General features: G+C 70.6%; 93 protein-coding genes (1 of these 93 only partly in view). 57 read left to right on the top strand and 36 right to left on the bottom strand.

Going from position 1 to position 115,343, the window contains the following annotated elements:
* The 9 genes from PZE19_RS30945 to PZE19_RS30905 form a co-directional block, all read left to right on the top strand.
* A protein-coding gene (locus PZE19_RS30945) for a hypothetical protein (protein WP_277864534.1) crosses the window boundary here: on the top strand, positions 1–471 show its 3' portion. 183 nt of this gene lie to the left of the window's left edge; 471 of the gene's 654 nt are visible here — the last part of the coding sequence; the start codon falls outside the window, past its left edge; the stop codon is at positions 469–471.
* A gap of 101 nt (positions 472–572) precedes the next feature.
* Complete coding sequence (locus PZE19_RS30940) at positions 573–1,019, top strand: FKBP-type peptidyl-prolyl cis-trans isomerase (RefSeq protein ID WP_277864533.1); 447 nt, start codon at positions 573–575, stop codon at positions 1,017–1,019.
* Positions 1,020–1,414: 395 nt separating this feature from the next.
* On the top strand, positions 1,415–2,545 hold the full coding sequence (locus PZE19_RS30935; protein ID WP_277864532.1) for a hypothetical protein: 1,131 nt from the start codon (positions 1,415–1,417) through the stop codon (positions 2,543–2,545).
* Positions 2,546–2,828: 283 nt separating this feature from the next.
* Positions 2,829–3,224: a hypothetical protein gene (locus PZE19_RS30930; RefSeq protein ID WP_277864531.1), complete on the top strand. Its 396-nt coding sequence runs from the start codon at positions 2,829–2,831 to the stop codon at positions 3,222–3,224.
* A gap of 151 nt (positions 3,225–3,375) precedes the next feature.
* Positions 3,376–5,472, top strand: a complete 2,097-nt coding sequence (locus PZE19_RS30925; protein WP_277864530.1) for a patatin-like phospholipase family protein — start codon at positions 3,376–3,378, stop codon at positions 5,470–5,472.
* 197 nt (positions 5,473–5,669) lie between these two features.
* Positions 5,670–5,918 (top strand): MerR family DNA-binding transcriptional regulator, encoded by a 249-nt coding sequence (locus PZE19_RS30920; protein WP_277864529.1) that lies wholly within the window; start codon positions 5,670–5,672, stop codon positions 5,916–5,918.
* Entirely contained in the window at positions 5,915–7,711 is a 1,797-nt protein-coding gene (kaiC, locus tag PZE19_RS30915; protein WP_277864528.1) for a circadian clock protein KaiC, read from the top strand. The genes PZE19_RS30920 and kaiC overlap by 4 nt, the downstream gene beginning before the upstream one ends.
* The gene (locus PZE19_RS30910; protein WP_277864527.1) at positions 7,695–8,021 is read left to right on the top strand and encodes a circadian clock KaiB family protein; all 327 of its coding nucleotides are present in this window, start codon (positions 7,695–7,697) and stop codon (positions 8,019–8,021) included. The genes kaiC and PZE19_RS30910 overlap by 17 nt, the downstream gene beginning before the upstream one ends.
* 21 nt (positions 8,022–8,042) lie before the next feature.
* Positions 8,043–10,103 carry a PAS domain-containing hybrid sensor histidine kinase/response regulator gene (locus PZE19_RS30905; RefSeq protein ID WP_277864526.1) on the top strand — a complete coding sequence of 687 codons (2,061 nt, stop codon included), beginning with the start codon at positions 8,043–8,045 and terminating at the stop codon, positions 10,101–10,103.
* A 657-nt stretch (positions 10,104–10,760) separates the two neighbouring features.
* Here the strand turns inward: PZE19_RS30905 and PZE19_RS30900 are convergent.
* On the bottom strand, positions 10,761–11,288 hold the full coding sequence (locus PZE19_RS30900) for a hypothetical protein (protein WP_277864525.1): 528 nt from the start codon (positions 11,286–11,288) through the stop codon (positions 10,761–10,763).
* A 432-nt stretch (positions 11,289–11,720) separates the two neighbouring features.
* Between PZE19_RS30900 and PZE19_RS30895 the strand changes: the two genes are divergently transcribed.
* On the top strand, positions 11,721–12,029 hold the full coding sequence (locus PZE19_RS30895; protein ID WP_277864524.1) for a hypothetical protein: 309 nt from the start codon (positions 11,721–11,723) through the stop codon (positions 12,027–12,029).
* 6 nt (positions 12,030–12,035) lie between these two features.
* Here the strand turns inward: PZE19_RS30895 and PZE19_RS30890 are convergent, their stop codons facing one another.
* The 4 genes from PZE19_RS30890 to PZE19_RS30875 form a co-directional block, all read right to left on the bottom strand.
* Positions 12,036–13,859: a glycoside hydrolase family 15 protein gene (locus tag PZE19_RS30890; protein ID WP_277864523.1), complete on the bottom strand. Its 1,824-nt coding sequence runs from the start codon at positions 13,857–13,859 to the stop codon at positions 12,036–12,038.
* Between the two features lie 103 nt (positions 13,860–13,962).
* Positions 13,963–16,038, bottom strand: a complete 2,076-nt coding sequence (locus tag PZE19_RS30885; RefSeq protein WP_277864522.1) for a hypothetical protein — start codon at positions 16,036–16,038, stop codon at positions 13,963–13,965.
* Position 16,039: 1 nt separating this feature from the next.
* On the bottom strand, positions 16,040–16,285 hold the full coding sequence (locus tag PZE19_RS30880; protein ID WP_277864521.1) for a hypothetical protein: 246 nt from the start codon (positions 16,283–16,285) through the stop codon (positions 16,040–16,042).
* Positions 16,270–22,416: a GH36-type glycosyl hydrolase domain-containing protein gene (locus tag PZE19_RS30875; RefSeq protein ID WP_277864520.1), complete on the bottom strand. Its 6,147-nt coding sequence runs from the start codon at positions 22,414–22,416 to the stop codon at positions 16,270–16,272. The genes PZE19_RS30880 and PZE19_RS30875 overlap by 16 nt, the downstream gene beginning before the upstream one ends.
* 215 nt (positions 22,417–22,631) lie before the next feature.
* Between PZE19_RS30875 and PZE19_RS30870 the strand changes: the two genes are divergently transcribed.
* Genes PZE19_RS30870 through PZE19_RS30815 form a run of 12 tightly spaced genes read left to right on the top strand, consistent with a single transcriptional unit; the run spans position 22,632 to position 35,590 of the window.
* Positions 22,632–23,348 (top strand): cytochrome c3 family protein, encoded by a 717-nt coding sequence (locus PZE19_RS30870; protein WP_277864519.1) that lies wholly within the window; start codon positions 22,632–22,634, stop codon positions 23,346–23,348.
* Positions 23,345–26,437 carry a TAT-variant-translocated molybdopterin oxidoreductase gene (locus PZE19_RS30865; RefSeq protein WP_277864518.1) on the top strand — a complete coding sequence of 1,031 codons (3,093 nt, stop codon included), beginning with the start codon at positions 23,345–23,347 and terminating at the stop codon, positions 26,435–26,437. Before PZE19_RS30870 ends, PZE19_RS30865 begins: the two co-directional genes overlap by 4 nt.
* Entirely contained in the window at positions 26,430–27,860 is a 1,431-nt protein-coding gene (gene nrfD, locus PZE19_RS30860) for an NrfD/PsrC family molybdoenzyme membrane anchor subunit (protein ID WP_277864517.1), read from the top strand. The genes PZE19_RS30865 and nrfD overlap by 8 nt, the downstream gene beginning before the upstream one ends.
* Entirely contained in the window at positions 27,857–28,411 is a 555-nt protein-coding gene (locus PZE19_RS30855) for a DUF3341 domain-containing protein (RefSeq protein WP_277864516.1), read from the top strand. Before nrfD ends, PZE19_RS30855 begins: the two co-directional genes overlap by 4 nt.
* Before the next feature lie 31 nt (positions 28,412–28,442).
* Complete coding sequence (locus PZE19_RS30850) at positions 28,443–29,084, top strand: c-type cytochrome (protein ID WP_277864515.1); 642 nt, start codon at positions 28,443–28,445, stop codon at positions 29,082–29,084.
* Positions 29,081–30,340, top strand: coding sequence for a hypothetical protein (locus tag PZE19_RS30845; protein ID WP_277864514.1), 1,260 nt, complete (start codon positions 29,081–29,083; stop codon positions 30,338–30,340). Before PZE19_RS30850 ends, PZE19_RS30845 begins: the two co-directional genes overlap by 4 nt.
* Positions 30,337–30,984, top strand: coding sequence for a hypothetical protein (locus PZE19_RS30840; protein ID WP_277864513.1), 648 nt, complete (start codon positions 30,337–30,339; stop codon positions 30,982–30,984). The genes PZE19_RS30845 and PZE19_RS30840 overlap by 4 nt, the downstream gene beginning before the upstream one ends.
* Positions 30,981–31,883, top strand: coding sequence for an SCO family protein (locus PZE19_RS30835; protein ID WP_277864512.1), 903 nt, complete (start codon positions 30,981–30,983; stop codon positions 31,881–31,883). Before PZE19_RS30840 ends, PZE19_RS30835 begins: the two co-directional genes overlap by 4 nt.
* An 18-nt stretch (positions 31,884–31,901) precedes the next feature.
* The gene (gene coxB / locus PZE19_RS30830) at positions 31,902–32,852 is read left to right on the top strand and encodes a cytochrome c oxidase subunit II (RefSeq protein WP_277864511.1); all 951 of its coding nucleotides are present in this window, start codon (positions 31,902–31,904) and stop codon (positions 32,850–32,852) included.
* Complete coding sequence (gene ctaD, locus PZE19_RS30825; RefSeq protein ID WP_277864510.1) at positions 32,849–34,507, top strand: cytochrome c oxidase subunit I; 1,659 nt, start codon at positions 32,849–32,851, stop codon at positions 34,505–34,507. The genes coxB and ctaD overlap by 4 nt, the downstream gene beginning before the upstream one ends.
* Positions 34,476–35,210, top strand: a complete 735-nt coding sequence (locus PZE19_RS30820) for a cytochrome c oxidase subunit 3 (protein ID WP_277864509.1) — start codon at positions 34,476–34,478, stop codon at positions 35,208–35,210. The genes ctaD and PZE19_RS30820 overlap by 32 nt, the downstream gene beginning before the upstream one ends.
* A gap of 17 nt (positions 35,211–35,227) precedes the next feature.
* Positions 35,228–35,590 (top strand): cytochrome C oxidase subunit IV family protein, encoded by a 363-nt coding sequence (locus PZE19_RS30815; RefSeq protein ID WP_277864508.1) that lies wholly within the window; start codon positions 35,228–35,230, stop codon positions 35,588–35,590.
* Positions 35,591–35,737: 147 nt separating this feature from the next.
* On the opposite strand, the gene PZE19_RS30810 is transcribed toward PZE19_RS30815, so the two are convergent.
* Positions 35,738–36,202: a hypothetical protein gene (locus tag PZE19_RS30810; protein ID WP_277864507.1), complete on the bottom strand. Its 465-nt coding sequence runs from the start codon at positions 36,200–36,202 to the stop codon at positions 35,738–35,740.
* Between the two features lie 462 nt (positions 36,203–36,664).
* Here PZE19_RS30810 and PZE19_RS30805 point away from each other — a divergent pair, with 462 nt between their 5' ends.
* Complete coding sequence (locus PZE19_RS30805; RefSeq protein ID WP_277864506.1) at positions 36,665–38,014, top strand: hypothetical protein; 1,350 nt, start codon at positions 36,665–36,667, stop codon at positions 38,012–38,014.
* Positions 38,015–38,125: 111 nt separating this feature from the next.
* Here the strand turns inward: PZE19_RS30805 and PZE19_RS30800 are convergent, their stop codons facing one another.
* Together PZE19_RS30800 and PZE19_RS30795 are read right to left on the bottom strand one after the other, a co-directional pair.
* On the bottom strand, positions 38,126–38,698 hold the full coding sequence (locus tag PZE19_RS30800; RefSeq protein ID WP_277864505.1) for a hypothetical protein: 573 nt from the start codon (positions 38,696–38,698) through the stop codon (positions 38,126–38,128).
* Between the two features lie 266 nt (positions 38,699–38,964).
* Complete coding sequence (locus PZE19_RS30795) at positions 38,965–39,192, bottom strand: hypothetical protein (RefSeq protein WP_277864504.1); 228 nt, start codon at positions 39,190–39,192, stop codon at positions 38,965–38,967.
* A gap of 326 nt (positions 39,193–39,518) precedes the next feature.
* Here PZE19_RS30795 and PZE19_RS30790 point away from each other — a divergent pair, with 326 nt between their 5' ends.
* Positions 39,519–39,965, top strand: coding sequence for an SRPBCC family protein (locus tag PZE19_RS30790; protein ID WP_277864503.1), 447 nt, complete (start codon positions 39,519–39,521; stop codon positions 39,963–39,965).
* 38 nt (positions 39,966–40,003) lie between these two features.
* On the opposite strand, the gene PZE19_RS30785 is transcribed toward PZE19_RS30790, so the two are convergent.
* Both PZE19_RS30785 and PZE19_RS30780 read right to left on the bottom strand, forming a co-directional pair.
* Positions 40,004–40,399 (bottom strand): (R)-mandelonitrile lyase, encoded by a 396-nt coding sequence (locus PZE19_RS30785; protein WP_368411424.1) that lies wholly within the window; start codon positions 40,397–40,399, stop codon positions 40,004–40,006.
* Positions 40,400–40,584: 185 nt separating this feature from the next.
* Positions 40,585–41,583, bottom strand: a complete 999-nt coding sequence (locus PZE19_RS30780; RefSeq protein ID WP_277864501.1) for an aldo/keto reductase — start codon at positions 41,581–41,583, stop codon at positions 40,585–40,587.
* Positions 41,584–41,776: 193 nt separating this feature from the next.
* Here PZE19_RS30780 and PZE19_RS30775 point away from each other — a divergent pair, with 193 nt between their 5' ends.
* Entirely contained in the window at positions 41,777–42,697 is a 921-nt protein-coding gene (locus tag PZE19_RS30775; protein WP_277864500.1) for an AraC family transcriptional regulator, read from the top strand.
* A 124-nt stretch (positions 42,698–42,821) separates the two neighbouring features.
* Positions 42,822–43,028: an Rv0909 family putative TA system antitoxin gene (locus tag PZE19_RS30770; RefSeq protein WP_277864499.1), complete on the top strand. Its 207-nt coding sequence runs from the start codon at positions 42,822–42,824 to the stop codon at positions 43,026–43,028.
* A gap of 104 nt (positions 43,029–43,132) precedes the next feature.
* Here the strand turns inward: PZE19_RS30770 and PZE19_RS30765 are convergent, their stop codons facing one another.
* The 5 genes from PZE19_RS30765 to crcB form a co-directional block, all read right to left on the bottom strand.
* Positions 43,133–44,326, bottom strand: a complete 1,194-nt coding sequence (locus PZE19_RS30765; RefSeq protein WP_277864498.1) for a leucine-rich repeat domain-containing protein — start codon at positions 44,324–44,326, stop codon at positions 43,133–43,135.
* A gap of 100 nt (positions 44,327–44,426) precedes the next feature.
* Complete coding sequence (locus PZE19_RS30760; RefSeq protein WP_277864497.1) at positions 44,427–44,789, bottom strand: hypothetical protein; 363 nt, start codon at positions 44,787–44,789, stop codon at positions 44,427–44,429.
* Between the two features lie 73 nt (positions 44,790–44,862).
* Positions 44,863–45,216: a DUF190 domain-containing protein gene (locus PZE19_RS30755; protein WP_277864496.1), complete on the bottom strand. Its 354-nt coding sequence runs from the start codon at positions 45,214–45,216 to the stop codon at positions 44,863–44,865.
* A gap of 21 nt (positions 45,217–45,237) precedes the next feature.
* Complete coding sequence (locus PZE19_RS30750; protein ID WP_277864495.1) at positions 45,238–45,579, bottom strand: DUF190 domain-containing protein; 342 nt, start codon at positions 45,577–45,579, stop codon at positions 45,238–45,240.
* The gene (gene crcB / locus PZE19_RS30745; RefSeq protein WP_277864494.1) at positions 45,576–46,043 is read right to left on the bottom strand and encodes a fluoride efflux transporter CrcB; all 468 of its coding nucleotides are present in this window, start codon (positions 46,041–46,043) and stop codon (positions 45,576–45,578) included. The genes PZE19_RS30750 and crcB overlap by 4 nt, the downstream gene beginning before the upstream one ends.
* Before the next feature lie 306 nt (positions 46,044–46,349).
* Between crcB and PZE19_RS30740 the strand changes: the two genes are divergently transcribed.
* From PZE19_RS30740 to PZE19_RS30720, 5 genes are all read left to right on the top strand, one after another.
* Positions 46,350–46,574, top strand: coding sequence for a hypothetical protein (locus PZE19_RS30740; protein ID WP_277864493.1), 225 nt, complete (start codon positions 46,350–46,352; stop codon positions 46,572–46,574).
* 480 nt (positions 46,575–47,054) lie between these two features.
* Positions 47,055–50,225 carry an efflux RND transporter permease subunit gene (locus tag PZE19_RS30735; RefSeq protein WP_277864492.1) on the top strand — a complete coding sequence of 1,057 codons (3,171 nt, stop codon included), beginning with the start codon at positions 47,055–47,057 and terminating at the stop codon, positions 50,223–50,225.
* A gap of 9 nt (positions 50,226–50,234) precedes the next feature.
* Positions 50,235–51,599, top strand: coding sequence for an efflux RND transporter periplasmic adaptor subunit (locus tag PZE19_RS30730; RefSeq protein ID WP_277864491.1), 1,365 nt, complete (start codon positions 50,235–50,237; stop codon positions 51,597–51,599).
* Between the two features lie 142 nt (positions 51,600–51,741).
* Positions 51,742–53,343 carry a TolC family protein gene (locus PZE19_RS30725; RefSeq protein ID WP_277864490.1) on the top strand — a complete coding sequence of 534 codons (1,602 nt, stop codon included), beginning with the start codon at positions 51,742–51,744 and terminating at the stop codon, positions 53,341–53,343.
* A 26-nt stretch (positions 53,344–53,369) separates the two neighbouring features.
* Positions 53,370–54,026, top strand: coding sequence for a hypothetical protein (locus PZE19_RS30720; RefSeq protein WP_277864489.1), 657 nt, complete (start codon positions 53,370–53,372; stop codon positions 54,024–54,026).
* 15 nt (positions 54,027–54,041) lie between these two features.
* On the opposite strand, the gene PZE19_RS30715 is transcribed toward PZE19_RS30720, so the two are convergent.
* The gene (locus PZE19_RS30715) at positions 54,042–56,531 is read right to left on the bottom strand and encodes a zinc ribbon domain-containing protein (RefSeq protein ID WP_277864488.1); all 2,490 of its coding nucleotides are present in this window, start codon (positions 56,529–56,531) and stop codon (positions 54,042–54,044) included.
* 194 nt (positions 56,532–56,725) lie between these two features.
* Positions 56,726–57,298 carry a hypothetical protein gene (locus PZE19_RS30710; RefSeq protein ID WP_277864487.1) on the bottom strand — a complete coding sequence of 191 codons (573 nt, stop codon included), beginning with the start codon at positions 57,296–57,298 and terminating at the stop codon, positions 56,726–56,728.
* A gap of 283 nt (positions 57,299–57,581) precedes the next feature.
* Here PZE19_RS30710 and PZE19_RS30705 point away from each other — a divergent pair, with 283 nt between their 5' ends.
* The 4 genes from PZE19_RS30705 to PZE19_RS30690 all read left to right on the top strand — a co-directional run bounded on the left by PZE19_RS30705 (position 57,582) and on the right by PZE19_RS30690 (position 66,017).
* Complete coding sequence (locus PZE19_RS30705; protein ID WP_277864486.1) at positions 57,582–58,514, top strand: manganese catalase family protein; 933 nt, start codon at positions 57,582–57,584, stop codon at positions 58,512–58,514.
* A 375-nt stretch (positions 58,515–58,889) separates the two neighbouring features.
* Entirely contained in the window at positions 58,890–59,543 is a 654-nt protein-coding gene (locus PZE19_RS30700) for a sigma-70 family RNA polymerase sigma factor (RefSeq protein ID WP_277864485.1), read from the top strand.
* 33 nt (positions 59,544–59,576) lie between these two features.
* Positions 59,577–62,987 carry a protein kinase domain-containing protein gene (locus PZE19_RS30695; protein WP_277864484.1) on the top strand — a complete coding sequence of 1,137 codons (3,411 nt, stop codon included), beginning with the start codon at positions 59,577–59,579 and terminating at the stop codon, positions 62,985–62,987.
* Positions 62,988–63,185: 198 nt separating this feature from the next.
* Positions 63,186–66,017 (top strand): beta strand repeat-containing protein, encoded by a 2,832-nt coding sequence (locus tag PZE19_RS30690; RefSeq protein ID WP_277864483.1) that lies wholly within the window; start codon positions 63,186–63,188, stop codon positions 66,015–66,017.
* Positions 66,018–66,096: 79 nt separating this feature from the next.
* Here PZE19_RS30690 and PZE19_RS30685 read toward each other — a convergent pair whose 3' ends face one another.
* The 3 genes from PZE19_RS30685 to PZE19_RS30675 are packed head-to-tail and all read right to left on the bottom strand — an operon-like array spanning position 66,097 to position 69,910.
* On the bottom strand, positions 66,097–66,900 hold the full coding sequence (locus tag PZE19_RS30685; protein ID WP_277864482.1) for a LamG domain-containing protein: 804 nt from the start codon (positions 66,898–66,900) through the stop codon (positions 66,097–66,099).
* Positions 66,901–66,923: 23 nt separating this feature from the next.
* On the bottom strand, positions 66,924–67,652 hold the full coding sequence (locus tag PZE19_RS30680; protein ID WP_277864481.1) for a laminin B domain-containing protein: 729 nt from the start codon (positions 67,650–67,652) through the stop codon (positions 66,924–66,926).
* Positions 67,649–69,910, bottom strand: a complete 2,262-nt coding sequence (locus tag PZE19_RS30675; RefSeq protein ID WP_277864480.1) for a hypothetical protein — start codon at positions 69,908–69,910, stop codon at positions 67,649–67,651. Before PZE19_RS30675 ends, PZE19_RS30680 begins: the two co-directional genes overlap by 4 nt.
* 196 nt (positions 69,911–70,106) lie before the next feature.
* On the opposite strand from PZE19_RS30675, the gene PZE19_RS30670 reads away from it, so the two are divergent.
* From PZE19_RS30670 to PZE19_RS30635, 8 genes are all read left to right on the top strand, one after another.
* Entirely contained in the window at positions 70,107–70,664 is a 558-nt protein-coding gene (locus PZE19_RS30670; protein ID WP_277864479.1) for a sigma-70 family RNA polymerase sigma factor, read from the top strand.
* Positions 70,665–70,698: 34 nt separating this feature from the next.
* On the top strand, positions 70,699–73,404 hold the full coding sequence (locus PZE19_RS30665) for a serine/threonine-protein kinase (RefSeq protein WP_277864478.1): 2,706 nt from the start codon (positions 70,699–70,701) through the stop codon (positions 73,402–73,404).
* Between the two features lie 70 nt (positions 73,405–73,474).
* The gene (gene gpmA, locus PZE19_RS30660) at positions 73,475–74,221 is read left to right on the top strand and encodes a 2,3-diphosphoglycerate-dependent phosphoglycerate mutase (RefSeq protein WP_277864477.1); all 747 of its coding nucleotides are present in this window, start codon (positions 73,475–73,477) and stop codon (positions 74,219–74,221) included.
* Positions 74,222–74,381: 160 nt separating this feature from the next.
* Positions 74,382–75,893, top strand: a complete 1,512-nt coding sequence (locus tag PZE19_RS30655; RefSeq protein ID WP_277864476.1) for a tetratricopeptide repeat protein — start codon at positions 74,382–74,384, stop codon at positions 75,891–75,893.
* Between the two features lie 21 nt (positions 75,894–75,914).
* Positions 75,915–76,460 carry a DUF1697 domain-containing protein gene (locus PZE19_RS30650; RefSeq protein WP_277864475.1) on the top strand — a complete coding sequence of 182 codons (546 nt, stop codon included), beginning with the start codon at positions 75,915–75,917 and terminating at the stop codon, positions 76,458–76,460.
* A gap of 165 nt (positions 76,461–76,625) precedes the next feature.
* Positions 76,626–77,147, top strand: coding sequence for a hypothetical protein (locus tag PZE19_RS30645; RefSeq protein ID WP_277864474.1), 522 nt, complete (start codon positions 76,626–76,628; stop codon positions 77,145–77,147).
* Positions 77,148–77,280: 133 nt separating this feature from the next.
* Positions 77,281–77,823: a hypothetical protein gene (locus PZE19_RS30640; RefSeq protein ID WP_277864473.1), complete on the top strand. Its 543-nt coding sequence runs from the start codon at positions 77,281–77,283 to the stop codon at positions 77,821–77,823.
* Between the two features lie 109 nt (positions 77,824–77,932).
* A complete protein-coding gene (locus PZE19_RS30635) occupies positions 77,933–78,373 on the top strand; it encodes a hypothetical protein (RefSeq protein WP_277864472.1) in 441 nt (146 codons plus the stop codon).
* Between the two features lie 46 nt (positions 78,374–78,419).
* On the opposite strand, the gene PZE19_RS30630 is transcribed toward PZE19_RS30635, so the two are convergent.
* The 6 genes from PZE19_RS30630 to PZE19_RS30605 all read right to left on the bottom strand — a co-directional run bounded on the left by PZE19_RS30630 (position 78,420) and on the right by PZE19_RS30605 (position 82,855).
* Positions 78,420–78,644: a hypothetical protein gene (locus tag PZE19_RS30630; RefSeq protein WP_277864471.1), complete on the bottom strand. Its 225-nt coding sequence runs from the start codon at positions 78,642–78,644 to the stop codon at positions 78,420–78,422.
* A 317-nt stretch (positions 78,645–78,961) separates the two neighbouring features.
* The gene (locus PZE19_RS30625; RefSeq protein ID WP_277864470.1) at positions 78,962–79,519 is read right to left on the bottom strand and encodes a sugar O-acetyltransferase; all 558 of its coding nucleotides are present in this window, start codon (positions 79,517–79,519) and stop codon (positions 78,962–78,964) included.
* Between the two features lie 25 nt (positions 79,520–79,544).
* On the bottom strand, positions 79,545–80,294 hold the full coding sequence (locus PZE19_RS30620; RefSeq protein ID WP_277864469.1) for a DUF6985 domain-containing protein: 750 nt from the start codon (positions 80,292–80,294) through the stop codon (positions 79,545–79,547).
* Between the two features lie 22 nt (positions 80,295–80,316).
* Positions 80,317–80,523: a DUF5989 family protein gene (locus tag PZE19_RS30615; protein WP_277864468.1), complete on the bottom strand. Its 207-nt coding sequence runs from the start codon at positions 80,521–80,523 to the stop codon at positions 80,317–80,319.
* A 36-nt stretch (positions 80,524–80,559) separates the two neighbouring features.
* Positions 80,560–80,976, bottom strand: a complete 417-nt coding sequence (locus PZE19_RS30610) for an SxtJ family membrane protein (protein WP_277864467.1) — start codon at positions 80,974–80,976, stop codon at positions 80,560–80,562.
* Between the two features lie 22 nt (positions 80,977–80,998).
* Positions 80,999–82,855, bottom strand: a complete 1,857-nt coding sequence (locus tag PZE19_RS30605; RefSeq protein ID WP_277864466.1) for a carbamoyltransferase family protein — start codon at positions 82,853–82,855, stop codon at positions 80,999–81,001.
* A gap of 298 nt (positions 82,856–83,153) precedes the next feature.
* Between PZE19_RS30605 and PZE19_RS30600 the strand changes: the two genes are divergently transcribed.
* Entirely contained in the window at positions 83,154–83,930 is a 777-nt protein-coding gene (locus PZE19_RS30600; RefSeq protein WP_277864465.1) for an exosortase-associated EpsI family protein, read from the top strand.
* Between the two features lie 34 nt (positions 83,931–83,964).
* Here PZE19_RS30600 and PZE19_RS30595 read toward each other — a convergent pair whose 3' ends face one another.
* Positions 83,965–84,210: a hypothetical protein gene (locus PZE19_RS30595; protein ID WP_277864464.1), complete on the bottom strand. Its 246-nt coding sequence runs from the start codon at positions 84,208–84,210 to the stop codon at positions 83,965–83,967.
* 747 nt (positions 84,211–84,957) lie between these two features.
* Between PZE19_RS30595 and PZE19_RS30590 the strand changes: the two genes are divergently transcribed.
* From PZE19_RS30590 to PZE19_RS30565, 6 genes are all read left to right on the top strand, one after another.
* On the top strand, positions 84,958–87,315 hold the full coding sequence (locus PZE19_RS30590) for a polysaccharide biosynthesis tyrosine autokinase (RefSeq protein ID WP_277864463.1): 2,358 nt from the start codon (positions 84,958–84,960) through the stop codon (positions 87,313–87,315).
* 150 nt (positions 87,316–87,465) lie between these two features.
* Entirely contained in the window at positions 87,466–88,449 is a 984-nt protein-coding gene (locus PZE19_RS30585; RefSeq protein WP_277864462.1) for an exosortase/archaeosortase family protein, read from the top strand.
* The gene (locus PZE19_RS30580) at positions 88,446–89,270 is read left to right on the top strand and encodes a WecB/TagA/CpsF family glycosyltransferase (protein WP_277864461.1); all 825 of its coding nucleotides are present in this window, start codon (positions 88,446–88,448) and stop codon (positions 89,268–89,270) included. The genes PZE19_RS30585 and PZE19_RS30580 overlap by 4 nt, the downstream gene beginning before the upstream one ends.
* A complete protein-coding gene (locus PZE19_RS30575; protein WP_277864460.1) occupies positions 89,260–89,865 on the top strand; it encodes a D-glycero-alpha-D-manno-heptose-1,7-bisphosphate 7-phosphatase in 606 nt (201 codons plus the stop codon). Before PZE19_RS30580 ends, PZE19_RS30575 begins: the two co-directional genes overlap by 11 nt.
* Before the next feature lie 43 nt (positions 89,866–89,908).
* Positions 89,909–91,159: a glycosyltransferase gene (locus PZE19_RS33305; RefSeq protein WP_438270003.1), complete on the top strand. Its 1,251-nt coding sequence runs from the start codon at positions 89,909–89,911 to the stop codon at positions 91,157–91,159.
* A gap of 30 nt (positions 91,160–91,189) precedes the next feature.
* Positions 91,190–92,677, top strand: coding sequence for a hypothetical protein (locus tag PZE19_RS30565; RefSeq protein WP_277864458.1), 1,488 nt, complete (start codon positions 91,190–91,192; stop codon positions 92,675–92,677).
* Between the two features lie 158 nt (positions 92,678–92,835).
* Here PZE19_RS30565 and PZE19_RS33300 read toward each other — a convergent pair whose 3' ends face one another.
* The 6 genes from PZE19_RS33300 to PZE19_RS30535 all read right to left on the bottom strand — a co-directional run bounded on the left by PZE19_RS33300 (position 92,836) and on the right by PZE19_RS30535 (position 98,548).
* Complete coding sequence (locus PZE19_RS33300; RefSeq protein ID WP_277864457.1) at positions 92,836–93,954, bottom strand: Gfo/Idh/MocA family oxidoreductase; 1,119 nt, start codon at positions 93,952–93,954, stop codon at positions 92,836–92,838.
* Positions 93,955–94,003: 49 nt separating this feature from the next.
* Positions 94,004–95,131: a Gfo/Idh/MocA family protein gene (locus tag PZE19_RS30555; protein WP_277864456.1), complete on the bottom strand. Its 1,128-nt coding sequence runs from the start codon at positions 95,129–95,131 to the stop codon at positions 94,004–94,006.
* Positions 95,128–96,066, bottom strand: a complete 939-nt coding sequence (locus tag PZE19_RS30550; protein WP_277864455.1) for an NAD-dependent epimerase/dehydratase family protein — start codon at positions 96,064–96,066, stop codon at positions 95,128–95,130. Before PZE19_RS30550 ends, PZE19_RS30555 begins: the two co-directional genes overlap by 4 nt.
* A gap of 30 nt (positions 96,067–96,096) precedes the next feature.
* On the bottom strand, positions 96,097–96,645 hold the full coding sequence (gene rfbC / locus PZE19_RS30545; protein WP_277864454.1) for a dTDP-4-dehydrorhamnose 3,5-epimerase: 549 nt from the start codon (positions 96,643–96,645) through the stop codon (positions 96,097–96,099).
* 35 nt (positions 96,646–96,680) lie between these two features.
* Positions 96,681–97,679, bottom strand: coding sequence for an NAD-dependent epimerase/dehydratase family protein (locus PZE19_RS30540; protein ID WP_277864453.1), 999 nt, complete (start codon positions 97,677–97,679; stop codon positions 96,681–96,683).
* Between the two features lie 71 nt (positions 97,680–97,750).
* On the bottom strand, positions 97,751–98,548 hold the full coding sequence (locus PZE19_RS30535; RefSeq protein ID WP_277864452.1) for a glucose-1-phosphate cytidylyltransferase: 798 nt from the start codon (positions 98,546–98,548) through the stop codon (positions 97,751–97,753).
* Positions 98,549–98,784: 236 nt separating this feature from the next.
* Here PZE19_RS30535 and PZE19_RS30530 point away from each other — a divergent pair, with 236 nt between their 5' ends.
* Both PZE19_RS30530 and PZE19_RS30525 read left to right on the top strand, forming a co-directional pair.
* On the top strand, positions 98,785–99,801 hold the full coding sequence (locus PZE19_RS30530) for a glycosyltransferase (RefSeq protein WP_277864451.1): 1,017 nt from the start codon (positions 98,785–98,787) through the stop codon (positions 99,799–99,801).
* A gap of 37 nt (positions 99,802–99,838) precedes the next feature.
* Complete coding sequence (locus tag PZE19_RS30525) at positions 99,839–100,465, top strand: serine O-acetyltransferase (RefSeq protein ID WP_277864450.1); 627 nt, start codon at positions 99,839–99,841, stop codon at positions 100,463–100,465.
* Here PZE19_RS30525 and PZE19_RS30520 read toward each other — a convergent pair.
* Positions 100,460–101,482: a glycosyltransferase gene (locus tag PZE19_RS30520; protein ID WP_277864449.1), complete on the bottom strand. Its 1,023-nt coding sequence runs from the start codon at positions 101,480–101,482 to the stop codon at positions 100,460–100,462. The genes PZE19_RS30525 and PZE19_RS30520 overlap by 6 nt on opposite strands.
* Positions 101,483–101,927: 445 nt before the next feature.
* On the opposite strand from PZE19_RS30520, the gene PZE19_RS30515 reads away from it, so the two are divergent.
* From PZE19_RS30515 to PZE19_RS30500, 4 genes are all read left to right on the top strand, one after another.
* The gene (locus PZE19_RS30515) at positions 101,928–102,836 is read left to right on the top strand and encodes an ABC transporter permease (protein WP_277864448.1); all 909 of its coding nucleotides are present in this window, start codon (positions 101,928–101,930) and stop codon (positions 102,834–102,836) included.
* Positions 102,837–102,904: 68 nt separating this feature from the next.
* The gene (locus PZE19_RS30510; protein WP_277864447.1) at positions 102,905–104,191 is read left to right on the top strand and encodes an ABC transporter ATP-binding protein; all 1,287 of its coding nucleotides are present in this window, start codon (positions 102,905–102,907) and stop codon (positions 104,189–104,191) included.
* A gap of 107 nt (positions 104,192–104,298) precedes the next feature.
* Positions 104,299–105,708, top strand: coding sequence for a D-glycero-beta-D-manno-heptose 1-phosphate adenylyltransferase (rfaE2, locus tag PZE19_RS30505; RefSeq protein WP_277864446.1), 1,410 nt, complete (start codon positions 104,299–104,301; stop codon positions 105,706–105,708).
* A gap of 807 nt (positions 105,709–106,515) precedes the next feature.
* Positions 106,516–107,208, top strand: coding sequence for a sugar transferase (locus tag PZE19_RS30500; RefSeq protein WP_277864445.1), 693 nt, complete (start codon positions 106,516–106,518; stop codon positions 107,206–107,208).
* A gap of 136 nt (positions 107,209–107,344) precedes the next feature.
* Here PZE19_RS30500 and PZE19_RS30495 read toward each other — a convergent pair whose 3' ends face one another.
* Entirely contained in the window at positions 107,345–108,904 is a 1,560-nt protein-coding gene (locus PZE19_RS30495; RefSeq protein ID WP_277864444.1) for an FHA domain-containing protein, read from the bottom strand.
* A gap of 314 nt (positions 108,905–109,218) precedes the next feature.
* On the opposite strand from PZE19_RS30495, the gene rfbA reads away from it, so the two are divergent.
* The gene (gene rfbA, locus PZE19_RS30490; protein ID WP_277864443.1) at positions 109,219–110,112 is read left to right on the top strand and encodes a glucose-1-phosphate thymidylyltransferase RfbA; all 894 of its coding nucleotides are present in this window, start codon (positions 109,219–109,221) and stop codon (positions 110,110–110,112) included.
* Positions 110,113–110,158: 46 nt separating this feature from the next.
* Here the strand turns inward: rfbA and PZE19_RS30485 are convergent, their stop codons facing one another.
* The gene (locus tag PZE19_RS30485; RefSeq protein ID WP_277864442.1) at positions 110,159–114,571 is read right to left on the bottom strand and encodes a tetratricopeptide repeat protein; all 4,413 of its coding nucleotides are present in this window, start codon (positions 114,569–114,571) and stop codon (positions 110,159–110,161) included.
* Positions 114,572–115,343: the final 772 nt, after the last annotated feature.

Here is a 115,343-nt window from a genome sequence, read left to right as displayed (position 1 = left end):
CTCGTCTACCTGAAGAGGACCGGACGGAAGTTCGGCAAGGTCGTCGTCGTCGACGCCAGGACTCGATCCCTGAAGGAGAGGGCGGACGACCAGCTCTATCTCAAATCGTTCGAGGACGGCGGAGAGATCCCGAAGGGGCACCTGGCAGACCTGAAGCTGCGCAACAAGGAGGGCCCCTTTCCGCTGAAGGACCTCGGCATCGCCGACGAGCGAGTGCAACTTGACGACCTCGATACCTTGCTGACAGGTCCCTCGTCACTCTCCTCCAAGAAGAGCCCTCTCGAGGAGAAATACCCGAACAACCGCGGCTACCTCCGTTTCTATCTGCCGGGCTACTCGGCCGACGGCAAGACTTCGGTCGTCCTCATGGATCATGGGCCGTCGCCGCATGGGATCGTCGACCTGTATTACCTGGGCGAGTCGAAAGGCGTTTGGAAGGTGAAGGGGAGATGGCGTCAAATCTACGAGTGATCAAGCGACTCGCCGGCGCCTCGTCGGTGAGCGTCACGTCTCATCGATCAATGGGGCCGCTCCTCCCGGCTCGATCGATCCCCTTCCGGTGGGTCCGACCCATGCTGAAGCCTCCCAGGCCCCGCCTGACCATCAGCATCGGCGGCATGCTGGCGCTGGTGGCTCTGGCTGCCGTCGTGATCGCCTACCTCAGGCCCGCCGTCACGCGCATCGAGGAGGTCAAGGTCGGGACCGGCCCGCCGGTCCGGGCGGGAGACGCGGTGACCGTCCACTACATGGGCACGCTGGCCGACGGCACGAAGTTCGACTCGTCGAGGGATCGGAACGCCCCGAGCACGTTCATCGTCGGGAAGGGCGGTCTCATCCGGGGCTGGGAGGTCGGGCTGGTGGGGATGAGGCGGAGGAATCCGAAAGCTCATCATCCCGCCCGAGGACGCCTTGGGACGAAGAAGGGCCCCGTACCGCCGAACTCGACGCTCGATTTCGAGGTCGAGTTGCTGGGGATCCGATCGGCCCCGTCCGCTCCGCCCGGCCCATGGTCGCCTTGAGGTCGCTCCCCGGCCTCTGGGACGGGACGTCCATGATCGGATGAACGATCTGGATGAGCCTCGTCGTCGCTCTCTCTTCAAGGTCGCGACGCTTGAGCAGCGGCATGTCGGGAGTTCCGGCCGGGACTCGGGACGAGCGTCGGGCCCGGCGGGCGAATCGAGACTTGGAGAAAACCCCTTTCGAGGCCACGCACGCTTTCAAGACGCCAAAGAAACATAACGTGATTCCAATCGTTCGATCGAGAATCGCCCAAGTCGCAAATCCTCTTCATCCGAAAAGATAGGACGCACGCCTCGTCGGGCGGAGTCCAGGCCCGTCGGGGTCGTCCGCCGCCGCTTCGCGGCCGCCCGTAAGCGATGACGAGGACGTCACCCCCTCATCCGGAGCTGGGACGATGGCAGGAAGCCGACCCTCCCTATTGCAGGCTCTCCGCTTCGCGGCCGCGCTCGGCGTCTCATGCCTCGCCTCGGCCGCCGCCGCCCGGGCGCAGGCGCCCTCGCCGCCGGCCCCGAGCTACGCCGATTTCGCGGGCGTCGAAACGCAGGCGGAGGGGGGATCCGGCCCGCCGCCCCTCGCCCTTCCCGGCCCCGCGGCGCCGCCGGCGGCCCCCAGGGTCGAGATGGGGCTCTTCGACACGATCGCGTCGTCGATCTTCGAGGACCCGGACGACCCCAACCCCTGGCGGCCCCTGAGCCTGGGCACGTTCTTCAGCGAGGGCTGGAGGGAGCCCTGGGCCGGCGGCCCCGCGGGGCAATCCGGCCTGACGCCTCGCCATGGGTGGCTGGGGTCGTTCGAAGGCGTCTTCTATCGGCTCTGGCTCGCCGACGCGATCTACCAGAACAATCTGTCCAAGCCGTTCGGGGGGCAGGGCTACCGGGGCGACTTCGGCATCTTCCTGCCTTTCAGCCGCCGCTTCGAGGTGTTCCTCAACGTGCCGTTCGTCTCGGCCAACGGCACCGAGGACCCGAGGCGCGGCTTCCGGTCGGACTTCGGCGACATGTCCATCGCCGGCTCGTTCCTGCTCTCGGAGTCGAAGGGCTTCACCCAGCTGTTCACGCTCGGCACGATCGTGCCGACGGGCCAGACCGCGACCGGCGGCAAGCTGATGACGGTGTTCCCGCGCTACTCGTTCTGGAGCAACCCGGTCGGGGCGTGGGTGGTGCGCGGCGGGACCGGCGTGAACGTCCCGCTGAACAAGAACGACCAGCGGCCCGACCCGGTGTTCACGCCCGGGGGGCCGGTGTTCGGCGAGTCGACCTCGCAGACGAACCTGAACTTCGACCTGGCGATCGGCCGCTACTTCACGCCCCACGACGTCGCGTTCGGCGACCTGGTGTTCTACGCCAACTGCAACGTCATCGTGCCGCTCGAGGACCGCAACCGGCCGACCTACGTGGCCGTCGGACCGGGGACGCGGTTCCAGATCACGGGGAACTGGTACTTCCTGCACTACTGGGAGTTCCCGCTGACCGGCGACAAGCCGTACGACTACCAGATGTCGACCGCGATCGTGAAGGCGTTCTGATCCTCAGGCCGGATCCGGGCGTCGGGCCGCACCCCGACGCGCCGAGTGGGACCGGGCGGGACGTCACCGCTGGACGTGCCGCAGGACGCATGCACGATCCATCGCTTTCGTGAATCAAATCGATGTATGGTGTTGAAAGCCATTTTGAAATAAATGGATTTCACTATCTAGCTTCCGGGGGCTGGGCGGTTTAGGGTGGCGTGCACGGGGTCGGCGCGACGTCGCGCTCCGCCGCGATTTTGCGGCCGATACGCGAACGTCCCCTCCCCGTGGAGGACCTCTCATGACGCGCATCTTGGTACGGAGTCTGTTGGCGGCCTCGCTGATCGTCGCCGCATGGGCGAGCACGTCGGAGGCGTGCCATCGGCGGCGGAAGGCCGCGGCCCAGCCCGTTTGCTACGCCGCGACGCAGAGCTATGCGGGGTACGCCTCCCCGAGCCCCACGGGCCAATACGACCCCTCGGGCGGCTACGCCGCGCCCGCCGCAGGCGCGGCTTATCCCGCCGGGGCCTATCCTGACGCGGCCTATCCCGGCGGGGCCTATCCCGGCGGGGCCTATCCGGGCGGGGGCTACGATCTCGGCCGGCCCGGCTACAATCCCGGCGGCCTGGGCGGGCCGGCGTCCGGCATCGGGGTGCGGCCCGGCCTGGGCGCCGGCGGCTTCGGCCCGGGACGCTGACCGCCCGTCCGCTCCGCGGGGCGGATCGTACGCCGACGGGCACGGCCGGAGCGGCCCGTCGGCGGTCGTCCGCTAGGACTTCGATATCGGCGGTCGCCCGGAGGTGGGGGTCTCCCACCCCGTCATGGGACGAAATGAAGGAGGAGGTAGGATGCCTCGTCTCGGACTGGCTCTCTCCGGCGGCGGCTTGCGGGCCACCCTGTTCCACCTCGGCGTCGTGCGGTTCCTCCACGACGCCGGCCGGCTCGGCGAGGTGACGCACATCGTCTCGGTCTCGGGCGGCAGCATCCTGGGGGCCCACCTCGCGCTGAATTGGGGCCGCTACACCGGCTCCGCGGCGGACTTCGACGAGGCGGCCGCGAAGATCATCGACTTCGTCCGGGCCGACGCCCGGAACCAGATCGCCCGGCGCATCCCGTTCCTGGTCCCCCTCCGTCAGCTCCAGCGGCTCTCGCCCCGCGGGCCGAGCCGCGCCCTCACGCCCACGGGGCTGCTGGAGAAGCTGTATGCGAAGCACCTCTACGGCGACGCCCGCGTGCATCAGCTGCCGGATACGCCCGAGCTGCATCTGCTCACCACGAACGTGAGCGAAGGGGGCCTCTGCTCCTTCACGAAGGCCGGCCTGATCATGCAGCATCGGACGCCCGGGGGCGTCAAGGTCGAAGTCCTCCCGGCCCGCCTGGCCTCGATCGCGCTGGCGGTCACGGCGTCGTCGGCCTTCCCGGGATTCTTCCCCCCGCCGCTGATCACGGCCGACGACCTCGGGCTTTCGGATGGCGAGTTCCCGCCGCAGACGTTCACCGACGGCGGCGTCTACGACAACCTGGGCGTGCGGGCGATGGACCTGATCGAGGACCTCGACCCGTCGCTCGACCAGATCATCGTGAGCGACGTCGGCAAGACGTTCAGCATCATCCGGCCCAAGCCGTTGGGGATGATCGGCCGGGCCATGCGAGCCACCGACATCCTCTGGGATCGCGTCGGCCAGCTCGAGAAGCAGAAGTTCCAGGACGATCCCCGCTTCCTGTTCGTGGCGTCCCTGGACCAGGTCGCGCCGGGCGACGACCCCACGGCGCTCCACGCGGTCATCCAGTCCGAGGTGGCCAACGTCCGGACGGACATCGATCGCTTCTCGCCTCTGGAGATCACCGCGCTGGTCCAGCACGGCTACTGCGTGGCCCGGAAACAGTGCCGGACCCGCCCCGACCTCTACGGGTCGAGCCTGCCCTCCTCGCCGCCGTGGGACCCCATGAAGCGGTCGGACGGCGACGATCCGCAGCACCCGCCGACGGCCCGCGGCGACGCGGCCCGGCCCGGCGACGCCTCGCCGCCCGTGACCGCCCTCGTGACTCGACAGGCCCAGCAGCTCCGCGGCTCGGCGAATCGTCGCGTCTGGAGCACGCTGCTCGACCTCCACGACTGGCCCACCTACGTCTACATCCCGCTGCTCGTCCTGCTGCTCGGCGTGCTCCCGGTGGCGTTGTACCGCTACCGACGGCAGGCGAACGCCAACGCCGTGATCGTCGACGCGATCACCCACGGCAGCCCGGACTTCCGCAAGATCCTGGAGATCGTCCAGCGGACGACCGCCCCGTCGTGGACCCCGCTCCCGGTCCAGGAGGTCGCCCAGGCGTCCCGGAACGTGGACTACCGCGGGTTCGAGTTCCTGAGCGACACCAGCATCGTCGACCTGCGCGACTGGCGGCGGTCGAAGTCGCGGGACGCCGCGCACTATTACAGGCGGGTCCGCATCAAGAAACGGGGGGACGAGTCCGTGTTCGTCCTTCAGTACCCCCGCGTCCCCTTCGATCGGATCGACTTCCAGGGCGGCCCGGAAAAGCTGAAGCCCGTCGTGCGCCGCATCCCCCCCGAAACCGGCAAGTCGGAGACCACCTGGGAACTCGCGTTCGACGTGTCCAAGGTTCGGGCCGGGAGCCCGATCGACGTCGAGATCGAGGCGACCGTCCACGACTTCGAGGCGCGCAAGGGCGCGCACGAGAACTGGCTGCGGTACTCGCCGCCCGCCGCGACCGAGCAGGCCTCGGTGTGGGTCCTCTTCCCGGAATCGCGGCCGTACAAGGACTACCGCCTCATCCGCTACGCCGCGGGAGACCCTGCCACGGTCCGGGAGATCGAGTCGCAGTATACGATCGACCATCCCTACGGCTCGATCATCGCCTGGTCGATCGTCAATGCGGAGGCGGGCTACGTCTACGAGTGCGAATGGACGGTCGAATCCCCGGATTGACCGCGTGTTCGCGATTCATCCCGCCGTGCGACGTTCCGATGCTCCTCCGACGGCCTGGCGACCCGCCGTACGACGACCCCCGAGGGGTCGCCGAGATCGGCCGCGGCGGGCCGCTTGACCGCGGCGTCGGCCTTCCGATAAGCTCGCTGGGGCTTACCAGGCTTTGGGTAGGTTTGCGCGGGCCGGGGAGTCGGGGCATGCCGAGGCGGTTGAACGGGTATCTGACCGTCAAGGGGGCGGCCGAATTCCTGGGCGTCTCGGCCGAGACCCTGCGGAACTGGGACCGGTCCGCCAAGCTGACGCCGCGCCGCCATCCCGTGAACGGCTATCGGCTCTACGAGAAGAACGAGCTGGAGGCGATGCTGCTGCGCGTCGAGGGCCGGTCGGCCCCCGAGGCGCGGCCGGGACGCGCCGGCGCGGTCGGGGACGAAGGCGGGGAGCGATGAGCAACGGGGCGGAAACGACGGCCGTGGGGGGCCGGGGGGGCGTCGGGCGCGAGGCCCGGGCGCTGCCCAAGGTCCCGACGGGGATCGAGGGCCTGGACGAGATCCTGGGGGGCGGCCTGCCCCGGGGCCGGCCCACGCTGATCTGCGGCAGCGCCGGCTGCGGCAAGACGCTGTTCGGCATGGAGTTCCTGGTCAAGGGAGTGCTCCTGCACGGCGAGCCCGGCGTCTTCATGGCCTTCGAAGAGAGCGAGGAGGAGCTGACGCAGAACGTCCGCTCGCTCGGCTTCGACCTCGACCGCCTGGTCGAGGAGGGCCGCTTCGCCGTCGACTACGTGCACATCGATCGCAGCGAGATCGAGGAGAACGGCGAGTACGACCTGGAGGGCCTGTTCATCCGCCTGGGGCTGGCGATCGACTCGATCGGCGCCAAGCGGGTCGTCCTGGACACGCTGGAGACCCTCTTCGGCGGGCTCTCCAACGAGGCGGTCCTCCGCGCCGAGCTGCGGCGGCTCTTCCGGTGGCTGAAGGAGAAGGGGGTGACGGCCGTCATCACCGCCGAGCGGGGCGACGGCACGCTGACCCGGCAGGGCCTGGAGGAGTACGTCTCCGACTGCGTCATCCTGCTCGACCACAGGGTGTACGACCAGGTCTCGACCCGGCGGCTGCGGGTCGTCAAGTATCGGGGGACGAGCCACGGGACCAACGAGTTCCCGTTCCTGATCGACGAGGAGGGCATCACCGTCCTGCCCGTCACGTCGATGGGCCTGCAGCACGAGGCGTCCGACGAGCGGGTCTCCAGCGGCGTGCCCCAGCTCGACGCGATGCTCGGCGGCGGCGGCTTCTACCGGGGGTCGAGCATCCTGGTCTCGGGCACGGCCGGCTCGGGCAAGACGAGCCTCGCCGGCCACTTCGCCGAGGCCGCCTGCCGGCGCGGCGAGCGCTGCCTGTACTTCGCCTTCGAGGAGTCGCGGAGCCAGGCGGTGCGCAACGCGCGGTCGATCGGCCTGGACCTGCAGCGCTGGATCGACGACGGCCTGCTCCTCTTCCACGCCACGCGGCCGACCTTCTCGGGCCTGGAGGTCCACCTGGCGTCGATGCTCAAGCTCATCCGCGACTTCCGCCCGGACGTCGTGGTGGTCGACCCGATCAGCAACATGATCTCCGCGGGCACGCCGGGCGAGGCGCACGCCATGCTGCTGCGGCTGATCGACGCGCTGAAGCACCGCCAGGTGACGGCGCTGTTCACCAGCCTGAACTCGGCCGGCGACGCCAGCCTGGAGCAGACCGACCTGGGGATCTCGTCGCTGATCGACAGCTGGATCCTGGTGCGCGACATCGAGCTGGGGGGCGAGCGCAACCGCGGGATGTACATCCTCAAGTCGCGCGGCATGGCGCACTCCAACCAGATCCGCGAGTACCTGCTGACCGACCGCGGCATCGCGCTTCTGGACGTCTACGTGGGTCCCGAGGGCGTGCTCACCGGCTCGATGCGGCTCGCCCAGGAGGCGCGCGAGGCGGCCGCGACGGCGGCCCGCGAGCAGGAGGACGCCCGCCGCCGCCGCGAGGTCGAACGCCGCCGCGCCGCCCTCGAGGCCCAGATCGCCGCCCTCCGGGCCGATCTGGACCGGGTCGAAGACGAGGCGACGGCCACGGACGAGGAATCGCAGGCCCGCGAACGCCGCCGGACGCTCGACCGCGAGACGATGGCGCAGAGCCGCAAGGTGGGCGAGGACGACGAGACGGCGGCCCCGAGGCGGCCGACGAAGGAGGGGGACCATGGATCGCGAGCTTGAATCGGACGCGGGCGACGGGGCCCCGCCCGAAGCCGACGGGGTGATCGAGCTGCGGCTCTACATCGCCGGCCAGACGCCCAAGTCGGTCGCCGCCCTGGCGAACCTGCGGCGGGTCTGCGAGGAGAACATCGCCGCCGGCCGCTACCGGATCGAGGTGATCGACCTGGTCGAGCAGCCGGCCCGCGCCCGGACCGACCAGATCGTGGCCATCCCCACCCTGGTCCGCCGGCTCCCCGCGCCGCTCCGGAAGGTGATCGGCGACCTGTCCAACGCCGACCGCGTGCTCGTCGGCCTCCAGATCGACCCCTAATCGCGCCGCGACGAGGACGCCATGTCTCAGGACGGTGCGCAAGACGCCGACGCCGAGTCGGTCGCGCGGCTGAGGGCCGAGATCGAGGAGCTGCGGCTGCGCCTGGGCGAGGCCGAGGAGACGATCCGCGCCATCCGCCACGGCGAGGTCGACGCCTTCGTCGTCGCCGCCGGGGCCGACGCCGACGCCGAGGACGACCGGGTGATCACCCTGGAGACGGCCGAGCACCCCTATCGCCGCCTCGTCGAGGCGATGCACCAGGCGGCGCTTACGGTGGCGGCCGACGGCACGATCCTGTACGCCAACCGCGCGTTCGCCCGGGCCGTGCTGCGGCCCAGCGAGGCGATCCTGGGCCGGCCGGTCGGCGACCTGATCGCCGAGGCCGGCCGTCCCACGCTCGCCGAGGTCCTCGCCCGGGGCGCGGGGGCGCGGGGCGAGGTGCTGCTGCTCCGAGGCGACGGCGAGAGCCTGCCGGTGCGGGTGGCGACGGGCGAGCCGGCCGGCGAGGGGGTGGCCTGCCTGATCATCACCGACCTGACCGACCAGCGCCGGCTCGCCGAGGTCGTCGCCGCCGAGACCCTCTCGCGGTCGATCCTCGAGCAGGCCGTCGACGCCATCGTCGTCGGCGACCCGGGCGGCACCCTGATCCGCGCCGGCGTGGCGGTCCGGCGGCTCTGCGGGCGAGATCCGCGGGGGCTGGGCTTCGACGAGGCCTTCCCCCTGATCCGCCGCGGCGGCGCGGCGGGCTCGCCGTTCGTGCTGCCGATCTCGCGGGTCATCTCCGGCGAGACGGTCCGGGGCGTGGAGGTCAGCCTGACGGCGGCCGAGGGCGCGCGGGGGCGCGACCTGGACCTGCTGCTGAGCGTCGGCCCGCTCAAGGACGTCGAGGGGATCGTGGTCGGCTTCGTCGCCACGCTCACCGACGTCACCGAGCTGCGCCGCGCCGAGGAGGCCCTCCGCGAGGCCGACCGCCGCAAGGACGAGTTCCTGGCCACGCTCGCCCACGAGCTGCGCAACCCCCTGTCCGCCATCGCCAACGCGGCGCGGGTCGCCCGCCTGGCCCCCGACGAGGCGTCGGGCCGGGGCTGGGCCCTGGACGTCGTCGACCGCCAGGGCCGCCAGCTCGCGCACCTGGTCGACGACCTGCTCGACGTCTCGCGGATCAGCCTGGGGAAGATCGAGCTGCGCAAGGAGGCCCTCGACGCCCGCGTCGTCGTCGAGCGCGCCGCCCAGGCCGTCCGGCCCCAGCTCGCCGCCAAGTCGCAGGCGCTCGACCTGGCCCTCGACGAGGGCCCGCTCCCCGTCGACGCCGACCCGACGCGGCTGGAGCAGGTCCTGGTCAACCTGCTCGCGAACGCGTCCAAGTACACCGACGCGTCGGGCCGGATCGCGATCGTCGCCCGGGCCGAGGGGGGCCGTGCGACGCTCCGCGTCGAGGACGACGGCATCGGCATCGCCCCGGGAGACCTGGGGCGGATCTTCGAGCTGTTCGGCCAGGTCGACGACTCGATCGCCCGCTCGCACGGCGGCCTCGGCATCGGCCTGACGCTGGTGCGGCGGCTCGTGGAGCTGCACGGCGGCGACGTCGCCGCCGAGAGCGCCGGCCTGGGCCGCGGCAGCGCCTTCACCGTCCGGCTCCCCCTGGCCCGCGAGGCGGCCGAGGCCCCGGCGCCGGCCGTCGCGGCCCCCCCCTCGCGCCCGCCCGCCGGCGGCCGCATCCTGCTCGTCGACGACAACGTCGACGGCGTGTCGGGCCTCGCCCGGCTCCTGCGGGAACGCGGCTTCGACGTCCGGACCGCCCACGACGGCCCCGCCGCGCTCGCGGCGGCCGAGGCCGACCTCCCCGCGGTCGCGGTCCTCGACATCGGCCTGCCCGGCATGGACGGCTACGAGCTGGCCGCGCGGCTCCGCGGCCGCTTCGGCGGCCGGGTCGCGCTCTACGCGGTCTCGGGCTACGGCCGGGAGGAGGACGTCCGCCGGGCGAAGCAGGCCGGCTTCGACGGCTACCTCGTCAAGCCCGTCGACGTCGACATGCTCCTGCAATCGCTCCCCACCGCCGCCGCGCCCCGGGCGGGCCGCTGACGGCCCGGGACGGCGGCCTCGCCTCGACCGGCCGGCTGGCGGCCCTCGACACGATTTCGAACTGCGTTCGATTTAGAATGTCAATTTATCAAAATCCGCTTGAATATTTGATATGATTGATATACTCTGTGGATACGGCAGGGGTTGGCGCCGGCCCCTAATTGCGACGACGGCCAGCACCGCGTCGCCCCCCTGACCCGCTTACAGACGCCGCAGGACGACGGAAGGTCCTGCGCCGCCCGTCGAGATTACGGCCTCGGCGGGCGGCGCGCGAGCGTAATCAGGCATAAAAGCAAGACATTCTGATATTACTTATGCGAACATAGTTGAATTCTAGATAAGTTCAGCGTACTCTGGAGGCGCGGCGGGGGTCGGCGCCGGCCCTTAATTGCGACGACGGTCGGATCCGCGTCGCCCCCCTGGTCCGCATGAGAACGCCGCCGGGCACCTTGCGAAGAGTCTGGGGTCGGCGGCGCCGTCATGCGCCGATCGGCGAGACCCCCCCGGCCGCGGTGGAAGCGGAATCGATTCGGACATTTGCGTCGTAATATGTTCCTAGTCTAAATAGTACTTCGATCGCCCCGCCGATTTCCGCGTTCGCTCGGCCGAAGACCATTGAAGGGCCCCCTGCGACCGTCGCGCTCGGGAGCCGGCCGTTCATTCGGGCTGCTCAGCTTCGGTCGTCCGGCCCCTGCACTTCTCGAGGGGGCGCGGCGTCGGAGCCGGACGGTTCGAGTCGACGGCGGCTTTCGCCAGGCCGGCCAGTTCGGGGATCGCGGCCGAGAGGCCGGCCGCGAGGGCCTTCGCGTTGGTCAGGTTCTCCAGCAGGCCGCCCGTGGACAGGTCGTGGACCGCCTGGGCGACGGCCGTTGACATCTCCCTGACGAGGGTCTCGGCGACGACGCTCGCGACTTCGTCCGCGATCTTGGCCTCGCGGGCTACGCGGAGCCGCTCGACCTCGGCCGCCCGTTCAACGCGGAGCCGTTCGGCCTCGTATTCCAGGTCGCTGCGCCGTTTCGCGTCGCGCCTGGCCAGCCACCAGGCCCACGCCGACGCGCCGACGGCCCCCGCGGTCGCGATCCCCGACGCGCCGGCCGGCGTCTGGAGCCACGAAAGGGCGGCGCTGCCGGCGAATGTCGTCGAGACGCCCGCCGCCGCGTAAAGAAATCCTCCACCCTGGTGCATCGTCGTCGACCCGCCTCCTTGTGGCGCGTGCGCCCCCGGGTCGATCGCCCGGTGAAGCCGCCTTATCTTAGGATGGGCCCAGAAACGACTTTGGAGACGACAAGGCTCCGAAGGACTTCGGAACTCGGTCGGTTTCCGAGGCGAAACGAACAACAAACTCTTCCCACCATGGAGCGGAATGCGAAAGCTGCGCGCCGGACCGGTCACAGGCGCCTTCGAGGCCGATGCGGCCAGCCGGTGGCTGTGATCTTCGGATCCACGGGTCCCCGGGATCCACTTCACCCGAGCCCGATGATCCGACTGGCGCCAGGAAAATAGCCGATGCGGGCCGGAATCCTGGTCGAACTGAATCGTGATCACATCCTACATGTCGTAAGCTCGTCTCGATGCGACGTGGCATCGACGGAAGTACGACGGGAAGGAGGCCCGACGATGGACGACCTCAGGACGCCGAAAGACGCGGACTTGGCTGATATGATGGAGACCTACGCCCGGATGGTGCGGCTTCAGGGACGGATCCAGGACCTCCTGCGCCGCCTCGAACAGGCTCAGGGCTATCTGGACGAGCCCGGCAGCAACCAGTTCATCGGCCGCGAGCGATACGAGCGCGCCCGGGTCCAGTGCTCCGACGCGATCGTCGACCTCCGCGACGCGCGGCACCTGGCGCATCGCTGGCTCAACCTGGCCGAGCGACGAGTCGGGCACGAGGGGCCGAAGGGGCATTTCCCTGAACCCGCGTGATCCGCATCAGGCCGGCCGGCCGCCGCCGAGCGAGCGGTCGAGGTTGAACGCGGCGCTGATGAGGGCCAGGTGGGTGAACCCCTGGGGGAAGTTGCCCAGCGCCTCGCCGCGGGATCCGGTCTCTTCGCCGTAGAGGCCCAGGTGGCTGGCGTAGCCGAGCATGTGCTCGAACTTCAGCCGGGCGTCCCGCAGGTAGGCCGGGTCGGCCCGGCCGGCGCGGGTCAGGGCCTCGACCATCCAGAACGAGCACATGTTGAACGCCCCCTCGCCGCCCTCCAGGCCGTCGGGGCTCTGCGCGGGGTCGTAGCGGTAGACCAGGCTGTCGGACGCCAGCCCGCCCTCCTCGAATGGCCGGCGGATCGCGTCCAGGGTCTTCAGCAGCCGGGGGTCGGTCGGCGAGAGGAAGAAGACCATCGGCATGATCAGGGCCGAGGCGTCGAGCACCTCGGAGCCGTACGACTGGACGAACGACTGCTTCGTGTCGCTCCAGCCGTTCTGCATCACGTCCAGGTAGATCTCGTCGCGGGCCTTCCCCCAGCGCGCGCGGTCGGCGGGGAACGACCGCTTGTCGGCCAGCCGGATCGCCCGGTCGACGGCCACCCAGCACATCAGCTTCGAATAGACGTACTGCCGACGGCCGCTGCGGGCCTCCCAGATCCCCTCGTCCTCGCGCCGCCAGTTCTCGCAGACGTAGTCGACGATCCGTTCGAGCTGGACCCACAGGTCGTACGAGATCGGGTTGCCGTGCTTGTTGTAGAGGTAGACGGCGTCGAGCAGCTCGCCGTAGAGGTCGAGCTGGAGCTGGCCCGAGGCCGCGTTGCCGATGCGGACCGGACGCGAGCCGCGATAGCCGTCGAGGTGGCCGAGCGTCTCCTCGGCCAGGTCGTGGCGGCCGTCGATGCCGTAGACGACCTGCAGGGGGGCGTCGCCGCAGGTCTCGTGGCAGCGGGCCTCGATCCAGCTCATGAACCGGCCGGCCTCCTCGGTGAAGCCGATCCGCATGAGCCCGTAGAGCGTGAAGGCGGCGTCGCGGATCCAGGTGAAGCGGTAGTCCCAGTTCCGCCCGCCGCCGGGCTGTTCCGGCAGTCCGCACGTCGGCGCGGCGACGATCGCGCCGGTCGGCTCGTAGGTCAGCAGCTTGAGCGTCAGCGCCGACCGCTGGACGACCTCGCGCCAGCGGCCCATGTACGTGCAATGCGAGAGCCAGCGCTGCCAGTAGGCGATGGCGGCTTCCATCAGCTCCTGGGCCTCCTCCGAGGCGAACGGCCGGTCGCAGGGCTCGCGGAGGGCGAAGGCGACGGTCTCGCCGGGCTTGAGCGTGAACTCGGCGGCGACGCCCCGGCCGTCGCCCTCCAGGTCGACGCCGCCGGCCAGTTGCAGGGCCAGGCCCGGCCCGTCGAACGTGGCCGTCGCGCCGTCGATCCGCAGGGTGTGCTCGGCGCGGGCGTAGTCGAAGGCCGGCCGGCAGTGCAGGTGGAACGGGACCTCGCCGCGGATGACGTGGACCTTCCGGACCAGGAAGGGCGCGCCGGGACGGCCCCGCACGCCCACCGGCATGAAGTCGGTCACCTCGGCCACGCCGTTCTCGGACAGGAACCGGGTGATCAGGACGTTCGTGTCGGGCCAGTACAGCTGCCGTCGCGTGGCGTGCGGGCAGCTCGGCGCGACCCGGAACGACCCCCCTTTGCGGTCGTCGAGGATGGCGGCGAAGACGCTCGGCGAGTCGAACCGGGGGTAGCACAGCCAGTCGATCGAGCCGTCCTGGCCGACGAGCGCGGCGGTGTGCAGGTCGCCGATCAACCCATAATCTTCAATCGGTCGATAGCTCATTACGGCTCCCGGCCCCGGTGCCTCCGGATCGTTTCCGCGAGACGGATGCAAACAGGATGCCGGAGCCGTTGGCGCGGCCCGCGAGTCAGCCGAGGCGATGAGGTCAGGGGGGCGAGGCGGCCAGGCCGACGATCGTCAGGTCGAGCGGCTTGCCGGCCGCGGCCTTCGCGAGGGTCAGGACGACTTCCTTGACCTGCGCGAGCCCGGGGGTGGCCGGCAGCTGGATGCGGACCTCGGCGTCGGCGGCCCCGGTCGGGGCGAGGTCGAAGGCGACCTCGGTGGGGATGAGGCCGGGGCCGGCGTTGGTCGCGGTCGGGACCGGCTTGAGGGCGAGCGAGGCGGCGGTCGCGTCGGACTTCAGGCGGTACTTCAGGGTGAGGACGGTCCCCGAGAGGTCGAAGCCCCCCACGCCCGCGGCGACGAAGGCCACGCCCGGCTCGGAGATCCGCGGGCTGCGGACGAAGAATCCGGCGCCCGCGCCGCGGCCCGACTCGATCGGGTGGGTCTTGGCGTCCCAGGCGAAGGCCGAGGCCCCGGCGCCGAGCAGGTCGGCCCCGACGCCGGCCCGGAAGACGCTTTGAAGGCCAGCGCCCAGCTCCCGGGAGTCGAGGTACGTCTTCATGTGTTCCGACGCCGTGCCGAGCAGGCCGAGGATCAGCGAGAACGTGTGCGCCGAGGTCTGGAAGGTGATCGGCTCTTTCGAGGGCGCGTTGTAGCCCTCCCAGGGGCCGTGATCGGTCAGAAGGGTCGCGATCGTCGGCCAGTTGGCGGCCAGGAAGGCCTCGACCTTGGCGGGGGCGACGGCGTAGGCCGGGCCGATCGTGTAGAGCGAGGGGGCGTCGGTGATCCGGGGGTTGGGGGCGACGGTGACCTCGGGGATGCCGATCGAGCCCGTGTACTGCGTCCCCCGGCCGCTGTACGACTCGGAGAGGAAGCCGGGGAGCCCGTTGCGCGTCGAGTAGTCGACCTCGACGGCGATGAAGTCCTCCAGCAGCCGCCGCCAGCTCGGGCGGTCGAGTTCCGTCATGGCCAGCTCGAAGCCCAGGCCCTGGAAGGCCGAGCCCTCCCACGGCGCCAGCACGTGCAGCGTGCGGCCGTCGCCCGCCTTGTAGGGGCGGATCTTGAAGCCCAGGTTCTTGATCGCGTCGAGCGGCAGCCCGTAGCGCAGGACGACGAACGTGGCCGGGCCCCGGAACTCGTTGACGAGGTAGTCGACGTGCCCCGTGACCCACTTCCCCTCCAGGTCGTTCCAGCCGAAGAGGCGGTCGCGCGAGGCGTCGCGGCCGAAGTAGAACTGGCCGGCGGCGGGGTCGTACAGCCGGGCGTAGCCGGCGCGCTGGTTCTCCAGGAACTGCTCCAGCTTCTGCCGCAGGTCGACGACCTCGGGGGCGTCCTTGACGTCGGGTCGAAGGAGCGCTCCGATGCAGCGGGCGATCGACGACGAGAGGTTGGCGTTGTCGACGAAGACGGTCATGACGACCCGCTCATCGAGCACGTCCATGATCTTCTGCTTCGACTCGTTGTCGCGGAAGGGCGCCAGCTCGCCGTCGAAGTGCTCCCAGCCGAACGTGGGGGTGCGGTTCACCGCGGCCTCGGCGCCGTCCTTGCGCGGCGTGATCCAGTTCTTGGCGACGAGCGCCTTCCACGCGGCTTCGGCTTTCTCGGCCCCGAGCGCCGCGACGAGTTTGGCCTTGTCGACGTCGGACGTCAGGGGCCCCAGCCGCTTGCCGGTGGCGAGGTCCAGGAAGTTCCCCAGCAGGCCGTCGGCGCCCAGGCGGGGGTCGCCCTGGTCGCGAAGCAGGCTGCGGGTCTGATGCGCGAGCCGCCCGAGCGCGTCCTGGCGCGACATCAGGGGCGAGTCGCAGAGCCCGGCGGCGACGTTGGCGAGGATCTCCATCCCCTGGCCGATCGCCGTGAGCTGCGTGAACGACCGCAGGTAGAGCCCCTTGGCCGGGTCCTGGTTCCAGCCCTCGAACGGGTAGCCCGACGCGGCGTCGAAGATGCGGTTGTCCGGCCCCAGATAGCGCAGGGCGTTCGCCAGCAGCGCCCGGGCGTGGGGGTGCTCGGCGGGGACGGTGGGGAAGACGAAGCCGGGCTCGGTCGCGACCGACTGCGCCGGGGCGGGCGTCGCGCCCAGGGCCACGGACAGGCCGAAAAGCCATCTCATCCGAAATCTCATATCAACGCTCCTGCGCCCCCGGGGGACGCCCTTCGGCCTTCCGCATCTGCTCGGCGTAGGCTTCGAGGCGAGCGTCTCGGCCGGCGTATTCGTCCTCGGCCCTCAGATAGGGATCGGCCCATCGCGCGTCCGCCGCCTTCTCCCGGTCGTCCCGGATCAGAGTCGCGGCCAGCATCCACGCGACCGGCAGGATGATCGCCAGGCAGACGACTAGAATCCATCGCCTCGCCGTCATCTTCGCGTCCACGCCTCGGCCCTCGCCGCGGTCGACCCGCCGGCGAACGGGCTCCCGGAAACGTCCCGCACGACGCGGACGTCCCCCAGTTCCTCGGCGGCCTCGACCGCCGCGTCCTGGACGTCGCCGCCGGCGAGCCCCAGGCCGAGGACCGACTCCATCGCCTGGCGGTACATCCAGCCGGCCGCGCCCGTGTAGCCATTCCAGATCATACGGCCCGGGTCGAACGTCGTCACCATGTCGGCCGCCTGCTTGTTGGGCTGGCCGCCGTAGGTCTCGATCGATTCGGGGGTCGCGTGGAAGACGGCCGCGACCTTCTTCCAGAGCCGGAAGGCCGTCTCGACGTGGGCCGCCGCCGCCTCGTCGTCGCCCCGCCGCCGCGCCCGATCGGCCAGCAGACGCGCGGCGCGGACGAGCCACTGCACGCCGTGGCAGTACATGCCGTTCTCGCGGACCCCCTCGGGGTACCAGCTGCTGCGGCCGAGGTACGGGTGCGTGTCCTCGCGGAGCGGCGGCGTGCCCAGCAGGATGGTGTCCTCCCGCTCCAGCTCGCCGAGGGCCGTCTCGAAGACGATCGGGTCGTGGTCGGGGTCGATGTCGGCCATCACGGCCCAGGCGGCGGTGAGGGCGTCGATCTCCCAGACGCCGCTCCCCCTCACGCCGATCTCGGTGCCGTCGTCGTGGATCGCCCGCAGGTAGCGGTCGCCCCGCCAGGTCGCCCGGATCGCCGCGTTCAGGTCGGTTAGGCGAGAGGCGTAGTGGCCGCTCAGGCCGCCGTCGCGGGCCGCGATCGTCGGGATGAAGCGCTGAAGGATGTACGACAGGAAGATCCCCAGCCAGACGCTCTCGCCCCGGCCCTGGCTGCCGATCTCGTCGAGGCCGTCGTTCCAGTCGCCGGTGCCGATCAGGGGCAGGCCGTGGGCCCCCATCTTGCGATCGAGCACGAGGTCGACCGCGCGGAGGCAGTGGCGATAGACCGTGTCGTCGCGGGTCGAGCGGATCGGGTCGAAGCCCATGCCGTGCTTGCCCGCCGGCAGGGGGTCGAATGGCTGCTCCGACTCCAGGTAGGGCGTCCGCTCGTCGAGCAGCGAGACGTCGCCGGTCGCGTCGACGTACTCCACCACCGCCCAGGCCAGCCACAGCAGGTTGTCGGAAGCGTGCGAGCGGCCGACGAAGCCGGTGCGGCCGTCCTGCAGGCGGTGGAACCAGTGGACGACGTCGCCTTCGAGGAACTGTTGCGACGCGTGCAGCAAAATCTGCCGCCGCGCGATCGCCGGGTCGACCCAGATCAGGTTGACCGAGTCCTGCAACTGGTCGCGGAAGCCGTAGGCGCCGCTCGCCTGGTAGAACCCCCGTCGCGACCAGATCCGCTCGGCGAGCGCCTGGTACTTGAGCCAGTCGAGGTAGGCGTCGAACTCCGGCAGCGCCGACTCGACCCGGACGGTGCCGATCAGGGCCGACCACCAGCGGCGGGTGGCCTCCAGGGCCTCCTCGGCGGCGGCGACGTTCTGGTACTTGCGGATCACCGCCTCGGCCGCGCGGCGGTCGTCGGCCTGGCCCAGCAGGACGACCACCGTCCGCGTCCCCCGCGCCGGGATTTCGAGCGTCGACAGCAGGCCGGCGACCGGTCGGTCGTCGAGGACCGCGGCGGCGTCGGGCTCGCCGTGCTGCACGAAGTGGGGCCGGGCCAGGTCGCGGCCCGCGCCGAAGAACCGGCCGCGGGTCGTCTCGAACCGCTCGACCTCGCTCGACGAGGCGACGAACGCCGGCCCGCTGCGGAAGGTGTTGCGGAGGTTCTCGAAGAAGGCCGCGTGGAGCGTCGGGTCGATGCGCACGGCCAGGCTCCCCGAGAACTCGGGCTGGCCGGCGAGCACCATCTGGAAGTAGGCCCCCAGCCGCAGCCGCCGGGGGGCGTCGCCGCGGTTCTTGATCGTCAGCACGTACACGCCGGTCGGGTCGTCGGGCGGGACGAAGACGGTCAGCTCGGTCTCGATCGTCCCCTTGCTCATGCGGAAGACGGCCGTGCCGTCGACGCCGAACTCCGACTCGGTCGCCGCCTCGGGGTCGTCGAGCGGCTGGTACGTCGGCGAGAACCACCCGCCGGTCGCCGGCTCGAACAGGTAGAAGGCCTCCGAGGGGACCTCCTTCGTCACGACGTCCGACCAGTCGGGCGTGAGCCGGTTCTGCTGGGCGTTGACGCTCGCCGACGTGTGCAAACCCCGATTCGTCACGACCACGATGTGCCCGAGCGCGTTGGCCATCGTGTGGTCGAACGGCCGGGGGGTGAACGGCGTGCGGACGGTGAGCTTCGAGCCGTCCTCCGAGAACTCGGCGTAGGGCGACGGCGTCCCCGGGGGGATCTCGCCGTGGCCGATGCGGTGCTCCGCCTTCCGCGTCCGGGTCGCCGCCGCCGCCCGCGCGTTCGGCATGTCGAGGTGACGCGCGATCAGGTCGATCGCCGCCGCCTTGTCGGCCGCCATGCCGATCAGGAACCGCACCTTCCCCTCGGACTTCGGCGGGGCGGTCACGCCGACGAGCAGGCTGGCGATCGGATCGAGCGTTGGGTGCGACGCCTCGTCGTTCGCCGCCATGAAGTCCAGCGTCTCCAGGGCTCGGGGCCTCGCCAGCCCGCGGGCCCGGCCGATGAAGTCCATGCGCGACGACAGGAACCCTTCGGGCCGGCGGTCGACGGCCAGGAAGCCGAGGGCCTTCGCGTGTTTGTCCCAGGCCAGGACCGCGTGCAGCGCGTCGACGTACTCGATCTCGGCGAAGAGCCGGTTGTACTGGGTGTGGTTGCGGTCGGCCCCGGGCTGGTTGAGGACCCATTCCAGGTAGGGGACGATCTTGAACGCCATCGCCCGGTCGGTCGGGTTCACCAGGGTCACCGTCCACAGCTCGACCGGGTCGCCGCCGGCGGGGAGCCTGACCTCGACGTCCACCAACCCGTCGTCGAGCCAGCCCTGCGTCGACCTCAGGGCGTCGTCGTGGAGACTCCACGTCCGGGCCCCGGGCTCGAGGACCGCACCCGGCGGGTTGCCGGCGAGGACCGCGACCGACCCGTCCTCTTCCACGAGGAAGAGCGCCCGGCCGGCCGGATCGAGCAGGTCGTACGAGCGTCGGCCGACGTCCTGATCCTTCGACGGCGAGCGGCCCACAATCGCGCCGTCCTCGCGGACCGTCAATTCGTAGGCGTCGTTGCGGATCGTGTGCGTCGCCGGCTCGCGCGTCCCGAACCGGCGGCGGACCAGGCGGACGATCGTGCAGACGAGTGCGCAGGCGACGACCGCGAGGGCCAGCATGCCGAGCCGCTCGCCGATCGGCCGCGCGAGGACGTCCTCCCAGAAGCCGCCGGGGCGGGCGCTCAGGGTCTCGGCCGCGCTCCAGGCCTTGTCCCAGTCGGCGCCGCGGGGGATGTAGAACGGCAGCAGCAGCGGGGCCCAGGTGGCGAACCGCTTGACGGCCTCGGGGATGCAGCGGGCCGTCGCCGACGGGGCGAGGTAGCGCGCCAGCTTGCGCTCGCCGGCGTCGACCCCGAGGAAGCTCAGGTTGACGAGCGTCGCCACCCGCAGGCCCATGTGGTCGGCCCAGATCAGGACGCGGACGGCGTCGTACGCCAGCAGATAGATGAACATCTGCAGCGACCAGGCGCGGAAGTCGGCCGGCGAGGTCGTCAGGTAGTGGAACGTCGAGGCGACCGTCCGCAACGCCCCGTCCTGGTTGTACCAGCTGGGCTCGCCCATCGGCCGCAGGAACGAGTTGATGATCGGCGACATCCAGAGGCCCCAGCGCGCCACCTGGATCGTGTTCTCGGCGAGTTGCCGCAGGCCGTCGGCCGTGAACATGGCGCGGATCGGCGCGGTCTGGCGCTCGAAGCCGGCCGCCATGAAGGTCCGGTTGAGCGCGAACAGCCAGGCGGCCGTCGACCAGCTCAGCACCCCCGCGAGCGCCTCGGCGAAGAGCAGGTCGGCCCCCCCCTGCACCGTCCCCAGGTTCATGAAGCCCCACTTGCTCACCAGCGGGTAGATCCCGAACGGCTCGGGCGTGCGGCCCACCGACGTGTAGCGCTGGAACTTGGCGATCACCACCGCGAGCTGCGCCGCGTCGACGTAGAAGCCGATCGCCGCGCCAATCAAACCGCCCAGCACCACCCGCGCTCCGTAAAACCGCGGGGCCTGCAGCCGCCCCCGGCCGAGCGCCGAGCGGACGGCGTCGCGGAGGACGTCGACGCCCGCGTACGCCGCCGCGCCGACGAGGAAGCCGAAGCCCGCCCGGTGCGCCATCTCGCGGTCCGGCCACGAGCCCAGGAAGCCGATCGCCAGGCCCATGCCGACGACCGCCCCCCGTGCCGCCAGCCAGGGGTCGCGGTAGCTGCGCGCCAGCCGCTCGAAGAACGGCGGGCTGCCGTCGAACGACTCGAACACCGTCTTGACCAGCGGGAAGGCCAGCGCCCCCAGGAGCGCCGCTCCGACCGCCGGCGCGGCGTCGAACAGGGCGCGGAACGCGGGCCAGCCGGCGAGGGCCGCGGCGACGTACAGGGCGGCCATGAACGTGCCGCTGTAGATCATCCCCTTCTTCACGCCCTGGATCGGATGCGCCCGCATCGAGTCGCCCGTGGGCGGCCGGCCGTTCACGGCGTCGATCGCCAGGCCCGTGAACAGGTAGGCCTCGGCCCACAGGCCGGCCTGCGAGAAGATCGTCGCCAGCAAAACGACCGGTAAACGCAGGCTCGGCGACCAGGCTGCGAGTGCTGGGCCCGAGCCCCACGACGCGATCCAAGGCCCCGCGACGACCGCCGCGGCCGCCGCCAGCATCGTCAGAAACCCGACCGCCGACCGCATCGGCCGGCCGGCGACGACCCAGCTCAGCCCCTCCGCGAGCAGCACGTTGAAGAGGAAGACGACCGCGACCCGGCCCAGGTACGCCGCGACCGCCGAGTCGGTCCCGAGCGCCCCCAGCGTGACGAGGCCGCCGATGGCGCCGATCAGCGCGCCGGCCTCCAGCAGCGTCAGCCCACCCACGACGTACGGCGCGGCCGCGATCAGCGTCGCGCCGGCCGCCTTCAACCCCTTGCCCGTCGCGGCGAGTCGGCCCACATGCGCCACGAAGTAGATCGCCAGCGCCACCGCCGCGCCGGTGCGGCTCAACGAGAGGAGCTGCCAGCCGTCCGTCGGAGCCTGCAAGAGCGTCATCGCGCTCGACGACGAGGCGAGCAGGCCGGCGACCGCCGCGTGCCGGAAGGCCTCCCACGGGCCAGGCGGCCGCCCCGCCAGCAACCACGTCCACCAGGCCCCGACCGCCGCCCCGCCGAGCGCGATCCAGGCCGCGCTCCAGCCGATCTCCAGGCCGTCGAGGCCGCCGACCGCGTACGTCGCCGCGACCAGCAGGGCCGTCGCCGTCCAGCCCGCGCCGAGGGCCAGGTCGCGCGCCAGGGCCCCGACGCCCTCGCGACCTCGGGGCCCGCCGCCGCCGATCCGCAGGGTCCGCAGGATCGTCGCCAGGAGGGCCGCGGCCAGGGCCGCGAGCGCGACGGCCGCGAGCCGCGCAATGCTGTTGAGACTGAGCCCCCGTAACGATGTTATGGGCTCGAATCGCACATCGAAAGATATGGTTCCGACGGCGGGGTCCGGCCCGCCGCGGCGATGGACGGCGAGGACGACCTCGGAGAGCGCGCCGACCGCGCGGCCGTCGAAGAGGTGTTCGGACGTGGTCCATCGGGGGGTCAGGACGACGGGGATCCGCTGCACGCCGGACGACCCCTTGATCTCCAGCGAGGCCTCGACGCCGGCGATCTCCCCGGTTTTTCCGGCCTCCAGGCCGATCCTGACGAGGGTCGGGCGGTCCGCGGAGAGGGCGCCTGCAAATTCTTTCGCAAAGACCCCTACAGTCGCGTCGGAACTGATCGTATAATCGAAACGCGACACATTGCCGCCGGCGGCCGGATCGAATGTCCGAGCCAGGGTCGCCCGCGCCAGCCCAACGTTGAACGTACCTTGTTGACCAGCCTTCTCGAGGGAAGTCGACCCGGGGACTGCGCCGTCGGCGGACTCGCCCGACGCGGCCGGGGCGACGCCGAGCAGCGGGACGAGCGCCGCGATCATCGCGAGTCGGCGACGCCCGGGCCGGATCCTTCCACGATCGCTCATGCTCCTTCTCCCCCGATCGGCCCCGCGCCGGCCCCGCACCACCATGCGGCCCACCCGCCCCGGATCCCGTTTGGGAGCGTACCGCGACGCCGCGGCGCAATACAAGCCGGCGCCCCCGGACGCCTTCGGGCCGACGGGTTGCGTGGGCTCGCTTGATCGTATAGGTTGATGACCTCAATTCGATTCCTTGGCCCATACAGAGGACGAGACACGCGATGCCCCAGGTCTTCCACCCGAGTGCCAACACGCTCTCGCGCGTGGTCTTGTTCAGCCTCGCGGCCGGGCCGGGCGCCCTGCTGGGGTTGATGTACCTCCTGGTCCGTTCCCCCTACCAGACGCAGGTCGGCGTGGTCCGCGAACAGCCCGTTCCGTTCTCGCACGAGCACCACGTCAAGGGCCTGGGGATCGACTGCCGCTTCTGCCATTCCTCGGTGGAGACGGCGGCCTCGGCCGGGATGCCCGCGACCCACACGTGCATGACGTGCCATTCCCAGATCTGGACCGGCAGCCCGCTCCTCGAGCCGGTCCGGGCCAGCCTGCGGGAGCAGAAGCCCATCGCCTGGACGCGGGTCCACGACCTCCCCGACTTCGTGTACTTCAACCACGGGGTCCACGTCCAGAAGGGGGTCGGCTGCGTGGAGTGCCACGGCCGCGTCGACCTGATGCCGCTGGCGTGGAAGGAGAAGCCGCTGACGATGGAATGGTGCCTGGAATGCCACCGCAACCCGGAGCCCCGGCTGCGGCCCCAGGATCAGGTCTTCAATATGGAGTGGACGGCCTCGGAGGCCGGCGGCCACGCCGAATCCGGCGGGCACGCCGAGGGCGGCGCGCTGGCGGCCGTGGCCGCGGCCGTCTCGAGCCCCCACCCAACCGCGACGATGAACCAAGTGGAGGTCGGCCAGTTGACGAACTGCTCGATTTGTCACCGATGATGATGAAGCCCACCCCCGCCGACCCCGCCCCCGCGCCCGACCTCGACCTGGAGAAGCCGCTGACGCTCGTCGAGCTGATGCGCGGCGCCCAGGCGGTCGACGCCGAGCCCGGCGACGCCGGCCCGCGCTACTGGCGGAGCCTCTCGGAGCTGGCCGACGACGGCAGCTTCGCCGCCGAGACGGCCCGCGCCGCGGCCCGGGCGCAGGCGGCGATCTTCGGCCTCGACGACTCCAGCCGCCGCAAGTTCATGACGCTGATGGGGGCCTCGTTCGCCCTCTCCGGCGTCGCCGGATGCGCGATCCAGCCGGCCGAGAAGATCGTCCCCTACGTCGAGCAGCCCGAGGCCATCGTCCCGGGCAAGCCGCTCTTCTTCGCCACCGCCTCGCCGACCGGCGGCGACGGCCTGGGCCTCCTGGTCGAGAGCCAGATGGGCCGGCCGACGAAGATCGAGGGCAATCCCAGCCACCCGGCCAGCGGCGGCACCACCGACGTCTTCGCCCAGGCCGAGGTCCTCGCCCTCTACGACCCCGACCGCTCGCAGGTCGCCGTCCACGATGGCCGCGTCGACACGTGGGAGCGGTTCCTCCGCTTCGCCGTCGACGTCCGCGAGCGCAAGAAGGCGGCCAAGGGGCAAGGCCTGCGGATCCTCACCCGCTCGATCGCCTCGCCCACCGTGATCGACCAGATCCGGCGGCTGAAGGAGGCGATGCCCGAGGCCGAGTGGCACAGCTACGAGCCCGTCACCCGCGACGCGTCCCGCAAGGGCGCCGAGCTGGCGCTGGGCGCGGCGTATGAGCCGGCCTACCACTTCGACAAGGCCGACGTCGTCGTCGCCCTCGACGCCGACTTCCTCAACTGGGGCCCGGCCGCCGTCCGCTACTCCCGCGCCTTCGTCGACCGCCGCAACCCCGAGGTCGAAGGCGCGACGATGAGCCGGCTCTACGCCTTCGAGCCCACCCCCAGCATCACCGGCGTCAAGGCCGACGTCCGCACGCCGGTCGCCTCGGCCGACGTCTACCTCGTCGCCGCGGCCCTCGCCAAGGCGCTCAAGGTCGCCGGCGCCCCCGACGTCGACGCGAAGCGGATCGAGGCCCACTCGGCCGCGATCGCGGCGATCGCCGCCGAGCTGGAGGCCCACAAGGGCAAGGCGCTCGTCGTCGTCGGCGAGACCCAGCCCGCCGAGGTCCACGCCCTGGGCCACGCGATCAACGCCGCCTTGGGCGCGGTCGGCTCGACCCTGACCTACGGGGCCCCCGCCGACGCCGGGCCGACCGATCAGGCCGCCTCGCTCGTCGAGCTGGTCCGCGACATCGAGGCCGGCGCCGTCGACACCCTCTTCGTCCTGGGCGCCAACCCCGCCTACGAGGCCCCGGCCGACCTGAAGATGGCCGACGTCCTGCGGAACCCCAAGCTCACGGCGCTCATCCACCTGGGGCTCTACAACGACGAGACCGGGGCGGTGAGCCACTGGCACGTCCCCGAGGCCCACTTCCTGGAGTCGTGGGGCGACGTCCGCTCGTCCGACGGCACGGTCGCCCTGCAGCAGCCGCTCATCGAGCCGCTGTACCAGGGCCGGTCGACGTCCGACGTCCTCGCCGCCCTGCTCGGCCAGGTCGGCGTCCCGGGCCGCGAGATCGTCCGCGACTACTGGCGGACCAGGCTGCCGGCCGCGAGCTTCGAGGCGACCTGGCGGCGGGCGCTCCGCGACGGCGTCGTCGTCCTGCCGGCCGAGGCCGAGAAGCCCAAGGCCCCCGACGCCCCCAAGCTCGACAAGGTGCAGTGGCCGGCCGTCGCCGCCGCCGCGGCCGACGACCTGGAGATCGTCTTCCGGCCCGACCCCACCGTCTGGGACGGCCGCTACGCCAACAACGGCTGGCTGCAGGAGCTGCCCAAGCCCCTCAGCACCCTGACCTGGGAGAACGCCGCGCTCGTCAGCCCGGCGCTCGCCAAGCGGCTGGGGCTGGTCGAGGGCCAGCTCGCCCTGCTCGACTTCCGCAGCTCGGTCGTCGAGGCCCCCGTCCTGATCACCCCCGGCCAGGCCGAGGATTCGGTGACGGTCCACCTGGGCTACGGCCGCACCCGCGCCGGCCGCGTGGGGACCGGGATCGGCTTCGACGCCAACAAGCTGCGGCGGTCCGACGTCCCCTGGTCGAGCCCGGGCCTGAAGCTGGCCGGGACCTCGGGCCGGGTCAAGCTGGCGATCACCCAGCACCACCATGTGACCGAGGGCCGCGAGCCCGTCCAGGTGGCGACGTTCGAGGACTTCAAGGCCCACGGCGGGGAGCACGGCCACGCCCACCCCTCGGGCAGCCTGTACAACGACCCGCCGTACAAGCAGAGCGAGGACTACGCCTGGGGCATGGCGATCGACCTCAACCGCTGCATCGGCTGCGGCTCCTGCACGATCGCCTGCCAGGCCGAGAACAACATCCCGGTCGTGGGCAAGGACCAGGTGCTCAACTCCCGCGAGCTGCACTGGATCCGCGTGGACCGCTATTACGAAGGGGACGAGGCCAACCCGGCCGTCCACTTCCAGCCTGTCCCGTGCATGCACTGCGAGAAGGCCCCCTGCGAGCTGGTCTGCCCCGTCGAGGCGACCACGCACAGCGACGAGGGCCTCAACGAGATGACCTACAACCGCTGCGTGGGGACCCGCTACTGCGGCAACAACTGCCCGTACAAGGTGCGGCGGTTCAACTTCCTGCAGTACGCCGACAAGGAGACGCCGAGCCTCCAGCTCATGCGGAACCCCGACGTCACGGTCCGGATGCGGGGCGTGATGGAGAAGTGCACCTACTGCGTGCAGCGGATCAACGAGGCCCGGCAGAACGCCAAGATCGCCCACGGCAAGATCGGCCGCGACGAGGTCGTGACGGCCTGCCAGGGGGCCTGCCCCACCAAGGCCATCGTCTTCGGCAACCTGAACGACCCGGAGAGCGCGGTGACCAAGCTCCGGAAGTCGCCCCGGCACTACGCCCTGCTCGCCGAGCTGGGGACGCTGCCGCGGACGACCTACCTGTCCAAGCTGACCAACCCCGCCGCCGGCGCCGGCAAGGCCGACGCCGCCCAGGAGCCGCACCATGGCTGAGATCCATCACGACGCCGGCGTGAAGGACCCGCTGCCGCCGGTCCTGGCCCCCGGCCACACCTACGCGACGGTGACGTCGAAGATCAGCGACGTCGTCCTGCTCCGCCCGCTCGACTGGCGCTGGGCCGTCGGCATGGGGATCGCCAGCTCGCTGCTGCTGATCTTCGGCGCGGCGGTCGCCAACCTGCTCTACCGCGGCACCGGGATCTGGGGCATCAACGCCCCGGTCATGTGGGGCTGGGCGATCATCAACTTCGTCTGGTGGGTCGGCATCGGCCACGCCGGCACGCTGATCTCGGCCATCCTGCTGCTGCTGAAGCAGCAGTGGCGGACGTCGATCAACCGCTTCGCCGAGGCCATGACGCTCTTCGCCGTGGCCTGCGCCGGGCTCTTCCCGCTCTTGCACATGGGCCGGCCCTGGAAGTTCTACTGGATGATGCCCTACCCCAGCACGATGGCCCTGCTGCCGCAGTGGCGCAGCCCGCTGGTCTGGGACGTCTTCGCGGTGTCGACCTACGCCACGGTCTCGGCGCTCTTCTGGTACGTGGGCCTGATCCCCGACCTGGCGACGCTCCGCGACCGGGCCAAGAACCGCTACGTGGCGATGATCTACGGGGCCCTGGCCCTGGGCTGGCGGGGCTCGGCGCGGCACTGGTCGCGGTACAAGAGCGCGTACATGCTGCTGGCCGCCCTGGCGACCCCGCTGGTCGTCTCGGTGCACACGGTGGTGTCGCTCGACTTCGCGGCCTCGGTGATCCCGGGCTGGCACGCGACGATCTTCCCGCCCTACTTCGTGGCCGGCGCCATCTTCTCGGGCTTCGCGATGGTGGTCACGCTCTGCGTCCCCTTGCGGTCGTGGTACGGCCTGAAGGACTTCATCACCGACCGCCACCTGGACAACATGGCCAAGATCATGCTGGCCACGGGCATGATCGTGGGCTACGGCTACGCGATGGAGTTCTTCATCGCCTGGTACAGCGGCAACCCGTACGAGGAGTTTCTGCTGCTGAACGCCCGGCCGTTCGGGCCCTACTCGAACGCCTACCGCACCATGGTCACCTGCAACGTCCTGATCCCCCAGCTCCTGTGGGTGCCGGCGATCCGCCGCAACGCGGTCTTCCTCTGGGTGATCTCGATCTTCGTGAACATCGGCATGTGGCTGGAGCGGTACGTGATCGTGGTCACGAGCCTGAGCCAGGACTTCCTGCCGTCGTCGTGGGCCATGTACAGCCCGACGCGGTGGGACGTGATGACCTTCATCGGCACCCTCGGCCTGTTCACCTTCCTGCTCTTCCTGTTCGTCCGGGTGCTGCCGGCGATCGCCGTCTCCGAGATGCGCGAGCTGGTCCACGAGACGCATCACGAGCACGCCGCCCACGGCGGCGACCGCGCCGCGGTCGAGGCGGCTGGAGAGAAGCGATGAGCGTCCAACACGCCCCGGAGAACCCCGAGGTCTACGGCCTGATGGCCGAGTTCGACGACCCCGACCGGCTCGTCGAGGTGACCCGGAGCGCCTACGAGCGCGGGTTCCGCCAGATGGAAGCCTACACGCCCTTCCCGGTCGAGGGCCTGGACCACGCCCTGGGGTACCACCGCAACAAGGTCCCCCGCACCGTCTTCGCGGGGGCCCTGCTGGGGGGCGTCGGCGGGTTCCTGATGCAGTGCTGGTCGGCGATGTACTACTACCCCCACAACATCGCCGGCAAGCCGCTGTACTCGTGGCCGGCGTTCATCCCGATCACGTTCGAGATGACGGTGCTGGGCGGGGCGCTCGCCGCGGTCTTCGGCATGCTCTACTTCAACGGCCTGCCCCGGCTGTACCACCCGGTCTTCAACGCGCCCGAGTTCGCCCGGGCGTCCGACGACGGGTTCTTCCTGTGCGTCCAGTCCCGGGATCCGCTGTTCGACCCGGAGGCGACGCTGGCGTTCCTGGAGACCTGCGGGCCCCGCTCGATCTCCGTCGTACCATACTGACCCGACCCTCATGGGATCCGACCCGCCCACGATGCGCCCAAACACCACCACCGCCCGCGTCCGGAACGCGACGGCCCGCCGGCCGCAGCGGCTCGCCGCCGCCGCCCTGGCCGCGCTGCTGGCCGTCGCGCCGGGCTGCACCGACATGTACGACCAGCCCCGGTTCGAGCCGTACGAGGCGACGACGCTGTTCTCCGACGGCGCGTCGTCCCGCACCCTGGTCCTGGGCACCGTCCCCCGCGAGGACGTGCGCGGCCTCCCCGCCGTCGAGGACCGGGAGCTGCTGCTCACCGGCCTGAAGGACGGCGTCGCCGCCCAGGAGCCCCCCTTCGCCGTCGACCGCGCGGTCCTCGAACGCGGCAAGCAGCGCTACGGCATCTACTGCACCCCCTGCCACGGTCAGCTCGGCGACGGCCGGGGCGTGATCGTCCAGCGCGGGTTCACGCCGCCGCCGAAGTACACCGAGCCCCGGCTGGTCGACGCCCCGCTCGGGCACTTCTTCCAGGTGATCAGCAACGGCCACGGTGCCATGTACTCGTTCGCGGCCCGGGTCGCCCCGCAAGACCGCTGGGCGATCGCCGCCTACATCCGGGCCCTCCAGCTCAGCCAGAACGCCAAGGCCTCCGAGCTGCCCCCCGAAGACCAGAGCAAGCTGCAGGAGGCCGTGAAATGAGCTTCGACTTCGCCGGCGCCCGCGCCGGGGCCGACCTCGAGGCCCACTTCGACGTCATCCAGGCCTCCGCGCTGCGGGTCGGGATCATCGGACTGATCGTCAGCCTGGCCGGGGCCCTGATCCCCGTCACGCGGGACTCGTTCTTCCCGGCCTATTTGACCGCCTTCCTCTTCTGGACCAGCATCTCGGTGGCCTCGATCGGCCTCTGCTTCCTCCACCAGCTGGTGGGGGGGTCGTGGGCCCTGCCGCTGCGGCGGCCGTTCGAGGCGGCCGGTGCGATGATCGTGCTGATGGCCCTCTTCTTCCTGCCGATCCTGGTCGGGGTCAGGCTGGGCTACGCCTTCCCCTGGGCCGACGCCGCCGTCGTCCAGGCCGACCCGCTCGTGGCCCACAAGACGAAGTTCCTGAACTTCCCGTTCTTCGCCGCCCGCGGGGTCTTCTACTTCGCCGTCTGGGGCCTCGCCGCCTACCTCGCCAACGCCTGGTCGCGGCAGCAGGACGGCCGCTCCGACACGGCCCCCAGCCGCCGCCTCAAGGCCGTCGCCGGCCCGGCGCTCGTGGTCCTCTTCCTGTCGACGTCGTTCGCGGCCTTCGACTGGGGCATGTCGCGCGACCCCGACTGGTACTCGACGATCTACGGGGCCATGTTCATCGTCGGCGCGATCCTGTCGACCCTGGCCTTCGCGACCGTCTTCACCATCCGCAACTCGGCCTACGAGCCCATCCGCTCGGCCCTGACCGTGGGCCGGCTCAACGACGTCGGCAACCTGCTGCTGGCGTTCACGATGCTCTGGGCCTACATGTCGTTCTCGCAGTTCCTGATCACCTGGCTGGGGAACCTCCCCGAAGAGGTCATCTGGTACCTGCGACGGATCGGCGGCGTCTGGGGCGTGGTGGCGCTCGGCCTGATCGCCTTCGGCTTCTTCGCCCCCTTCCTCGCCCTGCTCGAACGCCAGCACAAGCGCGACGCGGGCTGGGTCCTGCCGATCGCCTCGTGGATTTTGGTCATGCGGGCCGTCGACCTGGCCTGGCTGATCCTCCCCGGCTACGCCAAGATCGGCGAGGGCGGGACTGGCTTCCCCTGGCTGGGCGTGCTCTGGTACGCCGCGGCGCTGGCGGGGATCGGCGGCGTCTGGCTCTCGTTCTTCGTCCGCCGGCTGCGGACGGCCCCCTTGATCCCGCTCCAGGACCCCCGGATCGTCGAAGCCCTGGCGCACGACCACGCCCACGAGCATTCCGGAGGCGCCGTCCTATGAGCGACATCGACCCCAGCCTGCTGGAGGGGGACATGATCCCCCAGGGCCGCTACAAGCCGGCCCGCGAGCTCAAGGAGCTGCACGAGAACACCGACCTCGACCTCAAGGGGGTGCTGTTCAACACGGGGATCCTGATCGCCCTCTGCGCGGCCACGTTCGTGGCGATCATCTTCGTGATGCGCTACTTCGTGGGCGTGGAATCGGTGATGGACGAGGCCAGGCTCTCGCTGCGGTTCGCCGACGGCCCGCCGCCGCCGGCCCCGGTCCTGCAGAGCGACCCGGCCAAGGAGACGCGCGAGATCGTCGACGGGGCGCGGTCGCGGCTGGACTCGTACGGCTGGGTCGACGCCCAGGCCAAGACGGCCCACATCCCCATCGACCGCGCCATCGAGATCCTGGCCGAGAAGGGCCTTCCCAAGGGGGGCAAGATGGACCAGTTCCATCCCCTGCAAGGATCGTCCAACCCGGTGAAGATCGGCGTCCCGCCCAAGCCCGAGGAGGCCGCCCCGGCCGCCGCCGCTCCCACGCCCGCGCCCGCCCCGGCGGAGGTCAAGAAGGAGGCCGAGCCGGCGAAGCCCGAGGCGGCCCCGAAGCCGGAAGCCGCGGCCCCCGCCCCAGCGCCGGAGACGGGAACGAAGCCATGAGACGGCCCCTGCTCCGCCTGATGATGCTCGCGGCCCCGCTGCTCGCGGCGGCCCCGGCCGTCGGCGACCAGCCGGTCCCGCTCGGCACCCAGGCCGCGCCGGTCTCGGACCCCGCGGCGTTCGCCGGCACCGCCTCGCAGGTGAAGTTCGAGCAGCGGCTGGGCGCCCAGGTCCCGCTGGGGACGACCTTCCTCGACGAGGAGGGCCGCGAGACCCCGCTGTCCGCCTGCTTCGGCCGCCGGCCGGTGGTGCTCGCCCTGGTCTTCCACCGCTGCCCCCTGCTCTGCAACCAGGTGCTGGCGGGCCTGACCCGGAGCCTCAAGCCGCTGCCGATCAAGGCGGGCGTCGACTTCGACGTCGTCGCCGTCAGCATCGACCCCGACGACACGCCGGCGTCGGCCAAGGCGAAGAAGGCCGGCTACCTCGAACGCTACGACAACCCGGGGACCGAGGCGGGCTGGAAGTTCCTGACCGGCCGCAAGGAGGCGATCGACGCCCTCTGCGACGCGGTCGGCTTCCACTACGTCCAGAACCCGGCCACCAAGCAGTTCGCCCACGCCGCCGGGATCGTCGTCATGACCCCCGGGGGCCAGCCGGCGCAGTACTTCTTCGGCATCGACTTCCCGCCCAAGGAGGTCGACGCCGCGATCCGGCGGGCGTCCGAGGGGCACATCGGCTCGCGGATCGCCTCGCTGCTCTTGCTCTGCTACGACTACGATTCGGCGACCGGCAAGTACACGCTCTCGATCGTCCGGCTGCTCCGCGGGTTCGGCACCCTCACGGCGCTGTCGCTCGGCTTGTATCTCTTCCTGATGTTCCGGCGCGAGCTGCGGGGACGGACCGGGGACGGGCCCCCCGACGTCGCCGAGGCGACGGCCGGCGACGGGCCCGGGGCCTGAAACGAAGGTATTTCATCCATGTGGGATTTCCCCCTGTTCCCGGACCAGGCCTCGACCAACGCGCCGAAGCTGGACGCCCTGATGCTCTTCGAGCTGGGCGTCCTCGTGTTCTTCACGATGGCGATCCTGCTCTTCGTGCTGGCCTTCTGCGTGCGCTACCGCCGCGGCAACGCGGCCGACCGCAGCCACCCGCCGACCCACAGCAAGGCGATGGAAGCGGTCTGGATCGTCATCCCGGCGATCCTGTCGGTGGTCATGTACGCCTGGTCGACGCGGCTCTTCTTCGACCTCTACGAGGCCCCGGCCGACGCGACCCAGATCGACGTCGTCGGCAAGCAGTGGATGTGGTACGTCCAGCACTCCCAGGGCCGTTCCGAGACCAATGAGCTGCACGTGCCGCTGGGCCGGCCGATGAAGCTGAACATGACCTCGCAGGACGTGCTCCACAGCTTCTACATCCCGGCCTTCCGCATCAAGCAGGACGTCCTGCCGGGCCGCTACACGTCGCTCTGGTTCGAGCCCACCAAGGTCGGCGTGTACAACCTCTTCTGCGCCGAGTACTGCGGCACGAACCACTCGCTGATGATCGGCAAGGTCCACGTGATGGAGCCGGCCGACTACGAGGCCTGGCTCTCCGAGAAGGGGGTCGGCCCCTCGCAGGCCGAGGAGGGCGGACGGCTGTTCGTCCAGCACCACTGCGCCGGCTGCCACCGCGGCAGCCAGACGGTTCAGGCCCCCAGGCTGGAAGGCGTCTACGGCAAGCCGGTGCCGATCCAGGACGGCAAGGACGTCCACTTCGTGACGGCCGACGACCGCTACATCCGCGACTCGATCCTGCTCCCGAAAGACCAGGTCGTGGCCGGCTACGAGCCGATCATGCCGTCGTTCAAGGACCAGATCAGCGAGACCGACCTGCTGAAGATCATCGCCTACATCAAGTCCATCGCCAACGGAGAGACGAGCCAATGAGCGCCTCGGCCCTTGCCCATCACGACGGGCCGCCGGCCGACTACCTGTCGGACTCGACGGTCGCGTCGTGGCTCTTGACGACCGACCACAAGCGGGTCGGCATCCTGTACATGATCTCGGTCACCGTCTTCTTCGCGGTGGGCGGGCTGATCGCCGGCCTGATGCGCCTCGAGCTGATGACCCCCAAGGGGGACGTGCTGGCGACGCCCGACTCGTACAACCGCATGTTCACGATGCACGGCGTGATCATGATCTTCTTCTTCCTGGTGCCGGCCATCCCGTCGGTGCTGGGGAACTTCCTGATCCCCTTGATGATCGGGGCCCGCGACCTGGCCTTCCCCAAGATCAACCTCCTGAGCTGGTACGTCTACATCATCGGCGGCCTGATGGGGGTCTGGATCCTGATCTTCGGCGGCATCGACACCGGCTGGACGTTCTACACGCCGTTCAGCACGATGTACTCGAACACGATGGTGGTGACGGCGGCGGTGACGGTCTTCATCACCGGCTTCTCGTCGATCCTCACCGGGCTCAACTTCGTGGTCACGGTGCACACGATGCGGGCCCCGGGGATGACCTGGTTCCGCCTCCCCCTGTTCGTCTGGTCGCACTACGCGACGGCCCTGATCATGGTCCTGGCGACGCCCGTGCTGGCGATCTCGATCGTGCTGGTTGGCCTGGAGCGGCTCTTCCACGTGGGGATCTTCGACCCCAAGCTGGGCGGCGACCCGATCCTCTTCCAGCACCTCTTCTGGTTCTACTCGCACCCGGCCGTGTACATCATGGTGCTGCCCGGCTTCGCGGTGATCTCCGAGATCATCCCCTGCTTCGCGCGGCGGCCGATCTTCGGCTACCGATTCATCGCCTTCGCCAGCGTCGCGATCGCGATCTTCGGCTTCCTGGTGTGGGGCCACCACATGTTCGTCTCCGGCCAGTCGATGTACGCCGGGGCCGTCTTCTCGATCCTCAGCTTCCTGGTCGCGATCCCCTCGGCCATCAAGGTGTTCAACTGGACCGCGACCCTGTACAAGGGCTCGATCAAGTTCGACACCCCGATGCTCTACGCCCTGGGCTTCATCGGCCTGTTCACCATCGGCGGCCTCACCGGCCTGATGCTCGCCTCGCTGGCGATCGACGTGCACGTCCACGACACCTACTTCGTCGTGGCCCACTTCCACTACATCATGGTGGGCGGCACGACCATGGCCTACCTGGCCGGCATCCACTTCTGGTGGCCCAAGATCTCGGGCCGGACCTACCCCGAATTGTGGGGCAAGCTGTCGGCCCTGCTGGTGTTCGTCGGCTTCAACCTGACGTTCTTCCCGCAGTTCCTGCTGGGCTACCTGGGCATGCCCCGGCGCTACTTCGAGTACCGCCCCGAGTTCCAGGTCCTCAACGTCATGTCGACGGCCGGGGCCTCGATCCTCGCGGTCGGCCTGATCATGCCGCTGGTCTACCTGCTGCTCTCGCTTCGCCAGCCCCGCAACGCCGGCCCCAACCCCTGGGGCGCGACAGGCCTCGAATGGCAGGTCGAGTCGCCGCCGACGACCCACAACTTCCACGAGCCGGTCCTGGTGACCTGCGAACCGTACTTGTACTCGCCGGAGGAGGCGGAACGGGAATATGCACACGTCCAGCACGTCCACAGCTCCTGACGAGGGGACGCAGCTCCTCCTGTCCCACTTCGACGACCTCGACCAGCAGCACCTCACCTCCAACCTGGGGATGTGGTTCTTCCTGGTCAGCGAGGTCATGTTCTTCAGCGGCCTGATCGCGGCCTACACCGTGTACCGCGCCCTCGCGCCCGACGCGTTCAAGCTGGGGAGCCACCACATGGCCATGTGGGTCGGCTTCTTCAACACCCTCGTCCTGCTGACGAGCAGCCTCACCATGGCCTTCGCCGTGCGCTGCTCGCAGGTCGGCGACCGGCGGGGGATCGTCCGCAACCTGATCCTCACGGCCCTGCTCGGCACCATCTTCCTGGGCGTCAAGGCGAGCGAGTACAAGACCGAGATCGACCACGGCTACCTGCCCGGCCGCAGCTTCCACGTCTCCGAGCACGACGCCGAGGTCCTCAAGGCGGCCAGCCTCGACGCGAACGGCAACCTGGACGAGGCCAAGTTCAGCCGGAACAAGGGCCAGTTCCAGATGATGTTCGTGCTCTACTTCTTCATGACGGGCGTGCACGCGTTCCACATGATCGTCGGCATCGCCGCGGTGCTCATCTTCGCCGTCCTGATCCGGATCAAATGGTTCTCCGGCTTCGGCACCACGCAGGTCGAGGTCCTGGGGCTCTACTGGCACTTCGTCGACGTCGTGTGGGTGTTCCTCTATCCCTTGCTTTACCTGATCGAGTGACAGGCGGACCCAGACCTATGGCGCATACGTCGCATTCCCATTCGCAGACGAACCTGGCGCAGACCACCGACGCGCACGCGCAGGCGCACCACGTGATCGAGGTCCGGACGTACGTCCTGATCTACATCGCGCTGATGCTGTTCCTGGCGGCGACCGTGGCCGCGTCGTTCATGCCCCTGGGCGCGTTCCACCTGCCCGTCGCCATGACGATCGCGCTCATCAAGGCCGTCCTGATCGTGCTGTTCTTCATGCACGTCTACTACAGCGCCCCGCTGACCTGGATCACGGCGGTCGGCTCGCTGCTGTGGGTCGGCCTGCTGCTCGCCTTCCTCCTGTCCGACTACCTCGCCCGAGGCTGGCTGCACATCCTCGGGAAGTGAGCACGGCTCCAGGACGCGACCAAGACGAACGCCGCGCGCGACGCCTCGATCACCCGGGCGTCGCGCGCGGCGTTGCGCATTTCCGGCCCCGGGCGCCCGCCTCGCGAAGGCTCCTTCGTGGCGGCGTCGACGACCCCGCCCGCCGGCCTATGCCGGGTAGGCGTGGTCGGGTCGTTCTTGCACCCAGGCTCTCAGGTCGAGACGCTCCGGACGCCCGAGCAGGGAACTCGGCGCGGTCCCGGACATCTCGATGAGATAGCGGTCGCCGTCCCGCCCCGCGAACCTCAGCCGGACGTCCGAGACCTCGTAGCTCTCACCGACGTCGATCGCGAAATACGGCTCGCCGGTGGCCTCGTCGCAACCGCCCGGCAGGTCGAGTTCGACGCCGGTGTAGTCGACGGCCTTCTCGAAAGGTAATGGGGCCGCCTCCGTATAGACGCCGATCCCGCCGTGCGGATACATCGGCTCGATCGGGTCGTCGTTGAGGCATCGCCCCCGAATGTTGAAGTCCCAGCCCGGCCCCGACCAGCTCTGCGAGATGTATCGAAACGTCGCCGACTCGACGGCGAACTCGTACCGCCCGAGCCGCATCCGGCCTGATGCTTCCATCATGACGGCGAGCCCGTCGGGGATCGGGACGGCTTCATGGCCCGCCTCCAGGAATGGGATTCGGAACCGACGTCCGGGCTCATGCCAAGTCGCGGCGATCGCTCACCCTATGCAGCAATCCGGTATAATTCATCGCGGGCGGCCGCTCAACAGTGCTCCTGAAATCTCGACGATCGACGAAATGACCCGCGGCCCTCGCTTAATTGATAATCGCTTGAACATAACATGAAATCTTTAGAAGGGCAGACTTATTGACAGGTCGCCGCTTTTCGGCTTAGACTTCAGAACAGGGCCTGCTCGCGAGGGGTGGGCCGAGCCGGTCATGCAGGCCTCGGGAGTGTGCACGGGCACATGACCGGGGCCTTCGTCATTCCCGCCCCGTCGACGACGGCCGGCCCCCGCCGGGCCGATGCGGAACAACCCGACGCGACCCACCGGGGCGACCTGGGCGAAGGAGGAACCACCGTGTCTCTTCTCTTCCCGCTGCGCGTACGGCGGCCGGGCCGCGCCCCGGCCGAGGGCTCGCGGCGATCCCGATCGAGGCCGTCGGTGGAGTTGCTGGAAGGCCGGGCCCTGCTCAGCAACCTGCTCGCCAACGGCCACTTCGAACTCGGGGACGTGGGTTTCACGACCCAGTATCCCAACATCGACATGGCCGGCGGCTACATCATCGGTCGCGACCCGGACGCCGACCGTCTGGCGAGCTTCTTGAGCTTCGGCGACCACACCACGGGGACGGGCCTCATGGACGAGGTCGACGGGGCCCTGATCCCCGATCAGGTCGTCTGGCAGGAGACGGTCGCGGTGTCGCCCGGCACAAACTACACCTTCTCCGGATGGGCGGCGACCATGGTCGGCCTCGATCCCAGCCCGGCCCGCCTGCAGTTCCTCGTGAACGGGGCCCCGATCGGCTCGGACTACCCGGTCCCCGCGCGGGGCGGCAGCTGGTCGTCGTTCTCGGCGACCTGGAACTCGGGGACGGCCGTCGTCGCCAAGATCCAGATCTTCGACCGGCAGACCGCGTACGCCGGCAACGATTTCGCCCTGGACGACCTCTCGTTTCGTGCGATCCAGGCGGTCGCGTCGCAACTGGTGGTGACGGCGCAGCCGCACGGCTCCGTCGTCGCCGGCAGCGATTTCGAAGTGACCGTCGCCGCCGAGGATCTCTTCGGGAACGTCGACGGCACCTTCCGAGGTGCCGTCGCCGTGGCCCTGGCCGGAAACCCGGGCGGCACCGCCCTGGGCGGCGTGCTGACCGCGACGGCCCAGGACGGCGTGGCCACCTTCTCCGGGCTGACGCTCGATAGGATCGGCTCCGGCTATACGCTCTCGATCGCCGGCGGCGGACTGATCCCCGCGACGACCCGCGCCTTCGACGTCGTCCCCGCGGCGGTCCGGGCCCCGACCGTCGCGGGCTTCCGGTGCGTCGGCGCCCAAGGTCGGCCGACGGCCCTCGTGGCGAGCTTCAGCGAACCGATGAGCGCCGCTTCGGCCGAGGATCGCGGCAACTATCGCCTGGTCTGGTCGGGACGCGACCGCCGGCCGGGAACCGGGGACGATCGGGCCGTCCCGATCCACCGGGCCCGGTACGACTCCGAATCCCAGTCCGTCGTCCTTCAGCCGATCGGGCGGCTGCCGCAGCATGGGATGTTCCAGCTCACGATCGTCGGCACGACCCCGAACGGCCTGACCAGCCTCGCCGGCATCCCCCTAGACGGGACCGCTACGGGGCTGCCGGGCAGCGATTACATGGTCCAGTTCGAGCGCACGAGGACGACGGCGCAGCCTTGGTGGACGGGCATGCGATCGCAATGAGGGTGGTCGGAGTCGCGATCATCGACGAAAAAAAGGCCCGCGGGCCTCGCTTGACGGATCAAGACGAGGACTGCGGGGCCTGGGTTTTCGAGGTCGGTCGGGCCGATCCGGTCAGATGTGGCTGGGGATCGGCGCGGGACGGGTGTCGGGGTGCGAGCCGGTCAGCGAGGGGAGCGAAGGCAACTCCAGGTCGGGGGCCACCTTGTCGCGGAGGTCGCCGACCGCCTCCTTGGCGGCGTCGCCGAGCTGTTCCATCGACAGGCCGACGGCCTCGCCGCCGAACTTCAGGGCGAGGTAGTCTTCGGCCAGGCCGAGCACGGCGTTATTCACGCCCAGGCCGCGGTTCAGGGTGATGCGGGCGATGGGGGCGACGCACGCCACGCCGGCGGCCACCACGGCCCCCATGATCGGGATCGAGGAATCCTCGACCCCGTCCCGCCGCATGCTCTCGCGGGCCGCATAGGCCCCGGCGAGGGCACGGGGGATCATCAGCATCGGGCGATAACGCGCGGGGAGGAACCCCAGCTTGTCCAGGGCCATCTCGCCCAGGGCGCCGAGCACCCAGCCGTTCGTCCGGGGCCCGCGTCGCGAGGCCTCCAGGAGCGCGGGCCCCATCGTCACCTTCAGTCCGCTCACGGCCGCGAGCGTCAAGGCCCGCTCGAGCGGCGTTTTCGATTCCGCCATGGGTCACGTCCCCCTTCTAAAAGCTGCTTGTCGCCGGGATTCGGGATCGTCTATAAGGCCCCGCGGAAAAACACGCGGGCCGATGAAGAACGAATCTTTGCAACAATCATGCCGGCCCCCTCGACGGGTGGACACGATCAAGATTCGCCGGCCCCATCATTTCGTCCGGCCGTCGCAGTGCGACAGAGGGGCCGAGTCGACCTCGCAGCAAGCTATTTAAAGCTTATTGACGTCAAAGTGCGGGCGAGGCCGGCTCGCGGCCTGGGTCAATTAGCGCTCATGCCCGTGTAGCTCGGGGGATCGCTGGCCGGGAAGGAGTCTTCCGAGGCCAGGTCGACCGCCTCGTCGGTGGTGATCGGCACGCAGTCGGAAGACTTCAGCGCGGTCCCCGGCGGGCATGGCTTGCGCTCGGGCCGCGTGAAGAGGCCGGCGATCGTGCTCTTGAGGCCGTCGAGCCAGGAGGCCTTGCGATGGGCGGCGATGTGGGTCGTCATATCATCATGTCCTTCAAGGCGTGGGTTGAGGATACGCCACGCGGAACATGACGTTGCAAACCCCGCGCCGACCTTGAGGCCGTGGTCTGTTCGGGCGGTGTGATCATTTCGGCGGTGTGGGTGACGATACACGAACTTAGGGTCGTCGCCGCGGACGGATCGGGACCGGCCACTTCAGCCTCGCAGACATGGAGCATCCGTGAGAAGCTATCCGACGAGGCTGAAGGGCCGTAAACTCCTGGGGCGGAAGGTCGCACCGTCGATCGACGGGCCCGAGGACGACCCGCGCGAGGTCTCGACCATCGCGCTTATTGGGGGGGGGTGATATGTCGATTCGATATGAGCATACCGAGATCGTTCGGGTGACGCCGGAACGCGCGTTCGCCGTCATCGACGACCTGCCCATCACGGCGAAATGGCTGCCCCCCTGCGTGAGCCTGGAGAAGGTCGGCCCGGGCCCGAACGCCCCGGGCGACAAGCTGCACTACGTCTACACGCAGGGCGGCAAACAGGGCGAGATGGCGGGCGAGATCCTGGCGCGGACGCCCGGCGAGCGTCTCCACTGCAAGTACGGCGACGCCGCTTTCGACGTCTCGGTCGACCTGAGGGTCGCCGCCGCGCCCGAGGGCGCGCTGACCTCGCACGTCATCGAGATCACGCCCAAGACCTGGGCCGGCAAGCTCATGTCGCCGCTCATCCGCCTGGGGTTGGGCAAGCAGACGCGCGACGCCGCCTCGAACCTCAAAAAGCTGCTCGAATCGGAAGCCGCCTGAACGGGGACGACCGGGGCCGGCGACGTTCGCCGACGCCGTCACGCGCCGTACTGTTCGTCGCTCACGTGTTCCAGCCAATCGACGACCTTGCCGTCGAGCTGCTCCTGGATCGCGATGTGGATCATGGCCGTGGTCGGCGAGGCCCCGTGCCAGTGCCTGACCCCGGGCGGGAACCAGACCACGTCCCCCGATCGGACTTCCTCGACGGGCCCACCCTCCTGCTGGACCCGGCCGCATCCGGCCGTGACGACCAGGGTCTGCCCCAGCGGGTGGGTGTGCCACGCCGTGCGGGCCCCGGGCTCGAACGTGACGCTGGCGGCGGATGCGCGGGCCGGTTCGCCGCCCTGGAACAGCGGGTCGATGCGGACCGTGCCGGAGAACCAATCGGCAGGCCCCTTCCGGGAAGGTTGAGAGCCGTTTCGCTGGATTTCCATGCGGACCTCCGGGTGTCGAGTGGGTGGGTCGGCCGCCGCGCCGCGGGCCAGCGACGGCGTCCCGGCCAGGGCCAGTCCCGCGGCGAGGAAGCGGCGACGATCCGGCGATGTGGGGGCCTGGTCGTCGTCGCGGTCATTCAAGATCGCCATGCAAGTCGCCCCGTTCAGGGAGGCCGTCCCGCATTTCAGCGGCCGGACATGCGCTCGAACTTCTCGGGGTAGCGGGCCCCCTCGACCGTGATTTTCGCGGCGGCGGCGTCGATGTCGCGGAGGTCGTCGGGCGTCAGCTCGACGGCGAGGGCCCCGAGGTTCTCGTCGAGGCGGTGGAGCTTCGTCGTGCCGGGGATGGGGACGATCCAGGGCTTCTGCGCGAGGAGCCACGCGAGGGCCACCTGCGCCGGGGTCGCATCCTTCCGCCGGGCGATGCCGCCGAGGAGGTCGATGAGGACCTGATTCGCCTTCAGGGCTTCGGGCGTGAAGCGCGGCAGCATGCTGCGGAAGTCCGTGCCTTCGAAGGTGGCCTTCTCGTCGATCTTGCCCGTGAGGAACCCCTTGCCGAGCGGGCTGTAGGGGACCAGGCCGATGCCCAGCTCTTCGAGCGTCGGGATGACTTCCGCTTCGGGTTTCCGCCACCAGAGCGAGTACTCGCTCTGGAGCGCCGCGACCGGCTGGACGGCGTGGGCGCGGCGGATCGTCTGGACGCCGGCCTCGGAGAGCCCGAAGTGCTTGACCTTCCCCTGCTGGATGAGCTCCTTCACCGCGCCGGCGACGTCCTCGATGGGCACGTCCGGGTCGACCCGGTGCTGATAGAGCAGGTCGATGGTCTCGACCCGGAGTCGCTTGAGCGAGCCCTCGACGGCCTGTTTGACGTGCTCGGGCCGGCTGTCCAGCCCGGCGGCCCCCGGCCGCTTATCCTCGCCGCTCAGGTCGAAGCCGAACTTGGTGGCGACGACCACCCGGCCCTTGAGCGGGGCCAGGGCCTCGCCCACCAGCTCCTCGTTCAGGAACGGCCCGTAGATCTCCGCCGTGTCGAAGAACGTGACGCCGCGCTCGACGGCGGCGTGCAGGAGCGAGGTCATCTCCGCGACGTCCTTGGGCGGGCCGTAGGAGAAGCTCATCCCCATGCAGCCCAGCCCGAGGGCCGAGACTTCCAGCCCGCCGTCTCCGAGTTTCCGTTTCTGCATCGCTCTTCCTCCTGGGTTGGGGGCGACGTCCGACTCATGCCCGAGGCGGCCCGCCCCCGACCCTTTCATTAGAGGCCGACCACCCCCCGGGGGAAAGGAACGTTCCTCTGAAACCTTTGCCTAATCCTCCGTGATGGCGCGACGATTGCCGTTTTGATGCGGATTCTCGTATCCTAAAGCTATGACAAATCCCATGAAGACGGGAAACGGGGCGGAAGGCCCGCACGAGGTCCGCCGGCGTCTCGCCGCGTTGCTGGACGAGGTGGCCGTGCAGGAAGGGCTGCATCCGACGGCCGTGGACGGAGTCCGGGTCCTCCGCAGGTCGGAGCCGCTCGCGCGGGCCCCGATGGTCTATCACCCGAACATCGTCATCGTCGGCCAGGGCCGGAAGCGGGCCTACCTCGGCGACGAGGTCTACACGTACGACGCGTTCAACTACCTCGTCTCGTCGGTGCCGATGCCGGCCGAGTGCGAGGCGGACGCCAGCCCGGAGGAGCCCATCCTCATCGTCGCCGTCGACGTCGAGCCGGCCATGCTCGGCGAGTTGATCCTCGAGATGGACGAGCTTTCGGCCCCCGTCGGGCCGACGCCCCGGGGCCTCTCGACGACCCCGATGGGCGAGGACCTGTGCGGGGCGGTCGTCCGCCTCCTGGAGTGCCTCAAGAGCCCCCTCGACAGCCGAATCCTCGGCCGACAGATGGTCCGCGAGATCGCGTATCGGGTGCTCCTCGGCGAGCAGGGCGGCTCGCTCCGCGCCCTGGCCAGCCGGGACGACCACTTCGCCCGCATCGCCCGGGTCGTCAGATACATCCACGCCGAGCACGCCCGGCCGCTCGGCGTCGAGGAGCTGGCGCGGCGGGCGGGCATGAGCGCCGCCGTCTTCCACCAGCACTTCAAGCTCGTGACGGCCAGCTCGCCGCTCCAGTACCTGAAGCGGATCCGCCTCGACCGGGCCCGGCGGCTCATGGCCCACGATGGCTACAACGCGGGCGCCGCCGCGAGGGCCGTCGGCTACGAGAGCCCCTCGCAGTTCAGCCGGGAGTTCAAACGGCTCTTCGGCGCGACCCCCGTCGAGGAGGCCGGCCAGACCCGGGCCCGCCTCATCGCCGGCTGAGGCTCGTGAAGGAGCGTGGGCACGGAACGGGGTTTGCGTAGGTTAACACCGTGAGGAAGTCGCCGGGCATCGCGCCTGGAGGCATCCATCGAACTCCGCTCACCTTGTCGATGAAGGACATGCCATGAAGACCCAGATCGCCAAGCTCGCCCCCCTCGCCCTGCTGTTCGGCTCGCTGCTCGTCGTCGGGGCCGGCTGCGAGACCAAGGGCCCGGCCGAAAAGGCGGGCGAGAAGATCGACCGCGGCGTCGAGAACGCCAAGGACGCCATCGACCCCCGCGGACCCGGCGAGAAGGCCGGCGCCGCCGTCGACAAGGCCGTCAATCCCTGAGCCTGACCGCCGCGGCCGAGGGGCCGCGTCATCGAGCGACTTCACGGGGGCCCTCCACACGGAGGGCCCCCGGCGTTTCCGGGGCCGTGCTGAGGGCTTGAATGCTAATCCTCGCCTCCATCTTCGGAAACTCGGGGCGGGGGCTTCGCCGCCCACGACACCGTGGCCTCGGGCAAGGCTCGCCTGAGTTCGTCCCTGCCCGCCTCGGTGACCTCGGTGAAGATGAGGTAAACCTCCTTGAGCTGGCTCATCGGCTTCAGGAATTCGAGGTCGGCATCGGTCACCGGGGCCGGGTTTATGATCAGCGTCTTGAGGTGGGGTAGGTCTCTCAGGTGCCCCAGGCCTGGGCCGGCGACCTTCGTGTCGCTGAGGTTCAGCGATTCGAGGTTGGTCAACCCCCGCAGATACGTCAGGCCGGCTCCGTCGATCTTGCTGGCTTCCAGGTTTAGGCCCCGGAGTTTCGTCAGGGACCCGAGATGGACCAACCCCAGGTCGGTGGCCTGGGTCTCGCCGAGGTTCAGCTCTTCGAGGCTGTCCAGCCCTCGAAGGTGAGCCAGGCCGGCGTCGTCGATCCTGCTCGACCTCAGGTCCAGCCTCCGAAGCTTCGTCAGGCCGTTCAGGGACTCGAGTCCGGGGCCGGCGACCTGGCAGGACTCGAGGCCGAGCTCGGTGATCTGGGTCAGTCCCTTAAGGTGCACCAGGCCGGCGTCGGTGATCGCCCCGGACAGGGAAACGTCGTCGAGGCCGGTCAACGCACCTACGTGGACGAGGTCGGCATCGGTGAGGCGGGTTCCGTAGAGCCTGATGGCTTGGAGGCTGGTCAGCCTTTTCAGGTGGGCCGGGCCGGGGCCGACGACCGGGGCGCCGGCGAGGTTCAGCGTCCGCAGCCCGGTCATGCCACGCAGGTGGACCAGGCCGGCGTCGGTGATCCTGGTGGAGGAGAGGTCCAGGTCATCGAGGTGAATGAGCCCCCGCAAGCGGGCCAGGCCGGCGTCGGTGATTCTCGTGGAAGAGAGGTCGAGCGACTCAAGCTCCGTCAGCCAGGTCAGCGGGGCCAGGTCCGCGTCGGTGACGACGGGGTTGTTGAGGCAGACGGCGACGACGGGGCGGCGATCGGGCTGAAGGACGCACATGCCGCGACGCGCGCCGACGTCGCCTTCGAGCATCCTGATCGCGGCGATCGCCCGCTCCTGCTCGGCCCGTCGCCGCCGCGGTTCCAGGGCGAGCGCCAGCACGACGGCCGTGGCCGCGACCCCGACCATCGTCGCGCGCAAGCTCCAGCGAACCCGATATCGCATCGACACCTTCCTGACGTCCACGTATGACCGAGAAGGGATCCTCGCCAACAGGGAGACGTCCGCCGGTCGGCGCCGATTCGGTCGCCGCCGGCTCGGGCCGTCAGGCCGAGGGTCGGGCGCCAAGGTCGTCGCCTTCGCCGGGAGGGCGTTCCATCGGGGTGACGCGGACTTTCAGCGGCCGGACGAGCGAGAAGGCCCACAGGCCCAGGCAGACGAAGACGGCGTAGAGCGGCGAGAACACCAACGCCAGCGCCGCCGACGAGCCCAGCCCCAAGGCTAGCGCCGAGACCCCGTGGACCGGCTTCCGGTTGAGAATGACCAGGTCGGCCCCGAGGAAGCCGCCGACGGAGAACGCCGCGCCGAGCAGCAGGATCGCGACGACCTGGCCGATGAGCAGCGGCATGAAGAAGGCGCGAGGCCGCACCTCGCCGACGACGTTCGGCCGATCCTGTTCCAGATCCATGACGCCTCCCGGATCAAGCGACGGAGCTTCGTTGGGGCCGAGCGGGACGACCGTCCCGGGCCCTGGTTGCGCCTCAGCCCGGCGCGTCGCGCTCGGGGTGGTGGCGATAGCTGACGATGTGGACGTCCTCGACGACCACCAGGCCGCCGGCGACCATCTCTTCGAGGATGGGGAGCAGCTCGGCGATCCGCTCGGGGCGGTCGACGATCTCGACCTTCTCGGGGAGGTCCTCGGAGAGGCCGAGGAAGTGCGCCCGATGGATCCGCGAGTGTTTGCCGAAGCCCATCACCCCGCGCGACATGGTGGCCCCGGCGAAGCCCAGCTTCCGGCAGCGCTCGACGATCGCCACGGCGAGGTTCGACCCGTGCCAGACGTCGGAGCTGCCGATGTAGACGGTCACCCTCCGGCCTTCGCCCTCGATCTGCATCGCCCCGGGTCCTTTCTCATCTCATTGGGGATGGACGTAGCGGGCGACCTCGACGGGGCTGACCGTGCTCACCGTCGCGACGCCCTCGCCGACCATCGCCCGGAACTCGACGAGCAAGGCCTCGATCCGCTCGGCGACGTCGACGACCTCGACGACGACCGGGGCCCCCATGAAGGAATACTCGCTCTGGTCGTCGTGGACGACGCCACGCGCCCCGTAGCCCATCTCGGCCGTGAAGACCGAGGCCCCGGCGAGGCCCATCTCGCGGGCCTTCGCGACCACCGCCTCGTAGAGCGGCCGGCCGCCGAAGCGGTCGTCGTTGTTCAGGTAGAGCCGCAGCAGGCTCGCCTCGCCCGGGTTCATGAGTTCCCCCCGTCCTCGTCCGTCGCGACCCGCCGCGCCCGCTCGGGGGCCTGGACCCGGGCCGCCCGCTCCGCCCTGGGGAGGGTCAGCTCGCGCGCCAGGGCCACGCCCAGCGTGACCGCCAGGAACCCGACGACGAGGGTGGCGGCCGTGTAGAAGAGGCTCGCCCCGCGCTCGCCCCGTTCCCAGAGGGTGAGGCCGTCGTAGGCGAACGTGGAGTAGGTCGTGTAGCCGCCCAGGAAGCCGGTGACGACCAAAAGCCGCAGGTGCGGGTGCGGCAACCGGTGGGCGAGCAAGGTCGCCAGGAACCCGATCGCGAACGAGCCGGTCACGTTGATGAGGAAGGTCGCCAGCGGGAACTGGGGGCTCGCCCAGCGATTGACCCACAGGCCGAGCCAGTAGCGGGCGTTCACGCCGAACGCGCCGCCGAGCGACAGGATCCCGATCTGAGCCAGCTTCTCCACACGTCCTCTCCCAAGAGGTGCGACTCCCCGCCCGTCCGTTCGAGGTCCAGTCTACCGTGGCCCTGGGGACTTGGCCTTGCGGTAGCAACGGGACAAAAACAACTCCAACCTTCCCCGCTCGCCCTCCGCAGGCTCGGAACCACCGGTTTTGTTCGAGTTTCAGCAGCATCAACCGGAGTGGGGCTCCGAGAACAACGGCGAAAAGAGTAACGGTCTTCGTTAAACTGCCCTCGTCGACTCAGCGGGCCGGTCCGCTGAACTTGGTCGTTAGGCGGCAGCCCGCGCCCTGGCCAGAACCGAAACATCATGACCAACTCCGACAAGAGCAAGCTCCTGAAGCTGAACACGGCTTATTGGCTTACGGCCATGGTCGTGCCCGTCATCCTCCATTTCGGCCTCTCCTCCACCAAGTTCCCGTGGCCGGTCATTCTCCCCTTCCTGCTCCTTGGACTGATGCTCGCCTCCAACAGTTTGCTGTCCAAGGCGAACGGAGTCGCCACGGAGGTCGACCTCTCGTCTCGAACCCCGTGACCGCTGCCAGGTTTCGAGACCTTGACTTCGGAACGGGTCGCGGAAGGGTGATGGCGGCTTTTCATGGGGATTCAGGCCGTTTGAGAGGGGGATCCCGGATACGAACCTTTTCGGGATGGAAGGCCTGAACGTTGTCTTTTGTCCCGTTGCTACGGGAAGGTCGACTGCGCGGACCTGACGTCCCGTTCCCATCCGTTTCGGCCCTGGATTGCAATTCCCGACCCCCCGGTCGATCATGAAAGGAGATTCATCTTGATGCCCGGGCCGGGGATGATACCCTGCGTCCTGGACTCTTCGTGCGAGGCGGCCCCGGACGACGACGCAGCCTTCCCGAGCGGCCGCGAAGGTCGGCGACGCGATGCGCCCCGGCGGGTCGGCGAACCGATCCGGGTCCGAGGACGTAGGAGGGGCTAAGGCCCGGCGGATTTGGGGTTGGGGGAGGTGCGTGCGCCCCTCGGCCCGGGGATTGGGGGCGGCCCGGTGGTTCGTGCGATCATCTTCTGGAGCCTCCACAATCGCCTCATCGTGATCCTCGGGGCGTTCGCCCTGATCGGCGTCGGGGCCTATTCCGCGGCCAATCTCAACGTCGAGGCGTACCCCGACCCGACGCCGCCGCTCGTCGAGGTCATCAGCCAGAACCCCGGCGCGAGCCCCGAGGAGATGGAGCGGCTCGTCGGCATCCCCGTCGAGACGGCGCTCAACGGCATGCCCGGGCTGGAGTACCTTCGCAGCACGTCGATCGCGGGCCTGAACGACGTGAAGTGCCAGTTCGCCTACGGGACCGATTACGGGGCCGCCCGCCAGGAGGTCCTGAACCGGCTGGCCGCGGTGGACCTGCCGGCGGGGGTCAAGCCCGGCCTCTCGCCGTGGAGCCCCACCGGCGAGATCATCCGCTACGTCCTCGAAGGGCCCGCCTACACGACGAACCAGCTCAAGGCCGTCCAGGACTGGGTGGTCAACCGCACCCTGAAGCAGGTGCCCGGCGTCATCGACGTGGTCGGCTTCGGCGGGACGGTCAAGCAGTATCAGGTCCTGCTGGACACCCGGCTGCTCAAGCAGTACGGCGTGACGATGCAGCAGGTGGAGGACGCCATCGCGCGTTCGAACGCCAACGTCGGCGGCGACCTGCTGACCCTCGGCACCCAGGCCCACAACGTGCGGGCCGTCGGCCTGCTCGGCGGCGGCCGGGACCCGCTCGACCCGGCCAACCTCGCGCAGGCCCCGGCGATCGAGGCCGAGAAGCTCGACGACATCCGGGACGTGATCATCACGTCGGCCCAGGACGGCACGCCGATCTTCGTCCGCCAGGTCGCCAAGGTGATCGTCGGCAACCGGCCTCGGCTGGGGATCGTGGGCCGCGGCGGCGAGGACGACGTCGTCGAGGGGATCGTCATGATGCGGAAGGGGGAGAAGTCGCTCCCCACCGCCGAGGCGGTCGTCGCCAAGATCGAGGAGATGGAGCGCGAGAAGCTGCTGCCCGAAGGCATGCGGATCCGGGCGTTCAACCAGCGGACCGACCTGGTGCACGTCACGACCCACAACGTGCTGCACAACCTGCTGATCGGCGTCGGCCTGGTCGTCGCGGTCCTCTTCGTCTTCCTGGGCGACCTGGCGAGCGCGGCGATCGTCGCCCTGGTCATCCCCCTGGCGCTGCTGTTCGCGATCTCGGTCCTCTTCGCGCAGGGGAGGTCGGCCAACCTGCTTTCGATCGGGGCGGTCGACTTCGGGATCATCGTCGACAGCTCGGTCATCATCGTCGAGACGATCTACCGGCACATCACCGAGCCGGGGGCCGACCGTTCCCGGCCGCTGATCGACCGGATCGCCGAGGCCTCGCACGGGGTCGAGCGGCCGATCTTCTTCTCGACGATGATCATCATCTGCGCCTTCGTGCCGCTCTTCGCGATGAGCGGCCCGGCCGGGGCGCTCTTCGGGCCGATGGCCGCGACCTACGCGTTCTCGATCCTGGGGGCGCTGCTCGTCTCCCTGACGCTGGCCCCGGTCCTCTGCTCGATCTTCTTCCGCAACAAGACCGAGGAGAAGGACACCCTCGTCGACCGCGCGCTGAAGTCGGTGTACTCCGCCGCGCTCCGCGGGGCGCTGGGCCGCCGGCCGATCGTGCTGCTCGCCTCGGCCGGGCTGCTGGCGTACACGATCTCGCTGCTGCCGGGCCTGGGGGCAGAGTTCATGCCCGAGCTGGAGGAGGGGAACCTCTGGATCCGGGCTTTGATGCCGCGGACCGTCTCGCGCGAGGAGGCGGCCCGGATGGCGCCCCGGCTCCGCCGGGTCATCGCGTCGGTCCCCGAGGTCCGGGGGGTGATGTCGCAGGTCGGCCGGCCCGACGACGGCACCGACGTCACCAGCTTCTTCAACGTCGAGTTCAACGTGCCGCTGCGGCCCATGGAGGAGTGGCGGCCGGGGATGACGCGGAAGAAGCTCGAGGCCGAGCTGACCGCGAAGTTCGCCGACTTCCCGGGCCTGAGCTTCAGCTTCTCGCAGCTCATCCGCGACAACATCGACGAGGCCCTCTCGGGCATCAAGGGGGCCAACTCGGTCAAGCTCTTCGGCGGCGAGCTGGAGAAGCTCGAGGAGGTCGGCCAGCGGGTCGTGAACGCGCTGCGGGCGATCCCGGGGATCGAGAACGTGGGCCTCTTCCACATCGTCGGCCAGCCCAACCTGGAGGTCCGCATCGACCGCCGGGCGTGCGCCCGCTACGGGGTGAACGTCGAGGACGTCGAGGACGTCGTCCAGGTCGCCATCGGCGGCCGGGCCTTCTCCGAGATGGTGGAGGGCGAGAAGCGCTACGAGATCGTCCTGCGGTTCCCCCAGGACCTCCGCGACGACCCCGACGACATCGGCCGCATCCCGGTGGACCTGCCGGGCCGCGACGGCAAGCCCGGGGCGCGGATCCCGCTCTCGCACCTGGCCGCGATCGAGCCCCACAAGTCGGGGGCGGCGTACATCTACCGCGAGAACAACCGCCGCTACATCCCCATCAAGTTCAGCGTCCACGGCCGGGACCTGGCCTCGGCCATCGAGGAGGCGCGACGCAAGGTCGACGACCCGGCCTCCGGGGCGAAGCTGCCGCCGGGCTATCGCGTCGAGTGGTCGGGCGAGTTCGCCCAGATGCAGGAGGCGAACCGGCGGCTGATGGTGACGGTCCCGCTCTCGATCGTGCTGATCCTGGTGCTCCTCTACACGATGTTCAGCTCGATGAAGGACGCCCTGCTCGTGATGGCCGGGGTCGTGACGGCGATGATGGGCGGGATCTGGGCCCTGCGGCTGACCGGCACGGCCTTCAGCATCTCGGCCGCCGTGGGCTTCATCTCGATCTTCGGCGTCGTGGTCCAGAACGGCGTGCTGCTCGTCAACGACTACAACCGCATGCGCGCCGCGGGCGTGCCGGTGCGTGAGACCGTCGAGCGGGGCTCGACGGCCCTCCTGCGGCCCGTCGTCATGATCTCGCTCACGGCCATCCTGGGGCTCCTCCCCGCCGCGCTCGCCGACTCGGTGGGCTCGCAGGCCCAGAAGCCGCTGGCGATCGTCGTGGTGGGGGGGATGTTCGTCGCGATGTTCCTCCCGCAGTTCCTCATCCCCGTCCTCTACACCTACTTCCCGGCCCGCGGCCCGAGCCCGGCCGAGGATCTCTGAGGCCCGCGCATGACGACCCCATCATCGGCGGCGGCCGATCGCCCGGGCCAGGTCGCGGCTCCCGCGGCCGCGGCCCCCGCCCCCGAGGCCCCTCGGCCCCGCCGGTCCCCGGCCCGCCTCCTGCGGCGCGTCGTCGTCCTGGCCCTCCTCGGCGCGGCGGCGTACGGCGCGTGGAAGTATCCCGCCGAGGTCGGCAAGGCCTGGCGTTCGCTCTCCGGGACGGGCCCGAAGGCGCCCCCTGCGCCGCCCGCCGAGGCCGCCGGCCCCGCGGGGCCCTGGGACGGCTCGCTCCGGCTCACCGAGGCCGCCCGCGCCGCGCTCGACGTCCAGACCGTCGAGGTGAAGCCGCAGGTCCGGCCCATCCGGCTCGAGCTGCTGGGGACGACCGAGTACATCTCCGACACGCTCACCAAGGTCCGTCCCATGTTCAAGGGCCGGGTCGACAAGGTGCACGCCACGGTCGGCCAGTCGGTGAAGAAGGGCGAGCCGCTGATCGACCTCTACAGCACCGAGCTGGCCGAGGCCAAGAGCGTCTACGAGATCGAGCGGATCCAGTGGCTCTACGACAAGAAGCTCGTCGAGATCCGCGGGTCGCTCCTGCAGTCGAAGACCGTCTCGCAGCAGCTCTACGACGAGACCAAGAACAACGAGATGAAGAACCACCAGGAGTACGAGGTCGCCCGCGACAAGCTGCTGGTGTACGGCCTGTCGGACGAGGACGTCGAGAGGGCGGAGAAGGAGTCCGGGTCGCAGAAAGCCCGGCTGACGCTGCGCTCGCCGGGAGACGGCCTGGTCATCAGCCGCGACGTCGCGGTGGGGAACCTCTACGACGAGAACGACACCCTGCTGGTCATCGCCCCCCTGGACCGCCTCTGGGTCTGGGGGAACGTCTTCGAGAGCGACCTCGGACTCGTGAGGTTGGGGCAGGACTGGGAGATCCAGTTCCCCTTCCGCGACCAGAAGGTGCTGGGGAAGGTCGAATACATCTCGAATCGGGTCGACCCCGCGACCCACGCCGTGCGCATCCGCACGTCGATCCCGAACGCCGACGGCGAGTACAAGTCGGACATGCTCGTGCGGGGGATGCTGGCGATCCCCCCCGTCTCCGGCTACGTGGTGGCACCCCGGACCGCCCTGGTCGTCGGCGACGGCCGCTCGCACGTCTACGTGCAGGCCCCGGACGACCCCGGCCGGTTCGAACGTCGGTCGGTCTCGGTCGCGCAGGAGACGGACGACCGCGCCGTGATCGCCGCCGGCCTCAAGGCGGGCGAGAAGGTCGCGAACGTGGGGGCGCTCATCCTGGCCCAGATGTACGAGGACCTGCAGACGGTCGCCACCGGAGCGGCCGCCACCGCGAGCCCGGAGGCGAACTGATCCGGACGACCGGAGCCCTTCCGCTCATCCGCGCGACCCGCAAAAGCCGATACCTTCCACAAACCGGCGCGGCCGGATCATCCCCGCCGCACGTCCGGCGAGGCGCAGGATCGGCGTCGACGTCTCGGGAGTCACCGGGGGCATGAAGCCAACCATCAGAGCCGCCCGCGCCCTGCTCGCGGCCGGGGCCCTGGCCCTCCTCGCGGCGGGCCGCCCGTGCGTCGCCCAGGGGCCGACGGTCGACGTCCAGGGGCCGCCGGGCATGCTCGGATCGCGCGGCCGGCTCGGGGCCCCGATCGGCTCGGCCGGGATCTCGGCGTTCGACGCGACCCCTGGCTCGCAGCAGGATCGTCCGATCGGCGGACGCCTGGGGCCGTCGGCGAGCCGCGCCCCCGTCGGGGCTCTGAGCCCGTCCACGGCGATCCAGTCGCGCGAGCCGTCGGCCCGGTTCCAGCCCCGGGCGCTCGAGCCGGCGAACGTCCCCCGCTACGGGGAGCTCGAGCTCCCCGCCGGCCCCCAGGCCGCGGACCGGCCCGGCGGCCTGACCCTCGACGGCGCGATCGAGCGGCTCGTGCAGCAGAACCTGAACCTGCTGGCCCTCCGGCACGAGATCGACCAGGCCCAGGCCGACGTGCTCACGGCGAGCCTTCGGGCGAACCCGGCGCTCTACGCCGACACCCAGTTCGTCCCCTACGGCCGGTTCAGCCGCGACCGGCCCGGCGGGCCGACGCAGTACGACCTCAACATCACCTATCCCGTCGACGTGAGCCGCAAGCGGCGCGCCCGCACCGAGGCCGCCGTGAAGGCGAAGCGCGTCACCGAGGCCCAGTTCCAGGACGCCGTCCGGCTCCAGATCGACAACCTCTACACCGCCTACGTCGACGTCGTCGCGGCCGAGGAGACGCTCCGCTACAGCCGGGCCTACGCCGCGGGGATCACCAAGCTCCTCAACCTGAACCGGGAGCTGCTGGAGAAGGGGCAAATCACCGAGTCGACCACCGACGCCCTCGGCGCCCAGGTCGAGCAGGCCCAGTTCCAGGTCCGCGAGGCGACCCAGGCCCTCGGCCGCACGACCCGGGCTCTCGCCGTCGTCCTGAACATCCCCCGCGCCGGCGCGGAGTCGCTCCAGGTGCAGGCCACCCTGCGCGACGTCGCCGAGCTGCCGACGCCGCTGGAGTCGCTGATCGAGACGGCCCTCGCGTCGCGGCCCGACCTGAACGCTTACCGCCTGGGGGTGACCCGCGCCGACGCCGACGTGAAGCTCGCCCACGCCGAGCGGTACTCGGACGTCTACGTGCTCGCCCAGCCCTACACGTACCAGGACAACCGGCCCTTCGGGCTCAAGAGTCCGACGTCCTGGGCAGTCGGCGTGACCGTCCCCCTGCCCCTCTACAACCGCAACCAGGGGAACATCGCGCGGGCGAAGTCGAACGCCTCCCAGACGCGGATCGAGCTCGCCGAGATCGAGCGGCAGGTGGCCAACGAGGCCGAGGAGGCGGTCAGGGAATTCGAGCTCAGCCGCGACGGCGTCCTGGAGCTGGAGGGCGAGGTCCTGCCGGCGTCGCGCAAGGTCCGCGACGCCGCCTTCCGCCGCTTCCAGGGCGGCGAGGCCGACGCGCTCGAATACCTCGAGGCCCAGCGCCAGTACAACGACGCCGTCCGCCAGTACCGCGACGGCCTGGTCCGCCACCGCCGGGCCATGCTCGACCTGAACACGGCGGTCGGGTCCCGGATCTTACCGTGACGAACCGAGGAAGGAGCCGCACGCGGATGGGCATGGGACATGGCAAGAAGGGCGGCGGCCGACGCGCCCGCCCCGCGATCGAACGGCTGGAGGGCCGCGACCTGCCCACGGCGCCGTCGCTCCTCGGCGGGCCCGTCGCGGCGATCGACCTGGGCTCGCTGCTCTCCTCGTCGGCGAGCCCGACGACGGCGCTCGACGCCCGCACGCCGACGCCCCGCGAGCTGGCCCGCCAGAAGTTCGTCGCCAAGTTCTCCGGCCCGTTCACGACCGGACCCGGGCGCTTCACCGACCAGGCGGCGCAGTTCTATCTCAAGGGGGGCGGCGGCTCCAGCGCCTTCGTCCACGGCGACCTGCAGATGGCCCTCTACACGCCCGTCGACCCGGCCGGCGCGACGACGGGGATCGCCGCCCTGATCGTGAAGAACGTCGGCAACTCGGGGAACCTGCTCGTCCTCGACCTCCAGGGCGACACGTCCTCGCTCGACGCCGCCGGCCGACCCCGGCGCTTCACCTGGACCGTGAACGGCTCCAGCGGCGGCACGTTCAGCGGGGCCGTCGGCGAGGGGACCGTCGACATCCGCTACCAGCCCGGCGGGTCGTCCCGCGCGCGGGCCGGCCAGGCCGGCGTCAGCTTCCAGGGCCGGATCGAGACCAACGGCGTGACCGACGTCCTGCGGTCGTGACGCGACGCCACCCGATCAGGGCCGCTCGCACGTCCCCTTGACCGCGTGCTTCGCGCCGGCGATCGACAGCTCCAGCTCGACGTCGAATAGCGAGCCCGACCGCACCCCGAAGCCGCCGTTCACGTAGAGGTCGAACGCCTGCCTGCCCGAGAACGTCCCGACCGGCTCGACGTGGGCCGTCGAGACCGCGTCGTCGCCGCGGTAGACGGCCACGGTCCAGAAGCGGTCGCTGGGCCGAGACTCCCAGTGGTTGATCGAATCCCGAACCGAGACGACCACGTTGTCGATCGTGGTCTGGTCGGGAAGCTCGGCCTCGATCTTCAGGCGCTGGTCGGTCTCGCCGTTGGACTTGCCGGCGTCCTGGCCGTTCGCGCCGACCCGGTCCTCGACGTCGCTCAGCCACCGCACGGAAACGAGCGAGGCCCCGCCGCTGGACGTCCCCGCCGCAACCGCGCCGGACTTCGACTCGGGCCTGGGCCGCGTGCACTCCGCGCCGATCTCGACCGGCTGCCCGCCGATCGTCAGCGCCGCCTGGAAGACGAAGACCGCGCCCGGCCCGAGGTCGCCCTGGGCGAACAGGTCGAACGCCTGCGAGCCCGAGAACGTCCCGACCTTGTCGACGTAGCCGGAGATCGCCGGCGTGCCGGCCCGCTCGACGCCCAGGAACCAGAATCGGTCGTTGGGCTGCGTGACCCAGCGATGGTTCCCGTCGCTGCTGGACACGCTCAGCTCGTCGACCGTCGCGTCGGGCGGCAGTTCGAGCGCGACCCGGAATTGCAGGTCGTTCCGGCCGTTGGGCCGGCCGGCCTCGCCTCCATTTTCGCCGACCTTATCCTTGTCGTCGTCCACGAAGACGAACTCCGCGACGCTCGCGCCGCCCGCCGATCGGGCCGGCGGCGCCGAGTCGTCCCGGGGCCTCGGCGGGATTCGAGCGGGCCGCGCGGCGGGAGACGTCGGCGGAGCGGCCGCCACGATCTCGGCCGCAGACCGGCCCGGGTCATGGGAGACGATCGCGGGGAAGTCCTTGACCAGCTCGAACGACCGCACGAAGGCCTTCGCGTCGTCGGGGCCCATGTCCGACGCCCGGCCCGTCATCCGAATGTGGTAGAGCCGATCGCCGGCGATGAGGACGCGGATGGCCCCCGCGTAAGGCAGGTCCTGGAATTCGATCTCTCGGCCGGGATGCCGCCCCATCTCGATCGCATTCACGTTCTCCTGGCGCCTTGAGACCGGCCCCCCGAATTGGACGGCCTGATCGAGGAGCTCCGAGAGCCGCTTCTCGCGCAGGGCCTGCTCGGGGAACTGCGCCCAGGCGACCATCCGAGCGATTCCACCCTTGTCGAACGTCGCCGTGTGCAGGGTCACGTCGCCCACGATCGACTTCTGCGGCCACTCGTTCGTCTTCGGAGGCTCCGGGAAGGCGACCTTGTAGGCCCCGTCGGGCGATTCGTAAGCCGCGCCAGGACCTTTCGGGCCCGACCCCCCGACCGGGCCTGCGGATTCCCGGGAGACCAGCACGGGTACCGGGCTGATAAGCTGGAAAGATCCCACGAACGCCCGCTGTTCTTCGGGCTTGACCGTCCCTTCGGGCCCGATCATCAATACCTGGTACAGGCGGTCGCCGATCAGGAAGAATCGGATCAGGCCCAGCCCCGGCCCGCCGCCGTCCGTCGCGTCGACGCGGATCTGGACCTCCCGGCCGGTGTGCGGCCCCAGTGCGATCGGCTCTTGCTTGAGCACCGTCCAACCCATCGACGCCGCCGACTTGAGGCCCCCATCGAGGATGGCGTCGGCGGCATGAGGATTCCGCCCATGCTGTTCCAGCAGCTGAGGGGGGAACTGCGACCAGGAGACGGCCCGGGTGATGCGACCCTTGGCGAGCATCGCCGTACTGAGCTTCTGGGGCCCAACGGGCGTCTCCTGCGTGGTCTCGGTCGTATTCGGCGTCTCCGGGAAGCCGACCCGATAGGCCCCGTCGGGCGAGGTGTAGGGGAGTTCCGGCGACTGGTCGCTCCTGGACCCGTATTCCGGCGCGAGGTTGGTCGCGGAGTCCCCATCCCGGTTCGACCTCTTATAAATCTTGTAGGTCGAAGCCACGCCCACGTAGATCATGTAGACGGCGAGCAGCCCCGCGAGGGACGAGCCGGCGATCTTCTTCCAGTTCGGCCCCTCGCTCTCCGGCTCGGGCGTCGGCTCCACCTTCGGCCTGGGGGTCGGCCTCGGACGCGGCGGCAAGACCTCCTCGGGGACCGCCGCCAGCTCGAACTCCGAATCCGGCTTCGGCCGTGGCGCGACGGGCTCCTCGCGGGGCGCCGCCGGCGGCTTCGGCTGCGGGGGACGCGCCGCCTTCGGGGGCGCCGACGGCTCGGCTGGCGTGGTGGCCGCGGCCGTCGCGGGGACGCGGAACGTCTCGCCGCAGCCGCCGCAGCGCACCTTCTTGCCGGACACGTCGACGCTGGGGGTCAGGACCTTCCCGCAGGTCGGGCACGTCAGCTTCACGGCCATGAGGTTGGGCCCCCGCGACGACGGATTCGAGCGAGATCATGAAAAATAACCAATGAACCATACCAAATGTTTCGCGCGGATCAATCCATGACAAATCCAACTTTCGGGACGCCGTCGGGTTCGAAAAAAGCGGGGGCGGGGCGACCTGATCGCCCCGCCCCCCGGCGAGATCGGTGAAGCGCTTCTCCGGCGCGTCAATCGTCGCGGTTTTGCTTCAGGCGACGGTCGCTCTCCGGGTGGAGGACGCGGCCGCGGCCGCCGCCCGACGAGTCGTCGTCATCGTCGTCGCGGCGCGAGGATCGGCCGCTGCTCCGGCTTCCCGACGATGAGCCGCCGCCTTCCTCCTGCAGCTCCTCGCGAAGCTCGTGGAGGCGCGTCTCGATCTCGTCGAGGACGCGGATCGCGCGGCTGATGACCCCGCCCCGGCCGCTCGACGAGCCTCGGCGGCTTTGGGCTTGGCCCTGCCGATCGTCGCCCTCGGAACGCGAGCGGTTGTCGCCGGCCCCTCGCTCGGAGCGGCCGCGCCCGCCTTCCTTGTCGTCGTCGTCATCCTCGTCGTCGGACTCGAATCGGCCCCGCTCGTCCCGCTCCCGCGTGGTCGCGGACTGGGCTCGAGCGCCGTTGCCCTGGGATCGGCCCGAGTTCGAGCCGTTGGCCCCGCGGCCGCCCTCTTCGCCGGACGTGAATCGTCCCCGGCTATCGTGCTGACGACCGGAGTCGTCGTTGGTCTCTTCGTCGTCGGTCTTTCGCCTGGTCTGCGTCGCCATCGGTCGTTCTCCGTAGTTGCGAATCTCAGCCATCCGAGGCCGCCATCCTGCAGCGGCCGACGATCGAACAGGCAATCCGGGCGCCGCCGATTCGCATTCCGAGGAATTCCCATATGACCCGTCGTTGACCCGGCTCCCCGGCGATCGCTGCGCCCTTTCAAGCATGCCGCGAGAAGCGAATTCGCCGGCCCGCATCCCAAAGTCCCGGGGGGCGCAGGCTTTGCTTAGGTTTGTGGATCCAATCCCCCCACGAAAGCCCCGACCACGCCCCAGGAACCTCCCGATGATCTTCCGAGTCGACAAGCTGCTGACCGCGCTTCCCAAGCCGAAGCATCCGTCCGCCGACGCGGCGGCGGCCGTCCAGGAATTGATGGGCGGCAAGGCGGGCGAGATGTCCACCCTGATGAACTACTTCTTCCAGACGATCAACTTCCGCGATCGCGAGAACTACCAGCCGTTCTACAAGCTGGTCTCCAACATCGCGGCCGAGGAGTGGGGCCACGTCGAGCTGGTGGCGAGCGCCATCAACCTGCTGCTCACGGGGACGGTCCCGCGCGGCCACGACCCGGCGGCCGCCCCCCTGGCCGACGTCCCGGGGTTCCGCAACACCTACCACTTCTTCGCGGCCGGCCAGAACGCCCTGCCGATGGACTCGATGGGCCACTTCTGGAACGGCAGCTACGTCCATTCCAGCGGCAGCCTGAAACTCGACCTGGTGCACAACTTCTTCCTGGAGCTGAACGCCCGGGCGACGAAGCTCAAGGTCTACGAGACGACCAGCGACCCGACGGTCCGCGAGTTGACGGCCTTCCTGCTGGTGCGCGGCAGCACGCACGTCATCGCCTACGCCAAGGCCCTGGAGGCGCTCTCCGGCGGCGTCGAGGTGGCGAAACTCTTCCCGATCCCCGAGCTGAGCACCGACGCCTTCCCCGAGGCCCGGAAGTACGTCGAGCAGGGCTTGTACAACACGATGTACAGCTTCAGCCAGGAAGACATCTCGGCGCTGGGCCAGATCTGGAAGGGCGCGCACCCCGACGGGGCCCCCGAGCTGGTCGTCACCAACGACCCGATCCCGACCCTCGTCGACATCCCGTTCCTGCCGGCCGAGCCCCAGGTCGCCGCGCCGTCGGCCCTCGACCCCGAGCAGGTGAAGGAAGCCGCCGAGCGGATCTTCGGCAAGGACAAGGGCAAGCGCAAAGGCAAGAAGGCGTCCTGACGCGTCGCGACCGCGTCAGCGAGGGGATCTCGCGGGGTCGTTCCGAGCTCGCCGGGCCGATCCGCCGGGTCGGCTCCGTCGCGATCCACCTTCGCGATCTTCCACCCGCCATCGCGCGCATCCCGATTCTGGGACGCGGCCGCTCGGGCCGTGGGAAGGCGGCATCCTCGTTCGTCGCGAGCCACGCTCGGGGTGTGGTGCGTCGGTCCCGAACGTTCCTTGCGCATTCGAACGTCCGCCCCACCAGGCATTCATGCTCGTATCCATTGACATCGGTTTCATTCGTCGCGCTCCTGGACGCCGCACGGCATGCAGGATTAGGATGAACGCGCGTCGGAGGTCCGCATGGGTCGCGGTAAGGATCAGAGGGGTTTCATGGGCGACGAGTCCACGAGCGCCGACGAGCTGATCCGGCGCGTCGGCGAAGGCGACGAGGAGGCGCTCGGGGAGCTGTTCGGGGCGCATCGCGAGCGGCTGAAGCGGCTGGTTCGGCTGCGGCTGGACCGGCGGCTGCAACGTCGCGTCGACCCGTCCGACGTGCTCCAGGAGGCGTACCTCGACCTGGCGAAGAAGCTGCCGGCCTACGCCAGCAAGCCGTCGCTGCCGTTCTTCCTCTGGGTCCGCCTGGTCGTGGTCGAGCGGCTGATCCGGATCCATCGGACCCACCTCGACGCGGCGGCGCGCGACGCCGGCCGCGAGGTCTCGCTGCACCGCGGCGGCGAGCCCCGGGCCGACTCGGCGTCGATCGCGGCGCAGCTCCTGGGGCGGGTCACGTCGGCGAGCCGCGCGGCCGTCCGGGCCGAGCGCCGGGTGCAGCTCGAGGCGACGCTCGACGCGATGGACCCGGTCGACCGCGAGGTGATCGTCCTGCGACATTTCGAAGAGCTGTCCAACGACGAGGCGGCGAGCGTACTGGGCCTGTCCAAGGCCGCGGCGAGCAAGCGCTACGTCCGCGCGATGTTGAAGCTCAAGGTGGTCCTCGCGAACACCCCGGGCCTCGCCGACACGGTCGACGGCGGGGCGGGCTGAGCCGTCGGCCGGACGACGGAGGGAGTCCCAAGCGTGGTCGATCCCAGCGAGGAATGCGACCCGCTCGCCGCGCTGGCCGACGAGTTCCTCGACCGTCGCCGGCGGGGCGAGCGGCCGTCCGTCGACGAGTTCCTCGACCGCCTCCCCGGCCGTCGCGAGGAGCTGCGCGACCTGCTCTCGGCCCTGATCGCGGTCGAGGCGCTCAAGCCCGACCTCGGCGAGCAGGGCGAGGGTCCCGAGGCCGGGCCCGGCGACGAGGAGCGGCTCGACCGCCTGGGCGACTATCGCCTGCTCCGCGAGGTCGGCCGGGGCGGGATGGGGGTGGTCTACGAGGCCGAGCAGGTCTCGCTCGGCCGCCGGGTGGCGCTCAAGGTCCTGGCACCCTGGCTGCGGGCGAGCCCGCATCAGGTCCAGCGGTTCCTCCGCGAGGCGAAGTCGGCGGCGCGGCTGCAGCACCCGGACATCGTGCCGATCTTCGGCGTGGGCGAGCACGAGGGCCGGCACTACTACGCCATGCAGTTCATCAGCGGGCACGGCCTCGACCGCGTGCTCGACGACGTGCGGCGGCTCAAGAGCCCGGCCCCGACGTCGGAACACGACCACGAGCTGACGCGGGCGGCGGCCTGGACCCAGCTCGACGGCGAGACGCGGCCGTCCGCGGGCGGCGGGCGGCGGGGCGTCCTCGCGGGGGGGTCGCCCTCCCCCTCGCCGACGCCTGGCCGCGTCGACTCGGCGACGCCCGTGGACGCGCCCGACGCCGGCTACCGCCGCGCCGTGGCCGAGATCGTCGTCCACGCCGCCGAAGCGCTGCAGTACGCCCACGACCAGCGGATGCTGCATCGCGACATCAAGCCCTCGAACCTCCTGCTGGACGAGAACGGCAAGGTCTGGGTGACCGACTTCGGCCTGGTCAAGGCCGTCGACGGCGAGGACCTGACGGGCACCGGCGACATCGTCGGCACGCTCCGCTACATGGCGCCCGAGCGGTTCCGGGGCCGCTGCGACGTCCGGTCCGACGTCTACTCGCTGGGCCTGACGCTCTACGAGATGCTGGCGCTGCGGCCGGCGTTCGAGGCCGCCGACCGGCAGTACCTGATCCACCAGATCACCCAGGAGGAGCCCGAGCCCATCCGCCGCGTCCTGCCGACCCTGCCCCGCGACCTGGCGACGATCGTCCAGACGGCGATCGCCCCGGACCCCGAGGACCGCTACGCGACGGCCGGCCGGCTCGCCGAGGACCTCGGCCGCTGGCTGCGCCACGAGCCCATCCGCGCCCGCCGCAGCGCCCCTCACGAGCGGCTGGCGAAGTGGGCCCGGCGGAACCCGGCGGTGGCCGCGCTGGCCGCCTCGGCCGCGCTCGCGGCGATCGCGGCCCTGACGATCCTGGCGGTCGGCAACGTCCGGGTCTCGCGGTCGCTCTACGACTCGCAGCGGCTGACCTACTTCCAGCGGATCGCCCTGGCCGAGCGCGCCTGGTCGGGCAACGACGTCGGCCGCGCCGAGACGCTGCTCGACGACACCCGGGCGGAGTTCCGCAGCTGGGAGTGGCACTATCTCAAGCGGCTCTGCAACGCCGCCCTGGCGACCCTCAGGGCGAACGGCGGCGAGCAGCCCGACGCCCTGGCGTTCAGCCCCGACGGCGCGACGGCGGCGACCGCCGGCCCGCACGGCGACGTCCTGCTCTGGGAGGTCCCCGCGGGCCGCCGGATCCGGACGATCTTCGGCCGTCCCGAGGGGGTCTACGGCCTGGCCTTCCGCCCCGATGGCGTCGTGATCGCGTCGGCCGGCGGCGGGCGGACGATCCGGCTCTACGAGGTCGCCACCGGCCGGGAGATCGCCGCGATGCCGATCGCCCGCGGCCGCGACGCCCTGGCGGTCGCCTGGAGCCCCGACGGGACGACGCTCGCCTCGTGCGCCGGGGTCTTCTGGGAGACCGTCGAGCGCGCCGAAGAGGCCGGCGACCTGACGCTCTGGGACGCGCGCACGGGCCGGGCGATCCGCAGCCTCGAGGGCCACGTCGGCTCGGTCCACCAGGCGGCCTTCTCGCCCGACGGCGGACGCCTGGCCTCGGCCGGCGCCGACGGCCTGGTGAAGGTCTGGGATCCGGCGACCGGGGAGCTGCTGTTCGACCTGGCGGGTCACGAAGGCGTCGTCATGGGGGTCGCCTACGACCTAGGCGGCCGGCGGATCGTCTCGGCCGGCCTGGACGGCACCCTGCGCACCTGGGACGCCGCGACCGGGGCCGCGCTCGGGACCTTCCGCGACCCCGGCGAGCGGTTCCTGGGGGTCGCCTGGAGCCCGGACGGCCGCCGGATCGCCGCCGCCGGCCGGAGCTGGGCGGTCACCGTCTGGGACGCCGCGACCGGCCGAAAGACGGCGACCTACCGGGGCCACGACCGCGAGGCGACGGGCGTCGCCTTCAGCGACGACGGACGCCTGCTGGGGTCGGCCGGGTACGACGGCCTGGTCCGGATCTGGGACGCCGAGCACGGCCAGGACGCCCTCGCGATCGTGGACTTCGCCTCGCCCGTCAGCGACGTGGCGGTCGACCCGAAGGGCCGATGGCTGGCGGCCGCCGACGAGGTCTGCGCCGTCCAGCTCCGGGACCTGGCGACGGGCCGGCCCGGCCCCGAGCTCGACGCCCGCGCCGGCTCGCACGCCTCGGCGGCGTTCAGCCCCGACGGCGCCCGGCTCGCCGCGGGGGCCCGCGAGGGCCCCGGGCTCGTCGAGGTCTGGGACCCGGCGACCGGCCTTCGGCTGCACGCGCTCGAGGCCGGCAGGGCCGCCGTGACCGCCGTGGCGTTCGGCCCCGACTCCCGCACCCTGGCCGCCGGCGACCTCGCGGGCGTCGTCCGGATCTGGGACGCCGAGTCCGGGACCGCCCGCAAGCCGCTGTCCCCCGCCGCCCCGCTGGCGATCACCGCGTTGACGATCAGCCCCGACGGCCGCCGCCTGGCCGCGACGACGGGCGACGTCAAGCGCGTCTACGCGCCCGGGACGGCGACGGTCTGGGACCTGGAGACCGGCCGCGAGGTCCTGAAGCTCCGCGGCCATCGCCAGGGGGTCGCCGACGCGGCCTTCAGCCCCGACGGCCTCAGCCTCGCCACCGCGAGCTGGGACAACACCATCGGGATCTGGGACGCCCGCACCGGCGAGCGCCGCCACGCCTTCACGATCCGGGGCCTGCTCGTCTGGGCGGTCGCCTTCACCCCCGACGGCAAACGCGTCGTCGCCGCCGACAACATCGGCCGGATGACCTTCTGGGACGTCGAGACGGGCCACGAGGTCCTGACCCTGCCGGCCCACGCCGACCGCATCTACGACCTGGCCTTCGGCGACGGCGGTCGCCTGCTGGCCTCCGCCGGCCGCGACGCCGTCGTCAAGGTCTGGAACGCGTCGCCCTCCTCCGCCCCCCCCGCCGTCGCCCCGGCGGACGCCCCCTAAATCTCGTCCGGAAGAAATTCAACGAATCCTGTCTCCGTCACACGGTCGTGCGCAGGTCGTCTTCCAGCGAGCGATTCGGCGAGGCCCACCATCGCGACGAGGCCCGACGCGGCCTCCCTTCTTCGTCGACGCTCGGACGACATCCAGGCAGGCAGCCAGCCAGGCATTCAGTCCTCACACCAGGGCAGGAGACGCATGATGTTCGACCGTCGCCTCGACAACCTGTTTCGCAGCCTCCGTCGTCGGCCGCGACGGCCGGCCCCCCGCATCACGCTCGGCCTCGAACGGCTCGACGACCGCATCACGCCGACGGTCTCGGCCGTGTTCGGCGCCGGCGCGTTGAGCATCTTCGGCGACTCGCTGAACAACACGATCACGATCGGCCGCACGGCCGCCGGCGCGATCCAGATCAACGGCGGCGCCGTCGCGATCCTGGGCGGCGTCCCGACCGTCCTCAACACGACGTCGATCTCGGCCTTCGGCCTGGGCGGCAACGACGTGATCACGCTCAACGAGGCCAACGGCGCCCTCCCCAAGGCCAACCTCTTCGGCGGAGCCGGCAATGACACGCTCACCGGCGGCTCGGGCGCCGACCTGCTCTTCGGCCAGGACGGAAACGACACGCTGCTGGGCAAGGGGGGCGTCGACTTCCTCTTCGGCGGCGTCGGCAACGACACGCTCACCGGCGGCGACGCCGACGACCAGGTCTTCGGCGAGGGCGGCGACGACCGGATGATCTGGAACCCGGGCGACGACACGGACCTGAACGAGGGCGGAGCCGGCGTCGACACCGTCGAGGTCAACGGCGGCAACGGCGCCGAGGCCTTCACCATCACCCCCAACGGGACCCGCGTCCGCTTCGACCGCGTCAACCCGGCCCCGTTCTCGATCGACGTCGGCACCAGCGAGAAGCTCGTCGTCAACGCCAACGGCGGCGACGACGCGATCACGGGGAGCAACGGCCTGGCCGCCCTGATCCAGCTCACGATCGACGGCGGCACCGGGAACGACACGATCCTGGGCGGCGACGGCGCCGACTTCATCTTCGGCGGCGACGGCGACGACTTCATCGACGGCAATCGCGGCAACGACACCGCGCTCATGGGCGCCGGGAACGACGTCTTCCAGTGGGATCCGGGCGACGGCAGCGACACCGTCGAGGGCCAGGCCGGCACGGACTCGATGCTCTTCAACGGCGCCAACGTCAACGAGGTCTTCGACGTCTCGGCGAACGGCGGCCGGGTGCGGTTCACCCGGAACGTGGCCAACATCGTCATGGACCTCGACGACGTCGAGGGGATCGACCTCAACACCCTGGGCGGCGCCGACTCGACCACCGTCCACGACCTCAGCGGCACCGACCTGACCGAGATCAACGTCAACCAGGCCGGCACGCTCAACGGGACGACCGGCGACGGCGCGGCCGACTCGGTGACCGTCGAAGGCACCAACGGCGACGACGTCATCGACGTCTTCGGCGCGGGGAGCTCCTACGCGGTGGTCGGCCTGCCGGTCCTCGTGAACGTCTCCAATTCCGAAGGGGCGAACGATTCGCTCGCGGTGAACGCCCGGGGCGGCAACGACGGCGTGACGGCCTCCACGCTCCCCGCCGGCGTCGTCCAGTTGGCGATCGACGGCGGCGCGGGGAACGACACGATCCTGGGCAGCCGCGGCGCGGACAGACTCCTGGGGGGCGACGACGACGACTTCATCGACGGCCAGCAGGGCGACGACGTCGCCTTCATGGGCGCCGGGAACGACGTCTTCCAGTGGGATCCGGGCGACGGCAGCGACACCGTCGAGGGCCAGGGCGGCGCCGACTCGATGCTCTTCTTCGGCGCCAACATCGCCGAGAACATCGACGTCTCGGCCAACGGCGGCCGCGTCCGCTTCTTCCGCGACGTCGCCAACATCGTCATGGACCTCGACGACGTCGAGCGGATCGAGTTCCGCGCCCTCGGCGGGGCCGACAACGTCGTGGTGGGCGACCTCACCGGCACCGACCTGACGCGCCTCGACGTCGACCTCCGCGGGCCCGGCGGCGGGGGCGACGGGGCGGCCGACACGGTCACGGTCAACGGCACCCAGGGGGCCGACGCGTTCGGGGCCGCGGGCGACGCCGGCGGGATCAACGTCTTCGGGCTCCACACGGTCGTCAACATCTTCCACCAGGAGCAGGCGAACGACCGCCTGACGCTGAACGGCCTGGGCGGCGCCGACACGATCAACGCCTCGTCGCTCGAGGCCGACGGCATCGCCCTCACGATCAACGGCGGCCTAGGCGTGGATCTCATGCTCGGCAGCGAGGGCGACGACCTGATCAACGGCGGCGACGGCGACGACGTGGCCCTCATGGGCCAGGGCGACGACACCTTCGTCTGGAACCCCGGCGACGACAACGACACGATCGAGGGCCAGGCGGGATTCGACACCATGCTCTTCAACGGCGCCAACATCGCCGAGAACATCGACGTCTCGGCCAACGGCGGCCGCGTCCGCTTCTTCCGCAACGTGGCCAACGTGACGATGGACCTGAACGACACCGAGGCGATCACCTTCAACGCCCTGGGAGGCGCGGACAACATCGTCGTCAACGACCTCTCGGGCACGGACGTGACCGAAGTGAACCTGAACCTCGCCGGCGCCATCGGCGGGACGGCGGGCGACGGCTCGGCCGACACGGTGACCGTCAACGGCACCAACGGCGACGACGTCATCCAGGTCGCGGGCGACGCCCTGGGGGCCCAGGTCCTCGGCCTGTCGGCCGCGATCAACATCACCGGCGCCGAGGCGGCCAACGACCGGCTGATCGTCAACGCCCTGGCGGGCTCCGACGTGGTCGAGGCGAGCGGCCTGGCCGGGAGCGGCCCGCGCCTGACCGCCGACGGCGGCACGGGCGACGACGTCCTCATCGGCGGAGATGGGAATGACAGCCTCCTCGGCGGCGACGGCGACGACGTCCTGATCGGCGGCCCCGGCGCCGACGTCCTCGACGGCGGCACGGGCGACAACGTCCTGATCCAGGGCTGACGCCCAGTACCGACCCAACGGGGCGGCCCGCCGCGATCCTTCGCGGACGGGCCGCCCCTTCGTCGTTACGGGACGTCCCTCATCCGCGACGCCGTCGGGCCGAGACGGTCCAAGCTCCAAGGATCCCCAGGCCGCACAGGCCGAGGACCACGCTCGACGGCTCGGGGACGGCGGTCAAGGCGGCATATCGAGCTTCCACCTCGGCGGCGGTCAGCGCGACGTCGCTGATGCGCAGCTCGTCCAGCGAACCGCCGAGGTTCCCGGGCTGGAAGTCGTTCCCGCCGATCTGGATGAGAGGCTCCGCGATCGCCGGCAAGTCGAAGGAGAAGGCGCCCGACGACATCAACCGGCCGTTGATGTAAAGGCCCAGCTGCTTGGCCGCGTCGTCCCAGGTGTAGACGAGGTAGATGCTCGCGCCCGCCTTCCAGTCGGAGACGTTGATGACGCCGGGGACGCCGGTCTCCGGGTCGCCGTTCTCGCCGTAGCGGTTGAAGATCCCGCGGAGGTTGTTGGCGGCGTCCTTGGCGAAGACCATCCCCCCGCTCCCGCCCCACGTCAGGAAGACGTGGTTCCGGCCGTCGTCGCCGTTCCAGTCCGGCCTCAGGACGAACTCCAGCGTGCCGACGAAGGGGTCGATGTTGCCCGCGGCCTCGTAGGTCAGCTGATTCCCGTCGTCGAACCGGGCGGCGCCGCCGCCGACGCCCGGGACGAACGAAACCCCCGTCGCCGTGACCGGTCTCTCCCCCCGGGCGCCCTGGAGCGATCCATTGAAAGACAGGTCGAGCAGCACGTCGGCCTTGAGGGCGTCCGGCGCGAGGCCCAGGGCCAGGAGGGCCAGCATCAGCGGCCTGACGCGGGAGGCGGATCCAACGCGGTTCTTCATGAGGACTTCCTCGTAGGTGGGTCTCAGGATTCTCCGCCGGCGCGCGAGGCCCGGCGGTTTCTCGGCATTCCGGCGCGAGTCGGTCGCCGTCGCCGGGCGCGACGTAAACGGCAGCCCGCCAGCCCGGACATCCCCAGCGCCAGGGCGACGACGCTGCTCGGTTCGGGGACGGCGCTCAGGCGGACGTCGTCCAGCCCCGTCCTGTCCGGGCCAGTCAGCCAATCGCCGTCGATGTACATGGCCGTCACGTTCGCCAGGACGGCCCGGAACTGGTCGGTCGTGGGGTGCACGTCGTCGAGATAGCCGTCGATCCTCCAGGCGGAAGGGTCCAGGGCGATGGTGTAGGACGTCCACGCCAGGCCGGGGGGCGGGCCGACGGCGTACAGCGCCACGCCGTCGCCGACCAGGACCGCCACGGGGTAGTCGATCCCGTCGTCGGCGATCGCGGACAACGCGAGGGAAATCGAGCCGCCGAAAAAGCCCGAGAGGTCGCCCAGGAATTTCTCCGGGGCCGAGAAGAACCACCACGACCCGTCGTCGTCTTCGGCCTCGATGTATCCCCCCGAAACGCCGCCGGTCGACCGATACGTCGCCTCGCGGGCGAGCAGCAGGGGAGGATCGCTCCCGAGTTCGCCCAGATCGACGACGTCCCAGCCCTCGTCGCCCAGGTCGAACGTCGAGACGACGTCCGCCGAGGCCCGGGGGGCGATCAGCACGAGGCCCGCAACGATGATCGAGAGGAGCCGATTCATGACTTCCGGACCCCATGAGGACGCGATGACGAAACGTTCGTGCCCGCCCCGGACGCGGCGTCGGGGCTCGTCGGCGACGGCGAAGCGGAGGCGCCTCGCCGCGGACGGCCGATCGCCCCGACCAGGGGGACGCAGGCGAGGCCGATGAGCCCGAGGAGGACGCCGGCCGGCTCGGGGACGGCGGCGGCCGGGCCGAACCGGACGGAGAAGACGCCGCCCGCGAACTCCGCCTGGATCGGCCCCGAGCCGTAGTTCCTCGTCTGGATCTCGCGGAACGAGCCCGAGAAGCCGGTGCCGGCCGTGATCAGGCTCAGGGTCAGGCCGTCGTCCGGCGTGTAGCCGTCGAGGAAGTCGAGGATCAGCAGGCCGCCCAGCGAGACCCGGCCCGTCGCCGAGAGCGTGTCGTACATCCCCGGGGAGGCCCCGCCGATCTCCAGGTGCAGCGTCCCCGCCGCGCCCAGGAAGAGGCCGCCGTCGATGGAGAGCAGGCCCGGCGAATGGCCCGGCGCGATCACGCCGCCGGCGTTCACGACGTCGCCGAGGATCGTGCCCGTGCCGGCGAGCACGCCGCCGTAGCCGACCTCGAGCGTGCCGGGCGAGACGGCCTCGGCGTCGCCCGAGCCGATGAGCAGGCGGCCGTTCTTGAGGACTTCGATGGTCCCCTGGTCCCACGCGTCGAGCCTCGCCCCCACGGTCACGAGGCCGCCGTCCTGCACGGTGAGGAGGCCCTCCCCGCCCGAGCCCGAGGCCGCGTGCCCGCCCAGGGAGAGGTTCGAGCCCACGTCCCACCGCGAGCCCTCGCCCTGGATCGTCGCGGTCCCCGAGGAACCGGAGAGCCGGGCGATGATCCCTTCATCGCTCTGCACGACTCCCGCGTCCTTGACCAGCATCGTCCCGCCCCCGGCCTGGCCCACGACCAACTCATGGTCGCTGACGAGCCGGCCCCCGCTCCGGACGTCCGCGGCGCCGGTCGAATCGCCGTCGTTGCCCAGGACGACGGCCACGCCGTGGATCTCGCCCCCATCGGAGGCGGAGATGGCGCCCGAGCCGAGGCCGGATCCGACGTAGATGCCGGCGCCCTCGATCTCGCCGCCGCCGGAGGCGGACAGCGATCCGGTCCCCTTCCCGATGCCGACGAACATGTCGCCGCTCCGGAGAGTGGAGCCGGCGCCCTGAACGTCGACGCTACCCGTGGCGTAGCGGTCGCCGACGACGACGAATCCGCTCTCGACCTCGCCGCCGTTGCGGATCGTCAACTCGCCGCGAGCCGACGTGTTGGTGTGGTAGACTCCGCCCACCCAGAGGGCGGCCATGTGATCCCATCGCGAACCGGGGCCGTCGACCAGCGCCGTCGCGCGGCCGCCGTCGATGGTGCCGAGGAAGGTGAAGGGATACGTGCCGTCGCCTTGCTGGGAGTTGACGTACCCGCCGTTGGTGACCGTCAGGCCGCCGTTGTTCAGGCCCGAGAAGCCGATAATCTGCGAACCTGCGCCGTCCGCGCGCAGGTATGCCGTGGTCAGCTCGCCGGAAGGGCCGCCGTAGGGGCCGCTGACGATCGACCGGGCCTGAATCACTCCGCCGCCGAGGGCCTCGACATACCCCGTCCCGCCGCCGTTGCCGACCCAGAGATCCCTCGCGAGGGAGATCTGCGCCCCGGCGCCGTCGGCGACGAGGCGGCCCGTGGCGTGAAGGCCCTCGCCGACGACACCGCCCGCCCAGTTTTGCGATTCCGACTGCGAGAGCCGCCCGCCGGTGACGACCAGGCTCGCCGACACGTCGCCGCCGTCCGGCTTGGCACGGCCCACGGTGAAGGATTCGCCGACGGCGAGGCTCCCCTGGGGCCCCGTCCCGGTGGCGAAGTCGAAGGTGAAAGCGCCCTGGCGGACGTCCAGTGACTTCACCGAAGCGGCGCCGCCCGGCACGGGGATCGGGCTCGGGACGCCCGGCGGGTCGGCCGTCACGGTGTAGTCGCGGAACAGGACGGTCCGCGGCATGCCGTTGTCCTGCGGGTCGACCGATTCGTCGAAGACGGCCGCGTCGTCGGGGCCGGGCACGTTGTAGTTGAGCCACTGGTCGCCGTGGAACCACGAAGCCGAGGTCCGCCAGCCGCCGTCCCCATCCCCGGGCGCGCCGTACTGGTAGCCGACCCAGTAGATCTCGTCGGCCGCCGCGCGCCCCGCGGGCGCGAACAGGACGCCCAGGGTCGCGAGCAGGCCCGCCCCGAATCGCATGCCGAATCGATTGACGCCGTGCTGCACAGGCCTCTCCTTTTCAACCCCGCGGGCGGGCGCGGGATTCGCCCGAAATGTTGCTGAATTGCCTCGACCGACCTGATATGCTGTTTGCACGCCGTGTTTCATGAGCTTCCTGCCGGCGCTTCACCCCCATCTGCGTCGATGAGGGGGGAACGCCGCAGAAAATTCCGAGACGATGAAGTCCGGGGGGGTTGTCTCGATGTCGAGAGGACTCGAAGGCGGTTCGGACGCGGATTCGGGGTGGGGCTCGACGGGGCCGGAGTCGCTCGTCGCCGTCCTGACGGGGCTGCGACGGAAGGCCCGCGGCCTGCTGGTCGCGGGGGGGTCGCTGGGGCCGTCGGACCTCGTGGGCGAGGCCGCGGTGCGGCTGCTGCGGGACGCCCGGGTGCGGCGGCATCCCGACCCTCGCTACGTCTACCGGGCCGGGGTCCGGGCCATGCGCAGGATCCTCATCGACCGGTTCCGCGCCCGGATGCGGCACAAGCGGGGCGGGGCGCTCCGGCGGGTCCCGCTCGACGCGGCGGCCGAGGCCGTCGACTGCGCCCGTCGCGGGGCCGAGGCCCACGACCTCAGCGAGGCCGTCGCGCGGCTGGGCGCGTTCGCCGCGCGGCAGGCCGAGGCCGTCCGGCTCTGCTACTTCGAGCGGATGACGGCCGCCGAGGCGGCGGCGAAGCTGGGCCTGTCGAAGCGGGCCGTGGAGCAGGACCTGAGCTACGCCCGGGCCTGGCTGCGGCGCGAGCTGTCGGGCGGCTCCTGACCGGCGAAGCCTTGACGAAGATCGAGCGGACGCCATGAATCCGTCGCGGCTTCGGTTGAGCATCCAGATCTTCCAGGACCTCCTGGACCTCGCCCCCGGGCGCCGGCCGGCGGAGCTGGCCGAGCGCCTCGGCCGCGACCCGGCGATGCTCGCCGAGGTGGCCTCGCTGCTCGACCAGCACGATGCGGCCGAGGCCGAGGGGTTCCTCGCCACCCTCGCGCCGCCGACCACCGAACCCGGCCCGGACGCCCCCGTCTCCACGGGCCTCCCGACGGAGCCCGACGACGAGGCGGCGACGTTCCCCCCGGGGACGCGGATCGGTCCCTACGAGCTGGAGGCGGAGGTCGGCCGCGGCGGGATGGGCGTCGTCTACCGGGCGCGTCGCGACGAGCCCTACAGGCAGCGCGTGGCCCTGAAGCTCGTGGCCCGGGCCCTGTCCCACGTCTCGACGCACCGGTTCGACGCCGAGCGGCAGTCGCTGGCCGACCTGGAGCATCCCCACATCGTCCGCCTGCTCGACGGCGGCACGACGGAGCGCGGCGAGCCCTACCTGGTGATGGAATTCATCGACGGCGTCGCCATGGACGCCTACACGCGCGGATGCGCCTCGTCGCCCCGCGCCTGCGCCGCCCTGCTGGCGTCGGTCGTCGACGCGGTGGCGTACGCCCACGCGCGGGGGATCGTCCACCGCGACCTGAAGCCGTCGAACGTGCTGGTGACGGCCGGGGGCGTCCCCAAGGTCACCGACTTCGGCCTGGCCCGGCCGTTCCAGGGGTCGGGACCCGCGGTCGCCACCCGGGACGGGAGGCTCTCGGGGACGCCCGGCTACATGGCCCCCGAGCAGATCCTGGGCGAGCCGGGGCGGAACCTGCCGGGCGTGGACGTCTACGCCCTGGGCGCGATCCTCTACCGCTTGCTCACCGCCCGCCACCCCCACCGGGCGCCGACTCCCCTGGAGACGTGCCTCCGGGCCGTCAGCCGCGAGCCCGAGCCGATCCGGAGGCTGAACCCGGCCGCGCCCCGGGACCTGGCCACGATCGCGGCCGTGGCCATGGCCATGGAGCCCTCCCGCCGGTACCCGTCGGCGGCCGCCCTGGGCGACGACCTGCGGCGGTTCCTCGCCGGCGAGCCGGTCCGGGCGCGGCCGATCTCGCGGGCCGAACGCCTGGGGCGCTGGGTCGTGCGTTATCGCCGGGGCGTGGCGGCGTGGTCGCTGACGGTCCTGTCGCTGCTGGTCGGGACGCTCATCGCGCTCACGCAGGCGAACCGCGACCTGGGGCGTGTGAACAACCTCCTGATCGGGATCACCAGCGACTACGCCGCGGCCATGGAACGGCTGGCCTCCGCGGGGGGCCTGGCCGATCCCAAATTCCACCTCCAGTTCGAGGAGTTCTCCCGGGCCCTCGACCGCCTCACGAACTCCAGGGGGGGCGAGGCCGCCCTGGACGACCTGCAATACCACGGAGCCCTGGCCCACTTCCAGCTCGCCCGGTCGTACCAGACGCAACGGCGGAAGGAGTCGGCGACCGAACACTACGAGAAGTCCGTCGACGTGCTGCGCCGGCTGGCGCGAAGCCGCCCCGATCGGCCCGCGTTCCGCTACGAACTCTTCCGCGCGTTGTTCTGCGAGGCCAACCACGTCGCCGGCGACGACGGCGAGCGGTCCGTCGCCCTGCATCGCGAGGCCCTCGACGTGGTGACCCGGCTGGCCCGCGCCTTCCCGGTCGAGCTCGACTATCGCGACGCCGAGGCCCACCAGCATCAGAACCTCGGCGGAGTCCTGACGCCGATCTGCTGGGACGAGGGGGTCGCCCACTTCAAAGAGGCCGTCGCGATCGCCGAGGAGCTGTCGTCCCTCCCCGGGGCGAAGCCGATGTATCGGCGCAACATCGCGCTGGCGTCGGGGAAGCTCGCGGACAAGCTCCACCTTCGAGGGGAGCCCGACGAGGCCGAGCCGTTCGCCCGCCGGGCGGTCGAGGTCGACGCCGAGCTGCTCCGGGACGCCCCCGACGACGCGTCGTATCAGGAGGAGCACGCGGGGCACCTGCTCACGCTCGCCCTGATCCGGGCCCATCTCGGCGACCTCGAGGCGGCTGAGGTCCTGATCGAAGGGGCGTCGGCGATCCGCGATCGGCTGGCCGGCCGCTTCCCCGAGTCGATCGGGCACGTCGACCGCGCCTGCGACGCGCTCCGGATGCGCGCCGAGGCCCGCCTGGCGCGCGGCCGCGCGGCCGCGGCGCTGGCCGATTTCGAAGCCCTGGAGTCGCGCCTGGATCGCTTCCTCGGCTCTCGCGGCGAGGCCGGCGCGCCGGTGTACGTCCACCACTCCGCCCGGACGGCGTCCCTCGACAGGGCCCGCGCGGAACGCCTGGCCGCCCTCGCGCCCCCGATCCTGAAGTCCTCACCGAAGTCGGACCTCGCCCGGTTCGCCCTGGCACGGGCGCTCGGGGTCCTGGGCCGCGACGCCGAGGCCCTCACGATGCTCACCACCGAGGCGCCCGCCGATCGCCGCGCCCGCCCGGCGTCCCTGCTCGCCGCCGCCGCCGCCGAAGCCCGCCTGGGCCGGATGGACTCGGCCCGCGCCCGCTTCGACGAGGGCTCGAAGGCCCTCGGCCTCGACCACGCGGACTGCCTCTTCCTGGCCCGCTTCCGCCTCGAGGTCGCCGGGCAGCTGGGAGTCCCGATCCCGCCGGCAGAAGCGGCGGCCCCGCCCCCCTCCAACCCTCGCGCGCCTCGTTGACCGGTCGCGGCGGGGAAGGGACAATGGGCGTGTGCGGCCTGCGCCGCCGGATCCCAATCGAGGAGCAGCGATGTCGAAGATCGTCCTGTTGCGCCACGGCGAGAGCATCTGGAACAAAGAGAACCTGTTCACGGGCTGGTACGACGTCGACCTGTCGGACCAGGGCAAGGTCGAGGCCAAGCGGGCCGGCGAGCTGCTCAAGGCCGAGGGCTTCACGTTCGACGTCGCCTTCACGTCGGTCCTCAAGCGGGCGATCCGCACCCTCGGGATGGCGCTCGACGAGCTGGACCTGCTCTGGATCCCCATCGAGAAGTCGTGGAAGCTCAACGAGCGGCACTACGGGGCGCTCCAGGGGCTGAACAAGGCCCAGACGGCCGCCAAGTACGGCGACGAGCAGGTCCTCGTCTGGCGCCGCAGCTACGACACGCCGCCGCCGCCGCTGGAAGAGTCCGACCCCCGCTACCCCGGCTCCGACCCCCGCTACGCCGGCCTGACCAAGGCCGAGATCCCCACGACCGAGTGCCTGAAGGACACCGTCGCCCGGGTGCTCCCGTACTGGAACGACACGATCGCCCCGGCGATCAAGAGCGGCAAGAAGGTCGTCATCGCCGCCCACGGCAACAGCCTGCGGGCGCTCGTGAAATACCTCGACGGCATCTCCGACGACGACATCGTCGGCCTCAACATCCCGACCGGCATCCCGCTCGTCTACGAGCTGGACGCCCACCTCAAGCCGATCAAGAACTACTACCTCGGCGACCAGGCCGAGATCGCCGCCAAGGCCGCCGCCGTCGCCGCCCAGGGCAAGGCGAAGTAAGCAGGCCCCGAGTCCGAGCCTCCCCCCAAACATGGGGGAGGCGAGCGGATCGGTCGGCCCCCTCGCCTCCGACCCCTCGAACCGCCTGGACGCATCCGCTGCCTGCTGGTATGTCTCATTCAGCGAGAAGCAGGGAGCGGATGCCGAGGAGGCCCAGAGGATGCTTGCGCGAACTCGGCGGTTGGTTCGTGGGACGCTCGCGATCGCGGCGGCCCTGATCGTCGGCCCCGGGGCCCTGGGCGAAGACGCCCGGGTCGGCGACCTGGTCGTGCTCCGACCGGGCGTCGCGATCGAGCCCGAGGGAGTGGCCCGAGCCGCTCTGGCCGGCGAAGCCGTCGTCTACGAGGTCGGCCGTATCGACGGCGACCGCCTGCGGCTGATCTCCGAACGGTATCACGACCCCGGCTGGGCACGCATCGGCGACGTGCTCTCGCTGGACGATGCGGTCGCCCTTCATACCGAAGCACTTCGCGTCGACCCGAGGCGCGTCGACGCGCTCATCGACCGCGCCCGCATCTGGTCCACGAAGGGCGAGCACGCCAAGGCCATGGCGGACGTCGACGCCGCCGTCGCGATCGACCCGAGCAAGGCCTCCGATCGCGTCTTCATCCGGGCCAGGAAGGGCGACCTCCAAGCTACGATCGACGAATGCGAGGATCTCCTCCGCGACGATCCCGACGACGCCGAGATCCTCGCTCTGCGAGGGTCGATCCACCTGGCCAGAGGCGATCTCGACCGCGCGTCGACCGACTTCGACGCCGCGATTCGCCTGGATGCGAACCACTCGAACGCCCGTTTCCACCGGGCCCAACTCCGAACGAAGCGCGGGGACGACGATGGGGCGACGGCCGATCTCGACGCCCGCATCCGACTCGTCCCGAACGATCCGCGGGGATACTTCCTGCGAGGAGAGATCCGGCGACGCCGCGGCGACCTCCCGGGCGCGTTGGGGGACTTCGACGCGGCGGTGCGCCTCGCCGCCGACGCAGAGGCGTTCGTGGCCAGGGAGGCCCTTTTTTTCCGCGGCTTGACGCGCCTTCGGCTCCGAGACCACGACGGGGCGATCGCCGACTTCGATCGGGTGTCGAGCCTGGGGGGCGCCTGGTCGCCTTGGGCGAGGGTCGGCAAGGTGGCGGCCCTGTACGCCGCCGGCCGGGCGGGCACCGTCGCCGAGGCTCGCTCCGCGATCGTCGCGACGTCCTGGGAAGGAGGGGCCCCGATCTACGCCGCGACGCTTGGGCACCTCGCGGCGAAGAAGGCCGGCGACCCGGCCGCGGCGAAGGCCCTGCTCGACGAGGCCGTCGGCCGCGCCGACCGGAAACGGTGGCCGTACCCGGCGATCCGCTTCCTGCTCAAGAAACCAATCGACACTGCGGAGAAGCGGGCCGAGGCGAAGGTGGTCGGCAACGCCCCCTTCATCGTCCCGCGTTTCACGCCGAACGGAGCTTTCTTCGACGACTTGCATGGCGAGCAGACCTTACTCCAGGAGGCCGGGGATTCGATGCGTGGCGAGGCGATCGCCTGGATCGCCATCGACCACCTGGCCGACGGCCGCGTGCAGCTCGCACCGGCGTATCTCGCCCGACTTCGAAGCGCACGCGAGTGGGGTCCGATCCAGATCGTCGCCCTGACGATGCTGGAGGACCTCGAAGCGTCCGAGCTCGCACATTGACCTGACGACGGAGTGGATCCGATGGCCGTATTCATCGCCCTGTACCGGGGGCTCAACGTCGGCGGGAAGACCACGGTGAAGATGGAGTCGCTGCGCGCCGTGCACGAGCGGCTGGGGCACCGGGGCGTGAAGAACTACATTCAGAGCGGCAACGTCGTCTTCGCGACCGACGACCCCGTCGAAGACCTGGCCAAGGCGTGCGCGGTGGAGTTCGCCCGGGCGTTCGGCTTCGCCTCGCGGGTCATGCTCGTCGAGGCGGAGCGGTGGTCCGAGATCCTGGCCGGAAACCCCTACGCGGGGCCCGCGGCCGAGGACCCGAAGTCGGTCCACGTCGGGATCTGCCTCGGCGCGCCCGACGCCGGACGCCTGGCGGCCTTGCTGGCGAAGACCAAAGGGCGCGAGGCCTTCGAGGTCCGCGGCGACGTCGTCTACCTCCACGCGCCCGACGGCGTCGGCCGGTCGAAGTTCGCCGAGGGGATGGAGAAGGCGGCCGGCGTCCCCATGACCATGCGGAACTGGCGGACCATGGAGGCCCTGCAGGCGCTGGCCGACGAGGCCGCGGAGTGAGGTCGGCGGCGACCGGGCCTCACTCGGTGATCTCGCGGATAACGCGGCAGCCTCGTAGGGTGGGCACCGCCCACCCTACAAGACTCCACGCTAGGCGGTGCGGAAGGGAAAAGGGAAGCGCATGGGGCACCGCACCTCCGTAAAACATCGACCAAGGGGCGAACTATGCACGACGTGACCCGAAGGAACGCCATCAGGGCGGCTACGGCGGCGGGTGCCCTGGGCCTCGCGGCGGCCTCGACCGCCCAAGAAGCGGGGAAGGAACGGGATGAGGGCACCGTCGCCCGGCGATTCGAGACGACCGAATTGCTCCGCAAGATGGTCTTCGACAGCCCCGTCTGGCTCAGCTTTATCCGGGAAGACCGCAAGTACTTCTTCGAGGTGAAGTTCAAGCAGGATCAATACAGCGAGCTCGCCGCCTGGGTCCGAGTCGAGGATTGCGAGCAGGTCATCGGCGCCGGCTACGGCTGCGTCTTCCGGCTCCGGCTCTCGGAAGTGACCGTCGGGCACTTGGAAGCCACTGCATGGGTGAAGTTGCAGGCCGACCATCCCGGCGGCCAGGTCGCCACCGTCATCGACGAGCGGATCACGGTCCGCTACCAGATCCCGATGCCGCGTCCGGCGCACATCTCAGGGCAGGAGAAACCCTTCATCTCCTACGGGGTCCAGGACAACCGAGGGAAGTAGCCCGAGGCCGGGACGTCGCCCAACCCGCGACGGCGGCTTCTGGCAACATCAAGGTCGCGCCCAGCGGGCCGGCCCGCTGGGCTTTATCTTCAGGCGGCCGAATGCCGATCACGACACGAAATGGGGCGATACGATGAAGCGAGGAATTGTCGCATTGATCGCGGCGGCCTCACTGGCCCTGATCGTCGCTGCGGTCGGCCGGGCCGGCGCTCGATCGTCTGGGCAAGAGTTGCCCGCCGGCAGCTTCCGAGTCTCGGTGCAGGAAGTTCTGCGGGACGGTGATACCATCGTCTCGCGGGTCGAGATCGAGACGGCTCCGGGGGCGAGCGTTCGTGTCGTCTCCGATAAACCGAACCGAGGGGGGCTTGCGGCCGCAGCACCTGACACGGCGCGGCCGGACGGTGCGCCGGCGGTCGTCCGCTTGACCCTCCTCGGCGATCATGTGGTGTGGAAGGCTGGGCAAGTCGACGCCCTCAAGTTTATGTTGCACCTGGACGGTGACTCCGGTCGCGCGACCTTCTCGGAAACCGGCCCCATACCGCCGTCGAAAAAGACACTGGCCGATGTCCTCTCGATGGCCCTGGAGCCCGGCGTCTACCGGGAGGGCACCTCGGCCAAGCTGGTCACCGTCGGGGAGACGACCTATAGCGTCCTCGTCGGGGGACCGAACCGCTGAGCGTGCGAACGCGGGTCGACGCGCCGCCTAACCCGGCGCTGCAGCGGACCCGGCCCGCCGCGGCGTTTCCCGGGTGTTCGATGAGTCGCTCTCGGCGGAGGTCGATGTGATGCGGTTGTCCGTCCTCGGCCTCATGTTCCTCGTCCTCCTGGCGGCGGCCTGTACCACCCTCTTCGTCGGGCTCCGAGAAGAGGCCCTCTGCTATATCACGGGCCCCCACCTGGGGTCGCTGCTCGCCGCCCTCTTGGTGCCACGCGATCGGTCGGCTCTCGTATCCGGGGCGTCCATCGGCGGGCTGTGCCAGGGTGTCGTATCCGTCCTGTTGCTCGGGCGGGGCTACCCGTTCGGCGACCCAGCGATGCTGACCGGCCCGCTGTATGTGGCCGCCCTCGGCGTCCATCTGCTGGCCGGGCTCGGTTTCGGGGTGCTGCTTTTCCTCGCCTTGCAATGGTCACGCCCGAAGTCGGGGCCCGGGGGCCCCCCGCAGGCGCCCGCCTTCTATGAAGCTGCAGACGTCACGCCCCCGCTGAACGAAAAACTCTCGGACTGACCGAGGCGCGGACGGCGATCGACGGGGGGCCGGATCGGGGCTCGGATTACGCTCTCATCGTGGGTCCGTCACGTAGCGGGGCCGCGGTCGTCAGCACCTCGAACGCCTCGTCCGCGTCCCGGCACCGGAGGGCCCGCTGGCCGGCCTCCTCCACCGAGCCGAAGCCGACCACGCCTTTCCACTGCCGGCCTCGGGCGTAGACCCGGGCCATCAAGACGCCAGGGACCCTCGCCAGGCTGATGTCCAGCCGGGGGCCATGGGGGAACTTCACGCGATCGCCGCTCACCCGGAAGGTGCCCATGAACCGAGGCTAGGGGCGGGGCTGGGTCCGGTCAAGCCGGCCGTCTCGGTTATTACAGCCGTGTGAACATCAAGGGCGTTCCCGGACGCTCCGGCCTCATTCGAAGCCCGTTCACCCACCGGCCGAAATCCTCCCTCGACGCGTCGATCCGCCCTGATCCTCGGACATTCCGGACGACCAACCTCCCGTGCGGGGATCTTCGCCTCCCCCGGAGAGGCCGCTTCAGTCCGAGCGCGATCGTCCGTCGTGGCACGAACTCTCGATGCGGAGTCGGCTGAGTAGGCCCGTCACTCGGTGATCTCGCGGATGACGCGGCAGGGGTTGCCGGCGGCGAAGACGCCCTCGGGGACGTCGCGGGTCACGACGCTGCCGGCCCCGATCACCGACCGCGAGCCGATCGTCACCCCGGGGCAGATCACCGCCGCGCCGCCGACCCAGACGTCGGAGCCGATGGCGATCGGTTCGGCGTACTCGTGCAGGCGACGCTCGGCGGCGTTCATCGGGTGCATCGCCGTGTAGATCTGCACCGAGGGCCCGAACAGCGTGTAGTCGCCGATCCGGACCTCGGCGACGTCGAGCACCAAGCAGTTGAAGTTGAAGAAGACCCGCTCCCCCAGCGTGATGTTCGAACCGTAGTCGCAATAGAATGGCGGCTGCATCCAGACCGTGTCGCCCCCCGCGCCGAACAGCTCGCGCAGGAGCCGCCGGCGCTCGTCAGTCTGGGCCTCGTGCGTCGCGTTGAGCGCCTTGCAGAGGTCGCGGGCGCGGTCGCGCGCCGTCACCAGCTCGGGGTCGAACGGGTCGTACATCGACCCGGCCAGCATCTTCTCGCGCTCGGTGGGCATGTCGTCGGGGCTCCCGGAGGCTCGTCTACACGCCGTAGCGCGGATCCAGCCCGTACCCGTCGAGGAAATCCCCCAGGGCCGAGCGCTCGGCGTCGGTCAACTGGTCGGGCCCCCACAGCAAATCCGAAGCCGTCAGGTACTCCTCCGGGCAGAGGAGCAACATGCTGCCGCAGGCCGGGCCGATCTCGAGCACCTGGTCGCGGTAGAGGACCATCGCGAGCTTGTGCTCCCGGTCCCAGGCGGGCTCCCAGGCCAGGCCCACCGGGACGAGGCCGTGCGACTCGCCGCGGCCCAGCTGGATCCCGTCGAACGAAACCCAGGGACCCAGCTCCTCGATCGTGCGGCCCTCGGGGTACTCGTCGCCCTCGAACCAGTCGGGCAAGGCCGCGCGGGCGTGTCGGTAGTACCGCAGGAGGGCGTCGAACACGTTCCCGCAAATCGCCTCCTCGCGGTCGAGGAACAGGCGGTAGGTCTCGGCCTGCGAGGACGAGGGCCCGCCCCCTTTCTCGACGTCGACGCCCACCTCGTAGACGCCCAGCGCCTGGAGGGCGGAGTGGACGTCGCTGTGGCGGCGGACGCGGGCGAGCCCGGCCCCGTTCCGTTCCCAGTCGCGGACCCACTGCCGCTCCGGCTCGTCGAGGAGGGCGATCGCGGCGTCGGGCCCCGGATACCAGAAGGGCCGCATGAACGGAAACCGGCGGAACGTCACCAGCGCCGAGCCGTCCGCGTCGCGGAACAACGGCCCGAACGCCGGGTGATCGACGGAGGGGGACATCGGTGCGGCTCCTCCCCGGCCCTCAGAACAGCGTGTAGATGAACGGCGCGGCGGCGGTGCTCGACAGGAAGATCAGGACGCCGAGCAGGAGCATCACCACCACGATCGGCAGTAGCCACCACTTCTTGTTGTCCTTGAGGAAGGCCCAGAACTCGGCGACGAGGCTCTCGCCCTCCTGGTCGGCGGCGGCCTTTTCGAACTCGGTGCGGGGGGGCGGGGTGTCGCTCATGGCGGGCCTTTGGGAGGTGTCCGGGTTCGGGTCAGGTCAGAACTGCTTGAAGTAGCGGCGGGCATCCTTGGGGGTCGTCTTGGGCGTCCAGTAGGTCGCGGCGGCCGGCTGCAAGGTGCGTTCCAGGGGGTCGCGGCCGATCAGCTTGAAGATCAGACCGATCGGCGTGAAGAGGCCGTAATACATGACGGCCAGCATCAGCAGCGAGATCGTCCAGCCGATCGGGAAGGCCAGGACCATCCAGGCGACGAAGATCGGCTTCAGGGCCTTCGGGGCGACCAGGCCCAGCAGGCCGGAGCCCAGGGCGATCGCGCCCAGGATCAGGGCCGCGTTCGTATGCCCTCGGTAGAGCCCCTGGTAGAGGGCGGCCCCGCCGAAGAACCCGAACGAGCAGGCGGCGAACTGCTTCAGCGTTTTGGCGGTGGGGTCGAATTGGACGTCGGACCACTGCATGCGGGCGTCCTCGTTCGGTTCGTCAGTCGAGCTGGAACTGGGAGAGGTACCGTTCGCGGACGCTCTCGCCGGCCTTGCGCGCCGCGTCGTCCTTGACGATCACGTAGTCTTCCAGAACGAGCACGTCCATGTCGGTCGCCAGGAAGCAGCGGTAGGCGTCCTCGGGCGTGCAGACGATGGGCTCGCCCCGGACGTTGAAGCTGGTGTTGACCAGGATCGGACAGCCGGTGATCCGCTCGAAGGCCTCGATCAGGCGGTGGAAGCGGGGGTTGCGGTCCTCGTCGACGGTCTGGAGCCGGGCGCTGTAGTCGACGTGGGTCACGGCCGGGACCTCGGAGCGGACGACGTTGACCCGCCGCCGGAGGTCGGGATCGTCCTCCATCGTGCGGAGCGTCTCGGGGTCGATGGGCGTGCGCTTCTCCTCGCGGACCGGGGCGACGAGGAGCATGTAGGGGCTCTCGTGCTTCGGGTCGATGTCGAACCACTCGGACGCGCGCTCGCGGAGGACGGCCGGCGCGAACGGGCGGAAGCTCTCGCGGAACTTGATCTTGAGGTTCATCGTCGCCTGCATGGCCGGCGAGCGGGGGTCGCCGATGATGCTGCGCGCGCCCAGCGAGCGCGGGCCGAACTCCATCCGGCCCTGGAACCAGCCGACGATCTTGTCGTCGGCGAGGTGGCCGGCGACCTGCTCGTACAGCTCGTCCTCGGTCTCGCAGGGGGAGGCCTGCACCCCCTGCCCCGCCAGGAACCGGCCGATCTCGGCGTCGCCGAACCGGGGGCCGAGGAAGCTCCCCTGCTGGGCGTCGCGGCCCCGGGGCTCGCGGGGCTTTTCCAGGAGCTGGTGCCAGACGAAGAGCGCCGCGCCGAGCGCGCCGCCGGCGTCGCCGGCCGCGGGCTGGATCCAGACGTCGTCGAACGGGCCCTCGCGCAGCAGCCGGCCGTTGGCGACGCAGTTGAGGGCCACGCCGCCGGCCATGACGAGGTTCTCCGCCCCCGTCTTGCGGGCCGCCTCGCGGCCGATCCGCAGCACGACCTCCTCGGTCACCCACTGGATGCTCGCCGCCAGGTCCATGTGGCGCTGCTCCAGCGTCGACTCGGGGGACCGCGGCGGGCCGCCGAAGAGCTCGTGGAAGCGGTCGCCCGTCATGGTCAGGCCCTGGCAGTAGTTGAAGTACCCCAGGTCGAGGCGGAAGCTGCCGTCGGCCTTGAGGTCCATCAGCTTCTCGAGGATCGCGTCCTTATAGACGGGCCGGCCGTAGGGGGCCAGGCCCATCAGTTTGTACTCTCCGCTGTTGACCTTGAAGCCGCAGTAGTAGGTGAAGGCCGAGTAGAGCAGCCCCAGCGAGTGCGGGAAGGCGATGTGCTCCAGCAGCTCGATCCGCGAGCCCTCGCCGACGCCCACGGTCGTGGTGCTCCACTCGCCGACGCCGTCGAGGGTCAGGATCGCCGCGCGGTCGAACGGGCCGGGGAAGAAGGCGCTGGCGGCGTGGCTCTCGTGGTGGTCGGTGAAGACCAGGCGGGCCCGGCAGCCGTCGCCCAGGGCCTTGCGGATCATCCGCCGCATGTGGAGCTTGTCCTTGAGCCACAGCGGGATCGCCAGGCGGAAGCTCCGGAAGCCCGAGGGGGCGTAGGCCAGGTACGTTTCCAGGAGGCGTTCGAACTTCGACAGCGGCTTGTCGTAGAAGGCGACGAAGTCGACGTCGGCCGACGTCAGGCCGGCCGCCTCCAGGCAGTAGGCGACGGCGCGGGTCGGGAAGGCGGCGTCGTGCTTGACGCGCGTGAACCGCTCTTCCTGGGCGGCGGCGACGATCCGGCCGTCCACCACCAGGGCGGCCGCGCTGTCGTGGTAGAACGCGGAGATACCCAGGATCGCCGTCATGTCGTCCTCGTCCCCTTCCCGCGAAGCCGGGGCGGCGGGCCTCCGGGCCCCCATCCTGCGCACGCCGACGAGCCCCAGATTAACACGAGCGCCGGCCCGCGACCAGTTTGCCCGCGGCCCGCAGAGCCCGGCTGGACCGGGGGCCATCCGCGACCTAGATGTTTTCTATAAACTTTCGCGACATTCCCGTCTGCGCGGCCTTGATGACGTGGATCCGGGGATGGCATAATCCTGGTGAGGCGCATCCACGGCATCACCCGTACCGCGCCCCCCCTCCCCGGTAGCGAGGACCGCCGACATGGAAAACGCCCTGGTCGACCATCCGGTCGTCGTGCAACCCGACGCCGCGCCTCGACGCCCGGCAGCCCCGGAGCGGGTCCCTACGCCCCGGAAGGTCGACCTTCGCTGGATCGCGATGATCTGCCTGCTGCTGGGGGCCTCCGGCGCGTTCCGCTACTGGCGCGACTTCCAGTTCGCCTCGCTCGAGAGCCAGAGCAAGGGCTGCCCCTTCCCCCTGAAGGAGATCCCCGGGGTCCTGGGCTCATGGCGGCAGGTCGACGGGGTCGAGGCCGCCCTCGATCCCGAGATCGCGCGTCTCGCCGGGTCGACCGACCACATCCTGCGGTCTTATGAAAACACGACGACGGGCGAGAAGGCCACCGTGCTCGTGATCTACGGGCTGGCCCTGAACGTCTGGGGGCACACGCCCGACATCTGCTACACGAATACGGGATACAAGTCGTTGAGCGCGGGCCGAGAAGTGATGATCCCCGTCAAGGACGCCGCGACGCCCGTCCCCTTCCGCGAGGGCCTCTACGGGATGTTCCAGGGCGGCGCCGCCTCCTACCACGACGTCTTCCACTCGTTCCGCAACGCCGGAGAGTGGCGGCCGAACATGGAAAGCCGCTGGAAGCAGTTTCGCTACAATCCGGGGATGTTCAAGATCCAGGTCGAACGCCTGATCAAGGACCCCGCCAAGATCGACGATTCGTGCCAGGACCTGCTCGCCGCCCTGGTCGCTTCGATCGAGTCGCGGATCCGCGAGTCGGGCCCGGCCGTCGCCGCCGCGAAGTGAGGCCGGCGGCCCCGATCTCGCCGCGACGCCGGGCTCAGGAGCCTTCCCGATAGGCCGTCGCGGCGTCGACCGAGCGGGCGAGGGTCGTCGCCAGCCCGACCGCGATCAAGCCGACCCCGCCGACCAGCAACATCGTCGCCAGGGCCGGAAGCAGGGCGAACGCCAAAGCGACCCGGGCGCAACGCACCCCGACCTCGGCCCCGCGTGAAGGCTCGTCGCCCGCGGATCGGGACGCGGGCAGGGCCTCTCGACGGGTCGTCGACAGGATCTGAGCGATCATGTCGTCGCTCCTTTTCTCTGGGGTGTTCCGGGCTTCGTCGAGCCGCGGATCCGGCATCGCCTCGGACGCCCGACCCTGCGGAGATCCCCCGACGGCCCGCCATGCACGAAAGGCTTCCGTCGAATCGATCGGGATTTCCGCCGGGAAACTCCTCCGAAATCCGCAGTCGGCGTCACCCCTCCGCGATGCGTTCGTCAACACCGGTAAGGAGCCGTGTCCGGCCGCGTTTCAAGGATGCATCCAAGATGAAAGACACTCCTGACACGCTGTTCGTTCTATCCGTAATCATAGAAAGCCGGGAGGCCGAATTCCACCGGCGAAAAAAATCTGAGCTATATAGGTAAGTTAGAAAAACTGGAAAACTCCACGTGCGTGGGTCGGTCTCAACGAATCTTGAAGTCGACGCCAACGCCCGCTCGAATCGCCTTTCGATCCGCGACAAGTCTCATGCATTCAATCGCTTAAGGGATTTCGTTTGACGGCTTTGAACGTCTTGGTTTACAGTTTCTCGTAGAGAGACGGCCCCCGGTCGACGGGCTTCCACGGCCTCGCCGCGGCGATCGGGCGGGCCGAGGGCCCGCAAGGCGATCTCCTTCCGGCCCGCCCAGGCGCCCAGGCGCGCGGGCGGGGAGGCGGAGTCGAACGCGGTCCGATCGCGATCCCACCACCTTTGAGTACCACCCGATGGACACTTCCGACAGGCACGATTCGACATTGCCGGCTCGGTCGCCCTCGCCTTCGTACTCGATGCCGGTCCGGACCGCGGCGGCCGTCGTGGGGGTCCCGCGCGAGCTGGCGGCGCCGGCGCCCACGATGCAGGTCAACCCGGTCAGCATCCTCCGGGGGTTGATGCGGAACTGGTGGAAGATCCTCGGGCTCTGGCTGATCACCTCGCTCCCCGCGGTCTACCTGATCTACAGCCAGATCCGGCCGACGTACAACGCCTACAGCGTCATCCGGATCCAGTCGAATCATCCCGACCTGTTCGGCAGCGGGACCACGCTCAAGGTCGTCGACCGCAACATCGAGACCGAGATCCAGCACATCAAGACCGACTCGGTCCTGAGCGCGGCCCTCGGCGACCCGACCGTCGCCGACCTCCCGTTCCTCAAGGACAACCCCTCGGCGGTGTCCGCCCTCAAGGCCAAGCTCTCGATCCAGAACGAGAAGAACACCGACTACGTGCGCGTCGCGCTGGACTCGACCGATCCCGTGGAAGCCGCGGCCCTGGTCAACGCCGTGGTGAACGCCTACATGGAGTCCTACAAGACCTATCAGGAGGGGTCGAACGTCCTCCTGAGGAAGAAACTCCAGCAGTACCTCGACGATACGGCGAAAGAAAAGAGGGGCAAGACGGACGAACTCAACGCGCTCATGGACAAGGGCACGATCACCCTCAAGAACCTCAACAGCAGCTCGACGGAGACCGAGAAGGCCGCGTCGGCGACGAAGAAGGCGTTCGGGGACGAGCCCCCGGCCGCGCAGTCCATCAACGACGTCTCGTTCGAACAATTCCGGAAGTACAAGGACCGGCTCCTGGAGACCCGCGTAGCGTTGTTCAAGGCCAAGGCCGAGCTGTCGCAGCGGACGGGGGACTTCCAGAACGCCGACGAGATCGCGGACGTCGCCGCCGAGGGGGCCGTGCCGTCGGGGGCGGAGCTGGAGTCGCGGATCAAGGCCGAGTTCCTCAGCGACCCGGCGATCGCCGAGCTGTACGAGCAGAAGAGGGACATGAAGCAGCGGCTGGATCACGTCGAGAAGGGCGCGCGCAAGGGCAGCGATCCCGCGCGACGGGCCCATCGCGACGCCGTGGCGGGCATCCAGGCCCGCATCGACGAGTTCTGGGAGGAGCGCTACCACGAGATCCGCGGGCGGATCCTCGAAGGCGGCCCGTCGAACCTCGCCGAGGCCCCGAAGGCGGCCGGCGCTCCGCGGAACGTCCAGGAACTCAAGGCCGAGGTGGCGCAGCTGGAGCACGACCAGGCGGCCATCCTCGCCGTCCTGAACGAGGCCCAGATCGAGACCCAGCGGTCGAATTCCGACACGTACAAGGCCCAGTTCCTGCAGGCCGAGATCGACAGCATGACGAACGACCAGGCCATCGTCCGTCGCAAGCTCCAGGACCTGGACTTCGTGACCGGGAAGGACGCGATCCGGGTCGAGGTGACCGACCGGGCCGCGGTGCCGAGGCTGGCGTCGGACGGCAAGCGGGTCAAGCTGATGGCGGCCGCGCCCCTGGTCTTGATGCTCCTGCTGCTGGGGGTCTTCTCGCTCCTGGAGATCCGGGCGGAGCGGGTCGGCGACCCCGACGCGCTGTCGTCGCGCGTCCAGTCCGAGGTCTACTCGCTGCCGCCGATCCCGATGGCCCGGTCGCAGCGGCGGCTGGGGGCTCCCGGCGAGGACGACCAGATCGACCGCTTCATCCAGCGGCTGGACCACCTGCGGTTCGCCGTCTGCGGCGACCACCCCGAGGTCGGCCTGGGCCGCTGCGTGCTGATCAGCAGCGCCGTCGGAAGCGAGGGCAAGACGACGCTGGCCGCCCAGCTCGCGGCCCGCTGCGGCCACTCCGGTCACACGACCCTGCTGATCGACGCCGACCTGCGGCGGGGCGCGCTCTGCCCGCTGCTCGACATCCCCGAGGGCCGGGGGCTCAGCGACGTCCTGACCAACGAAGACCTCAACGTCGAGGACGTGGTGATCCCCGTCCAGGGGGGGACCTTCCACCTCCTCAGCGCCGGGACCGCGGTCTCCGACACCAGCCGGATCTTCCAGGGCCGGGCCTTCGGCATGCTGATCGCCCGGCTCCGGCAGCTCTACGACCTGATCATCATCGACTCGCCGCCGATCCTGCCGGTCCCCGACGCCCTGATCATGGGCCGCTGGACCGACGGCGTCGTGCTGGCCTCGCGCTACGACGTCAGCCGCGCCCCCCAGGTCGAACGGGCCCGCCGCCAGCTCGACCTCGCCGGGATCCCCGTGTTGGGCACGGTGATCAACGGGATGCGGACGTCGGATTCGTACTACGGCCGCTACACCTACAGCCGCCAGCCGACGGGCGCGGCGGCCGACCAGGAGCGGCCGGCCGACGCGACGTCCGCCGGCTGAGCCGGATCGACCGGCTGAGCCGGATCGACGCGGGACCCGCGGCTTCGGCGAACTTCGTTCTTCTCATGAGGGCCGCGCCGCCGAATCCGTCGGCGGCGGCCCTCGGCGGCCCGGACCACCCCTCCCGACCACGGCTCAAGGGCTTCATCCTTGTCTCAAATCCCCGCGTACCACCCCCCGGCCGATCAGGGCGGATCCGCCGGCCGGCCCTCGGTCCTGGACCGGCTCCGCGACCTGCCCTGGCTCCCCTCGGCCCTCGTGGGCGCGGCGTTGCTGACGTTCGCCTACGCCCCGAACATCATGTCGCTGGCCACGATCTGGGACACCGAGCCCAACTACTCGCACGGCTTCCTGGTCATCCCGATCGCCGCCGTGATCCTCTGGCGGCGGATCGCCGATCGGCCCTACACCTGGACGGAGCCGGCCACCTCCTGGCGGACCTGGGCCCTGCTGGCCGGGATGCTGGTGCTGCGGGCGTTCGCCTACGAACGGGGGATGTCGTGGGTCGAGAACGCGACGTTGATCCCGACGGCGGCCTGCATCGTCTACGCCCTGGGGGGGGGCGCCCTGCTCTCGCGGGCCTGGCCGGCGATCGGCTTCCTGGTGTTCATGCTCCCCCTGCCGCCGGTGATCAACAGGCTGGTCGCCCTGCCGCTGCAGCAGATCGCCACCGCCGGCAGCTGCTTCGTGATGCAGCTCACCGGCCTCTGGGTCGTGCCCGCGGGCAACGTGATCAACCTGAGCACGCCGCGGGGCCCGCAGCAGCTCGAGGTGGCCATGGCGTGCAACGGCCTCTCGATGCTGATGACTCTGGCCGCCACCGTGACGGCGACCGTCATCCTCGTGCCGATGCCGATCTGGAAGCGGATCGTCGTGCTGCTGAGCGCGCTGCCGATCGCGCTGGTCAGCAACATGGCCCGGATCGTGGGCACGGGCTGGTGCTACTACCTGATGGAAGGCGAGCTGGCCCGCGAGCGTTCCCACGACTGGGCGGGCTTCCTGATGATGCCCCTGGCCCTGCTGCTGGTGGGCCTGGAAGTCGCGATCCTGTCCTGGCTGTTCGACGACGCCGAGGCGGAGGCGGCGGCCGCCGCCCGCCCGATCGGCCTGCGCGCGACCCAGAGGTCGTCGTGACCGATCCCGTCTGGGTCTGGGGCGTCCCCTTCGCGCCCATGACGCTCGACGAGACCGTCGCCGCGATCGACGCCCTGATCGAGGACGGGAGGCCGTCGTATTTCATCACGGCCAACCTGCATTACGTGATGCTTACCCATCAGCATCCCGACCTGGACCCGATCAACCGCGCCGCCGCCTTCGTGCTCGCCGACGGCGCGCCGATCGTCCGGGCCGCGCGGGGGCGGCCGCGGCCGCTGCCCGAGCGGGTCGCCGGCTCCGACCTGATCTTCCACCTGTGCGACCTGGCGGCCCGCAAGGGCCGGCGGATGTTCTTCCTGGGGGCCCCCGAAGGGGTCGCCGACGAGGCCGCCGCCAAGCTCACCGCCCGCTATTCCGGCCTCCAGGTCGTCGGCACCGAGTGCCCCCCCTTCCGCAAGCTCTCGGACGAGGAGCATGAGGCGCTGCTGAGTCGCATCCGCGCGGCCCGGCCCGACATCCTGTTCGTCGCCTTCGGCCAGCCCAAGGGCGAGCGCTGGATCTCCGAGAACCTGACCAGGCTCGGCGTCCCGGTCGCCGTGCAGGTGGGCGCCTCGCTGGAGTTCGCGGCCGGTCGGTTCGCCCGAGCCCCCCGTTGGATGCAGAAGACCGGCCTGGAATGGCTCTTCCGGCTCTTGCAGGAGCCCCGCCGGCTGGCGACGCGGTACGCGCGGAACGCCGCCTTCCTGGGCCGGATGCGGCTCCGGGAAGCCCGTCGCGGCCCCGACCTCGGCCCCGCACCGCGCCCCCCGGCGGCGGCCTCCGCCGCGACGCCGCACGAGGCCTCCGCCCGTGAACGCTGAGCCCCCCGCCCCGGCCCGCAGGCCCGCCGTCTTCCTCGACCGCGACGACACGCTGATCGTCGACGTCCCCTACCTCGCCGACCCCGCCGGCCTGCGAGTCCTCGCCGGCGCGGCGACGGCCCTGGCCGCTCTCCGCCGGGCCGGCTACGCGCTGGTGCTCGCGACCAACCAGTCGGCCGTGGGCCGGGGCCTGATCACCGAGGAGCGTCTCCGCACGATCCACGACGAGCTGGAACGCCTGCTCGCCGCCGACGGCGCGACGCTCGACGCGATCTACTACTGCACCCACGCCCCCCGCAGCGACGACCGGACGGCGGTCGAGCACCCCGACCGCAAGCCGGCCCCCGGGATGCTCCTGCGCGCGGCCGAGGAGTTGGAGCTGGACCTGCCCGCGTCGTGGATGGTCGGCGACCGGGTCAGCGACGTCCTCGCCGGACTGCACGCCGGCTGCCGCAGCATCCTCGTCGGCTCGAACGACACGCTCGACGGGCTGCCGACGCCCGCCCAGGACGGCCGGGTCTTCGCCGCCGCCGACCTCGCCGCCGCCGCCGAGCTGATCCTCGACGAGCGCCTCGCCCCCTCGGAGACCCCCTGACGTCGTGAACGCCCCAGTCGCCGACGAAGCCGCCGCCCCCCCCCTGCGGATCGCCTACCTCGTCAACACCTACCCGATGACCAGCGCCAGCTTCATCCGCCGCGAGCTGCTGGAGGTCGAGGCGCAGGGGGCCGTCGTCGACCGCCTGACGCTCCGGCGCTGGGCGACGCCGCTCGTCGACCCCGACGACCTGGCCGAGGACCTTAAAACTCGGGCCGTCCTCGAAGTCGGGGCCCTCGGCCTGGCGAAGGCGCTCCTCAAGACGGCGGCGACGCGGCCGGGGCTTTTCCTGCGGGGCCTGAAGCAGGCGATCCAGCTGGGCCGTCGCGGCTCGGCGTCGGGCCAGGGCGTCCTGCGGCACGCGATCTACCTGGCGGAGGCCTGCGTCCTGCTCGACTGGCACCGCGAGGCGGCGACCGACCACGTCCACGCCCACTACGGCACCAACGGCGCCACGGTCGCCCTGCTCACCCGCACGCTCGGCGGGCCGCCGTTCAGCTTCACGACCCACGGCCCCGAGGAGTTCGACCGGCCCCTGGCGTTGGGGCTCGACGTCAAGGTCGCGAGCTCGGCGTTCGCCGTCGCCGTCAGCGAGTACGGCCGCAGCCAGCTCTGCCGCTGGGCCGCCTACGACCAGTGGCCGAAGATCCGCGTCGTCCATTGCGGGCTGGACCCGATGTTCCTAAAGGCCGAGCACGTCGCGGTCCCCGAGGCGCGTCGGCTGGTCTGCGTCGGCCGCATGGCCGAGCAGAAGGGCCTGCCGATCCTGGTCGAGGCCGCCGGCCGGCTCAGGGCCGAAGGGGTCGACTTCGAGCTGACGCTGGTCGGCGGCGGCCCGCTCCTGGGCGAGATCGAGGCCCTGGTCGACCGCCTGGGCCTGCGCGACCGCGTCCGGCTGGCCGGCTGGAAGAGCAACGCCGAGGTCCGCGACCTGATCCAGCAGTCGCGCGCCCTGGTCCTCCCCAGCTTCGCCGAAGGCCTCCCCGTCGTCCTGATGGAGGCGCTCGCGCTGGGACGCCCGGTCGTGAGCACCTGGGTCGCCGGCATCCCCGAGCTGGTCCAGCCCGGCGTCAACGGCTGGCTCGTCCCCCCCTCCTCCGCCGAGGCCCTCGCCGCCGCGCTCCGCGAGGTCGTCGAGGCCCCCGCCGCGCAGCTCGACGCCATGGGCCGCCGCGGCACCGAGCGCGCCGCCCGGCGGCACGACGTCGCCATCGAGGCCCGCAAGCTCGCCGACCTGATCCATGAGAGCCTCGGCCGCGAGCCTCGTCCCGAGCCCGCGCGACTGCTACGCTGAAAGCGCAGCATTCCCCGGCGAGGCTCGATCATGGCGAAGCTCCGTCCCGACTTCTCGTTCGATCGCGAAGGCCGGCCCCTGTCGGCGTGGCTGCTGGACCTCGTGGCCGACGACGCCCCGGCGCGGCTCAAGGCCGGCGACGTCCTCCAGGGCATGTCGTTCGGGGTCCCTTATGCGCATACGGAGCTGGGCGACCTGGACTGGGGAGAGCATGCGAGCCGGCCGGACCAACGCGAGCGGTTCGCCGGGGCCGTCCGCGAGGCCGTCGACGCGTCGGGGTTCCCCCGAACGGATTTCGTCCGCAGGCTGATCGTGTACCGGCTGGCGCTCCATCAGGACTGGATGCGCCGCGCCCGCGAGTCGCGCGACCGGGCCGACTCCGAAGCCGACTCGGACAAGTACGTCGAGCGGCTCGTCGGCCGCCTGGCGGCCGCCGGCGACGACGAGGAGCGGACTCAGGCCGCCAGACGCCTCGGCCGCTGGTTTTGCGCGAGCATGGAACGCGGGACGAAGGCCGACGAGGCGATCTTCCAGGGCGCCGAGTCGATAACGCCGGCCGGCGTCGCGTCGCTCATCGTGCTCGACGCGCTCGACGTCGCCCTGCTGGCCGACCGGCCGGGCCTCCGGCTGATGCTCGACAACGAGTCGGGCAACCGCCGTGGAGCGCTGGACGCGCTGGAACGGATCGGGCCGGCGGCGCTGGACTTCGCCCCGGGACTCATCGCGCGACTGGACTCGACGACGCGACCCTATGAATTCGACGCCGCCGCAGCCCTGGCCTCGATCGGCCGCGACGACCCGGAGGTGGTCGACGCGTTGCTGTCGCGTCTGGGCTCGCGCTCGGGCGCGGTGCGGTCGGCCGCGGCGGGATGCCTGGCCTGCGCGGGGCCGCCGCTGGCGGGACGCGTCGACGAGGCCGTCGGCCTCCTGATGGCGGCGACCCGCGGCCCCGCGCCGGACGTGTGGGCGCTCGAAGCCCTGGCGTCGGTCGGCCGCGACCGCGAGGACGCCCTGGCCCGCATCCTGGAATGGGCCGCCCCCCGGCCCCCGCGATGGCTCGCCCCCGAGGGATTCCCCGAGGACCTCTACGACGCGGCCGTCCACGAGCGCGGCGCCGCGCTCGGGGCCCTCTCGCACTTCCGCAGGTTCGTCGATCGGGCGGTCCCCGCCCTGGTGGACGCGTTCGACACGTTCGAGGAATACGACCCGGACTGGGCGTACGGCGGCGAGCACGGGCGGATCTGCCGCACCCTCGCCGCGTTCGGGACAGAGGCCGCGCCGGCGGTCCCTCGCCTGATCGCCTACCTCGAAGCGCGTCGACGCGAGCCCGAGGAGGAACGCGACTACCCCGCCTCCGTTCTCGAACTCCTCAGGTCGATCGGCCCGGCGGCCGCGGCGGCCCTCCCGCTCCTGGAGGCGATCCGCGCCGAGCGGGAGCACGACGCGACGAGCCCGCCCGACCCCTATGACCCTCTCATCGCGGCCATCCTGGCGATCGCCCCGGGAAACGGGCGGTGAGGCCCCGACATCGGCCGTTTCACTCCTCGTCGTCCGGCCTGCAACGGGATCACGGCTTCAAAAGCGCCTGCGGCGTGTAGCTTTCGAGGCTGCTCCGAAGTCTGCCGTACTCCTCCGGGCCCCGGTCCACCATCGGACCGTTCCTCCTCGACGCGACCTCAGCCGGAGGTCCGCCACGACTTTCGCAGGGCGTCGACCGTCTCCAGGACGGCGATCGTGTCGTCGAGGGTCATGATCGGGCTCTCCAGGTCGCCGGCGCGGAGGCGGCGCATGACCTCGGCGGCCTCGAACTGGTAGCCGCCGCCGGGGACGTGCTCGGCGAAGGTCTTCGTATCGCGCTTCAGGGTGCGGAGCAACGGGCGGGCGACGTCGTTGACGACCCGACGGACCAGCGGGCTGCGCCTCAGGCGTGACTTCCAGCCGCCGGGGCCCGACTTCGCCGCGGGGGCGGGGCCGACGGGCTCGGAGTGCCGCGTCCAGGAGACGTGATGGGGCGCGAAGAAGGGCTCGGCGATCCGGATCGAGCCCTCGGTGCCGATGATCTGGGCCTCGTTGCGGAGCCGGCTGCGGAGCGACGAGGTCAGCACGGCCTGGGCACCCGTCGGGTAGGTCAACAGGGCCGTCTCCAGCTCGTCGACGCCCGAGGTCCCGATCGCCGCGCGGCCGACGACGTCGGAGGGCGAGCCAAGCAGCAGCTGCGCGAGCGAGAGAGGATAGACGCCGCGGTCGAGCAGCGCACCGCCGCCGAGCGCCGGGTTGAAGAAGCGGCTCTGGGGGTCGTACGAGGTCGGGTAGCCGAAGTCGGCGGTCAGCAGCCGGACCCGGCCGATCGCGCCGGACTGGACCAGGTCGCGGACGGTCGTGATCAGGGGATGGAAGCGCATCCACATGGCCTCCATGCAGAACTTGCCCGCCCTGCGGGCCGCCTCGGCGATGGCGCGGGCCTCGTCGGCGTCGACGGCGAAGGGCTTCTCGCAGAGCACCGCGCGGCCGCCTTCGAGGCAGGCGATGCAGTCGGCCTTGTGCCGCGAGTGGGGCGTGGCGACGTAGACGACGTCCACGTCGTCGTCGCGAGCCAGATCCTCGACCCTCTGATGGACCTTGCCCCGGCCGCCGAAGGCGTCGAGGAACGCCTTGCCGCGTTCGAGGTCGCGCGAGCCGACGGCGACGAGCGCGGCGTCGGGGAGCAGGCGGAGGTCCTCGGCGAAGGCGCGGGCGATCGCGCCGGTCCCCAGGACGGCCCAGCGGACGGGCGGATGCGATGCGTCGGTCGTCACGTGGCGGGCTCTCCCGATGGGGCGATTGCGGCGGCGGCCTCGTCGTCGTTCACTCGGCCCAGGGCATCGGCGCGACCGGGTCGAACGTCGTGGTCATCGCGTAGGGGGCGGCGGAGGCTCGGGCCCGGTCGATGGCGATGACCATCTCGTTGACGTGCAGGCTGAACCGCCCGGAGAGCCGGCCGGGACGCCCCTGGCGAACGGCCTCGGCCGTCTCGGCGACGCCCCGGGCGAAGTCCATCTGCTGGGCACCCCGGTACTTGTACCGGCCCGCCTTCGCGCCCACGAGGGGATACCGGGTCTTCCAGGGCGCCATCAGGGTCCGGCGGCGGATCGTGATCGGCCGCTGGATCTTGACCGGCGAGCGGTAGAACCAGCAGTCGTGCGTGCTCAGGACGCCGCCGTCGCCGACGATCCGCAGCGTGTGGTCGTGGGGGGCCACGATCGAGCAGGTCAGCCGGGCGACGACGCCCGACTCGAACGCGATGCAGGCGACCGAGAAGTCGGGCGCGTCGACGTCGAGCGGGACGTCGGTCCCCTTGTCGGGCAGGAGCGTCGCCGAGAACGCCGTGACCGTCTTCGCCGGCCCGAAGAAGGCCGGGAACCACGTCAGGTAATAGCCTGCGTGCTCGAACGTGCAGCCGACCTCGAACTCGTCCTTGGCCGGCCAGGGGATCCCCGAGGCGCTCTTCCAGCTCCGGTAGGCCATCTTGTGGACCATGCCGTCGTCCATCTCGGCGTAAACCACCCGCGGCGTCCCGACCTGACGCTCGCGGAGCGCCTTCCAGAGCGTCTGGGCCGTCTCGCCGAGCAGGCTGCACGGGGCCGAGGCCAGTTCGAGCCCCTTCCGCTCGGCCAGCTCGACCAGCTCGCGGGCGTGCTCCACGTCCATCGCCAGCGGCTTCTCGCTGTAGACGTGCTTGCCGGCCTCGAGGCAGGCCTTCGTGACCTCGTAATGGCTCCCCGGGTTCGTCAGGTTGAGGACCAGCTCGATCCGGTCGTCGGCCAGCAGGGCGTCGAGCGAGCCGACCTTCGGCAGGCCGTGGAAGGTCGCGAAGTGGTCGGCCCGCGCGGGGTCGCGGTCGACGACGCCGAGGATCTTGAGGTCGGGATAGGCGACGAGCGTGCTGACGTAGTAGTCGGCGACGAATCCGCAGCCGACGAGGCCGATGTTCATGCGCCCCGGCCTTGCAGGTAGTACTCGGCCATGGCGTCCCAGGCGGCCGGCTCGTCCCAGCCCAGGGCCTCGCCGTCGACGACGTCGGTGTTGATGCGGACGCGGGGCTCGGGGAAGGCGGTCTGGACCTTCAGCTCGACCTCGCAGGGGAGGTTCAGCCGGGGCCGCATCTCCTGGGCGAGGCGGAGCGTGAAGGCGCCCATGCTCTCGGCATAGCCCAGCGGGTTGATCCGTGCGAAGTTCGGCAGGTCGGGGAGGCTCGCGACGAACGCGGCGTACGCCTTCGCCAACAGCGAGACGTGGATGTTGTCGCGGACGTAGAGCGGGTTCGAGCACGAGGGCGTCTTGCCGTCGAGCCAGTTCTTCATGAGGTACGCCGTGTACCGGGGCTCCTCGAACGGGCCGAACGGGTTGGGGATCACGAACTTGCCCAGGCTCATGCCGTCGCGGCCGGCGTAGTAGCGGAAGGTCTCGGACGTCAGCCGCTTCGAGAATCCGTAGGGCGAGAAGTCGGGCAGCCCCTGCGAGCCGGCGCCCTCGCCCCCCTCGAAGACCGATCCGGTCAGGACGATCCGCCGCGAGCCGCCCGCCTTCAGGGCCTCGATCACGGCCGGCAGGTTCTTGGCGTTGTTGGCGGCCGCGCCCACGGCGTCGAAGTCGGGGCTGCGGTAGTTGGTGACGTCGGCCGCGTGGTGGCAGAGGACGTCGAACCGCTCGTCGCGCAGCAGGCCCAGGAACGCCTCGTCGCCGAACGAGCAGCCGAAGACCGGCGCGGCGACTTCGAGGAGCTGCGCGGCGCGCCTGCGGCGGACCTCGTCGGGGTAGTCCTCGGGCTTGCGGCGGAGGACGGCCGTGACGTCGTGCCCGGCCGCCGCCAGCTCGCGGACGAACCAGGCGCCGGTGAACGAGCTGGCGCCCGTGAAGAGTATTTTCATGGTGTTGTTTTATGGGGATCCGGCGTCGGGTCAGGCCGTGAGGTGCCAGGCGGGGTCGAAGTCGCGCTGGTTGGCGTCCTTCTCGGAGAGGACGACGGGCGCGATGGGCCATTCGATGGCGAACTCGGGGTCGTTCCAGCGCACGCCGCGTTCGTGGGCGGGCGAGTAGAACTCGTCGACGAAGTAGAACGCCTCGGTGTCGTCGGCCAGGGTGATGAAGCCGTGGCCGAAGCCCTTGGGGACGTACATCATCCGCCGGTTCTCGGCCGACAGCTCGGCGCCGTAGCTCTTGCCGAACGTCGGCGAGCCCTCGCGGAGGTCGAGGACGACGTCGAACAGCGAGCCCCGGATGCAGCGGACGACCTTGGTCTCGGCCGCGGGGGCGAGCTGGTAGTGCATCCCCCGCAGCGTCCCCTTCTGGGCGCTCAGCGAGTTGTTGATCTGGACGAAGCGGTCGACCAGGCCGGCCTTGGCGAACTCCTTCTCGCAGAAGGCCCGCGCGAAGAAGCCGCGGTCGTCGCCGCGCTTCTCCAGGTCGATCAGGAACGCGCCCGGGACGGGCGTCTCGGTGAAGATCATGGGAGTATTCCTCGGGTGGGGCCGCGGCTTCTCGATCAGCCCAGCCGGTCCATGCGGTGCTTGAGCGTGCGGAGCCGGACGAAGCGGTCGCCTTCGAAGTCCGCCTTGCCGAAGCCGTGCTCGACCATCTTGCGGTGGAGCTCCTCCATGCCGCTGGCCAGGTTGTACTGGAGCTTGAAGTCGGGCAGGAGCGAGTAGAGCAGGTCGAACTTGACGCGGTAGTTGCGGGGGTCGGCGCCGACCTCGCCGGTGTACGTCACCTTGGCGTCGGGGACGAGCCGCTGGACCTGGTCGCCGACGTCCTTGACCTGGTAGTTCTCGCTGTTGGCCCCGACGTTGATCGCCTTGTTATGGACGACCTCCTTGGGGGCCCGCGCCAGCGCGGCGAAGGCGTTGGCGATGTCGCGGCAGTGGATCAGAGGGCGCCAGGGGGAGCCGTCCGACTGGATGCGGATCTCGCCGTACGAGAGGGCCGAGCCCAGCAGGTTGTTGACCACGAGGTCGATCCGCAGGACCGGCGAGTGGCCGTAGGCGGTGGAGTTGCGGAGGTAGACCGGGGTGAACGAGTCGTCGGCGAGCTTGGAGACCTCGGTCTCGGTCTCGATCTTGGACTGGGCGTAGGCGGTCAGGGGGTTGAGCGGATCGCTTTCGTCGAGGTCGAGCTTCTCGCCCTGGCCGTAGACCGAGCAGCTGCCGGCGAACAGGTAGCGGGGGACGCCGGCCTCCTTGGCGATCCGGGCGAGGCGGATCGAGGCGTCGCGGTTGACGTCGAAGGTGAGCTGGGCGTTGAGCGCGCCCATGGGGTCGTTGGAGATGGCGGCCAGGTGCATCACGGCGTCGCAGCCGTCGAGGTCGACGTGCTCGACCTGGCGGACGTCCTTGACCAGATCGACGTCGGCCGGAACGATCGGCTCCCACTCGCAGCCCTCGAAGAGGCGGACGTCGCAGCCGACGACGGTGTGCCCCTCCTGCTTCAGGACGTCGACCAGGTGGGATCCGATGAAGCCCCTGTGTCCCGTGACGAAGACTTTCATGATGCTTTGACGGCTCTTTCGTGGGTGGGGTGCGGGGTCGGTGGGTCGAGAGGTACGGGCGGGGGGGGCGCTCAGACGGCCCAGGGGGCCTGGCCCGAGGCCCAGAGCTTGTTGAGCTGCTCCAGGTCGCGCTGGGTGTCCATGCAGGCCCAGAAGCCGCGGTGCCGGAACATGTCGAGCTTGCCGTCCTGGGCGAGCTTGATGAGCGGCTCGCGCTCGAGGACGCAGGACTCGTCGGCGCTCAGGTAGGGGAGGAAGTCGCGCTCGAAGAAGAAGTAGCCGCCGTTGATCCAGCTGTCGACGAACTCGGGCTTCTCGGCGAACTCCTCGACCTTGTCGCCTTCGAGCTTCAGCTCGCCGAAGCGGGACGGCGGGTTGACGCCCAGCACGGTCCCCAGGTTGCCCCCTTCGAGGTGGAAGGCGTACTCGTCGGCGAGGTTGGCGTCGGTCACGCCGTCGCCGTAGGTGACGGCGAAGCGGGGGGCGTCGCCCAGGTACTTGGCCGCGGCGCGGGCGACCCGGCCGCCGGTCATGGTCAGCTCGCCGGTGAACGCCAGCGTGACCTCCCAGTCCTGGTCGTGGTCGATCGAGTGGACCACCACGTTGTGGCTCTTCAGCTCGACCGTGAAGTCGCTGTTCATCGAGGCGTAGTTGAGGAAGTACGACTTCACGACCTCGGCCTTGTAGCCCAGGCAGAGGATGAACCGCCGGAAGCCGTAGTGGGCGTACGTCCGCATGATGTGCCAGACGATGGGCCGCGAGCCGACCGGGACCATGGGCTTGGGCCTCAGCTCGGTCTCCTCGCGAATCCGGGTCCCGAGGCCGCCGCAGAGCACGAAGACGGGCACGTCCGAGAGGCGATCTTTCACCGAATTCCCCCGCGCGATGGGACCTGGGGCCGGCCGGCCTTTTCCCCGAGGCGGCCCTTGTCAGGGCCGGGCCCGGAGGATTCAATGGATCTCTCTCCCCGGCCCCGGCCGTCGGCCGGCTTCACCTAACCTTCACTCGCCGCCCGGGATCGCACATCGGCGACCCGATCGGCGCGGCCGTGTAATACCATACAAGACGGGCGGCCGGTCCGACAATTCCCCTTTAGGCGCGTTCCATGAAACTGCTCGTCGTCGTGCTCTGCTACAAGGTCCCCGAGCTGGCGATCGACTGCCTGCGGTCGCTGGCCCCGGAGATCGCCCGGATCCCCGGCGCGCGGGCGGGGATCTGCGAGAACGGCACGGGGCCCGAGGCGGCCGAGCGACTGCGGCGCGCGATCGACGAGAACGGCTGGGACGCCTGGGCCGACCTCACCGTCGTCGAGGTCAACCGCGGCTTCTGCGGCGGCAACAACCTGGTGATCCGCCCGGCGCTGGCGTCCGACGACCCGCCCGAATACGTCCTGCTGCTCAACGCCGACACGATCGTCGTCGAGGGCGCCATGACCGCCCTGGTCGACTTCATGGACGCCCACCCCCGGGCCGGGATCGCCGGCAGCCAGCTCCTCTCGCCCGAGGGCGAGATCCAGGCCTCCCCGTTCCTCTTCACCGGCATCGGCTCCGAGCTGGATCGGGGCCTGCGGGTGGGGGCCCTGTCGAAGCTCCTCGCCGGCCGGCTGGAGGTCGACCACTCGAAGCCGGGCCCGGCCGACTGGCTCGCGGGCGCGAGCCTGATCCTGCGGTCCACGATGCTCGACCGGATCGGGCTCCTGGACGAGGGCCTCTACACCTACTTCGACGACATCGACATCTGCCTGCGGGCGCACCGGGCCGGCTGGGAGGTCTGGTACGTCCCGGCGAGCAAGATCGTCCACCTGGAAGGCGCCTCCACCGGCATCAAGGGGGGCTCGGCGACCAAGGCCAAGCGCCGGCCCGCCTACTGGTTCCAGGCCCGTCGGCGGTTCTTCCTGAAGAACCACGGCGCGGCCTACACGGCGCTCGCGGACGCGGCCTTCCTGGCCGGCTACGCCGCCTGGCGGCTCCGCCGACGGATCCAGGCCAAGCCCGACCTCGACCCCGAATGTTTCCTGGCCGACTCGTTCCGCCACAGCGTGTTCCGCACGGGCTTCGCGGTCCGCGAGGTGGAGAACCCCGCCATGGCCGCCCGCGCCATGGCGACGTCGCCGAACGCGTGAAGCCCGCGGCAGGCCCTCCCCGGAGGTTCGAAGATCCATGACGGCCCATCCCGCGAACGCGGCCCCCCCCGCCCCCGCCCCGGACGACGACCTCCCGCCCCTGAACCACGGCGACGGCAACCAGAACCCGCCGGGGATCGGCCTCCTCGCCCTGATCCGCGAGGACCTCCGGACCCACGACGGCGCCTGGTTCGAGCCCGGTTTCTGGGCCGTCGCCCTCCACCGCTTCGGCAACTGGCGGATGGGCGTGCGGCCGAAGCTCCTGCGGGCGCCGTTCAGCCTGCTCCACCGGTTCCTGTCGGCGTGGGCCGAGCTGCTGGGGGGCGTCCACCTGCCGTACACGGTGCGGCTGGGCCGTCGGGTGCGGATCTGGCACCACGGCGGGATCGTCCTGCACGCGCGGTCGATCGGCGACGACGTGCACATCCGCCACTGCACCACGTTCGGCGTCGCGACCCGCGACCGGCTGCGGGCGATCCCGATCATCGAGGACCGCGTCGACGTCGGCTGCGGGGTCTGCGTCCTGGGGGACGTCACGATCGGCCACGACAGCCTGATCGGGGCCAACGCCGTGGTCGTCGCCGACGTCCCCCCCTATTCGACGGCCGTGGGGATCCCGGCGCGGGTGATCAGGCGGGCCGTCCCGGAAGGCGGCGGCTCATGAGCCCGGGCCGCCGCCGGCCGCGACCGGGCCCCGGTACTCGATGACGCGGCTCCTCCGGCCGCTGAGCCGGCCCAGCCAGTAGCGCACGACGCCCTGGGCCTCGGCGAACTTGCCCACGACGGTGAAGGCGGCCGAGGCACGCGCGTCGGCCGGGCTCCGGCCGCGGCGGACGCGCTGATAACGATAAACCTTGACCGCGAGCAGCGCGAGCACCGCCGCGAAGGCCGCCAGGCTCAGGCCCCGCGTGGGCCAGGCCAGGGCCAGCGCGACGGCCGGAGCGACCAGTCCCCAGGCGACGATGCTGCGGGTCTCGCGGGCGAAATGGCCCTCGGGGGGGCGGCCGTGCAGGGCGGCGCCCTCGGCGAAGGCGTGGCCGGCGCGGGCCGCCCGCCGCCACCACTGGCCGAACCGGGTCATGGCCATGTCGTGGAGCGTCATCTCGGCGTCGACGCGATGCACCGTCCAGCCCGCGCCGCGGAGCCGGACGCAAAGCTCGGGCTCCTCGCCGGCGATCAGGGACGGGTCGTAGCCGCCGACTTCGCGCAGGGCCGCGACCCGCATCATGGCGTCGCCGCCGCAGGCCTTCGCCTCGCCGATCGGCGTGTCCCATTCCAGGTCGGCCAGGCGGTTGTAGACCGAATCGTCGGGCCGGCGCTCGCGGCGTCGGCCGCAGACGACGGCCGCCTTGGGACGCTCGTCCAGCTCGCGGCGGGCGCGGTCGATCCAGCCCGCGGCCAGCTCGCAGTCGCCGTCGACGAACTGCACGTACCGGGCCCCGGGCGCGATCGCGAGCAGCCGCTCCAGGCCCTCGTTGCGGGCCCGCGCGGCGGTGAACGGCGAGGCCAGGTCCAGGGCGACCACGTCCGCCCCCAGGCCCCTCGCCAGGTCGACGCTGCCGTCGCTCGACCCCGAGTCCACGTAGACGAGGACCAGGCCGAGGCCCCCCGCCGAGGCCAGGCAGCGGCGCAGGCGGTCGCCCTCGTTCCGACCGATCGCGACGAGGCCGAGGTCATCCATTCGCCAGATCCATCCTCTCGCCGGGGCGGCGCGGGACGCGGCCCCGGCCCGTGCGGGGCGTCTTCAGAGGGCCCCGTCGATCAGGGCTCGCCGGGCCGGATTCTAGCAGACCGGCCGCGCGGCGTTCAACGTCGCCGACGCCCCCCGCGCTGATCGGCCGGGCTCACGCGCGCCTCGCGGCGGCCGGGCCGTCTTTACTTCGGGGGCGCCGGGGCGTTATCCTGGCAAGGGTGCCGGGCCGCGAGGCCGCGCCCCAGGGCCATGCCGCCGCGACGAGGACTCCCTTGACGCCGGGAGCCGCCCGCCGATCAAATAAGCGTCTTCGACCAGGCTTCGCCGACCCCGCCCCCGCCAGGCCCCCTCGCCTCTTCCAGGGGCCCGCAACTCCCGGGACGCCGCCCCGGCGGCGCGAGATCCCCCCAGCCCAAATGGATGTCATCCCGTCATGACCGAGTCCGAAGCGACGCTCGCCGTCCCCAACCGAAGCCCGAGCCCGGGCGGCTTGACGGCCGACCCGATTCCGCCGGTCGAGGGCGAGCACGACATGGTCATCCACCCCACCCCCGGCTGGCGGGCCGTCAACTGGAAGGAGATGTACGATTACCGGGAACTGCTCGCCTTCCTCGTCTGGCGCGACGTCGCGGCCCGCTACAAGCAGACGATACTCGGCGGCGCCTGGGCCATCCTCCAGCCGCTGATCACCCTCGTGATCTTCACGTTCCTCTCGCGGATGATGAAGATCCCGATGCCGATGGACCTGCCCATCCCGGTCTGCGTCTTCGCGGCGCTGATCCCCTGGACGATGTTCTCGCAGGGCATGCCGGCGGCGGCCAACAGCCTGGTGAACCAGCTGAACATGGTCACCAAGGTCTACTTCCCCCGGCTCTTCCTGCCGTTCACGGCGGCGGCCGTCTTCCTGGTCGACGGCCTGCTGTCGCTGCTCGTGTACGGCCTGCTGCTGCTGTACTACGGGATCGCCCCCGCTTGGACGGCGGTCTTCATCCCGGTCTTCTTCCTGCTGATCCTGATCGCCTCGCTGAGCATGGGGGTCATGCTGGCGGGGCTGACGCTCTTCTACCGCGACTTCAAGCACATCATCCCGTTCCTCACGCAGGTCATGTTGTACATGACCCCGATCTTCTACACGATCGACCCGACGGTCCCGCCCAGGTACCGGTGGTTCCTCTCGCTCAACCCGATGTTCGGCATCACCGACGCCTTCCGCGCGTCGATCCTGGGCCTCCCGGTGCAGTGGGGCTGCCTGCTGATCTCGTCCGGGGTGGCGATCGGCCTGTTCCTCTTCGCGATCCACTATTTCCGCCGCAACGAGCGGCTCTTCGCCGACTTCGTCTGAGCCCGGGCGATCCTCGACCGGCCGGCCGCGTCCCCTCGACCCCAGTCCATCCCGGCGACCCTCCGACCATGAACCGACCGATCATCAGAGTCGACAAGCTCAGCAAGCGTTACATCCTTCGCGGCGGCGAGGACGGCCTGGTCCGCTTCTCGCTCCGCGAGGCGGTGAACGACGCGGCCTCCTCGATGCGGCGGATGTTGCTCGGCAAGTCCGGGGGGCCGACGCGGCGGACCTCGGAGTTCTGGGCCCTGAAGGACGCCGAGTTCGAGGTCGAGCGGGGCCGGGTGGTCGGCCTGATCGGCCGCAACGGCGCCGGCAAGTCGACCATCCTCAAGATCATGAGCCGGATCGTCGACCCGACGTCGGGCTCGATCCACCTCCGGGGCCGCGTGGCCTCGCTCCTGGAGGTCGGCACCGGCTTCCACCTGGACCTCTCCGGCCGCGAGAACATCTACCTCAACGGCGCGATCCTGGGGATGAGGCGGGCCGAGATCGCCCGCAAGTTCGACGAGATCGTGGCCTTCGCCGAGGTCGACCGCTTCCTCGACACGCCGGTGAAGCGGTACTCCTCGGGCATGTTCGTCCGCCTGGCCTTCGCCGTGGCGGCCCACCTCGAGCCCGAGATCCTGATCGTCGACGAGGTGCTCGCCGTCGGCGACTACGCCTTCCAGAAGAAATGCCTCGGCAAGATGCGCGAGGTCGCCACCGGCGAGGGCCGCACCGTCCTGTTCGTGAGCCACAACATGGGCGCCCTGGGCCAGCTCTGCGACGACGGCGTCTGGCTGGAGAAAGGCCGGGTCTCCCTGATCGGGCCCGTCGACGAGGTGATCCGGGCCTACATGAAGAGCGACTCCGACCGGGGCGCGTCGGGGGCCCAGTTCGCGGAGGACCTCTCCAAGCCCAGCCAGTTCGTCGAGGTCGAGGTGCTCCACGAGGACGGCAGCCGGGCCAGCGACTTCACCTGCGACGAGCCGATCCGCATCCGCATGGTCTATCAGGTGCGGAAGCCGGTCATGGAGACCTACATCTCCTTCTACGTGCAGAACATGGAAGGGACCCGGGTCCTGCATTCCGACGTCCGCGACCTCACGCCCGAGCACACCGAGGCCCTCGGGATCGGGACGCACACGTTCGAGGTGGTCATCCCCGCCCGCCTGCTGGCCGCCACCGGCTACGTCCTGACCGTCGGCAGCGCCGCCATGTTCACCGGCGTCCTCGACCACCATTACGACTGCTGCGAGTTCACCCTCCGCGACCTGAACAGCCGGGACCAGTCGCGGCCCGGCGTGCTGGGCGTCCAGCTCCCCTGGTGCCGCGAGTCGACCCTCGCGACGGCCGACGCCGGACACGCCTGAGGAACTGGCCTCGCCAGGACGCGGCGGGCCGCTAGAATGTCCGGCCGATGCGCCCGCTCCCCCGGCGGTCGGCCGTGGCGGGGCGAGGCGAGGCAAGGAGGCCCGCGATGTTCGACAACCGCGTCCTGGTGGTGGGCGACGTCATGCTCGACCGCCACGTCCACGGCCACGTCCGGCGGATCTCGCCCGAGGCCCCGGTCCCGGTCGTCGGCCTGCTCGGCGAGGTCCGCACGCCCGGCGGCGCGGGCAACGTCGCGGCCGGCCTCGCCGGCCTGGGCTGCGACGTGACCCTGACCGGCCTCGTCGGCGCCGACGCCGAGGGCGCGCAGCTCCGCGAGGCGCTCGCCGTCAAGGGCGTCGCCCGCCTGGAGCTGGTCGAACGCCCCGAGCTGACCACCGTCAGCAAGACCCGCATCCTCTCCGAGGCCCATCAGCAGCTCCTGCGGCTGGACCGCGACGGCGACCGCGCGCGGTTCGCCGCCTGCGAGGACGCCGTCCTGGAACGCGTCCTGCCGCTGATCGCCGACCAGACGGCCGTGGTCCTCGCCGACTACGAGAAGGGCGTCATCACCCCCAAGGTCGCCCGCGCGATCATCGCCGCCTGTCGGAGCCGGGGCGTCCCCTGCGTCGTCGACCCCAAGAAGGTCGACTTCGGCCCCTACGCCGGCGCCACCGTCGTCACCCCGAACCAGCCGGAAGCCGAGCGGACCGTCGGCCGCCCCCTGGTCGACGACGACGAGGCCGGGCGCGCGGCCGAGGAGCTGCGGGCGGCCCTCGGGACCGACGCCATGCTCATCACCCGGGGCCCCCACGGCATGACCCTGGCCCTCCCCGGCGCGATCCACCACATCGCCTCGCGGACCCGCGACGTCTCGGACGTCACCGGGGCCGGCGACACCGTGGTCGCCGTGCTGGCCGCCTGCCTGGGCGACCGCTGGCCGATCGCCGACGCCTGCCGGATCGCCAACACGGCCGCCGGCATCGCCGTCGGCCGCCCGGGGACCTACGTCGTCCAGGCCGGCGAGCTTCAGGCCGCCTGGGGCGGGCTCTCGCCCAAGATCCTCCGCGGCGAGGACGCCGCCCCCCTGCTCGCCGAGGCCCGCCGCCGGGGCCGGCGGATCGTCTTCACCAACGGCTGCTTCGACATCCTCCACGCCGGCCACCTCTCCTGCCTGGAGGGCGCCAAGCGGCTCGGCGACCTGCTGGTCGTCGGCCTCAACTCCGACTCGTCGATCCGCGGCCTCAAGGGCCCGGCCCGGCCCGTCATCCGCCAGGACGACCGCGCCAGCCTGCTGGCCGGGCTCGCCTGCGTCGACGTCGTCGTCCTCTTCGACGACCCCACGCCCGTCGCCCTCATCCGGATGTTCGAGCCCGACGTCCTGGTCAAGGGGGGCGACTATACGATCGACCAGATCGCCGGGGCCGACCTCGTCCTGGAACGGGGCGGCCGCGTCGTCGCCCTGCCCCTCGTCCCCGGGCTCAGCACGACCGCGATCCTCGATCGCAAGGCTGGCTGACCCTGCCTCTCCCGCGGGCAATCCCCCCACGCCGCCTGCCCCCGAAACGGGCGCCCGGATCGACGTTTTCCCGTCGATCCTCTCATTCTGCGCTTTCCCGCCGCGAATTCTCCGGCGCAAAAAGGCTTGGATGCTGTATTGCTGGCTTTTTATAACGAAAAACGGGAACCCGCTTTTCCATTTTGCGTTGTCACGCCCCCCCTCGTCATTCGTAGAATAGATCGCCGGGCCTGCATCCAAGCGCGAACGGCCATATCTTTCTTTAGATGGCCAAAGGATGCAGCTGGTCGCCTCATCGACACGACTGGACTCAATCGACTCGTGGCGTGGGATTTGCTCTGCACAAGCGAGTTCTCGATCAAGCCTCCAAGGTGAGATGCGATTTACCCTCCTCCGCATCTTTCCCAGACGAACGAGTCCTCGACTGCAGGGCCGTCCCCCGGTTCCGGCCGTCCTCGGATGGCCATCCCGGGCTTGATTCCTGACGAACGGCGGGCTACGACGCTCGCGTGATGGATATTTGCAACCCGAATTCATCATTGATTCCGACAATCTACGCAATGCCGCACAATGGTTGACGCTCCCGACTTTGGTTGTTACACTACCTCCGATTCGCCTGGACGCCCGTTACAGCTGGTCCTCATGATGGTCGAACTCGAACACCCCCCCGCCGCTCTGTTCCTCGGTGACGACCGCGACCTAGGATTGCCAACAGGGTGCGTCACCAACAACGGAGAGCCAGCAACGATGAACGCTCTGTCGTCTTCATCGCCATCGTCTCCCCCCACGGAGCTCTACGAAACGACGATGATTCCCCAACAGGACGAACTCCAACTGCCCGCCCTCCTCTCCCTGCAATCCAACTGGCCTTCCTACGCGGAGGCCGCCCGGTCGCACGCCAAGCGGGCGATCGATTTCAGCGGGGCCTTGGTCGGACTGCTGCTGCTCGCCCCGGTCATGCTGGCCGTGGCCCTCCTGATCCGGTTCGACTCGCCCGGCCCGATCTTCTTCCGCCAGCTGCGGCGGGGCCACCGCGGTCGGCTCTTCTGGGTGATCAAGTTCCGCACCATGCAGGCGGACGCCGAGCAGAAGCTCGACGAGCTGGAAGGCCGGAACGAGTCCGCCGGCGGGGTCCTGTTCAAGATCAAGAACGACCCCCGGGTCACCCCCCTGGGTCGGTTCCTGCGGAAGTCGAGCCTGGACGAACTGCCCCAGTTGATCAACATCCTCCGGGGTGAGATGAGCGTCGTCGGGCCGCGTCCGCTCCAGCTCCGCGACAGCGAGATGCTGCAGTCCCTGGACCGCGAGGGCTACCGCCGTCGCCTGCAGGTGATGCCCGGCCTCACCGGCCCCTGGCAAGTCGGCGGCCGCAGCGCCGTCGACTACTCCCGGATGGTGGAACTCGACGTCGAATACGCCAACAACTGGTCGATCTTCGGCGACCTCGTGATCATCGTCCGCACGTTCATCGCGGTGATCGTCGGCCGCGGCGCCTGCTGAGCCGGGCCGCGGGCTCTCCCCGCCGGCCCTTCAAACCGATCCCCGATCTGGATCAACGGCTTCCGAGCCTCGAAACTCGGAAGCCGATTCGTTTTCGAACGACCGCCCGTCCCGACGGGCCGGGCCGGGCCGGCGCTCAGGACGACCCGGGGAGCAGCTTGAGGATCTTCTGCCACCGCGACTCGCGCTCCTCCTGGAGCGTGCTGATCCGCTGGTTGAGCCAGAGCATCACGTCGCCGTCGCCGCCGGGGCCGGCGGGCTTCTCGGGGCGGGGTCGGGCCGGGGTCCGCCTCGGGTCCCGCGAGGGCTCCTTGCCGACCTGCGCGGCGGCCGCGGGCCTCGCCCCGTCGGGCCGGGGAGTCGCGGGCTCGGGCTTCGGGACGGGGTCGCCCGCGGCCTCGACGACGGGGGCCGCGGGCGGGGCGGTCATGGACGCGACCGCGGGGGGCGTCATCGGGGCGGGGTCGAGAGGCGGCGGGGCGTAGGACGGCGTCGCCGTCTCTGACAGGGGCCCCGGAGTCGAGGCGGGGGCGGGAACTGCGGCGACCGCCGAGGCCTCCGCGCGTTCGCGGGTGTAGGCCGCCAGCTCGGCCTTGAGGTCCTGGAACTCCCGGGTCACGTCGCGGAGCTGATCCAGCTCCTGGCGGATCAGGTCCATCTGCTCGCGCTGGAGCGAGCCGAACATCTCGACGAGCATCCCCATCGCGTTCTGGAACTGGTCCATCATCTGCTGCTGCATCATGCCGAACTGGTTCATGAGCGGGACCAGCACGGAGACGGAATCGCCGAGGTTCCCGCCCTCGGGGTCGACGGGGATGACGGTCACCGCCTGGATGGCGCGGCCGCGTCCGGCCCCTTCGTCGTCCTCGTCCTCACGGGTCACGGCGAGCTCCGTGCCGCCCGGCGACGGCGACCGGACGAGCGAGAGGGCCCGGGACCCCGCGCCCGCGCGGTCGGCCCGCCCCGCGGCGTCGTATCCCCCTCGCGACGCCGGGCCCTCGAGCGCGGCGCGGCTCTGGATGCGGATCCGATATCGGCCGATGGCCAGGACGTCGCCGTCGGCCAGGAGGGCGTAGCGGACGGCCGCGTTGTTGACCTCGACGCCGCCCCCCAGCAGGTCGACGACCCACAGCCCGGCCTGGGTCCGCACGAGGCTGCAATGGAAGAGCGAGACGCTGGGGTCGGCCAGCCGGAACTTGCAGCCGGCGGCGGACCCGACCAGCGAGACGACCCGGTTCATGGGCCAGACCGCGGCCCGCGACGGGCCGTTGAGGAATTCGAGGCCGACTTCCGGCCAGGGCGTGGTCCCGTACGACCGGGCGACCAGGGGGATGACGTCGGGGATGCGGTCGTCGCCGCCCGCGACCTGGGCCCCGGGAGGCCGCCGCAGTTCGTAGGGGCCGATCCGCAGGTTCTCCTCGCGCGTCAGCCAGCCGTATTTCCGGGGCCGACCGCCCCCCAGGGTCCCCAGGCGGCTCTCCAGGTCGATCCAGAAGGCGTGGCCCTCGACGACCTGGAGGTAGACGTGGCGGCGGCTCACCAGGCGGTGTTCGAGCGGGACGTCGGCGCGGGGGTCGCGGCCGATCAGGGCGAACGGCTGGTGCAGCAGGCGGACGCCGACGTCGGGCTCGCCGGCGGCTTCCACGACGAGCTCCAGGGGCTCGACCAGGCGACATGCGTCCAAGAACGATTTCATGTATCCGGGTGGTCCTGACGCGTCGCGCCGGCGGGCGCGGGGTCGTGGGGGCGGGCCGTCGGGGCGGGCGGACTCGGCGGCGGTTCCGGCCATGCAAGGCGTCCGGCCGACCTCGGTTCCAGTCTACCCGCCCGGGCCGCCGTCGACAAAGGCGCGATCGCGGCGGGCCCGCGGGGGGCCGCCGCCGGTTTGAGTTCCGGTGTCCGAGGCGTTAGTCTACCGGGGAGTCGACGTCGGGGGCCGGCCCCGCGTCGCGTCGGCCGTCCCCCTCCCGGGACGGGGCGTCCGGGCTTACAGCAAAGGATCTCCAGGGCATGACTCGCAAAGGCATCATCCTCGCGGGAGGGGCCGGGTCCCGACTCTATCCGATCACGCGGGCGGTCAGCAAACAGCTCCTGCCGATCTACGACAAGCCGATGATCTACTACCCCCTGTCGACGCTGATGCTGGCGGGGATCCGCGAGATCCTGCTCATCTCCACGCCCGACGACATCGGCGGCTTCCGCCGCGTCCTGGGCGATGGCTCGCAGGTGGGCCTGTCGATCGAGTACGCCGTGCAGCCCGAGCCCGGCGGGCTGGCGCAGGCCTTCCTGATCGGCCGCGAGTTCATCGGCGACGGCGACGCGGCCCTGATCCTGGGGGACAACATCTTCCACGGCCAGGGCTTCCAGGGGATGCTCGACCGGGCCGGCGGCTTCGGCTCCGGGGCCACGGTCTTCGCCTACCCGGTGAAGGACCCCGAGCGGTACGGCGTCGTGGAGTTCGACGCTCACGGCAAGGCCCTTTCGATCGAGGAGAAGCCGGCCCGGCCGAAGTCGCACTTCGCGGTCACCGGCCTGTACTTCTACGACAACCGGGTCGTCGAGATCGCCGCGGGGCTGAAGCCGTCGCCGCGGGGCGAGCTGGAGATCACGGACGTCAACCGGATCTACCTGGAGCGGGGCGAGCTGCGGGTCGAGCTGTTCAGCCGGGGCTTCGCCTGGCTCGACACCGGCACGATCGAGTCGCTGATGCAGGCGGCCAGCTACGTCGAGACGATCGAGGCGCGGCAGGGCTTCAAGATCGCCTGCATCGAGGAGGTGGCCTACCGCCAGGGCTTCGTCACGGCCGACCAGGTGGTGCGGATCGCCGACAAGCTCCCCAACGACTACGGCCGCTACCTGCGGGAATTGATCGACGACGAGCCGACGCCCGCCGGCCGCGAGTGACCGGGGCGGCCGCCGGGGGCGAGGTCGCCCCCGGCGGCCCGGCGGCTCATTTCAGGGCCTTCTCGACCTGGGCGAGGGCGTCCCGCTCGAGGGGGTGGACGTCGGCGTCGCCCAGGCCCTTCTCGCGGGCGATGACCATGTTCCGCCGGGCCGCCTCGAGGTCGCCGGCCGCCAGGTAGGCGCGCGCCAGGTGGAAGTGGCGCGAGGCCGAGGGGTCGATGGCGACGGCGTTCTCCAGGTCCTCGACGGCGCGGCGGGCCTCGCCGTTGGTCAGGTAGACGACGGCCCGGGTGTCGAGGAACTCGGGGATCGGCCCCCGCAGGGCGATCGCCTTGTTGATCATCTCGAGGGGGCCCGCCCCCTTCTCGCCCTGCAGGGTCAGCAGCCAGGCGAGGTTGTTCAGCGGGATGACCTCGCCGCCGCTCTGGCCCACGGCCCGGCGGTAGAGCTCGACGGCCTCGCTGTAGCGCTGCTCGCGGTCGCGGATGGTGCCCAGGGCGATGATCAGCAGGGGCGAGTTGGGCTTCTGCTCGAGGCTGCGCTCGATCCAGCCGCTGACGCGGGCGATCTGGACGGCGTCCTTGTACTCGTGCGACGAGAGCAGGACGCTGATCACCGTGGGGGCGACCGGCTCGGGGTTCGGGCTCGCCTTCCAGAGCGGCTCGCAGACGTCGAGCGCCTCCTTGACGCGGCCGCGACGCCCCAGGAAGGCCGCGTATTCGAGCTGGTCCGGGAGCCGCGCCGAGGAGACGGCGTTGCGCTTGAAGACCCCCTCGGCCATGTCGAGCAGGCCCAGGTTCTCGGCCAGCGCGCCGATGGCGCGGGCGAGCGCGGGGGCGAGCTGGGGCCGGTCGGCGATCTCCTTGATGCGCCTCGTCGCCTCGTCGATCTTGCCGTTCGCCTTGTCGAGGCGGGCCTGCAGGGCCAGGACGTTGAAGGCGTCGGGCTGGAGCTTCCGCAGGCGGTCGACGAGCGTCTGGGCCTCGTCGGCGTCCTCTCGGTTATCGTCGCCCTGGACGTGGGCGATCAGGTCCGAGGCGTAGTAGGCCAGGCGGCCGACCCGCTGGTTGAGCTCCTGCGACGTGGACGGGTTCCGGCTCTCCGTCACGATCTCGCCGAACAGCTTGTGGGCCCGGTCCCAGCGGCCCTCGGCCCGGTAGATCCGCGCCAGCAGGAAGCGGTCCTCGTCGTTCGCCTGGCGCTGGGCCTCGAGCTTCTCGAGGATGGCGACGGCCTTGATGCGGTAGGGGATGATCTTCTGGGCGGCGTAGACCCGCGACAGGACGCGGAGGTCCTCGGCCTCCTCGGGGAGCTTGACGTCGGCCTGGCCCGGCGGGGCGTACAGGTTGCGGGCCTTGAGCGCCTGCTGGTAGTCGCCCGTCAGCTCGGAGCGGGCGACGTAGGTCAGGGCGAGGGTGCGCTTGGCCCAGGCGACGTCGGCGGGGTTCACGGCCTTCGCCGGGTCGGCCGCGGCCTTCAGGATGGCCGTCAGCTCCTTCTCGACCTCGTCGACCTGGCTGGTGCGGAGCAGGTGCTCGACGTAGGTGCGCTTGATCGCGAAATCCCCGGGCTTGGCGGCCTGGGCCTTGGCGTACCAGCCCTTCGCCGCCGCCAGCCACTTGACCTTCTGGGCCTCGCGGGCCGTCGCCTGGCAGCCCTGGACGAGCAGGTCGGAGCACGCCGCCATGGTCGGCGGGACGCGGTCGGGGGCGACCGCGCGCTCGACCTGGGCCGCGGCCTGCTCGGCCTTGTCGATCTGGCCGCCGGCGACCAGGTACTGGACCAGCGAGATCCGCCGGCTGGGGTCGGCCGGGGCGGCGGCCACGGCCTGGCGGAGCTCGGACTCCGCCTCGTCGGCCTTCTTCTGCGTGAGCAGGAGCTGGACGAGCAGGAGCCGCTCGGGGAAGTCGTCGGGGCGGGCGGCGACCCGCTGCCGCACGATCTTCTCGGCGTTCGCGTATTCCTTCTTGGCGATGACGTTGTCGAGGATGGACCGCTCGAAATCGACGGAGGATCGCGAGTCGTTGTTCAGCACGGGGACCTTCGCCCAGAGCGGGGCGATCTCGGCGGTCCGGTCCGCCTCCATGAGGAGCTCGGTGGCGCGCCTCACGACGGCGATGTTGGTCTGGCCCATCTCGATGATCTGGGCGTAGAGGTCGGCCAGCCGGCCCACCCGCCGTCGCCGGTCCTCGCCCTTGGCCTCGGCGAGCTCCTGCTCCTCGAGCTCGGCGGTCGTCAGGGGGACGACGTACCAGTCCGGGCGTCGGCTGCGCAGCTCGGCCAGGAGCGTGCGGGTCTCGGCGTGGAGCCGCAGCTTCTCGGCGGCGTCCTTGGAGACCCTGGCGCGCCAGAGGAGGAGCTTGATCTCGCCGTGGCGGCCCACCGGCCCCTCGGCCCCCTCGACGCGGCGGACCTCGGCCAGGGCCTTCTCGATGTCGGCGCGGGCGCGGGCGGCCTCTTCGGGGGTCAGGTCGGCCTTGGTCTGCAGGGCGAGCGACAGCGCGTTGCTGCGGGGGCGGAGGTCGTTGGGCGCGATCTCGGCGTACCGGGCCCAGATCGCCGACGCCTGGGCCGTGTCGCCCAGTCGCAGCAGCTCGTCGCCGACCGTCTCCAGCAGGGCGATCCGCTGCTGGATCGGAAGGCCCTCGACCCCCCGGGTCAGCGCGACCAGGGAGGCCGCGACGTCCGGGCCGCCCCGGGCCGTCAGGTATTTCACGCGGGCCAGGCGCAGCTCCAGGGAGTCGACCTTCAGCACGTCTCGCGCCTCGTCGAGGAGCGCGAAGGCGGCGGGCCAGTCGCGCTTGGCCGCCTTGATGTCGGCCGAGGCGATCCAGAGCGTGAAGGCCGCCGGGTCGCGGGGGGCCTTGGCCCGGGCGGCGGCCAGCAGCGCGGCCGCGTCGTCCGACAGGCCCCGGGCCGTCAGCATCTGGGCGCGCAGGTAGGGGGCCTGCGAGGACGTCGGGTCGTCCTTCGCGATCTGGTCGATCAGCGCCTCGACCCCCTTCCAGTCGCGTTTGGCGGGGTCGGGCTGCTGCTTGTAGCGGTCGATCAGGAGGCTCGCCAGCTGGGGCCGGGCCGTGCCGACCTTGACCGCCATCTCGCGGTACTCGTCGAGCGCCTTGTCGGCCTGGCCCTGCCCGGCGATCTCGGCGATCCAGGCGACCCGGGCCTGGACGTTGTCGGGGTCGTCGCGGACCGCGCTGGCGAGGGCCGTCCGGCGGCGGTCGTCGTCGCCCAGGTTGCCGTAGCATTGCGCCAGCAGGTAGCTGACCTTGGATCGGAACGGCAGGTTGAAGGAGAGGTCCTGCGGAGCGAGCCGCTCGAGCAGGATCCGCTTGGCCGACGCCCAGTCCCGCGCGTTCACGTAGGCGCAGGCCGCGAAGTAGTCCGGGTACAGGCCGATGCCGATGCGGGCGAGCTCCTGAGACTGGTCTCGGAGCTCGGCCGTCGCGCCCTGGCGTGCCAGCACCTCGGCCAGGGTCACCCGCAGCTCGGCGTCGTCGGGGAGCGCCTCGAGCCCCTGGCGGATGATCTTGAGGCCGGCGCCCACGTCGCCCGCGCGGAACTCCTGGAAGGCGGCCTGGCGATAGAGCAGGCCCGACTTGGGGGCGGCGGCGAGCCCCTGCTTGACGATCCGCGCGGCCTCCGCCGCGTCCGGGGGCGTCCGCTCGAGCGCCAGCTGCGAGAGCTCGATATAGGGCCCGGGCTCCTGGGGCGCCAGCCGCGAGGCCTCCTGGAAGTCGGCGGCGACGGCCGCGAGGTCCTTGCCATACTTCTTGCGGTATCGGCCCCGCTCCAGGTGCACGCGGTAGTCGCCGGGCTCCTCCTTGACCATCTCGTCGATGACGCGATCGGCCTCTTCGGGCTGGTTCAGCGCCTCGCCGCGATACAGCGCCGCCATCTGCTGGCGGGCGTCGATCCGGCTGCGAGCGTGATGGGTGACGGCGGCCTGGAACGACGCCAGCGCGGCCTTGGGGTCGCCGTCCTTCACCTGGACGCGGCCCATCAGGTAGGCGAGGTCGCCGTCGTCGGGGGTCTTCCGCAGCAGCAGCGTCAGGTTCGACCGCGCGGCGTTCCAGTCGTCCTTGTTGTTGCCGCCGTACTCCACGATCTTCTCGGTGAAGAGACGGCGGACGTCGTCGCGCCCGGGGCTGCGGCTGAGGATCTCGCGGTAGATCTGCACCACCTGGCCGATCCGGGCCGGCGTCTTCGACCGCTCCAGCAGCACCCGCGCGTAGCTGAGCTGGGACTCCTGATCCTGGGGGAAGACCAGGACGTGCTGCAGGTACAGCTCCTCCGCCTTCGCCAGGTCGCCGGCCTTCTCGGCCTGGACCGCCCGGGCGAGGTTGCTCCGCCCCATCCGGGAGACCTGATAGCGCTGGAGCAGGAAGACGGAAACGACGCCCAAGACGAGGACCACGGCCGCGAAGGCCAGTCGCCTCAATGTCTTCGGTCCCATGAAGCAGCCTCTCAAGTGGTGCGTGGCGCGGGGTGCGACGGTCTGCGGGCGGAAGCGGACGGGCGACGTGGCGAAGGCGGCCCGAACGCCGCAGAGGCCGCCGTCACCAGTCTATCAAGGCGTCCGGTCGTCCGACAACGACGCGCGGACCCTCAAGTTCCACCTTAGTCCATACGTCGTCCCATTCAAAATAAGACGGACCAATTCGACAATCTTACATGCAATCGGGGAACCGAGGCCGACGACGTCGATCGAGGGTCTGCACCCACGATTAACCGGACATGGTTCGGGGTCGTCGCCGGATCGCCGACGGCGTCGTCTCATCCCCCCGAGTCCGCCCGACCCTCCGGGACGGTAGCGATTAACCGGACATACTTCGTCGCACGGCGGCGGTCGCGGCCGGCGGCGGGTCCAGGCGTCCACGACGATTAACCGAGCATGGTCGACCGGGTGGCCGCCCTCGGCCGCCCCGGCGCCCCCCACGAGACCCGGCGTGCGGCCGGCCGACCCCCGTCTCCGCCGCGCGGCCCGGCCCTACGCGCGCCCCAATCCGCAGTGTCCAGGGGGACATGCCGATTCATGGCGCATACTTCGGAGACGGGGCCGGTCGCGACCATCCGAACACTACCGATATCCGGACCCTAGTGGACTCGCGCCCATACCGATAGACCGAGCATGGAAGGGGGCCGTTTTAGCGATTACCCAGACATACTCGCCACGATGCACCGGACATACTTGGGGCGTGCACTCACGATGCACCGGACATACCCCT

The organism is Paludisphaera mucosa (assembly GCF_029589435.1).
In the GTDB taxonomy this organism is placed as follows: Bacteria; Planctomycetota; Planctomycetia; order Isosphaerales; family Isosphaeraceae; genus Paludisphaera; species Paludisphaera mucosa.
Note: the sequence above shows the minus strand (reverse complement) of the source record. Positions and strands in the feature narration are given on the sequence as shown.

What these genes read in the sequence shown, in the direction of transcription:
- PZE19_RS30940 (WP_277864533.1), top strand. Translation starts at nt 573, where the DNA reads ATGCTGAAGCCTCCCAGGCCCCGCCTGACCATCAGCATCGGCGGCATG.
- PZE19_RS30935 (WP_277864532.1), top strand. Translation starts at nt 1,415, where the DNA reads ATGGCAGGAAGCCGACCCTCCCTATTGCAGGCTCTCCGCTTCGCGGCC.
- PZE19_RS30930 (WP_277864531.1), top strand. Translation starts at nt 2,829, where the DNA reads ATGACGCGCATCTTGGTACGGAGTCTGTTGGCGGCCTCGCTGATCGTC.
- PZE19_RS30925 (WP_277864530.1), top strand. Translation starts at nt 3,376, where the DNA reads ATGCCTCGTCTCGGACTGGCTCTCTCCGGCGGCGGCTTGCGGGCCACC.
- PZE19_RS30920 (WP_277864529.1), top strand. Translation starts at nt 5,670, where the DNA reads ATGCCGAGGCGGTTGAACGGGTATCTGACCGTCAAGGGGGCGGCCGAA.
- kaiC (WP_277864528.1), top strand. Translation starts at nt 5,915, where the DNA reads ATGAGCAACGGGGCGGAAACGACGGCCGTGGGGGGCCGGGGGGGCGTC.
- PZE19_RS30910 (WP_277864527.1), top strand. Translation starts at nt 7,695, where the DNA reads ATGGATCGCGAGCTTGAATCGGACGCGGGCGACGGGGCCCCGCCCGAA.
- PZE19_RS30905 (WP_277864526.1), top strand. Translation starts at nt 8,043, where the DNA reads ATGTCTCAGGACGGTGCGCAAGACGCCGACGCCGAGTCGGTCGCGCGG.
- PZE19_RS30900 (WP_277864525.1), bottom strand. Translation starts at nt 11,288, where the DNA reads ATGCACCAGGGTGGAGGATTTCTTTACGCGGCGGCGGGCGTCTCGACG.
- PZE19_RS30895 (WP_277864524.1), top strand. Translation starts at nt 11,721, where the DNA reads ATGGACGACCTCAGGACGCCGAAAGACGCGGACTTGGCTGATATGATG.
- PZE19_RS30890 (WP_277864523.1), bottom strand. Translation starts at nt 13,859, where the DNA reads ATGAGCTATCGACCGATTGAAGATTATGGGTTGATCGGCGACCTGCAC.
- PZE19_RS30885 (WP_277864522.1), bottom strand. Translation starts at nt 16,038, where the DNA reads ATGAGATTTCGGATGAGATGGCTTTTCGGCCTGTCCGTGGCCCTGGGC.
- PZE19_RS30875 (WP_277864520.1), bottom strand. Translation starts at nt 22,416, where the DNA reads ATGAGCGATCGTGGAAGGATCCGGCCCGGGCGTCGCCGACTCGCGATG.
- PZE19_RS30870 (WP_277864519.1), top strand. Translation starts at nt 22,632, where the DNA reads ATGCCCCAGGTCTTCCACCCGAGTGCCAACACGCTCTCGCGCGTGGTC.
- PZE19_RS30865 (WP_277864518.1), top strand. Translation starts at nt 23,345, where the DNA reads ATGATGATGAAGCCCACCCCCGCCGACCCCGCCCCCGCGCCCGACCTC.
- nrfD (WP_277864517.1), top strand. Translation starts at nt 26,430, where the DNA reads ATGGCTGAGATCCATCACGACGCCGGCGTGAAGGACCCGCTGCCGCCG.
- PZE19_RS30855 (WP_277864516.1), top strand. Translation starts at nt 27,857, where the DNA reads ATGAGCGTCCAACACGCCCCGGAGAACCCCGAGGTCTACGGCCTGATG.
- PZE19_RS30850 (WP_277864515.1), top strand. Translation starts at nt 28,443, where the DNA reads ATGCGCCCAAACACCACCACCGCCCGCGTCCGGAACGCGACGGCCCGC.
- PZE19_RS30845 (WP_277864514.1), top strand. Translation starts at nt 29,081, where the DNA reads ATGAGCTTCGACTTCGCCGGCGCCCGCGCCGGGGCCGACCTCGAGGCC.
- PZE19_RS30840 (WP_277864513.1), top strand. Translation starts at nt 30,337, where the DNA reads ATGAGCGACATCGACCCCAGCCTGCTGGAGGGGGACATGATCCCCCAG.
- PZE19_RS30835 (WP_277864512.1), top strand. Translation starts at nt 30,981, where the DNA reads ATGAGACGGCCCCTGCTCCGCCTGATGATGCTCGCGGCCCCGCTGCTC.
- coxB (WP_277864511.1), top strand. Translation starts at nt 31,902, where the DNA reads ATGTGGGATTTCCCCCTGTTCCCGGACCAGGCCTCGACCAACGCGCCG.
- ctaD (WP_277864510.1), top strand. Translation starts at nt 32,849, where the DNA reads ATGAGCGCCTCGGCCCTTGCCCATCACGACGGGCCGCCGGCCGACTAC.
- PZE19_RS30820 (WP_277864509.1), top strand. Translation starts at nt 34,476, where the DNA reads ATGCACACGTCCAGCACGTCCACAGCTCCTGACGAGGGGACGCAGCTC.
- PZE19_RS30815 (WP_277864508.1), top strand. Translation starts at nt 35,228, where the DNA reads ATGGCGCATACGTCGCATTCCCATTCGCAGACGAACCTGGCGCAGACC.
- PZE19_RS30810 (WP_277864507.1), bottom strand. Translation starts at nt 36,202, where the DNA reads ATGATGGAAGCATCAGGCCGGATGCGGCTCGGGCGGTACGAGTTCGCC.
- PZE19_RS30800 (WP_277864505.1), bottom strand. Translation starts at nt 38,698, where the DNA reads ATGGCGGAATCGAAAACGCCGCTCGAGCGGGCCTTGACGCTCGCGGCC.
- PZE19_RS30795 (WP_277864504.1), bottom strand. Translation starts at nt 39,192, where the DNA reads ATGACGACCCACATCGCCGCCCATCGCAAGGCCTCCTGGCTCGACGGC.
- PZE19_RS30790 (WP_277864503.1), top strand. Translation starts at nt 39,519, where the DNA reads ATGTCGATTCGATATGAGCATACCGAGATCGTTCGGGTGACGCCGGAA.
- PZE19_RS30785 (WP_368411424.1), bottom strand. Translation starts at nt 40,399, where the DNA reads ATGGAAATCCAGCGAAACGGCTCTCAACCTTCCCGGAAGGGGCCTGCC.
- PZE19_RS30780 (WP_277864501.1), bottom strand. Translation starts at nt 41,583, where the DNA reads ATGCAGAAACGGAAACTCGGAGACGGCGGGCTGGAAGTCTCGGCCCTC.
- PZE19_RS30775 (WP_277864500.1), top strand. Translation starts at nt 41,777, where the DNA reads ATGAAGACGGGAAACGGGGCGGAAGGCCCGCACGAGGTCCGCCGGCGT.
- PZE19_RS30770 (WP_277864499.1), top strand. Translation starts at nt 42,822, where the DNA reads ATGAAGACCCAGATCGCCAAGCTCGCCCCCCTCGCCCTGCTGTTCGGC.
- PZE19_RS30765 (WP_277864498.1), bottom strand. Translation starts at nt 44,326, where the DNA reads ATGCGATATCGGGTTCGCTGGAGCTTGCGCGCGACGATGGTCGGGGTC.
- PZE19_RS30760 (WP_277864497.1), bottom strand. Translation starts at nt 44,789, where the DNA reads ATGGATCTGGAACAGGATCGGCCGAACGTCGTCGGCGAGGTGCGGCCT.
- PZE19_RS30755 (WP_277864496.1), bottom strand. Translation starts at nt 45,216, where the DNA reads ATGCAGATCGAGGGCGAAGGCCGGAGGGTGACCGTCTACATCGGCAGC.
- PZE19_RS30750 (WP_277864495.1), bottom strand. Translation starts at nt 45,579, where the DNA reads ATGAACCCGGGCGAGGCGAGCCTGCTGCGGCTCTACCTGAACAACGAC.
- PZE19_RS30740 (WP_277864493.1), top strand. Translation starts at nt 46,350, where the DNA reads ATGACCAACTCCGACAAGAGCAAGCTCCTGAAGCTGAACACGGCTTAT.
- PZE19_RS30730 (WP_277864491.1), top strand. Translation starts at nt 50,235, where the DNA reads ATGACGACCCCATCATCGGCGGCGGCCGATCGCCCGGGCCAGGTCGCG.
- PZE19_RS30725 (WP_277864490.1), top strand. Translation starts at nt 51,742, where the DNA reads ATGAAGCCAACCATCAGAGCCGCCCGCGCCCTGCTCGCGGCCGGGGCC.
- PZE19_RS30720 (WP_277864489.1), top strand. Translation starts at nt 53,370, where the DNA reads ATGGGCATGGGACATGGCAAGAAGGGCGGCGGCCGACGCGCCCGCCCC.
- PZE19_RS30715 (WP_277864488.1), bottom strand. Translation starts at nt 56,531, where the DNA reads ATGGCCGTGAAGCTGACGTGCCCGACCTGCGGGAAGGTCCTGACCCCC.
- PZE19_RS30710 (WP_277864487.1), bottom strand. Translation starts at nt 57,298, where the DNA reads ATGGCGACGCAGACCAGGCGAAAGACCGACGACGAAGAGACCAACGAC.
- PZE19_RS30705 (WP_277864486.1), top strand. Translation starts at nt 57,582, where the DNA reads ATGATCTTCCGAGTCGACAAGCTGCTGACCGCGCTTCCCAAGCCGAAG.
- PZE19_RS30700 (WP_277864485.1), top strand. Translation starts at nt 58,890, where the DNA reads ATGGGCGACGAGTCCACGAGCGCCGACGAGCTGATCCGGCGCGTCGGC.
- PZE19_RS30690 (WP_277864483.1), top strand. Translation starts at nt 63,186, where the DNA reads ATGTTCGACCGTCGCCTCGACAACCTGTTTCGCAGCCTCCGTCGTCGG.
- PZE19_RS30685 (WP_277864482.1), bottom strand. Translation starts at nt 66,900, where the DNA reads ATGAAGAACCGCGTTGGATCCGCCTCCCGCGTCAGGCCGCTGATGCTG.
- PZE19_RS30680 (WP_277864481.1), bottom strand. Translation starts at nt 67,652, where the DNA reads ATGAATCGGCTCCTCTCGATCATCGTTGCGGGCCTCGTGCTGATCGCC.
- PZE19_RS30670 (WP_277864479.1), top strand. Translation starts at nt 70,107, where the DNA reads ATGTCGAGAGGACTCGAAGGCGGTTCGGACGCGGATTCGGGGTGGGGC.
- PZE19_RS30665 (WP_277864478.1), top strand. Translation starts at nt 70,699, where the DNA reads ATGAATCCGTCGCGGCTTCGGTTGAGCATCCAGATCTTCCAGGACCTC.
- gpmA (WP_277864477.1), top strand. Translation starts at nt 73,475, where the DNA reads ATGTCGAAGATCGTCCTGTTGCGCCACGGCGAGAGCATCTGGAACAAA.
- PZE19_RS30655 (WP_277864476.1), top strand. Translation starts at nt 74,382, where the DNA reads ATGCTTGCGCGAACTCGGCGGTTGGTTCGTGGGACGCTCGCGATCGCG.
- PZE19_RS30650 (WP_277864475.1), top strand. Translation starts at nt 75,915, where the DNA reads ATGGCCGTATTCATCGCCCTGTACCGGGGGCTCAACGTCGGCGGGAAG.
- PZE19_RS30645 (WP_277864474.1), top strand. Translation starts at nt 76,626, where the DNA reads ATGCACGACGTGACCCGAAGGAACGCCATCAGGGCGGCTACGGCGGCG.
- PZE19_RS30640 (WP_277864473.1), top strand. Translation starts at nt 77,281, where the DNA reads ATGAAGCGAGGAATTGTCGCATTGATCGCGGCGGCCTCACTGGCCCTG.
- PZE19_RS30635 (WP_277864472.1), top strand. Translation starts at nt 77,933, where the DNA reads ATGCGGTTGTCCGTCCTCGGCCTCATGTTCCTCGTCCTCCTGGCGGCG.
- PZE19_RS30625 (WP_277864470.1), bottom strand. Translation starts at nt 79,519, where the DNA reads ATGCCCACCGAGCGCGAGAAGATGCTGGCCGGGTCGATGTACGACCCG.
- PZE19_RS30620 (WP_277864469.1), bottom strand. Translation starts at nt 80,294, where the DNA reads ATGTCCCCCTCCGTCGATCACCCGGCGTTCGGGCCGTTGTTCCGCGAC.
- PZE19_RS30615 (WP_277864468.1), bottom strand. Translation starts at nt 80,523, where the DNA reads ATGAGCGACACCCCGCCCCCCCGCACCGAGTTCGAAAAGGCCGCCGCC.
- PZE19_RS30610 (WP_277864467.1), bottom strand. Translation starts at nt 80,976, where the DNA reads ATGCAGTGGTCCGACGTCCAATTCGACCCCACCGCCAAAACGCTGAAG.
- PZE19_RS30605 (WP_277864466.1), bottom strand. Translation starts at nt 82,855, where the DNA reads ATGACGGCGATCCTGGGTATCTCCGCGTTCTACCACGACAGCGCGGCC.
- PZE19_RS30600 (WP_277864465.1), top strand. Translation starts at nt 83,154, where the DNA reads ATGGAAAACGCCCTGGTCGACCATCCGGTCGTCGTGCAACCCGACGCC.
- PZE19_RS30595 (WP_277864464.1), bottom strand. Translation starts at nt 84,210, where the DNA reads ATGATCGCTCAGATCCTGTCGACGACCCGTCGAGAGGCCCTGCCCGCG.
- PZE19_RS30590 (WP_277864463.1), top strand. Translation starts at nt 84,958, where the DNA reads ATGCCGGTCCGGACCGCGGCGGCCGTCGTGGGGGTCCCGCGCGAGCTG.
- PZE19_RS30565 (WP_277864458.1), top strand. Translation starts at nt 91,190, where the DNA reads ATGGCGAAGCTCCGTCCCGACTTCTCGTTCGATCGCGAAGGCCGGCCC.
- PZE19_RS30555 (WP_277864456.1), bottom strand. Translation starts at nt 95,131, where the DNA reads ATGAACATCGGCCTCGTCGGCTGCGGATTCGTCGCCGACTACTACGTC.
- PZE19_RS30550 (WP_277864455.1), bottom strand. Translation starts at nt 96,066, where the DNA reads ATGAAAATACTCTTCACGGGCGCCAGCTCGTTCACCGGCGCCTGGTTC.
- rfbC (WP_277864454.1), bottom strand. Translation starts at nt 96,645, where the DNA reads ATGATCTTCACCGAGACGCCCGTCCCGGGCGCGTTCCTGATCGACCTG.
- PZE19_RS30540 (WP_277864453.1), bottom strand. Translation starts at nt 97,679, where the DNA reads ATGAAAGTCTTCGTCACGGGACACAGGGGCTTCATCGGATCCCACCTG.
- PZE19_RS30530 (WP_277864451.1), top strand. Translation starts at nt 98,785, where the DNA reads ATGAAACTGCTCGTCGTCGTGCTCTGCTACAAGGTCCCCGAGCTGGCG.
- PZE19_RS30525 (WP_277864450.1), top strand. Translation starts at nt 99,839, where the DNA reads ATGACGGCCCATCCCGCGAACGCGGCCCCCCCCGCCCCCGCCCCGGAC.
- PZE19_RS30520 (WP_277864449.1), bottom strand. Translation starts at nt 101,482, where the DNA reads ATGGATGACCTCGGCCTCGTCGCGATCGGTCGGAACGAGGGCGACCGC.
- PZE19_RS30515 (WP_277864448.1), top strand. Translation starts at nt 101,928, where the DNA reads ATGACCGAGTCCGAAGCGACGCTCGCCGTCCCCAACCGAAGCCCGAGC.
- PZE19_RS30510 (WP_277864447.1), top strand. Translation starts at nt 102,905, where the DNA reads ATGAACCGACCGATCATCAGAGTCGACAAGCTCAGCAAGCGTTACATC.
- rfaE2 (WP_277864446.1), top strand. Translation starts at nt 104,299, where the DNA reads ATGTTCGACAACCGCGTCCTGGTGGTGGGCGACGTCATGCTCGACCGC.
- PZE19_RS30500 (WP_277864445.1), top strand. Translation starts at nt 106,516, where the DNA reads ATGATTCCCCAACAGGACGAACTCCAACTGCCCGCCCTCCTCTCCCTG.
- PZE19_RS30495 (WP_277864444.1), bottom strand. Translation starts at nt 108,904, where the DNA reads ATGAAATCGTTCTTGGACGCATGTCGCCTGGTCGAGCCCCTGGAGCTC.
- rfbA (WP_277864443.1), top strand. Translation starts at nt 109,219, where the DNA reads ATGACTCGCAAAGGCATCATCCTCGCGGGAGGGGCCGGGTCCCGACTC.
- PZE19_RS30485 (WP_277864442.1), bottom strand. Translation starts at nt 114,571, where the DNA reads ATGGGACCGAAGACATTGAGGCGACTGGCCTTCGCGGCCGTGGTCCTC.